The organism is Eisenbergiella tayi, from assembly GCF_001881565.1.
Lineage (GTDB): Bacteria > Bacillota > Clostridia > Lachnospirales > Lachnospiraceae > Eisenbergiella > Eisenbergiella tayi.
Genome location: NZ_MPDJ01000009.1, coordinates 146058 through 249520, shown reverse-complemented (window position 1 = coordinate 249520; position 103463 = coordinate 146058). Strand labels below are relative to the sequence as shown.

Annotated in this window: 73 protein-coding genes (1 of these 73 only partly in view); 62 read left to right on the top strand and 11 right to left on the bottom strand. The window is 48.4% G+C overall.

Annotated features, from left to right (window positions below; all coding sequences use genetic code 11):
• Window positions 1–431 precede the first annotated feature (431 nt).
• From BLA28_RS27070 to BLA28_RS27035, 8 genes are all read left to right on the top strand, one after another.
• Entirely contained in the window at window positions 432–1274 is an 843-nt protein-coding gene (locus tag BLA28_RS27070; protein ID WP_044969455.1) for a hypothetical protein, read from the top strand.
• Between the two features lie 84 nt (window positions 1275–1358).
• Window positions 1359–3038 (top strand): glycoside hydrolase family 2 protein, encoded by a 1680-nt coding sequence (locus tag BLA28_RS27065; protein WP_069157097.1) that lies wholly within the window; start codon window positions 1359–1361, stop codon window positions 3036–3038.
• Window positions 3039–3231: 193 nt separating this feature from the next.
• Window positions 3232–3903, top strand: a complete 672-nt coding sequence (locus BLA28_RS27060) for an aspartate/glutamate racemase family protein (RefSeq protein WP_069157098.1) — start codon at window positions 3232–3234, stop codon at window positions 3901–3903.
• 17 nt (window positions 3904–3920) lie between these two features.
• Window positions 3921–5960, top strand: a complete 2040-nt coding sequence (locus BLA28_RS27055; RefSeq protein WP_069157099.1) for a glycoside hydrolase family 127 protein — start codon at window positions 3921–3923, stop codon at window positions 5958–5960.
• Window positions 5961–6019: 59 nt separating this feature from the next.
• A complete protein-coding gene (locus BLA28_RS27050; RefSeq protein WP_069157100.1) occupies window positions 6020–7489 on the top strand; it encodes a four-carbon acid sugar kinase family protein in 1470 nt (489 codons plus the stop codon).
• Window positions 7490–7529: 40 nt separating this feature from the next.
• A complete protein-coding gene (locus tag BLA28_RS27045) occupies window positions 7530–8375 on the top strand; it encodes a BKACE family enzyme (protein WP_069157101.1) in 846 nt (281 codons plus the stop codon).
• Window positions 8376–8417: 42 nt separating this feature from the next.
• Entirely contained in the window at window positions 8418–9860 is a 1443-nt protein-coding gene (locus BLA28_RS27040; RefSeq protein WP_069157102.1) for a sialate O-acetylesterase, read from the top strand.
• The gene (locus BLA28_RS27035) at window positions 9857–11287 is read left to right on the top strand and encodes an alpha-L-fucosidase (RefSeq protein WP_069157103.1); all 1431 of its coding nucleotides are present in this window, start codon (window positions 9857–9859) and stop codon (window positions 11285–11287) included. Before BLA28_RS27040 ends, BLA28_RS27035 begins: the two co-directional genes overlap by 4 nt.
• 10 nt (window positions 11288–11297) lie before the next feature.
• Here the strand turns inward: BLA28_RS27035 and BLA28_RS27030 are convergent, their stop codons facing one another.
• Genes BLA28_RS27030 through BLA28_RS27020 form a run of 3 tightly spaced genes read right to left on the bottom strand, consistent with a single transcriptional unit; the run spans window position 11298 to window position 15662 of the window.
• Window positions 11298–12959, bottom strand: coding sequence for a type 2 periplasmic-binding domain-containing protein (locus tag BLA28_RS27030; RefSeq protein ID WP_069157104.1), 1662 nt, complete (start codon window positions 12957–12959; stop codon window positions 11298–11300).
• A 35-nt stretch (window positions 12960–12994) separates the two neighbouring features.
• On the bottom strand, window positions 12995–13801 hold the full coding sequence (locus BLA28_RS27025; protein WP_069157105.1) for a response regulator transcription factor: 807 nt from the start codon (window positions 13799–13801) through the stop codon (window positions 12995–12997).
• Entirely contained in the window at window positions 13779–15662 is a 1884-nt protein-coding gene (locus BLA28_RS27020; protein WP_169897311.1) for a sensor histidine kinase, read from the bottom strand. Before BLA28_RS27020 ends, BLA28_RS27025 begins: the two co-directional genes overlap by 23 nt.
• 243 nt (window positions 15663–15905) lie before the next feature.
• Between BLA28_RS27020 and BLA28_RS27015 the strand changes: the two genes are divergently transcribed.
• From BLA28_RS27015 to BLA28_RS27005, 3 genes are all read left to right on the top strand, one after another.
• Complete coding sequence (locus tag BLA28_RS27015; protein ID WP_050018762.1) at window positions 15906–16865, top strand: ABC transporter permease; 960 nt, start codon at window positions 15906–15908, stop codon at window positions 16863–16865.
• A gap of 13 nt (window positions 16866–16878) precedes the next feature.
• A complete protein-coding gene (locus BLA28_RS27010; protein WP_044969426.1) occupies window positions 16879–17793 on the top strand; it encodes a carbohydrate ABC transporter permease in 915 nt (304 codons plus the stop codon).
• Between the two features lie 80 nt (window positions 17794–17873).
• A complete protein-coding gene (locus BLA28_RS27005; protein ID WP_133305384.1) occupies window positions 17874–19667 on the top strand; it encodes a type 2 periplasmic-binding domain-containing protein in 1794 nt (597 codons plus the stop codon).
• Between the two features lie 148 nt (window positions 19668–19815).
• On the opposite strand, the gene BLA28_RS27000 is transcribed toward BLA28_RS27005, so the two are convergent.
• Both BLA28_RS27000 and BLA28_RS26995 read right to left on the bottom strand, forming a co-directional pair.
• Entirely contained in the window at window positions 19816–21561 is a 1746-nt protein-coding gene (locus tag BLA28_RS27000) for a sensor histidine kinase (protein WP_044969421.1), read from the bottom strand.
• A complete protein-coding gene (locus tag BLA28_RS26995; protein ID WP_069157107.1) occupies window positions 21558–22787 on the bottom strand; it encodes a response regulator transcription factor in 1230 nt (409 codons plus the stop codon). The genes BLA28_RS27000 and BLA28_RS26995 overlap by 4 nt, the downstream gene beginning before the upstream one ends.
• 241 nt (window positions 22788–23028) lie before the next feature.
• Between BLA28_RS26995 and BLA28_RS26990 the strand changes: the two genes are divergently transcribed.
• The 23 genes from BLA28_RS26990 (at window position 23029) to BLA28_RS26880 (ending at window position 62014) form a co-directional block, all read left to right on the top strand.
• Window positions 23029–24717, top strand: a complete 1689-nt coding sequence (locus tag BLA28_RS26990) for an extracellular solute-binding protein (RefSeq protein WP_069157108.1) — start codon at window positions 23029–23031, stop codon at window positions 24715–24717.
• 122 nt (window positions 24718–24839) lie between these two features.
• Entirely contained in the window at window positions 24840–25760 is a 921-nt protein-coding gene (locus BLA28_RS26985) for an ABC transporter permease (protein WP_044969415.1), read from the top strand.
• 11 nt (window positions 25761–25771) lie between these two features.
• Window positions 25772–26653 carry a carbohydrate ABC transporter permease gene (locus BLA28_RS26980; RefSeq protein ID WP_044969413.1) on the top strand — a complete coding sequence of 294 codons (882 nt, stop codon included), beginning with the start codon at window positions 25772–25774 and terminating at the stop codon, window positions 26651–26653.
• Between the two features lie 266 nt (window positions 26654–26919).
• On the top strand, window positions 26920–29547 hold the full coding sequence (locus BLA28_RS26975; protein WP_069157109.1) for a family 78 glycoside hydrolase catalytic domain: 2628 nt from the start codon (window positions 26920–26922) through the stop codon (window positions 29545–29547).
• Window positions 29548–29743: 196 nt separating this feature from the next.
• Entirely contained in the window at window positions 29744–33058 is a 3315-nt protein-coding gene (locus BLA28_RS26970; RefSeq protein WP_081365674.1) for a type 1 glutamine amidotransferase family protein, read from the top strand.
• Window positions 33045–35768, top strand: coding sequence for a glycoside hydrolase family 2 TIM barrel-domain containing protein (locus tag BLA28_RS26965; protein ID WP_069157110.1), 2724 nt, complete (start codon window positions 33045–33047; stop codon window positions 35766–35768). Before BLA28_RS26970 ends, BLA28_RS26965 begins: the two co-directional genes overlap by 14 nt.
• Complete coding sequence (locus BLA28_RS26960; protein ID WP_169897310.1) at window positions 35765–39343, top strand: glycoside hydrolase family 2 protein; 3579 nt, start codon at window positions 35765–35767, stop codon at window positions 39341–39343. The genes BLA28_RS26965 and BLA28_RS26960 overlap by 4 nt, the downstream gene beginning before the upstream one ends.
• Window positions 39336–40385 (top strand): glycoside hydrolase family protein, encoded by a 1050-nt coding sequence (locus BLA28_RS26955; protein WP_069157112.1) that lies wholly within the window; start codon window positions 39336–39338, stop codon window positions 40383–40385. The genes BLA28_RS26960 and BLA28_RS26955 overlap by 8 nt, the downstream gene beginning before the upstream one ends.
• Window positions 40386–40391: 6 nt before the next feature.
• The gene (locus BLA28_RS26950) at window positions 40392–43025 is read left to right on the top strand and encodes a glycosyl hydrolase (RefSeq protein WP_069157113.1); all 2634 of its coding nucleotides are present in this window, start codon (window positions 40392–40394) and stop codon (window positions 43023–43025) included.
• Between the two features lie 2 nt (window positions 43026–43027).
• A complete protein-coding gene (locus tag BLA28_RS26945; protein ID WP_069157114.1) occupies window positions 43028–45055 on the top strand; it encodes a beta-galactosidase in 2028 nt (675 codons plus the stop codon).
• Between the two features lie 15 nt (window positions 45056–45070).
• The gene (locus BLA28_RS26940; RefSeq protein ID WP_069157115.1) at window positions 45071–47116 is read left to right on the top strand and encodes a beta-galactosidase; all 2046 of its coding nucleotides are present in this window, start codon (window positions 45071–45073) and stop codon (window positions 47114–47116) included.
• Window positions 47117–47807: 691 nt separating this feature from the next.
• Window positions 47808–48830 carry a hypothetical protein gene (locus tag BLA28_RS26935; protein ID WP_069157116.1) on the top strand — a complete coding sequence of 341 codons (1023 nt, stop codon included), beginning with the start codon at window positions 47808–47810 and terminating at the stop codon, window positions 48828–48830.
• A gap of 117 nt (window positions 48831–48947) precedes the next feature.
• Window positions 48948–49190, top strand: coding sequence for a hypothetical protein (locus tag BLA28_RS26930; RefSeq protein ID WP_069157117.1), 243 nt, complete (start codon window positions 48948–48950; stop codon window positions 49188–49190).
• A 114-nt stretch (window positions 49191–49304) separates the two neighbouring features.
• Entirely contained in the window at window positions 49305–50780 is a 1476-nt protein-coding gene (locus BLA28_RS26925) for an alpha-L-fucosidase (RefSeq protein WP_278336231.1), read from the top strand.
• Between the two features lie 199 nt (window positions 50781–50979).
• Complete coding sequence (locus BLA28_RS26920; RefSeq protein ID WP_069157119.1) at window positions 50980–51804, top strand: response regulator transcription factor; 825 nt, start codon at window positions 50980–50982, stop codon at window positions 51802–51804.
• Window positions 51776–53596 (top strand): cache domain-containing sensor histidine kinase, encoded by a 1821-nt coding sequence (locus BLA28_RS26915; RefSeq protein WP_069157120.1) that lies wholly within the window; start codon window positions 51776–51778, stop codon window positions 53594–53596. Before BLA28_RS26920 ends, BLA28_RS26915 begins: the two co-directional genes overlap by 29 nt.
• 327 nt (window positions 53597–53923) lie before the next feature.
• Window positions 53924–54859: an ABC transporter permease gene (locus BLA28_RS26910; protein ID WP_069157121.1), complete on the top strand. Its 936-nt coding sequence runs from the start codon at window positions 53924–53926 to the stop codon at window positions 54857–54859.
• A 16-nt stretch (window positions 54860–54875) separates the two neighbouring features.
• Window positions 54876–55766, top strand: coding sequence for a carbohydrate ABC transporter permease (locus BLA28_RS26905; protein WP_009253382.1), 891 nt, complete (start codon window positions 54876–54878; stop codon window positions 55764–55766).
• A 37-nt stretch (window positions 55767–55803) separates the two neighbouring features.
• The gene (locus tag BLA28_RS26900; RefSeq protein WP_069157122.1) at window positions 55804–57396 is read left to right on the top strand and encodes an ABC transporter substrate-binding protein; all 1593 of its coding nucleotides are present in this window, start codon (window positions 55804–55806) and stop codon (window positions 57394–57396) included.
• Window positions 57397–57543: 147 nt separating this feature from the next.
• Window positions 57544–58929, top strand: a complete 1386-nt coding sequence (locus tag BLA28_RS26895; protein ID WP_081329964.1) for an apiosidase-like domain-containing protein — start codon at window positions 57544–57546, stop codon at window positions 58927–58929.
• 93 nt (window positions 58930–59022) lie between these two features.
• The gene (locus tag BLA28_RS26890; protein ID WP_009253379.1) at window positions 59023–59673 is read left to right on the top strand and encodes a response regulator transcription factor; all 651 of its coding nucleotides are present in this window, start codon (window positions 59023–59025) and stop codon (window positions 59671–59673) included.
• A 13-nt stretch (window positions 59674–59686) separates the two neighbouring features.
• Window positions 59687–61138, top strand: coding sequence for a sensor histidine kinase (locus BLA28_RS26885; RefSeq protein ID WP_069157123.1), 1452 nt, complete (start codon window positions 59687–59689; stop codon window positions 61136–61138).
• Between the two features lie 27 nt (window positions 61139–61165).
• Window positions 61166–62014 carry a hypothetical protein gene (locus tag BLA28_RS26880; RefSeq protein WP_069157124.1) on the top strand — a complete coding sequence of 283 codons (849 nt, stop codon included), beginning with the start codon at window positions 61166–61168 and terminating at the stop codon, window positions 62012–62014.
• Window positions 62015–62035: 21 nt separating this feature from the next.
• Here the strand turns inward: BLA28_RS26880 and BLA28_RS26875 are convergent, their stop codons facing one another.
• Window positions 62036–62854 carry a helix-turn-helix domain-containing protein gene (locus tag BLA28_RS26875; RefSeq protein WP_069157125.1) on the bottom strand — a complete coding sequence of 273 codons (819 nt, stop codon included), beginning with the start codon at window positions 62852–62854 and terminating at the stop codon, window positions 62036–62038.
• A gap of 114 nt (window positions 62855–62968) precedes the next feature.
• On the opposite strand from BLA28_RS26875, the gene BLA28_RS26870 reads away from it, so the two are divergent.
• Both BLA28_RS26870 and BLA28_RS26865 read left to right on the top strand, forming a co-directional pair.
• Window positions 62969–64027 (top strand): uroporphyrinogen decarboxylase family protein, encoded by a 1059-nt coding sequence (locus BLA28_RS26870; RefSeq protein ID WP_069157126.1) that lies wholly within the window; start codon window positions 62969–62971, stop codon window positions 64025–64027.
• A gap of 72 nt (window positions 64028–64099) precedes the next feature.
• Window positions 64100–65128 (top strand): uroporphyrinogen decarboxylase family protein, encoded by a 1029-nt coding sequence (locus BLA28_RS26865; protein ID WP_069157127.1) that lies wholly within the window; start codon window positions 64100–64102, stop codon window positions 65126–65128.
• A gap of 210 nt (window positions 65129–65338) precedes the next feature.
• Here the strand turns inward: BLA28_RS26865 and BLA28_RS26860 are convergent, their stop codons facing one another.
• Window positions 65339–67729: a glycoside hydrolase family 38 N-terminal domain-containing protein gene (locus BLA28_RS26860; RefSeq protein WP_069157128.1), complete on the bottom strand. Its 2391-nt coding sequence runs from the start codon at window positions 67727–67729 to the stop codon at window positions 65339–65341.
• A gap of 335 nt (window positions 67730–68064) precedes the next feature.
• Between BLA28_RS26860 and BLA28_RS26855 the strand changes: the two genes are divergently transcribed.
• From BLA28_RS26855 to BLA28_RS26840, 4 genes are all read left to right on the top strand, one after another.
• Window positions 68065–68772, top strand: a complete 708-nt coding sequence (locus BLA28_RS26855; protein WP_069157129.1) for an SDR family oxidoreductase — start codon at window positions 68065–68067, stop codon at window positions 68770–68772.
• A gap of 157 nt (window positions 68773–68929) precedes the next feature.
• On the top strand, window positions 68930–70288 hold the full coding sequence (locus BLA28_RS26850; protein ID WP_069157130.1) for a zinc ribbon domain-containing protein: 1359 nt from the start codon (window positions 68930–68932) through the stop codon (window positions 70286–70288).
• Between the two features lie 133 nt (window positions 70289–70421).
• On the top strand, window positions 70422–70793 hold the full coding sequence (locus tag BLA28_RS26845; RefSeq protein ID WP_044968388.1) for a BlaI/MecI/CopY family transcriptional regulator: 372 nt from the start codon (window positions 70422–70424) through the stop codon (window positions 70791–70793).
• 2 nt (window positions 70794–70795) lie between these two features.
• A complete protein-coding gene (locus tag BLA28_RS26840; RefSeq protein WP_069157131.1) occupies window positions 70796–72622 on the top strand; it encodes a M56 family metallopeptidase in 1827 nt (608 codons plus the stop codon).
• Window positions 72623–72681: 59 nt separating this feature from the next.
• Here the strand turns inward: BLA28_RS26840 and BLA28_RS26835 are convergent, their stop codons facing one another.
• Window positions 72682–73572, bottom strand: a complete 891-nt coding sequence (locus tag BLA28_RS26835) for an AraC family transcriptional regulator (protein WP_069157132.1) — start codon at window positions 73570–73572, stop codon at window positions 72682–72684.
• 204 nt (window positions 73573–73776) lie between these two features.
• Between BLA28_RS26835 and BLA28_RS26830 the strand changes: the two genes are divergently transcribed.
• The 12 genes from BLA28_RS26830 to BLA28_RS26765 all read left to right on the top strand — a co-directional run bounded on the left by BLA28_RS26830 (window position 73777) and on the right by BLA28_RS26765 (window position 89497).
• A complete protein-coding gene (locus tag BLA28_RS26830) occupies window positions 73777–75147 on the top strand; it encodes an MATE family efflux transporter (protein WP_069157133.1) in 1371 nt (456 codons plus the stop codon).
• Window positions 75148–75273: 126 nt separating this feature from the next.
• Window positions 75274–76149, top strand: a complete 876-nt coding sequence (locus tag BLA28_RS26825; protein WP_069157134.1) for an AraC family transcriptional regulator — start codon at window positions 75274–75276, stop codon at window positions 76147–76149.
• 393 nt (window positions 76150–76542) lie between these two features.
• On the top strand, window positions 76543–77721 hold the full coding sequence (locus BLA28_RS26815) for a glycoside hydrolase family 88 protein (protein ID WP_069157136.1): 1179 nt from the start codon (window positions 76543–76545) through the stop codon (window positions 77719–77721).
• A gap of 31 nt (window positions 77722–77752) precedes the next feature.
• Complete coding sequence (locus BLA28_RS26810) at window positions 77753–79774, top strand: heparinase II/III family protein (RefSeq protein WP_069157137.1); 2022 nt, start codon at window positions 77753–77755, stop codon at window positions 79772–79774.
• Window positions 79775–79997: 223 nt separating this feature from the next.
• Window positions 79998–82274, top strand: coding sequence for a helix-turn-helix domain-containing protein (locus BLA28_RS26800; protein ID WP_069157139.1), 2277 nt, complete (start codon window positions 79998–80000; stop codon window positions 82272–82274).
• A 228-nt stretch (window positions 82275–82502) separates the two neighbouring features.
• Entirely contained in the window at window positions 82503–84203 is a 1701-nt protein-coding gene (locus tag BLA28_RS26795) for a type 2 periplasmic-binding domain-containing protein (protein ID WP_044968412.1), read from the top strand.
• 85 nt (window positions 84204–84288) lie between these two features.
• Entirely contained in the window at window positions 84289–85209 is a 921-nt protein-coding gene (locus tag BLA28_RS26790) for an ABC transporter permease (RefSeq protein WP_009253357.1), read from the top strand.
• A gap of 13 nt (window positions 85210–85222) precedes the next feature.
• A complete protein-coding gene (locus BLA28_RS26785) occupies window positions 85223–86101 on the top strand; it encodes a carbohydrate ABC transporter permease (RefSeq protein ID WP_009253356.1) in 879 nt (292 codons plus the stop codon).
• 57 nt (window positions 86102–86158) lie between these two features.
• Window positions 86159–88078, top strand: coding sequence for a DUF5696 domain-containing protein (locus BLA28_RS26780; protein ID WP_069157140.1), 1920 nt, complete (start codon window positions 86159–86161; stop codon window positions 88076–88078).
• Between the two features lie 243 nt (window positions 88079–88321).
• Window positions 88322–88894, top strand: a complete 573-nt coding sequence (locus BLA28_RS26775; protein ID WP_069157141.1) for a DNA-3-methyladenine glycosylase I — start codon at window positions 88322–88324, stop codon at window positions 88892–88894.
• 143 nt (window positions 88895–89037) lie between these two features.
• On the top strand, window positions 89038–89295 hold the full coding sequence (locus tag BLA28_RS26770) for a hypothetical protein (RefSeq protein WP_009253353.1): 258 nt from the start codon (window positions 89038–89040) through the stop codon (window positions 89293–89295).
• A complete protein-coding gene (locus BLA28_RS26765; protein WP_069157381.1) occupies window positions 89288–89497 on the top strand; it encodes a DUF3791 domain-containing protein in 210 nt (69 codons plus the stop codon). The genes BLA28_RS26770 and BLA28_RS26765 overlap by 8 nt, the downstream gene beginning before the upstream one ends.
• A 312-nt stretch (window positions 89498–89809) precedes the next feature.
• Here BLA28_RS26765 and BLA28_RS26760 read toward each other — a convergent pair whose 3' ends face one another.
• Window positions 89810–90742 (bottom strand): helix-turn-helix transcriptional regulator, encoded by a 933-nt coding sequence (locus BLA28_RS26760; RefSeq protein ID WP_069157142.1) that lies wholly within the window; start codon window positions 90740–90742, stop codon window positions 89810–89812.
• A gap of 137 nt (window positions 90743–90879) precedes the next feature.
• Between BLA28_RS26760 and BLA28_RS26755 the strand changes: the two genes are divergently transcribed.
• Entirely contained in the window at window positions 90880–91518 is a 639-nt protein-coding gene (locus tag BLA28_RS26755) for a type 1 glutamine amidotransferase family protein (protein ID WP_069157143.1), read from the top strand.
• 80 nt (window positions 91519–91598) lie between these two features.
• Here BLA28_RS26755 and BLA28_RS26750 read toward each other — a convergent pair whose 3' ends face one another.
• Window positions 91599–93416, bottom strand: coding sequence for a helix-turn-helix domain-containing protein (locus BLA28_RS26750; protein WP_071699661.1), 1818 nt, complete (start codon window positions 93414–93416; stop codon window positions 91599–91601).
• Window positions 93417–93651: 235 nt separating this feature from the next.
• On the opposite strand from BLA28_RS26750, the gene BLA28_RS26745 reads away from it, so the two are divergent.
• The 9 genes from BLA28_RS26745 (at window position 93652) to BLA28_RS26700 (ending at window position 102982) form a co-directional block, all read left to right on the top strand.
• Window positions 93652–94131 carry a hypothetical protein gene (locus BLA28_RS26745; RefSeq protein ID WP_176726814.1) on the top strand — a complete coding sequence of 160 codons (480 nt, stop codon included), beginning with the start codon at window positions 93652–93654 and terminating at the stop codon, window positions 94129–94131.
• The gene (locus BLA28_RS26740) at window positions 94128–95006 is read left to right on the top strand and encodes a metallophosphoesterase family protein (RefSeq protein WP_171902300.1); all 879 of its coding nucleotides are present in this window, start codon (window positions 94128–94130) and stop codon (window positions 95004–95006) included. Before BLA28_RS26745 ends, BLA28_RS26740 begins: the two co-directional genes overlap by 4 nt.
• 5 nt (window positions 95007–95011) lie before the next feature.
• Window positions 95012–95833, top strand: a complete 822-nt coding sequence (locus BLA28_RS26735; RefSeq protein ID WP_242880592.1) for a GNAT family N-acetyltransferase — start codon at window positions 95012–95014, stop codon at window positions 95831–95833.
• The gene (locus BLA28_RS26725) at window positions 95833–96408 is read left to right on the top strand and encodes a nitroreductase family protein (RefSeq protein ID WP_069157146.1); all 576 of its coding nucleotides are present in this window, start codon (window positions 95833–95835) and stop codon (window positions 96406–96408) included. Before BLA28_RS26735 ends, BLA28_RS26725 begins: the two co-directional genes overlap by 1 nt.
• A gap of 266 nt (window positions 96409–96674) precedes the next feature.
• On the top strand, window positions 96675–97568 hold the full coding sequence (locus BLA28_RS26720) for a DUF1700 domain-containing protein (protein ID WP_069157147.1): 894 nt from the start codon (window positions 96675–96677) through the stop codon (window positions 97566–97568).
• Window positions 97569–97571: 3 nt separating this feature from the next.
• A complete protein-coding gene (locus BLA28_RS26715) occupies window positions 97572–98081 on the top strand; it encodes a hypothetical protein (RefSeq protein WP_050018968.1) in 510 nt (169 codons plus the stop codon).
• A gap of 56 nt (window positions 98082–98137) precedes the next feature.
• Window positions 98138–98992: an alpha/beta hydrolase gene (locus tag BLA28_RS26710; RefSeq protein ID WP_069157148.1), complete on the top strand. Its 855-nt coding sequence runs from the start codon at window positions 98138–98140 to the stop codon at window positions 98990–98992.
• Window positions 98993–99192: 200 nt separating this feature from the next.
• A complete protein-coding gene (locus tag BLA28_RS26705; RefSeq protein ID WP_069157149.1) occupies window positions 99193–102468 on the top strand; it encodes a 3'-5' exonuclease in 3276 nt (1091 codons plus the stop codon).
• Between the two features lie 88 nt (window positions 102469–102556).
• Entirely contained in the window at window positions 102557–102982 is a 426-nt protein-coding gene (locus BLA28_RS26700; protein WP_069153038.1) for a DUF3788 domain-containing protein, read from the top strand.
• A gap of 60 nt (window positions 102983–103042) precedes the next feature.
• Here BLA28_RS26700 and BLA28_RS26695 read toward each other — a convergent pair whose 3' ends face one another.
• A protein-coding gene (locus tag BLA28_RS26695) for a sensor histidine kinase (protein ID WP_069157150.1) crosses the window boundary here: on the bottom strand, window positions 103043–103463 show its 3' end. It continues 1376 nt past the right edge of the window; only the last 421 of its 1797 coding nucleotides appear in the window; the start codon falls outside the window, past its right edge — the gene reads right to left on this strand; its stop codon occupies window positions 103043–103045.

The following is a 103463-nucleotide window of genomic DNA, read 5'->3' as shown; positions in this document are numbered from 1 at the left end:
CCGGCACAGGCCGCCGAACTGCAAGGATTCCCGAAAGGGGCGTCATAATCTCGCCGGTCCTTAGGCTGCGTATTTTGCAGCCTTAGTACCGCTGCGTGATTATCCGAGCGAAAGCGTCCCCTGCAGGGAACCTTGCAGTTCGGCGGCCTGTGCCGGGGACAAGGGGCCGGAAGGGAGCCGGGAGGGCGAAACCGGGCAGCGCGGGAGGACACCGGGAACACGGACGGCGGCTCTCACTTTTTTTTCTTCTCCCCCACCCGAACCAAAGTTTGACATCTCTTACCATGAGTGCTATACTTAACACATCGGCAGTCTCTGGTGAACGGGTGCTGACCGTACAAAATTAAGAAGTCTAATGAAGGTCACTTTTTGATAAAAGTGGCCTTTTATTTTCCTTAACAGGAGAAGAAAGAGTAAGAGGATGTAACTGGATGGCATTGCAGAGAGTTTTGGTTGGCAGTCCGGTATGTGAAAGAGCCAGTGTACTGAGGGCGTTTCTGATTTCATTGAAAAGCCTGGAGCATGAAGGTTTCCTTATCGACTATATTTTTATTGATGACAATGACAGCGAGATTTCGGAAAAGCTCCTGAAGAATTTCAAGAGAGAAGGTTCTGAGGTTACTGTGCTGCCTGCGGTAAAGGGAAGCGCTGCGGAAGATACGGATGCCAGGAAAGAAGCGCGTCTTGTACGAGTGGCAGGATATCGGAACCGGATTATCCGGTATGCGATGCAGAAGGAATACGATGCGGTTTTTCTTGTGGATTCCGATCTGATTCTGCATCCCGCACTGGTGGAATATCTGCGTGCAACCCAGAAGGGCGTTATTTCAGAACTGTTCTGGTCGAAAAGCTGCGCCGGGCGCTCGTCCGGGCCGAATGCATGGCTTATGGAGGAGAGAGCGCCGAATTCAGACAAAAGGAATGCAGCTTTATATAAAAAAGAAGCGGATCGCAGAAAGAAGCAGTTTGCGGATCGGCTGAAGGTATCGGGCATTTATGAGGCCGGCGGATTGGGAAGCTGTACTTATATAGATAAAGAGGCCATGGATAAGGGAACCCGTTTTGTACCGGCAAGGAATCCTTCACAGAATACGGAAGAAATTTTTTTCTGTATCCAGTCGGGAACCATGGATATTCCCCTGTTTGTCGACACAGCGTATCCGGCCTACCATATTCATGGGGAGAAGGATCTGGAGGGAGCTTTGGATTATATCCGCTCCAGCAGAGGAAATACGCTGCGCTTTCCTATGGTGAAAAGAAGAAAGCAGGGCTGAACTGACGGAACCCGGACAGTTCCGGATTGCGGAAATCGAATGAGAAGGAAATAATCCCAATGGGAATAAAGGAGAGGAAAAAACATGATACGTACCTTTGAAACACACAAAATCAGAAAAACAGCGGAATTATCCTCTGCCTTATGGAATTTTCATACCATAGGCACGCAGGGGGAAGAAGCGGTTATTCAGGCGCCGGTTCCCGGCTGCTGGGAGAATTATCCGGATACGGTTTCCTACCGCGGACAGGCTTCCTATTCCAGGGAGTTTGAGGCGAAGGGGAATATCCGTCTGGAATTTAAGGGAGTGAGCCATACGGCATCAGTCCTGGTGGACGGAAAGCCTGTCGGTTCTCATTACAATGCATATACCCCTTTTGATGTGGTGCTGAAGGATATAAGGCCGGGCATCCATCAGCTGGAAGTGATTGCCGATAATTCCTTCGGTCCGGATTCCGCCCTTCATGTGCCCAATGATTATCAGTCCTATGGCGGGATTTCCCGGGGAGTGGTGCTGGAAGAGCTGGGAGAGGCGTATCTTTCATGGATTCATTTCACCCCTTTCCTGCGGAAAGACGGATGGTACGGCAAGGCGGAAATCCGTGTGAGGAATCTTTCTTCCGGCAGGCTTGACGGCTCTGTTGAAGTGGAAATCGGTAAAAATTCCTTTGCAGTCCTGCCGATAGTACTTGAGGGAGAAGAAGAAAAAAGCTTTTCCACGGAGGAACTGCCCTGTCCCTGGGCGGAATGCTGGTCGCCGGAGTCACCGGTGCTTTATCTGATAACGGCAGTATTAAGGACAGCGGACGGAGCAGCGGACGATATCATTGACAGAGTGGGTTTTCGGGAAATCAGGACGGAAGGGAAGGATATTCTTCTGAACGGCAGGAAGCTGCGGATAAAAGGCTTTTGCCGCCATGAGGATCATCCCCAATTCGGCTGTGCGCTTCCTTTTTCAGCCATGCAGCATGATCTGATGCTGATAAAGGATCTGGGAGCCAACTCCATTCGGACCGTGCATTATCCCAATGATGAGCTTTTTCTGGATCTCTGTGATGAACAGGGAATCCTGGTCTGGGAGGAAAACCATGCCAGGGGCCTGTCGGAAGAAAATATGCGCAATCCTCATTTTAAACAGCAGTGCGGGGATTGTATCAGGGAAATGATCACCGCGCACTATAACCATCCTTCTATTTATATCTGGGGGATTCTCAACGAGTGCGCCAGTGATACGGAATACGGCAGGGAGTGCTACAGTGAACAGTACGAACTGATTAAAAGCCTGGATCCTTACCGTCCCCGTTCCTCGGCCAGCTGCCGTTTCAAGACGGATATCTGCCTGGGATATCCGGAGGTGGTATCCTATAACATTTATCCCAAATGGTACCATGATGTACCTGTGGAGGATTATCTGGACGAACTTTATCAGTGGATACAGAACGAATCGGAAGGGACGGGAAAGCCTTTCCTGATAACGGAAATCGGCGCGGGAGCCATATACGGCTACCGTACCCCCGCTCATGTGAAATGGTCGGAGGAATACCAGGTACAGGCGCTCAAAGAACAGCTTCAGGCCGTTTTTTCCCGGGAAGGCTGCAGCGGTGTTTATATCTGGCAATTCTGTGATGTCCGCGTATGTGACAGCTGGTTCGGTTCGCGCCCCAGAACCATGAATAATAAGGGAATCGTGGATGAATACAGAAGGCCGAAGCTGGCTTATGAGGTGGTGAAGGACAGCTACCGGAGCCTGGGGAACTATTTTTAGGAGGTCCCGAATCTGTAAAATTTCCATAACAGTCTGAAGAATTTCATATATTTTTTAAGAATGATTGCTTCTATAATAGAACAAAGAAGCAGGCATTTTGAAACAGGCGGTGTCAGAAGGGCCAATTCTGACACCGCCTGTTTGCGATTGGAATAAAATGTGCGCCAAAGCGCACGGATAGGAGCAAAACAGTATGAAAGCAGCACTTGTGTATACCAGCACGACACCGGAACTGATTGAACTGGTGGAAAGAGAGGTAAGGAAAAATATCGGGGAGGAAGCGGAGCTGATCAGCCTGAGCAATCCGGGGATTCTGGCAGAGGTCAGGGAAGCGGGGTATGTGACACCTCGGGCAGCAGCGGAACTGATAAGCATGTATATGGATGCGGTGAAGCAGGGAGCGGACGCCATTCTGAATATCTGTTCTTCCGTAGGAGAAACAGCAGATTGTGTACAGACGGCGGCAGCCTACATAGGAGTGCCGGTGGTACGTATTGATGAGGAAATGTGCAGGGAGGCGGTGCGCAGAGGAAACAGGATAGCTGTCCTCGCAACCCTGCCGACCACATTGGAGCCGACTAAAAATACAGTTCTTCGTGTGGCAAGGGAAATGGGCAGGCATGTGGAACTGACCGACGGCCTGATTGACGGAGCCTTCGGACTGGATCAGGAGGAATTCCGCCGTCTGCTTCTTGCCAAAGCGGCCCGGGTGAAGGACGATGCGGATGTGATCCTCCTTGCCCAGGGCTCCATGGCTTATGTGGAGGAGGATATTTACCGGGAACTGGGAATAGTTACTCTGTCCAGCCCCAGGTTTGGAGCGGCAGAACTGAAAAAGGCGCTGCAAAGAAAAGGTCTGATGTAGGATTACAGGAGGAGAATATGCTGACAGATACCAGAAAATCACCGAATGCCGGATTACAGGGGCTTCCCTTTTCCGATGTGAAATGGACGGGAGGACTTTATAAGGAACGTTTTGATACCTGCACTGCGTCCATGGTGCCGCATCTGCAGAAAATGTTTGAAAGCAGGGATATCAGCCATGTGCTGGAAAACTTTAAAATTGCCGCAGGGGATGCGGACGGAGACTTTGACGGTACGGTTTTCGGAGACGGAGACTTTTATAAATGGATGGAGGCCGCAGTTTATACAGCCGTGCGATCGGATAACCGGGAACTCCTGGAGCGTCTGGAGGAATATGTGGCCCTGATCGGAAGGGCGCAGCAGCCGGACGGCTATATTTCAACCAAGCAAATTATAGGGGAACGGAATGGAAAAGCAGCCCGTCTGGGAGATATCAATGACTTCGAGGTTTATAATTTCGGGCATCTGTTCACTTCCGCCTGTCTGTATAAAAGGCTGACAGGGAAAGACAGCTTTCTTACCATCGCCCGAAAGGCGGCGGGCTATCTGAAAAATCTGTATGACCGGGCGGAGGAAAGCGGGGAGGTACAGACCGCAGTCTGCCCTTCTCATTATATGGGGCTGGCGGAGCTGTACCGTACCACAGGTGATCGGGATTATCTGGAGCTTCTGAAAAAGGCGGTCACTCTCAGGGATTCCGTAAAGGAGGGGCTGGATGACAATCAGGATCGGCTTCCTCTTAAGGAACACGATCGTATTATCGGTCATGCGGTACGGGCCAATTACCTTTATGCGGGTGTGGCGGATCTGTGCCTGGAAGAGGAGGAACCTGAGCTTGCGGAGGTACTTCATAAGGTCTGGAACAGCCTTGTGACACAAAAAATGTATATTACCGGAGGCTGCGGAGCGCTGTATAACGGTGCCTCCCCTTACGGCAATTTTTTTACCCACCAGCTCGTCCATCAGGCCTACGGCTATGAATATCAGCTTCCCAATGTGACCGCATATAACGAGACCTGTGCATCTGTCGGCGGCGTATACTGGGCATGGAGAATGTTCTGCCTGGAGAAAAGGGCGGAGTATGTGGATGTACTGGAACGCATGATACTGAATGTGAATCTGGCGGCGGTGAGCATGGACGGCAGACGGTTTTTCTATGAAAACATGCTGCGCAGGGCCAAAAAGCTTCCTTATGAGCTGATTTGGGGACAGGAACGGGCGGAATATATTCTGAGCTACTGCTGTCCTCCCAATCTGGCAAGGCTGATGGCCCAGATGAGCGAGTATGCCTATGCCGTGGATGAGGACGGAATTTATATGGTGCTCTACGGAGCCAGCCGGGCCAGGGTGGCGTTCCCGGGCAAGGATGGGGAAGAACAGGACTCCGGACTCATCCTGGTACAGGAAACCGGTTATCCCTATGACGGAAACATAAGGTTTACCTTTGAAGAAGAGGAAACGCAAGCCTTAAAATCCTGCGGCAGCTTTTCCCTGCATCTGCGGATCCCTTCCTGGGTCAGAAACGGAACTGTCCGGTGCCGGAACCGCAGGACAGGGGAGGACGAAGAAAGCTACAGCCTGAGCCGTAAGGACGGCGGCACATACATATGCCTGAAGATAGAGGCTCCAAAGAACCGGGAAATTCTGGTGGATTTTGCCATGGAGGCGAGGCTTACCTGTGCGCATCCGCTTGTGGAGGAGGATTCCGGCCAGGTGGCGGTGGAACGCGGCCCTCTGGTTTACTGCATCGAGGGAATGGACGCGGCGGCGGAGACACTGGATGATCTGATGATACCGTCCGATATCAGGCTGGAACCGGAAGACTTTGTGATAGAAGGCAGGACAGTCACCTCTCTGAAAGGAAGCTTTTTGCTGAGAAAAAGGGAGGACGGCTATGACCGGAATGCCCTTTATCAGGACTATGGGAACCGGGAATATGAAAAAATAACCGCACGCATGATCCCTTATTTTGCATGGGATAACCGCGGTATGGATGAGATGCGCGTCTGGCTTCCGATAATGGATGCAGGGGAAAGGCGGGCCGGCAGAGAGAACTGACAGGCAGCCGGTAAAAGGAAACAGAAAAAACCAAACAGCGGCGTAAATGAGGAGGAATTATGGAACAATACAGCAGGCTTCCCATATCTGTGCTGGAGTCACTGCAGGAGGCCGACGGAGAAGAGATACACCGCATATATCAGGAGGAATGGAAAGATTTCGGGCGTAAGGTCCTGGTGCTGGATGATGATCCCACCGGCATCCAGACGGTCCATGATGTGTCTGTTTATACGGACTGGTCGGAGCAAAGCCTGGAAGAAGGCATGCAGGAGGAAAACAGCCTGTTCTTTGTACTGACCAATTCCAGAAGCTTTTCAGCTTCCCAAACGGAGAAAGAACATAAAATACTTGCTGAAAGAGCGGTAAAGGCTGCAGCAGCCTGCGGGAAAAAGCTTCTGCTGGTTTCACGGGGGGATTCCACTCTGCGGGGACATTACCCTCTGGAGCTGGAGGCGCTGAGAGAGGCAGTGGAACAGCAGACGGGCCGGCCGGTACACGGGCAGATACTCTGTCCCTTTTTCAGGGAAGGCGGGCGTTATACCATTAACAGCGTCCATTACGTAAAGGAAGGGGATATGCTGGTACCGGCCGGGCAGACGGAATTCGCACGGGATAAGACCTTTGGTTATCATTCCTCCCATCTGGGAGAATACGTGGAGGAAAAGAGCGGCGGGCGTTACCGGAAGGAGGACAGTATCTACATCACTCTTTCCATGCTGCGGGCGCAGAAGCTGGAGGAAATCACGCAGCTTCTGCTGCAGGCGGAGAATTTCCGTCCCGTTCTGGTGGATGCGGCGGCACAAAGTGACGTGGAAACCTTTGCGATCTGTCTGCTGCGTGCGATAAAGGCGGGAAAAGAATTTTTGATCCGAAGTGCGGCCGCGCTTCCCAAGGTGCTCGGAAACATAAGCGACAGGCCGCTGTTAGACAGGCAGGAGCTGCTGGGTGCAGAAGCGGATGAGGCGGCAGGGGAAAATTACGGCGGAATCGTCCTCATTGGTTCTCATGTGAAAAAAACAACCCTGCAGCTGGAAGAATTGAAAAAGACCCGCGTCCCCGCAGAATTCCTGGAATTTAACGTGAACACCTGCTTCCGGAAGGGCGGGCTGGCGGAGGAAACCCGCAGGGTTATCAGGGAAGCGGAAGAGGCGATGAACCGGGGCAAAACGGCGGTGGTATATACCAGCCGCACACTGCTTGCCCCGGAAGGAATGAACGGAGAAGAAAAGCTGAAGCTTTCCGTGGAAATATCCGATGCGGTAACAGGTGTGATAGCGGGCCTGAACCGCAAACCGGCCTTTCTCATTGCCAAAGGGGGAATTACCTCCAGCGATGTGGGGACTAAGGCGCTTAAGGTCCGTAAGGCGCTGGCGGCAGGCCAGGTACAGCCCGGCATCCCGGTATGGAAAACCGGACCGGAAAGCCGGTTCCCCGGGCTTGCCTATATTATATTCCCGGGAAATGTGGGGGAAAGGGATACACTGAAGAAAATCGTGGAGCTGCTGGCTCCGGCATCCTTGGAGGAATAAAGCCCTGCACAGGATGCCCTTCAGACAGGAGGATGTAAGAATGAGAAAAGTAATTATTTCACTGGCCCCGGTGGAAGCCGGACTGCCGGTGGATAAAGAAGCCCTGGCAGAGGATGTGGTGCGAAGCGCGGCTGCCGGCGCGGCCATGTGCCATCTGCACTGCCGCCGGCCGGACGGCTCCCTGACACCGGATATTACGGAAATGGCGGATACCTTCGATCGCATTGCGGAACGGACGGATCTGATTATACAGGCGTCCACCGGCGGGATATCGGATATGGATATCCGCCGGCGCTGTTATCCGCTGGATTATTGGAGAGTGGAAAGCGCTTCTCTGAACGGAGGGACCACCAATCTGGGGGAAGCGGTTTATATCAATACCTTTGAGGACATCCGGTATTGTGCAAAAGCCGTATATGAGAGGGAGATCATTCCCGAAATAGAAGTATTTGATATCGGCATGATTTATAATATCCGCATGACACAGCAGGAGGTGCCGTACCGGAATCCTGTGCTTTATAACCTGGTATTCGGGCATAAGGGAGGTATGCAGCCCAACATGGAATGCCTCACAGCCTTCCGCGCCGCGGTTCCGGCGGACGCGCTGTGGGGAGTGACCCATTATGGGCGTGATAACTGGGAATTCCTCGCCGCGGCCATTGCCATGGGGGCGGCGGTGGTGCGGATTGGATTCGAAGACAGCCGTTACCTTGCACCGGGCCGGACAGCCTGCGCTAATTATGAGGAAGTGGAGAAGCTGGCGGCCCTGATCCGGGCCATGGATTTGGAAACCGCATCACCGGAAGAAGCCAGACGGATCATGAATATTCCTTCCGGGAAAAAGAAGCCGAATACTCCCCCGCAGGCAGCGGGACATCAAATTTGACATGCCGGGCAGATTGACCGGCAAAGAAATGAGGGCAGCCATATGCATGGAATCACATTGACATCCGGTCCGTCGGACTGGGAAATCATACAGCAGGAAAAGGGAAAGGCCACGGTGGAACTGGCAGGAACTTATAAGGTACACCCAGCGGCCATTGAAGTGGGCGTTGCCTCCGCCACGCCGGTAGTGCGCGTTATGCGGGAAGACGATAATACGACGGTGATTCCCTGGACACCGGCAGTACAGGTGACGCAGGGAGAGAACTTCACAGGCAGCTTTCAGACGGAGCTTGTCATTCCGGCCGGAGGGCTGTACCGGATTGAGACCAGCCTGGAGACTAGGAGCACGCTGCCGAACCTGACATGGCTGTACCGGGGGGACTGTGTCCTTCATGTGGGAGTGGGAAATCTGTTTCTGATAGCGGGACAGTCCAATTCCGCCGGATACGGGAAGGATTACTGTACGGATCCGCCCCATCTGTGCGTACATTTGTTCCGAAACCGGAATCAATGGGATCTGGCAAGCCATCCCATGAACGAAAGTACTGCAGCCGGATCTCTTCCCAACGAAGAAATGGGGATACCGGGAGTATCGCCTTATCTTTCTTTTGGCAAAAAATATTATGAACTGACGGGAATGCCTGTCGGCCTGATCCAGACGGCTCAGGGAGGTTCTTCTATAGAGCGCTGGAATCCGAAGGATGGGGATCTTTATGGAAATATGATGAATAAAATACGGGAAACAAAGGGGCGCTATGCGGGAGTCCTGTGGTATCAGGGCTGTGAGGATACCCGGCCGGAGCAGGCTGAGGCATATGGAGAGCATTTTCGGGAACTGGCGGAAGCCCTGCGCGCTGCCCTGGGTTATGAGATCCCCTTCTTCACTATGCAGCTGAACCGCTTCATTAACGGTCCGTTTGACGAAGCATGGGGAATGGTCAGAGAGGCCCAGAGGAGAGCGGCTCTGTCCATTCCGGCGGTTTCCGTGCTTCCCACCACCAATCTGAGCCAGTCGGACAGCGTACATAACAGCGCCCAGGCAAATGTGGCGTTAGGGATCCGGCTGGCGAGACAGTGTGCCTGCGTGCTTAACGGGGCGGAGGAATTCGAAGCGCCGGACTTTGGCGGGGCTGTGATAGCAGAGCAGGAAGAAAAAGAAAGGCTGGAGCTACAGGGAACATGGCTGCGCATTACCTTTGCCCATGTAAAGAACTGCTTTATGCTGTATTCGGCCAACGGCAGGGACAGCGGCTTCACCCTGGAGGACAGCGCCGGTCCTGTGGAAATAAAAAGCATCCGGGCAAACCGGGAGGACAAAAACCGGGTATACCTGGAGCTTGACAGAGAACCCGGGGAAACAGCTGTGCTGTCCTTCGCCTGGGAGGCGGATCCGGTAAAGCTTCCCATGGTGGATGAGGTGACATATATGCCGCCGCTGTCCTTTTACCGGATCAGTCTGGAACAGACAGGAGGAGAAAGAAGATGAAAGAGATAGATTGGAGCAGTGTGGCTAAAGAGGCTCCGAAGTGGTTCCGGGATGCAAAATTCGGGCTGTTTTTCCACTGGGGCCCCTACAGCGTTCCGGCCTGTATGAACGAGTGGTATTCCCGCAACATGTATGCCAAGGGCCTGGAACAGAACCTGTATCACGAAAAAACCTACGGCAGCCTGCATGATTTCGGCTATAAGGATTTTTATCCCATGATGAGAGGGGAAAAGTTCGATGCGGATGAGTGGGCAGAATTGGTTAAACGTTCAGGTGCCAGATATGCCGGGCCGGTTTCCGAGCATGCGGATAATTTTTCCATGTGGGACAGTAAGGTAAATCCGGTCAACAGTGTGAACTACGGCCCCGGAAGAGATGTGGTGGGAGAATGCACGGAGGCATTCCGCAAAAAGGGTATCCGTACCCTTGCCACGTTCCATCATCAGTGGCTTTGGGGATGGTTTATGTCCACGGACAACGAAGCGGACGTCTACCTGCCTGATAATGAGAAATATTACGGCCCTGCCCTGCCTCTGGAGACGAACCGCTACATGCCTTACCGCTATCCGGATAAAGACTTCTGCAGAATCTGGAAGGAAAAGGTATGTGAGGTCGTGGACAAATATGAACCGGATGTGGTGTATTTTGACAGCCGTACCTTTATTATCGGGGAAGAATACCGTTATGCGGCGGCGGACTATTATTATCATACCAAAGGGAAAACGGACGGGATCATCACCTATAAGCAGGAGGATTTCCCGGAAGGAATCGGCGTGTTTGATATTGAATGCGGCCGGTTCGAAGCGCCCAGGCCCTTTCCCTGGCAGTCGGATGACAGGCTGGAGGATAATGTTACCTGGTCAATGGTTCAGAATCCCAAATATAAATCCGCAGAGTGTATCATCCACCAGCTTTGTGATATCGTATCCAAAAACGGAAACCTGCTTCTGAATGTGGGTCCCTATGCGGACGGATCCTTTCACCCGGATGCGGTGAAGACGCTGGAGGAAATCGGGGACTGGCTGGCGCTGAACGGAGAGGCCATTTATGAAACAAGGCCGTATTTCATCGCGGCGGAAGGGCCTACGGTGGTGGAAGATGCCGATTATGATACACAAAGAATAGCGGAACAGCTGGATAAGGGGGCGGCGGCAGATGTACGCAGCAATGTCCTTACCGGCAGGGATTACCGCTTTACTACCCGCGGAGAAACCCTGTATGCCATTGCCATGGGCTGGCCGGAGGAGGGATGGTTCCGCATCTGCACCCTGAGGGAAAACGGGCCCTGCGCAAAGAAGGTGGGAAGGGTTACTCTCATAGGACAGAAGGAGCCGCTGACCTTTATCAGGGACGGAGAAGCTCTGCATGTCAAAGCTCCGGAACGGAAACCCTGTGACTATGCCTATGTGCTGAAAATAGAAGAATAAAAAGAAGGAACTACGGAAGGCGGGAGCTTGTATACTCCTGCCTTCCGTAGTTTTCGTTCTGCCTGTCGATATATTCTTCCAGTCCGAGGGATCGCATCTCTTCCAGATAATCCTCCCACATAGAAACGGCGTCACCGCTTCCGATGATGCAGTTTACAAAGGCATCAAAGGCCTGGGAGGTACTGAACTGCTTGGTGGATTCTTTTGGATAGATAAGAAAGGCATAGGGCCTTTCCAGCTGAGTAGTATTGTCCCGGTACCAGAGCGCCGATTTACGGGCCAGCCTTACGCAGGCGCCTCCGTACCGCAGTTCATTCATCCCGTTTTCTTCAAAATCCTCCCAGCCACCGCCCCAGGTGGCAATGCCGGAAAACAGGATATCGGAAGGGTATTTGCGGCTGAGAGTGGTGGTCAGGCTTTCGGAACCGGTGTCCAGCAGGCATTGATAGCCGTCTTCCGTGTTCCTGTAATCAACCCCTTCTATACCATAATGGCAGAATTCCTGTCCACGGGAGGAAAGGAGAAATTCGAACAAAGCCAGGATTCGTTCCAGCTTCCGGTCATCAGCTTTTGAGGAAATATAGGACTCAGACCAGAAAATACAGCTGGAATTGCTGTAACGGACACCGTCGGGAGCGGCAAAAACAGGGAGGACATCCACACATTCCTCGAAGGGCTTATCGTTCATGACGTCCCATTTGTCCTTCAATTCCATTAAGGAGGATGGAGAGGACTTATATTCCAGGGCGCCCAGCCTTCCGGAAGCAAAATTCTCCATAACTGTATTGGGAGCTTTGGAATAAAATTCAGGATCCAGCCCGCCGGTCTCATAGAGCCTGCGGTATGCGGCGACCACATCCTTGAAGCTTTCCGTTGCCCAGGAGGGGACAAAACGGCCGTCTTCTGCAATCCAGGAATAAACGTTGCATTCCGGGGAGATGCCCAGGATCACCCATTTGCCCAGAGCGGAAAGATTGTTTACATTGTAGCCGATGGTATCATCCAGGCCGTTTCCGTCCGGATCCTCATGGGCGAAGGCGGAACACATGGCGGCGAACTCCTCCAGATTTTCCGGATCCTTCAGGCCGAGGTTATCCATCCAGTCTCTGCGTACAAGCATGGCCGCGTCGGTAGCGCCCAGTATGGAATCCATGAAGGAGGCTCTGGGAATGGCATAATAGCGGCCGTCCATATACTGTGTATAGGAAACGGATTCCAGCAGCGAATGCAGCAGGGGAAAGGAGGAAAGATCTTCAGGCAGTGCCCGGATGGAACCTGTTTCTATCATATCGGCAAAGGTCGCGGAATCGTTATTGTCATTGGATGACAGTGTGATCGTGGCAAATACATCCGGAAGGCTGCCCGTGGCGCTGAGTATCTGGTAGCGCTCTTTATAGTTGGACCAGGTTACGGACACCGGATGAAGCGTGATATTGAATAATTCCTCTATATAACTTGTCATGCCGTCCGGCTGGGAGGCTTTTACCATTTCCTCGATATTCCAGTAGCCGACGCTGATATCCAGATGTTCCTCAAAGGAAAGGGACTGCAGGGATTCCGGAAGGACGGAACGGTCCGGCGCAGCAGTCTGCCCGTCGGCGGAACAGCCGGGAAGGATAAGGGTAAAACAGAGGATAAGGGGCAGCAGGGCGGACAAAATTTTTTTTCGCATGTGAGTTCTCCTTATATGGCCAGGCATGTACATTTTTATCTGGACGGAGGAAGCTCATCCTCTGTTTTTTCAATATCCTTACGATAAGCGGTCGGCGTCCGTCCGGTCACTTTTTTGAAGACCTTGGCAAAATAAAAGTAATCGCTGTAGCCAACCTGGGTGGCGATGAGAAAGACCGTCTGCTCCGTATGAGTGAGCAGCCAGGTGGCATGATCGATCCGGAGGCCGGTGAGGTAGCTGATAAAGGTGAATCCCATTTCCTGTTTGAATATCTGGCTTGCATAATTGGCATTGATGGAACAGTGCTCCGCCAGATCCTGTATGGAAATATCCTTCTGATAATGCTGCTCCGTATAATCGATCATCATCTGCACGGATTTATGGAAGGCGGTCAGGTGTCTGGGGACGAATACCTTTGTATGGTCCGGGGAAGAAGATGAATTTTCTCCTTCAGGCGTCTTTTCCTTCTGGTCTTCCAGAAGCTGGTATGCTTTCTGCATGGAATCAAGCAGCTCACTCCTGGAAAACGGCTTCAGGCAATAACCTATGGCATTATGGAACATGGCTTTCTGCGCATAGGCGAATTCTGCATGCCCGCTGATCATAATGAACAGGGTGCTCAGGTTTTCCGCGTGGGCGGCCTGCAGGATATCCAGCCCTCCCATGCCCGGCAGACGCACATCCACAAACGCCAGACAGGGCTCATGGGCACGGATGTACTCCAGCCCGGAAAGGCCGTCGTAAAATTCAGCCGTGATTTCAAAGTATTCCTGATCCCGTATGGTTGCTATCAGGCTTTTTACCACCCATTTTTCGTCATCAATCACAATTGCCTGGTACATGGTTTTCTCCTTTGCTGTTAGTATTCTGTGCGGCCCGGGCATTTGTATCTGACTTGAGCCGATAAGGAACACGAATCTGGATATTGGTGCCGACCCCTTCTTCGGAATCGATCAGAAGGGTATAGTCGGTGCCGTAATACAAGACCATCCGGCTGTTTACATTCAGAATGCCGATGCTTTCATGATTCTGGGAATCCAGATCCTCCAGATCAGCGGAGGCATCCCCGGTTTTGTTGTATACGGACCGGTGGATGGATTCCCGAAGCTCCGCCAGCTTGCTTTCCGGCATTCCCACACCGGTATCAAAGATCCATATGGCCAGATATCCGTGTTCGGGATTGCGGCCTGCCCCGATAAGAAGCTCGCCGGGCTCCAGGCTTTTTTCCAGGCCATGGACGATGGCATTTTCCACAAGGGGCTGTATGACCATTTTGGGAATGAGACAGTCGTGGGAATCCTCGGAAAATTCGTAACGTACGGTAAAACGATCCTCAAAACGTTCTTTCTGTATCATCAGATATGATCTGACGATACTCATTTCCTCTTCCAGAGTCACCATATCGCTTCCTTTAATACTGTAGCGGAAGATTCGGGACAGTGCGCCGGTAACGGAAATGATTTTATCGTCCATCCCCTCCGCTGCCAGGCCGCAGATCATGGTCAGTGTATTATAAAGAAAATGCGGATTGATCTGGCTGCGGAGAAAGGCAATCTCCGTTTTCCTGTTGTTGTTTTCCAACTCATACATCCGCGTATAAGTGTCGAATATCGTATGGTTCAGCTTTTCCGTCTCAATGAGCATGTCATTGAAGGCAGTGGAAATTTCACTGATTTCTTTGGAGCCGATCAGGCCCTGATGGATGACGGCCCCTTCTTTCATGGCCCGCCGGTCGCCGGAAGAAATGGTATTCATAAAATCCGTAAGCTGTTTCAGGGAGCGGATCAAAGGGCGGTAGAGCAGGAAAAGAAATAACAGGGCCAGAAAGGTTATCGCGCACATGACCAACAGCTGCCGTCCGGAAATCCGGGCAACCTGCCGGGTGATCTGGCTTTTATCGATAAGCACATACAGGGTATGCTCAATGCCCGGTATGGAATACCCCGTCACCGCGTAGGTGACAGGATTGTCGGAAGTTTCCTGAATCTGAAAAACATCACTGCGATCCTCTTCCCGGCACAGAGCGTCATACAGCTGCGGCTCTCCGTATATCAGCTGGCCGGAGGCGTCAGTGAAGAGAATCCTGGGGTCGTAATCATTTTCATCACTTTTCAGGCTGTTGCCAAGCAGGTTATTCACATCAATGGCCAGAAAGAGAATGCCAAGATAACGGCTTTCCCCGGTGCCGAGAGAGTAGATAGGCATGGCAAGGACGTGACAGAGTGTACGGTTGACCGTGGCGACGCCGGCTGAACGGTAAGGAAACCGGGAATCTGAAAGCGATCGGGAAAACTCTTCATAATTGGAAGCGGAGCCGCACAGGGAGGCAAAGGTGCTGTCCTGTCCGTAAACGGCAATGTCTATAATATAAGGATTCAAAAGGGCCGTATTGCTCAGCTGGTTTTCCAGCTGCCGGTAGTTTTCATAGGATTTTCCGCGGTTTTCACTCATCAGGTAATTCTGGACGACCTGACTGTAGGCAATGCTGTAACAGATGTTTTCGTAGCTTTCATAAGCTTCTCTTGTACTCTTTGCAAGCTGGGCGGAGTAGGATTCCAGGCTGTTATTCAGAAAGCTTGTCTGCAGCCGTGAATAACCGAACGTGCTGTATATGGTAATACATACCGTACACAGGGTGAAAAGGATCAATATGACCGTAAACTGTCTTGCCAGCGGCAGAAGCAGTGTTTTTCGCTTTTTCATAGGTGAATTCCTCCAAGTCCATTTTATAATAAATCCTCTGCCGGAGAATATGTAAAATTCTATGAAGAATATAAGAAATTTGCATAAATTGCCCCGGAGGCATAAAAAATGTGTGAAATATACATAAACCTTTTGTGTTTCCTCCATTCAAAACCATTTTTCCCAAAACTATAATTAATACATCGAAAACAGACAGAACAGGATTCCATTTCAGACAGAGAACATGGAAAAGGAGAAAAAGATATGGCAAAGAAGACAGGGGCCGCCGTCCAGGTGAATACTGCGGCAGGCGGCAGAAGCTTCTGGAAACAGCTGCGCAAGCAGAAAACCCTCGTGCTGATGGCGCTGCTTCCGGTGATTATGGTGATTATTTTCAAATACATACCCATGTACGGAATACTGATTGCGTTCAAAAATTACAAATCAGCCAAAGGGGTCTGGGGAAGTAAATGGCTGGATCCCCTTTTCAAGAATTTTATCACATTTTTCAAAAACGTAAACTGCTGGCAGATAATATGGAATACTTTCCGGGTGGGAGCGCTCACTCTGCTGTTCACTTTTCCCGCACCGATTATTTTTGCCGTCCTCCTGAATGAACTGAGAGGAAAAACCTATAAGAAAGTGGTTCAGACCGTTTCCTACATCCCCCATTTCATATCGGTGGTGGTTATCTGTTCCATGCTGAACGGGTTCGGTTCCACCTCGGGGCTGTTCAATGATATACGGGAGCTTCTGGGAATGGCAAGGGTGGATATGAACAACGGAAGCAAATATTTCCTGTTGATGTATGTGGGATCGGCCGTATGGCAGGGAATCGGATGGGGTTCCATCATGTATCTGTCCGCTTTATCCAATGTGGATACCTCTTTATATGATGTGGCGAATATAGACGGTGCCAACCGCTGGCAGAAAATAAAAAATATTATCTGGCCGACGATTATGCCCACCACAACGGTTCTGCTGATTATGAATGTGGGCAATGTACTGAACAGCGATTATACAAAGGTGCTGCTGATGCAGAATGATACAAACCGGAGTGAACTGGAGGTTATTGGAACCTTTGTATACCAGAAAGGTATTGTGGAAGGGAAATTTTCCTACTCCACGGCCGTAAACCTCTTTGTCTCCATCATCTGTTTTATCCTGGTATTCGGCGCCAATATGATAACCCGTAAAGTCAATCCGGAAAACAGTCTTTGGTAGGGAGGAGAGTGAGATGTCATTGAGAAAAACAAAGAAACAGGCGCAGCCTGAAAGCAAAATATATATCGGGAGCAAGGTTTTTGATGTGTTTCTGATTCTTTTCATGCTGATATTGTCCGTCATTTTCCTGTATCCCTTCCTGAATGTGGTGGCGACATCCCTTTCCAGCAACCGGATGATCACTACGGGACAGGTTACCTTTTTCCCGCGGGAGCTTATGGTGGACGGCTACAAAATGCTTTTTAAGGAGCAGAATATCCTGGGAGCCTACTGGAACACCATTGTGATAGCGGTGGGGACGATGGTCATCAGCCTTTCCCTCACATCCCTTATGGCGTATGTAATGATGGTGCCGGATTTTGTACTGCGCAAGCAGCTGTCCGTATTTTTGCTGATTACCATGTTTTTCAGCGGCGGCACGGTCCCTACCTACCTGCTGATACAGAATCTGGGCCTTTATAACAGCTGGTGGTCGCTGATCTTGCCCAACGCGGTGACGGCCTACAATGTTTTCGTATACCGCTCCTTTTATAAAGGGATTTCCCCGGAAATAAGGGAGGCTGCCAGAATAGACGGCGCAGGGGACTTGAAAATACTGACGAAGATATATGTACCCCTTTCCAAAGCCCTCTATGCCACCTTCGGCCTGTTCAGCGTGGTGGGTGTATGGAACAGTTATTACGAAGCACTGCTTTATATTAAGGATCCGGGTAAGCAGCCCATTCAGATGCTGCTCCGAAAGATTGTATTTACTTCCGGAACCGCCAATATGGCGGATTCCCAGCAGATGATCAGCAACGGCGCCATGAATCAGCTGAATGTACAGTATGCCTGTGTCATTGCGACAATAGGCCCGATTCTTCTGGTATACCCGTTTATACAGAAGTATTTTGCACAGGGTATGCAGGTCGGGGCTGTTAAGGGCTGAGCGCGTCAGGAAAAGACGGCGTATCACGCAGTCTTTATGAGAATATAAGCATGCCGTTTGCGGCAGAAATGGAGGAAAGAATGAAAAGAAAGAGTATTATGAAAGGAATGTCCTTAGGACTGGCGGCCATCATGACAGCAGGGCTTCTTGCCGGCTGCGGCAGCAAGGAAACATCCGGCGGACAGGATACGCCCGTACAGGAGGAACAGACGCAGGAGGAGCAGAGCCAGCCGGCATCCGGTACAGAGGCCGCTTCGGGGACGGACAAAAATGATCCGGCGGCCACAGCGGCAAGCAATGGGATTACCCTGCCGGAGCTTCCCGACGGAGTCCTGAAGCTGGAGGTGAGCATTGCCGATTACCAGCAGTCCTCCGAAGGCACCATGATCCAGGAGGAATGGCAGAAGAGAATGGAGGCTTATCTGGGATGCAAGCTGGATATTACCTGGACAAGGACCCCGGCTGTGGATTATGCGGACAATGAGCTGGTAGTCCTGCAGTCCGGACAGGTACAGGATGCGGCCAGCGTTACCAAGGGCGCAGCCGTCAATGAGTACGGAGAGGACGGCACACTGCTGAATCTGGCTGACTATATGGATTATATGAGATATTATCCGGACTATATGGCAGAGACCGCAGGCGGAGAAGACTATGCCAAAAATGAGGACGGTTCCATGTATTACTTCATGGACGGCTTCTACAATCCGGATGATATCCAGGGGGCGCAGTCCTTTACTGCATTTGCCTACCGTTTTGACCTTTTAAGGGATAACGGATGGGAGCCGCCCACAACTCTGGATGAGTTTACGCAGTTATGTGCCGATATGCAGGCGAAGATCGATGATGGATCCCTGGATCTGGATTATGTAATTATCAATAACACGAAGGACTATTCTTTGTACCGTGGTTTCGTGGGAATTTTCCATACATGGGACTGCCTGTATTATAATGGTGAGGAATGGGTTTTCGGGCCGCTGGAAGATAATTTCCGTGAAATGCTGAAATATCTCAACGGTTTATATGAAGCGGGCTATATTGATCCTGAATTCGCAACCGCAGACTTCAACCAGGGACAGACGAAGGCAACCACCAATGTGGGCGCTGTCTGCCCGACACTCTGGGCCGGTTCCGTTGCCAGCTGGAACAGTGCAAAGGTGGATGAAAATATGGAATGGGGACTCGCTTTCCTTCCGAAAAACGATACCTACGGAACACCCTGGAAATGGGGCTCCAGACAGCCTGCCAAATCCCTGAATGCCAATATGGGTATTTATATCAGCGCAGATACCGAATATCCGGAATATGTGGTGTCCATGATCGATTACCAGTATTCGGATCAGATGGTGGAACTGATGAACTGGGGAGTTGACGGGGTGACCTATACGACACAGGGAAATGATAAGGTTTATATCGATGAAATCTTAAATGATAAGACTCCGGCGACCAAATCTGCGGAATATGGCCTGATGGCATCCTCTGTCTGCAGAACCGGTATTCCTTTTAATCCTATTGATTTCAATGCCATGCTGGATCTGGCATCCCTGCCTGAACCCTGGTGGAGTGCAGACAAGGGCTATTATGAAGGAAAATATTGGGTGGAATCCAGTGTGAACGGCGGAGAAGATTCCGTTGCGCCTTATGACAGACCTCCTGTAGTATATCTTTCCGCAGAGGAACAGTCCTCCAAAGCCCAGCTGGGCTACAGCGGAACCTGTGAGACCAGAGTGAAAGAGCTGGCACTGCAGTTTATCACAGGGGAAAAAGATATTAATGACGATAGTGTATGGGAAAGCTATATTAAAGATGTGAAGAGCCAGACCGATGATGATTTCGACGGTATCCTGGAGATGCTGAACGAAAAAACTGTTAAATAAATAGGAAGCAGAGGCCGGCGGTTAACAGCTGCTTTCGGGGCCTTCGACAACAAAGAAAATCCCCGCAGGGTGACAGAGTATAAAACTCTTTGCACCCTGCGGGGATTTTTTTATTATACATAAGTTGGCAGGCAGAGAAAGGCATCCGTTATTTTGTGTCTGGGGGAATGGGTATCCTTATGATGACTTCCGTTCCGCAGCCTTCTTCACTGTTTATTAGGAGTCCCAGATTATTACCGTAGGACAGCTTCAGCCTTTCATTTACATTTTTTATTCCGATATGTGTTGTTTCACAGGAAAAAAGCCCCTGGATTTTATCAGTCGGGATGCCGCAGCCGTTATCACACACCCTGATACAGCAGAAATCTTTTTCGGAGGAAAGATCGATTGTAAGCCTTCTGGGCTGTCTGCGGCTGCTGCGCAGCCCGTGTTCAATGGCGTTCTCTACAATGGGCTGAAGTATCAGGCAGGGGATGGACAGCTCCAGGAATTCTTCCTCCAGATGATACTCTGCCAGGAAGGAATGGTTTGTAAGAATAAGCTGAATGGAAATGTAAGCCTTTATGTTTTCCAGTTCATTCCGTATGGTAGTGATATCCTGTCCGTTATTCAGGGAGGTCCGGTAAAAGAGAGTCAGGAGCTGTACGGTTTCACTGATTTCGGTCTGCTCAGCTATTATGGCCCGTGCGCTTATCAGGGAAAGCGTGTTGTAAAGAAAATGCGGGTTGATCTGGGCGCGCAGCGCATTCAGCTGATATTCCTTCGTCTTCAGCTTCTGTACATAAGCTTCATCAATGAGAGAACGTATTCTTTTCAGCATGGAATTAAAGGTATGAATCAGCTTTCCGATTTCGTCATTCCGGTTGGGGATAATCAGCAGTTCATGCTTTTCAATATCCTCCAATGATATTCTGCTTATCACCCCGGTCAGCTGCCGCAGGGGTGACAGGATGGAATTCACCGTAAAAAAGGTGAGGAGAAAAAGGATGGTGAAGCAGAGGGCAACCATAAAGAAAGCGGTAAAAATTGTCTGTTCTACTGTCCCTTTCACATTGCTGACAGGACTGTAATAATAAATATTCCAACCGGTGGATTCCACCGGCGCGGTGAGAAAAATATAGCGGCTGCCGTATTCTTTTACGGCGGCATCATAATCTTCCAGCAGTTTCTGCGCATTTACAGGCATGTCGCCGCCTGGAAAGGAATGGTACTGATAGATCAGGGAATTGTTTTTTCCGGCGATTATAAGAGCATAAGCATCCTGACTGATGGAATTGGTACAGGCAAAAAAATTGTTATAATCTGTTTCCAGGTACAGGTAATTATCAAAGGGATAAGAAGGTATTTTCGGAAGCATCCGTATAGAGGCAAGGCTGGGGTTTCCCTCAGTTCCTGTCACTATCCAGCTGGGAGTATGGATGTCCTTTATTTCAGGAAACCAGGCTTCTGTTTCCAGGACAGACAGATCATTTACCAGGTTTTTGTGAGGAACTATTCCGCAGGAAGAATAAAGCAGGATATCGGTTACCTCCGGGATCAGACATTTATAGATATACAGCTCCGGCTTTATGATATTACTGTATGCCGTATACATTTTAAAATAATCATTTCCGTAATCTACATTGATTGCGCTTATTATATCATCATTATTATAGATGACATTGGACAGATTAATGGTATCGTTAATCTGTGTTTCCAATTGTGAAATACTCTGATTAAGGGCGTTGCTGAGCATGGACTGCTCGTGGGCGAACAGCTGTTTTCCCAAGGCCGCCTTCAGGACGATAAAGACAAGGAAAAGTGCCGAAAGGGAGGCGATGATATAGATACAGATAAGTTTAGTCTTCAGCTTCATATCGCGTATATATCGGAAAAGCAAATCCAATGTTCTCATAATGATTTTCCTCCGGACGTATGATTATGCTTCTGCCGGTATTTTTCCGGACTGATTCCAAAATGCTCCGTAAAGGAACGGATAAAATAGGCACAGTTCTGATAACCGACGGAAGCGCTGATTGCTGTGATTTTCTGCTGGGTGGTTTCAAGCTGGCGGCAGGCCTGATTAAGCCGGAAGGTCTTTATGTAACGGTTCAGGTTCATGCCTGTTTCTTTCTTGAAGATACGGGACAGATAATCCGGATGAAGATAAGAGATCTCTGCAAGTGTTTCCAGGCTCAAATCCTCCTGATAGTGTGCTGAGATATATTCACACACAAACCGCACTTTTCCATTTGCAGATTCCAGGTTTTTTGTTTCCTGCCTGTTTGCGGAATTTTCTGGATTTATGGCAGACAAGGACTCTTTCATATTCTGTACCGTGCGGGACAGCAGTTCGGGCGCAGGCATGGATACGCAGACACCCCGGAACGGAAGATGATACATATTGATGAGGCGTTCCACAAAATCATCCGCTTTTCCCTGAAGATTGCTGCATTTTTCATCGTCTGTATCGAGGGAATCGACAGCGATCAGAAGATATTGAGAGTCTGCAGGGATACTGCGGGCAGGATAACGAAAAAACTGGCCTGCAAGCTGGGTGATTTCTGCTCTTAGGTTAAAAAGTAAGCTGAGACAGTCAGGATTCGCTGTCAGCAGAAGCAGATTTCCTTTTTCAGGCATAAGGCTTCGGATTTCTTTCGGCAGCAGTCCGTCTTTTCCGGCCCGCAGGGAACCGCGCAGCAGCTGTTGGGTAATTTGATCCCGGCTGTAGGCAAGCTGCAGTCTGTCCGCCTGTCTTTTTTGTTTTTCTTTTTCCAGATTAGCGGCAATTCTGAGAATAAGTTCCGTAAATTCCCGGGGCTGGATCGGTTTGAGAAGATATTCCTCTACCCCAAGAGAAATGGCTGTTTTCGCATAGGAGAAATCCTGGTATCCGCTGCTTATGATAATTTTCAGGCGGGGATTTACGGCAAGTGCTTTCTCCGCCAGAACCAATCCGTCCATAAATGGCATCCGTATATCTGTAATCAGAAGATCTACGGGTGTTTTTTGTATATAATTGAGCGCTTCCTCGCCATCTGAGGCAACAGCGGGGGTCAAAGGAAGATTATATTTTTTTATCAGATATAAAATAACATCGAGTTCCGCTGCGGAATCATCAGCGATTAGTGTGGGTATCATTATTTTCCTCCTGCTGTAAATTAAAAATATACCACAAATAAGTGTAGCATAAAAGAATCTAATACACAATTTAACACCTGTGCCTCCCTGAAATAAAGGGATATATATAAATTGCACAAGAAATCAAAGTGAATGTCGGATTTTTATTATATACGCACAAAAAGATAGTAAATATAATGGTTGTATAAATTAATGAGTGTACACAAGTTAATAAAAAACCAATAAAAGGAGTATAAAGGTTATGAGAAGAAAGATTTCAAAGGGATTATCCATCGTACTTGCGATGGCTGTTGCGGGTTCCCTTACGGCCTGTGCAGGCGCTGATAAGGACACAGCATCGTCTCCGGCGGAAACCCGGCAGACGGCGTCTGAAGATGCAGGAACAGAAGCGGCTGCCGCATCAGAAGCGGATCCTTACGGTCCTGTGGCGGAAGAAATCACGCTGCATGTGGGACGGAGTGAGGATACCGGGGCAACCTATCTGGATGGACAGGATTCCTCTAATAATTATCTTGTGAATTATATCAGCGAAAAGCTGGGTGTAAAATATGAATATGATTTTTCCGTTCCCAGTGATACCTATGAAACCAAAGTCAGTATGGCGATTACCTCCGGTGAATTTCCTGACATTATGGTCGTAAATGAATCGCAGCTGCGTCAGCTCGTTGCAGCAGGAGCCGTGGAAGATATGTCGGATGCTTATAATAAATATGCTTCCGATAATCTGAAGGCGGCCTATGACACTACAAAGGGAATCAGCTTTTCCAGTGCAACCTTTGATGGGAAATTGATGGGCATGCCCAGCATCAGCCCCGGTGCTGACGGAATACCGATGCTTTTCGTGCGCGGGGACTGGATGGAAGATCTGAATCTGGAAGCTCCCAAATCAGTGGAAGATATTGTCAATATTGTGGAGAAGTTCAAAGCGGAAAAAGGAACCACCAACGGCCTGGTTGTATCCTCAAAAATAGTGAACAGGGGCGGCAACAATACCTATGGTATAGATGCACTGTTTGCCCGCTATAATTCTTATCCGAAGCATTTTATTACGGATGCGGACGGCAATATTGTTTATGGCTCCAACACAGCCGAAACAAAAAATGCGCTGCAGGAAATCCGTAAGCTGGTGGAATCCGGTGTAATTGATACCTCCTTTGTAGTAAGGGACAGCAGTACCTGTGAAGAATTGATTACAAGCGGACAGGCCGGGATCTTCTTCGGTGCATGGTGGAATATGAGCTGGCCGCTGAACAACATGATTGCCGATGATCCTTCTGTATTCTGGAACTGCTATCTTGCACCTCTTGCCGATGACGGAAAATATAATACGGCCATGATTTCTCCTTCCGGAAGCTATCTGGTAGTGAAGGCCGGTTCTTCCGAAGCGGTTAAGGAAGCAGCGATCAAAACAATGAACTATCAGTTTGATATCGACCAGGATCAGGGTGTAAGCCTGAAAGCAGATCCTACCGATCCTTACAGCTGGACAACCATGCCTTTTTCCATTCTTCTTTCCAGATATGATGACAAGGAAGGCAAAGCCTTAGCGGCGCTGGCAGTAGTGAACGGAGAAAAAGAAGAATCCGATTTGGCAGGGGAAGCACTGCAGTGGTATGAGTCCTATCAGATGGCAACGGAAGATGTAAAAGCGGCAGAGGAAGCAAATAATCTGGCCGGATGGGCTTATGTCCGCAGCGCAGGCCTTCTGGGACAGGAAGCGGATAACATGAACCAGATCTTTGACGCATCTTATTCCCGGACCGAAACAATGGACAGTAAATGGGCGACTCTGGAGAAGTTGGAGGATGAGACCTTTTTAAAGATATTAAACGGGGAAGCGTCCATTGATGCCTTCGACGAATATGTAGAGCAATGGAATGCTCTGGGCGGCAGTGATATACTCGCGGAGCTGGAAGCCCTGAAACAGTAAAACAGCTGTAAGAGTATCTGATATAAGGGAGAATCCTTCGGGATTCCCCCTTCCTGCAGATACTTTAATTGCTGCATAAATGGAATCGCTCTGTGACAAACAGGACAGGAGTGTAGATTTTAATGATTAAAGTTAAAAAGAAAAGGAAAATAACCTTAAAAAATACATGGCCGATGCATCTGATGCTTCTTCCCGGAGTAATTGTGTTGTTTACCTATACAATACTGCCTTTTTTCGGTAATATCATGGCTTTTGAAAACTTTCAGCCGGTTCTCGGGTTTTTCAAATCCAAGTGGGTCGGTCTGGATAATTTTAAATATATGTTTATGCTTCCGGATACTTTTAAAATTTTCAGGAATACCCTCGTCATTGCCGTTGGAAAAATCATTTTCAATCTGGTAATGTCGGTTTTTTTTGCGGTGCTGCTGTATGAGATGGCGGGAAAAAGGTTTAAAAAGACGGTTCAGACCATCTGCTTTCTGCCGCATTTCCTCTCCTGGGTTATTCTCGCCATGATTTTCAGGGATATCCTCGATGGGAGCGGGATCATCAATATGGCGCTGATGAAGCTGGGAATCATTGATGAAGCAATTGTATTCCTGGGAAGCAACAAGCTGTTCCAGGGAATTATCATCGGAACAGATGTGTGGAAGGAATTCGGTTACGGTGCGATTATTTTTATCGCGGCGCTGGCGGGAATCAATCAGGAACTGTATGAGGCGGCTTCCATTGACGGAGCCAGCCGTCTGCAGAAAATATGGAATATCACGCTGCCGGGCATTAAGGTAACCGTAGTCCTTGTCGCAACTCTTAACATAGCTAATGTGCTGAATGCGGGCTTTGACCAGATTTATAACCTGTATTCTCCTATTGTATACGATACAGGGGACATCATAGATACCTATGTTTACCGTATGAGCTTTGAAAGCGCGCAGTACTCACTGGCAACGGCAATCGGGCTTATGAAATCAGTAGTCAGTTTTCTTCTGATTGTAACATCGAACTTTCTGGCGCGCAAATTTGCGAATTATCGTATTTTTTAGGAGGATAGGGTATGCTGAGATATAAAACACTGGAAAACAGAATATTTGATTTTGTAGTGACCCTTCTTCTCGTTATCCTCGGGCTGCTGTGTTTCCTGCCGCTGCTCCATGTGCTGGCGCTGTCCTTCAGCAGCAAAAATGCGGCTGTAGCCGGAAGGGTGGGTTTCTGGCCCGTGGAATTCACACTGGCATCCTATGAGTATCTGCTGAAGGATTCCAGATTTTTTCAGGCTTTTTTAGTTTCTGTACAAAGGGTTATTTTAGGAGGCGGACTGAATCTTATCTGTACCGTTCTCATGGCTTATCCTTTGTCTCTGGAGAAGGATGAATTCCCTTCCAGAGACCGCTATATGTGGTTCACTATTTTCTGCATGCTTTTTGGCGCGAGTCTGGTGCCATGGTATTTTGTGATTAAGGCCACCGGGCTGCTGAACAGCATCTGGGCGCTGGTTATTCCTTCGGCTGTGCCGGTATATAATGTAATTCTTCTGATGAACTTTTTCAGAAACCAGCCGAAGGCCATAAAGGAATCCGCAAAAATCGACGGGATTAATCAGATACAGATGATGTCCTTAATCTGTGTCCCGTTAGCCAAGCCTGCCATCGCAACAGTTACGCTTTTCAGTATCGTAGGGCACTGGAATAACTTTTTCGACGGCATGCTGCTTATCAATACGCCTTCCAGAGTGCCGCTGCAGACATACATACAGTCACTTGTAATAAACATGTCCGATACCTCCAAGCTGTCGACAGAACAGCTCATTAACATGATGTCGCAGAGAACCTTTAATTCAGCTAAAATAGTGATAGCAACGGTTCCGATATTAATTATTTATCCGTTTATGCAGAAATATTTTGTGACGGGGATTACGCTGGGATCGGTAAAGGAATAAGATTATCTGAAAACAAATGAAAGAACCTTCGGAACCAATCAGAGAATTGGCTGCCGGAGGTTTTCTTTTTTTGTTTTCTTGTCCCCGGATATGTGAAATGTACATAATGCATATGTGTTTTTTCCATTCAAAAGGAAAATGCATATCTTTATAATTGCTGGTAGAGGGGAAGACAGGAAGAGTACAGATAAAAAGTGAGGGCCGCCTGAGACAGCGGATTCTTTTTTATCTGCACCCGGACAAGAATGAAAAGAAGGAAAAAGAGTATGAAAATCGTTGATTTGAAGACAGATAACCGAAAGGATAATAATAATGTGGGACGCGCCATTCCGGTGTTTGGCTGGCGTGCGGAAGGGACGGAAAGAAATATCCGTCAGAAAAGCTACCGGCTTCAGGTATGGAAAACGGAAAGTCCTGAGGAAATTTTGACAGAACCGTTTCCGGTCTGGGACAGCGGCACGGTTTGTTCGTCTTCCATGGCCAATATCCCCTATGAAGGAAAAACACTGGATTCCGGCAGCCGTTATAGGTGGCGGGTGGAATGCACTCTGGATTATGAGGATGGAGAAAAAAATGCCTCTGAAGAAGCCTGGTTTGAAACCGGATTGTTTTCCATGGATGACTGGAAAGGCTGCTTTATCGGAGAAACAGAGGATCATGTCTACCATCTGTACCGGAAGGCTTTTACATGTGAAAGAAAGGTAAAAAAGGCCAGACTGTATGTCTGCGGGCTGGGGCATTTTGAATGCTGGCTTAATGGGAAACGGGTATCCGATCACGTCCTGGAACCGGGATGGGCTGATTACGACAAAACCTGTTTTTATACCGCGTATGATGTCAAGGGACAGTTGGAGAACGGAAAGAATGCCCTTCTGGTAAAACTGGGGGATGGGATGTTTAACGTGCCCGGAGGCCGGTATGTGTATTTCCCAAGAACCTACGGGAAATGCAAGCTGCTGCTTCAGCTGGAGCTTCTTTTTGAGGACGGGACGACAGAACGAGTGGTAACTGATTCTTCCTGGAAAATGACGCCGAGCCCCATCCGTTTCTGCTGTATCTATGGAGGGGAAGATTATGACGGCAGGCTGTGGAAGGAGGAATATCTCTCCGGAGACTTCGAAGAGGATGACCGCTGGGAGCCTGTGGTATGTGTGGATCCCCCGAAGGGGAAACTGACGGCCATGCCGACGGAACCGCTGAAGGTGAAAAAGACCTATTTCCCGATCCGTGTGGAACAGATCGTACCAGGAGTATGGCTCTATGATCTGGGAACCAATTTTTCCGGCTGGGCCAGGATACATATTCACACAGACGGAAACCGTGCCGGAGCGGAGATTGTCCTGAAACCGGGAGAAATCCTGGATGAAACCGGCAGAGTGAGCCAGAAAGTGACAGGGGAGAGCTATGCCTGGACGTATATTCTGAACGGGGAGAAGGAGCAGGAATTTGCCCCGGACTTTACCTATACCGGCTTCCGGTATGTGGAAATGACCGGGGCCCTGCCGGAAGGACAGCATAATCCGAAAGGGACGGAAGGCACAAAGACAGAAGATACGGATCTGCCTGTAATAACGGGCCTGACAGGAGAGTTTATCTATCCTGATGCGGAACAGGCGGGTGATTTCCAGTGCTCCAATGAGCTGTTCAATGACATTCACCAGATCGTAAGACAGGCCATCCTAAGCAATACAAAAAGCTATTTCACCGACTGTCCTCACAGGGAAAAGCTGGGCTGGCTGGAACAGACCCATTTGATAGGCCCTTCCATCATGTATAATCTGGATGTCCATAATCTCTATGACAAAGTGGAAGGGGATATGGCGGATACCCAATGGGAAAACGGTCTGGTGCCGGATATCTGTCCGGAATATGTGACCGGCTTCGGCAAATGGCACCAGGGCTTTGTGGATTCGCCGGAATGGGGAAGCGCCTGTATCCTGAACCCCTGGTATGTATACAAAAGATATGGCGACAGCGCCCTTTTGGGCCGCTATTACGGAAATATGAAACGGTATCTGGATTATCTGGGAAGCAGGACGCATCACGAAGTGCTTCACCACGGTCTGGGAGACTGGCTGGATATCGGGCCGTGTACGCCTCATTCCCAGAACACGCCGGTACCCATAGTCGCCACCTGTATTTATTATTACGATCTGAAGGTAATGAAGGAAACAGCGGAACTGCTTGGGAAAAAAGAAGATGCTGCGGAATACGAAGCGCGTATGGAGCGGGTATTCCGGGAATATAACCTGCAGTTTCTGGATGATCAGACGGGAAGATACGGAAACGGAAGCCAGACCGCCCAGGCCATGAGTCTGGTGGCGGGCCTTGTACCCGGGGAAATGGAAAAGAAAGCGGTACAGCAGTTAAAAGAAGACATTATCAAAAGAAATTATGCCATTACCGCAGGTGATATCGGCCATCCTTTCCTGATTGCAGCATTGATGAAATATGGATTGGGAGAGCTGCTCAATGAAATGACTCATATTACGGAAACTCCCGGATACGGATATCAGGTGGTGAACGGAGCCACAACCCTGACGGAGGAATGGGACGGACCGGAACCCGGGCATCCTCATGGTTCCCAGAATCATCTCATGCTGGGGAGCATTGAGGAATGGTTTTATGGCGGATTGGGCGGCATTGATATCATACGGCAGGATTTGCCCTTCGGGGAAGTCCGCATCGCGCCGCAGGCCGTAAAGGGGATAGACTGGGTAAAGGCATGGGTCATGCATCCTTATGGCCCGATTTTTGTGGAATGGGTAAAAGAAGACGGAGCGGTAACGGTAAATGTGGAAATCCCTCCGAATGTAACCGCACGGCTGGAAGGGCCGGAGGGCTGCATCAAAGTGGCAGGAAGCGGACGGCACCAATATTGTTTTGCCGTATAAAAAAGGGGCAGGGGACAGGAATACGAAAGTCTGTTCCCTGCACGCGGGAATGAAACCTCCGGTGTTCAGAAATTCTTATCGTATCGGAAGATTTTACGATTTCCCATGTCCTGTTGTTTTACTAAACTGAAAGTATGACACAGGCGGCAATTCAAATAAATAAAGAGGGTGCGAGCCAACAGACAGGGAGGAATTTATGCTGTATACAAAAAATTCGGAACCACAGCTGAGCATGGAATTATTCAGGAATCCTACAAGTGAATACCGGGGAACCCCCTTCTGGTCCTGGAACTGTAAGGTTACCAGGGAACTGATCCGCAGCCAGATGGAAGTCTTTCAAAAGATGGGCTTCGGGGGAGCCCATCTGCATCCCCGGACGGGCCTGGATACGGAATATCTGGGAGAGGAATTCATGGAGCTTATTTCCTATGCGGACGAACAGGCCAAAGAAAGAGGGATGCTCTGCTGGCTTTATGATGAGGACCGTTATCCGTCCGGGGCTGCGGGGGGAATGGTGACGGAAAACTGGAATTACCGGGCCAGGCATCTGCTGCTCACCAGGGAGAAAAAGACAGGTATGTGCGGCAGCAGGGAGGAATTCCTGAAAGCGGCGGCCCGGGGGGAAAAGCCTGCGGGTTATTATCTGACCGCTTACCGGATACAGACGGAGAACGGTTTCCTTAAGTCTTATCGGCAAATAGAAGGTTCCCTGCCGGAATATGACAGCAGGGAAGAAGAATACAGGGAAGGAAAGCTGTGGCTTGCCTATGTGGAACTGATGCAGGAAAGCCCCTGGTACAATGACCAGACCTATGTGGATGTGATGAACAGGGAAGCCGTGCTGCGGTTTCTGGAAATCACCCATGAACGTTATTATGAAGTGCTGGGAGAGGAATTCGGCAGATCCATCCCTGCCATTTTTACGGACGAACCCCAGATTAAGGGAAGTATGGTACTACCGGATGGGGAAAGCGAGTATGATGTAACCCTTTCCTTTACGGATGATCTGCCGGCTACCTATGAAAAGGCCTATGGGGTAAACCTTCTGGGGGTGCTGCCGGAGCTTTTGTGGGAGCTTCCGGACGGGAAGGCCTCCCTCCATCGTTATCAGTATCATGACCATCTGGCGGAGCGCTTCGTATCCGCCTATTCCGATACGATTGCCGCCTGGTGTGAAGCCCATCATATCGCTATGACAGGGCATTACATGTCGGAACCCACTTTGTATTCCCAGACACTGCGCCTGGGTGAGGCCATGCGCTGTTACAGGAACCAGCAGCTTCCGGGAGTGGATATCCTCTGCGGAGATCCGGAGTATTCCACCATCAAGCAGGCGGTCAGCGTGGCACGCCAGAACGGAAGAGAAGGGGTGCTCAGTGAGCTTTATGGAGTGACCCACTGGGATTTCGACTTTAAAGGGCATAAGCTGCAGGGCGACTGGCAGGCAGCTCTGGGCGTTACCATCCGCTGTCCCCATCTGGCCTTTATGTCCATGGAAGGGGAGGCCAAGCGGGATTGGCCGGCCTCTATCAGTTATCAGTCTCCCTGGTGGGAGAAATACGCCTGCATAGAAAATTATTTTGCCAGGGTGAATACGGCTCTTACCCGCGGCTGCGCAAGAGTCAGTACAGCGGTGGTGCATCCCATTGAATCCTATTGGATAAGCTATGGCCCTGCGGCGCAGACGAAAGAACTGCGGGATCAGATGGATGATAATTTCCGGGATTTGATCCAATGGCTGCTGTTCGGACTGGTGGATTTTGACTTTATATCGGAATCTCTGCTGCCCGGTCAATGCCCGGACAGAACAAAAGAATACCCCAATGGGACGGGTGTGATCAGGGAAACACCGGACGGCGCAGCTCTTGCGGTGGGAAATATGTCCTACCATACGGTACTGGTGCCGGATCTGCGCACGATCCGTTCCACCACGCTCAGCCGGCTGGAAGCATTGGCCGATGCCGGAGGAAATGTAATTTTTCTGGGAGAAGCGCCTGCCCTGGTGGATGGAATTCGGGATGACAGGGCAAGACGGCTGGCCGGCCGGGTAAAACGGATTCCGTTTCAGAGGCATGCGCTCCTTCAGGAACTGGAAGAAGAAAGGGATGTGGATATCCGCAGGGAAACAGGAGAGCGGAGTGATCATCTTTTTTACCAGCTTCGTCAGGACGGAAACGGGAAATGGCTGTTTGTCTGCCATGTAAACCGTAAACGCAATAACGTGAGCCAGCCGGAGAGGCTGTCGGTCCGGATCCGGGGAGCGTATCAGGTAACGGTATACGATGCGCTGTCCGGAAACTGTACGGCGGCAGAAAGCGTAAAGAAGGACGGCTGGACCTGCCTTACGGTAGATTTATATGCAGAGGACAGCTTTTTATGGAGGCTGGATGAACAAAATGCACAGCAGGCGGCAGATGAGGAAGCCCAAATACCGGGAGTATCCGGGAAGTCGGAAAAAACGATAATACCGGAAGCTGCACGGCCGCTGCGGGAAGGCATGCCTGCCGCCGTTTACGGACTTGTGGCAGGACCTTCCGGAAGCACCGGAAAAAAGGGAACAATGGTACATTGGATTGCAGAACCTGATGGCTTTACCATGGCGGAACCCAATGTACTGCTGCTGGACCGGGCACAGTGGAAGCTGAACGGCGGGGAGTGGCAGGCGGAGGAAGATATCCTTCGCATCGACAATCACATCCGGGCCCTTTTAGGGTATCCCCGCAGGCAGGATGCCTTTATCCAGCCATGGAGAGTGCGGGAAGCGCCGGAAAAGGATGTGGTGACACTGCGTTTAAAGATGGAATCCCGAGTGGAAACCGGAAGCTTAATGCTGGCATTGGAAAGACCGGAAAAAATCGGAATCTGTTGGAACGGCATTCCCTGTCCGATACCAAAACGGGAGGAAACAGGCTGGTTTACGGATTCTTTTATACGGACGGTGCCTGTTCCCGGACTTAAGAAGGGTGAGAATGAACTGCTTCTGGAAGTCCCCTTCGGACAAAAGACCAATCTGGAGAATCTGTTCCTCCTGGGAGAGTTCGGAGTCTGTGTACTGGGGACAAAAAGCCTGGTGACCGCAGCGCCCACAGAGCTTGCTTTCGGGGATATCACCCGGCAGGGACTGCCTTTTTATGGCGGCAGCATAACCTATTCCATGCATTTTGAAATGGATCGGGAAAAGGATATCCTGGTGAAGGTCCCTCATTTTACGGCGCCGGTGCTGGAGGTATGGATTGACGGGAAAAGCGCAGGACTGATAGCCTTTGCCCCTCATACCCTGTCTTTGGGCCGAGTGGCGGCAGGGAGGCATTCTCTGGAAATCTGTGCTTATGGAAACCGTTTTAATTCTTTCGGTACCCTGCACAACTGCAATGAGGAATTCAAATGGTACGGGCCGGATTCCTACCGGACTGTCGGGGACGAGTGGAGTGAGGCCTGGTGTCTGAGGCCCTTCGGCATTTTGTCCGGAGTGGAAATTTGGGAAGGAGACAGGGAGCATGGAGATAAATAAAAACCTTCTTTGGCTGGAAACCGGAGAAAAGGGAGAAGATGGAATGGCGCTGACAGTCCGCTTCACAGGCCGAATCGGAGAGTCTGCCGGGATGGGGCTGCTGCTCACAGGGCCGGACGGATACCGGCAGGAACAAAAGCTGTTTCTTACAGAAGAAAAAGAAGCTGTTTTTTTCTGCCCGGGGGTAAACCTGTGGGATCCGGAGCATCCCTTTCTCTATCACGCTGCGGTGACGCTGGAGTGCGGAGAGAAGATCCTTGCCGTAAGAGAAGAAAACATAGGATTCCGGACACTGGAAAAAGCGGGAAAGGAGCTTCTCTGGAACCATACGCCCCTGAAGCTCAGAGGGATATGCTACAGGGAACGTAAGGAAGACCGGGAAGGAACCAAGAAGGATTTGGAGCTGTTTGCCGCAGCCCATATCAATTTCCTGCGCAGCATTTATGGCCCTTTTTCCGGCTATCTGCTGCAGCTTTGTGATGAAATGGGTTTTCTGGCAGAGGATACGGCTCCTTTTTATGAGGTGGGACAGGAAAAGCCGGCTCTGCAGGATCTTCCTCATTGCCGGGAAGAGTTTCTCAAGCCTGTGAAAAGGTTGCTGGAGGATGGCTGCCATGTGAGTGTCCTCATCTGGTCGCTGGGGCATGACTGCGCCTGGGGAGCGAATTTCCGGGCGGCGGCAGAATGGATCCGCATGCAGGATCCGCTGCGTCCTCTCACTTTTCATCTTCCCATGTCCATCCCGGAGGAGGAAGAACAGATGGATATCTGGCCGGTGCATTATATTGACTGGCGGCAGCCCTTTGATGTGTGCTTTGACCAGATGGTGATTTTCCATACGCCGGGGGCAGAAAATGAAATTGGCTACATGACCGCACAGGCGGATTATGAAGTGCCGGTACTGCATGAGGTCTGGTCCCCTGTTGCCTGCCATAACAGGGATGAGATCCTCCATGATCCGGCCGTCAGGCGGTTCTGGGGAGAAAGCATAAGCCGTTTTTGGGAAAAAGCTTACAGGACGTCCGGATGTCTCGGCGGCGCGGTGCTGGCGGGAACGGATGAGGACGGCAGCTTTGAAGGCATGGGAAAATATGAGTGGGGAATTCTGGATCGGGAACATAAACCAAAACCGGAATATCGGGAACTCCGGAAAGCATATGCGCCGGCGGCCGTTTTGTATTCCCGGCTTGAAGGGGAGGAACTGACGCTGGAGGTGGAGAACCGTTTCCTTTTTACGGATTTATCTGTCTGCCGCCTGTTTGTGAATAACAGGGAAGTCAGAGACATGCTGGTACAGGGAAAAAACGGCTCCGAAAGAAGAACCGACGGCCTCACAGGGGAACCGGGAAGCAGACAGAAAGTAACAGTCCGTCTGCCTGGGGCCGGTAAACAGACGGCAGCCGGGGAGCGCATGGAAATCCGGTTTGAAAGCAGGGACAATGGCCGGTGTTACGGGGAATATTCCCTGATACGCAGGGGCGAAAGAAAAGCAGAGGAAGGCTCCGGCCCGGAGAACAAAGGAAAATCGGAAGCTTTTTCGATCAGGCAGCAGGAAGAGGATACGCTGCTTATTGGCAACCATATATTTGCATTCCTCTTTTCCCGCAAAGACTGCCTGCTCCGGGAGGCTTCCATAAAAGGCAGGCGTGTCCTTGCAGGCGGCCCCATGCTGAATTGTACCGGATTTTTGCCGGGAGACTGGAAAGGAAAAACGATCGATGCGAAGCAGGACGGGGAAAAGGTGCTGGTGACGATAACCGGCAGCTATGAGGGAACGATAGATGTCCGTTTTCTTCTGACACTGTCTCCGGACGGAACCATTGATACCTCTTACGAGGTGCTGCGTCTTTACCGGCATATGCCCCATAAAGTCAAGGCACAGATCGGGATTTCTCCGGGAGGCCTGTTGGAAAAAGGGGGCTCCTGGCTGCTGGCGGAAGGGCTGGAAACTTTCTGCTGCACCGATGCGGAGGGCGCCAAAGAGAGGATGTCTCTGGCGGCAGATGCTCCATGGCAGTCATGGCACCATATTTGTGAAGCTGTAATTACCGATCAGAAAGGGTTTGGTGTTGCGGTATATTCTGACGGATCCGACAGCGTCAGGCTGCAGAAGGATCCCATGCTCAGTCCCGAAGCCGTGGTGAACGACAGGGATGGGCGTATGCATTTTACGGGAGACTGGCACCGGATGGAGGATGCCTGCGGCAATTACAGGGGAACGGAAACCCTGAGCAGAAAAAAAGGAGACTGCATGCATCTTTCCTTTATGGGGACGGGAATCCGTTTATACGGCCCGCTGGATATCAATTATGGAATGTGCCGGATCTGCCTGGACGGACAGGAGGCGGAAATTGCCGGCCAGTACCCGGATAAGGTGGATTTCCCGGGCATGAGCAGAGGCTATGAAAAAAGGTATGGCGTGCTTTTGTTTGAAGCTCACGGACTTCCGGAAGGGGAGCACAGCCTTACGGTAACAGTTCTTGGAGAGGCGCAGGAAGGCGCCCAGAATACCTATACATCCATTGACTATGCGGTGGTGGAAGGCATCAGATATCCGGAAGGGATCCGGCTGCATGTGAATCAGGATTATAATTATCCCCGTCTTGTCCGGGGCTGTTATATGCGGCCTGCGGCGGAACTGGTGCCGGGAAGGAAAGAGACCTTCCGGATAAGGCTCCTTTCCGGAGGGGAAAAGGGGGAATGGAAATGAACGCCGAACAGATAAAGGACAGAACGATAAAAACGGAGAGTAACCGGGAGGAACCGGTGATTCCCCGCCTGGCGCCGGAACCCGTGTGGTGTGAAGGAATAGAGAAGCCGGTGATCTGCCTGGACGGTGAATGGGAAGTGAAGGACTATCAGGACGGAAGTATCCGTTCCGTTCCCGTGCCTTTCGATATGGCGGTTCTTAGAAAAAGCGGTTTTTCCAGGCATTATGAATACCGGAAGGAAATAGAGCTTCCCCCGATGCCCCGGGGCAGCCGGATTGTTCTGAAATTCGAGGGAGTGAATGGTTTTGCGGACCTCTATGTGGATGATGTATATATAGCCTCCCATCAGAATGGTTTCCTCACATGGAATGCGGAAATTACGGAACAGGCGGCCGGAAAGGAAAAGGCGGAGCTGAGGCTGATAATGGACGAGGAATCGGATCAGGTCAGCGCATACAGCCATGGAGGAATCCTGCGCAGCGTATGGATGTACATCCTTCCGGAAGCCTATGTGAATGCGGCTTATCTCACACCGCTGTTTGATGAGGATATGGAAACCTGCACTCTTCGGGTGGATTTGGATATCAGCGGAAAAGAAGAGGTACAAAGCCCGGAAATAATAACGGAAATGAAAAGCGCGGAAAGCCTGTATAAAATAAAGCTTCTGCTGAAAAGCCCGGATGGCTATGAAGCCGTTTCACGGACGGAATCTTTCCGGGCCCGCGGGGACGGATATGACACGATAAATCTGGACATACCGGAACCGCAGCTGTGGGACGCGGAGCATCCCCGTATGTATACTCTGGAAATGACCCTTTTGGAAGAGGGCAGAGAGATAGAATGTATCAGACGGAAAACCGGTCTCAGGAAGCTTACCCAAAAAGGAAACCGACTTTTTGTAAATCACAGGGAAGTGAAACTAAGAGGGGCCTGCCGCCATGAGATCTCGCCCAGGGCAGGAAGAGCGCTCACCAGAGAACTGATCGAACAGGATGTGGCTCTGTTTAAGGAAGCCAATTGTAATTATATCCGCACCTCCCATTACCCGCCCAGTGAGTATTTCCTGGAGCTGTGCGATGAAAACGGGATCTATGTGGAGGATGAGCTGGCCCTGGCCTTTATTGCGAGAACCTTGCCTTATACACAGCGGGATCCGGAACAGACAGGACGGTATCTGAGCCACTTTACGGAAGTGCTTGCCAGGGATTATAACCATCCCAGTGTGATCATCTGGTCTCTTTGCAACGAATCCTTCGGCGGTTCCAATTTTGATCTGCTGAACCGTTATGTGCACAGGAAGGATCCCACCCGGCTGACAAAGTTCAGCTATCCCATGACGATCCGGGAAGAACATGAGATGCCGGATATCTGGAGCATCCATTATTCCGAGTATGATACGGATCTGGCGAAAAAAAGAGATAACGTGAGTGTGGGGCATGCCCCGGGCAGGGATCTGCCTGTCCTTCATGATGAATACGCCCATGTTCCCTGCTATAACAGAGAAGAACTCAGAAGAGATCCTTTTGTACGGAGCTTCTGGGGCGAAGGGCTGCGTCTGTTCTGGGATAACATCTGGAATACGGAAGGGGCTTTGGGAGGCGCCATCTGGGCCGGAATTGATGAAACGGATATTTATGACGGCGGAAATACCCAGCTGGAATGGGGAATTATCGATGTGTGGAGGCGGAAAAAGCCTGAATTTTTCATGACCCGCAAAGCGTATTCTCCTGTTAAAATTCTTCATTGTGTAAGAAATACCAGAGAAAACAGGTTTGTCCTGGTAGTGGAGAACCGTTTCTGCCATACCAATCTATCCTCGGTGCGGCTGGAATGGAAATGCGGGGATTGCCGGGGCGGCTGTTTCCTTCCTCCCGCAGGCCCCGCAAAAGCGGTGAAGGCGGTTATCTGCCCGGATAACGGACGGCTGGCAGAGGATGAACCGATCTGGATGGCTTTTCTGGATGCGGACGGCATACAGGTGGACGAAAGGATGCTTCCGGCAGAACGGCAGGAAGGGCTTCTTCCGGATTCGGCAGAAGAACAGGAAGAGCTTTTTTCGGAACCGGCAGCGGATCGTACAAACAGAGTGAATACCGGCATAGAAATCCAATGCCGGGAGCAGGAAACCATTTTGAAGGGAAAAGGATTTACCATGGCCTTTCGTAACGACACCGGACTTCTTGCAGGACTGTGGGCGGATACGGAAAAGGAAGGAAAAAAACGTCTTCTTACAGGAGGCCCGATTCTGAACGCGCCCTATCTGAAGCTGGGGGAATGGTATCTGCTTTCCCGTTCCGTGGAGGAAACACCGGAGGGAGCCGTTATCCTCCTTCACGGAGGCTATCGGGAAACCCTGGAAATGACCTGGCGTATAGAGGTCAGACCGGACGGCAGCTTTATCACGTCTTATACCCTCCTGCAGTTATTTAAGAAGCTGCCCAAACAGCTGAAACTGAGGGTAGGTGTGGACTGCGGCGGGCTGGACGAACTGGGAATCGCCTACCTGGCGGATCCGTCCATGGATACCCTGTCCTGGAGGACGAGTCCCGGGGTACGGCAGGATGATGATTATGCGTGGTATCCGGAGGAACATATTTCCAGACACACGGGAACGGCCCATCGGTTTTCAAAAGGATCGGTGTGGGGGATAAAGCCTGACATTCCCTGGAGCCAGGATATGAAAAACGATATTCTCAACGGTTTCTATGATGTAGAATATAAAGGTACCAATGATTTCAGGAGTACCAAGGTAAATGTGGCGGAGGCCTGGCTGTACGGCAGCGGGGACAGTGCGGCGATCGGCGTGGTGAGTGAGGAAACGCAGAGCGGCTGCAGAACCGGTGAAAGCAGAGGAATTACGGGCTGCGTCAGGAACAGGAAAAACGGAAACGGCAGCATCCATATCCGTCTGGAACCATTGGATCCCCCGGAATGGATCATCACGAATCGGGATGAGCGGATCCGTTATACAGGCACATGGTATCCGGCGGAGGATAAAAAAGAGAGCTATAACGGCACGGAAATGTGGAGCAGGGAAAAAGGAGCGGCGGCGGAGTGCACCTTTACGGGAACCGGTATCGTCTGGTACGGCCCGCAGGATACCACTTATGGAATGGCTGATGTTTATATTGACGGAAAGAGGATTGCACATAAATGCAGCCAGCGTGCGGGAGGCGTGGACTTTTCCTGTTCTTGTGCGGGCTATGATAAAAAGTACCATATTCCGATTTTTTCCATAACGGACCTGCCGGATCAGGAGCATACCATCCGAATCGAGGTATGCGGTGAGAAAGCGGAGGATGCATCGGACTGTTATATTGTCCTGGATTACCTGCGTGTTCTCACCGGCGAACGGACCGAACCGGTGAAATTCATGATAAACCAGGCATTTTCCTTCCCTCACCTGTCCTGGGGGAATTACCGGAAACCGCCGATTCTGCCGGAAGCAGGAACCGGGGGAACGGTGAGGATGAAAATCGTGGATCGGAAAGGGAATTCCGTGGAGGAAGCCGTAGATCGTGTAATAAAAAAGGGAGAGCTTTTCCCGGACTTTAAGGAGAAAATAAATGATTGAGTTAACGGATGAGAGAATACGGAAATATCTGACACTCTTCCGCTGCCCCCGGCCGGTGCTGCATGGCTCAGGGGAGGACGGGGCATTTGACCAAATGGCGGTGGATATTCCCTTTGTGTTCATGCATAATGGCCTGTTTCACATGCTTTATACGGGCTTTGACGGAAAAGGATACCAGTCCGCGCTGGCGGTGAGCCGGGATCTGCTTCACTGGACCCATAAAGGCGTGATCCTGAAACGGCATATGGACAGCGGCCGATGGGATCGTATCGGCGGCGCCGCCACATGGATGATTAAGGAAAGTGACAGTCTGTGGGGCGTTCCCCGCCTGAGAAAGGTGGACGGCAGGTACTGGCTGGTGTACCATTCCTACCCCGGCACCGGATATGAAAGCGGCCCGGCAGAAATCGGGCTGGCCTGGTGTGAGGATGAGGAACTGCTGGACTGGCATTTTCCCGAAAAACCGGTTTTCTCCTGGAAGGACGGGGAAGAGTGGGAAGCCGGGGGGCTTTATAAGGCCTGCATCATAGAAAATCAGGGAACCTGGCATATGTTTTATAATGCAAAAGATAAGGAAGAACGGTGGACGGAGCAGACAGGGATGGCCTTTTCCGAGGATTTGGTTCACTGGACCCGCTGCACAGACAATCCGGTACTGCGTGTGGACAGGACGGCCTGGGATGAAAGGTTTGTATCCGATCCCTGTATTGTAAAGGACGGCAGCCTTTGGATAAATTACTATTTTGGCTATGGGAAGATATATGAGGACGGCCATACCCATGCACAGGAAGGGCTGGCTCTTTCAACGGATCTGATCCGCTGGGAAAAGGTGAGAGAGCCCATATTGCCCTATGGCGCACCCGGCAGCATCGACAGCGGCCATGCCCATAAGGCTTCGGTGGTGTATTATGAGGGCGTTCTGTATCATTTTTATTGTGCCACACGTCCCTGGACGGAAGGCGATCCCACGCAGGCTTACGGCGAATACCGCACCATCTGCGTGGCTGCGAGCGAACCGGTCTGGGAGAAAAAGGAGGGATGACAGCATATGGAACGATTGGATGCATTGCTGCGGGGAGAAGCCCCCAGCCATATACTCCCTTTTCTCTGGATGAAGGGAGAGGATAACGAAACCATCCGGGAGGAGCTTGTAAAAATCGAAGAATGCGGCATCCGGGAAATCTGTCTGGAATCCCGTCCCCATCCGGATTTCTGCGGCCCGGGATGGTGGGAGAACCTGGATTTCATCCTTCCGGAAGCCAGAAAAAGAGGAATGCGGGTCTGGATCCTGGATGATGATAAATTCCCTACAGGCCATGCCAACGGAGGATTTATCAGGAACCCAGAGAAGAAAAAGGTATATCTGGCGGAACGCCATATGGATATCTGCGGTCCCTGCCGCAGCGGAGCGGTGCTGGTGGAAAACTTTCTGCAGCCTGACGGGAAACTGCTGGGAATACTGGCAGTCCCGAAGCCGGACGGGCAGACACTCGCCGTCAGCGGGGATGGAATCATGGATCTGACGGACCGGTATGAGAACGGTTTTGTCTATTTCGATCTGCCTCCGGGACCGTACCGCCTGTTTGTCCTTTATACCACGCAGACGGGAGGCGGCAGAGAGGATTATATGAATCTGCTGGATTCCGATTCGGTCAGAGTCCTGATTGACGAGGTCCATGAAAAGCATTATGCCCGGTACCCGGAATATTTCGGAAATACCATAGCCGGTTTCTTCTCTGACGAACCGGAGCTGGGAAATGTGAACGGCTATCCCTTCGATAATACGATGGGGCAGAAGGACAGAAAGCTTCCCTGGAGCGGACAGCTGGAAGCGGCTCTGCGGGAAAAATGGGGCGATGATTTCCTGGCTGACCTGCCGGCTTTATGGTATGAATCGGGAGAAAAGACGCCCGGAATACGGGTTACCTATATGGATGAGATGACCGGACTGGTGAGAACCTGCTTTTCCGGACAGCTGGGAAGCTGGTGTGAAGCGCACGGCGTGGAATATATCGGCCATATCATCGAGGATGATAATGCCCACACCCGGATGGCCTGCAGCATCGGCCATTATTTCCGGGAAATGGAAGGACAGCATATGGCGGGCATCGATGTGGTGCATCACCAGATTGTTCCCGGATTTACCGAACCGGTGCATCAATGGATTGCCGGAGATCGGGACGGCGAATTTTTCCATTTCGGACTGGCAAAGCTGGGAAGCTCCGCAGCCCATATCCAGGCGAATAAAAAAGGCAGGGCGCTTTGTGAGATTTTCGGGAACTATGGCTGGGCGGAAGGGAATTCCCTGATGAAATGGCTGACAAACCACATGCTGGTGAGAGGAATCAATACCTTTACGCCTCATGCCTTTTCCATGCAGGAGAACGACAGGGACTGCCCTCCCCATTTTTACGCCAGGGGAAGAAATCCCGGATTCGCCTGTTTTGCTGCGCTTATGAAATATATGAACCGGAGCGCCCATCTGTTAAGCGAAGGCATCCATATGGCGGACGCCGCCATCCTTTACCATGCGGAGTCGGAATGGAGCGCGGGGAACGCCATGTTTTTCCACAAACCGGGGCGGATGCTGATGGAGCGGCAGCTGGATTATGATGTGGTGCCTGCAGATATGCTGCGGGAAAATACGGCATCCATAGAGGAGGGACAGCTGGTACTGGGAAAAGAGAAGTATCCCTGCCTGATCCTTCCCTTTTCCCGATACCTGGATGGAGAAACCGCCCGTTTTCTGGTATCCGCTGCCCGGAAAGGGCTGAAGGTGTTTGTCATAGACGCCCTGCCGGAAGCGGACACTCTAGGCAGGCCGCTTCCCCCGGGCTGGGATCAGAGTGCGCAGACAGTCAGCCTTTCGGAAATCGGGGAAGCCGTGGAAAAATGGGAAGAAAAGCTGGGAAACAGGGAGCTTACGGTAAAAGACGGAGAACGGACACTGCGCAGCTTCCTTCTGCGCAGGCCTGACGGCCTGACAGCCATGTATTTTAATGAAAGTGTTTCCAGGCCTGTGAAAGCCCGTGTCAGCATACGGGATAAGGCTTATGGCAGTGTGACGGTGTATGACCCCTGGAGAAACAGGGCGGAAAGCTATTATCTCAAAGGGCAGGAATTCCCGCTGTCCCTGGATCCGGGAGAAGCCGTTTTCGTGGTGCTGGATAAGAATATACAATCAACACAGCCCTTCCCTGTATGCACAGGAACACAGCCTTTGTGTGTGGACTGGAAGCTTTCCAGGGCGCAGTGGCCGGAAACGGATTTTACCGGGGAACGATTGCTGCGGGCAGGAGAAGAACTTCCTAATCTTAACGGGCCGGGCTATTGGCCATCCTTTACCGGTGTATACCGGTATGAGTGCCTGTTCCAGGGGGAAAAAGAAGACAGAAAGTGCTATAAGCTTCTTATCCCGGAAGCGTCAGACTGTGTCAGGGTAAAGCTTAATGATACGGATTTGGGCCTCCTTGCCGGGTTCCCCGCCCGGGCGGATATAACCGCAGCTCTGAAGGACGGAGAGAACCGGCTGGAGCTGCAGGTATTTACCACACTGGTATGGAGCCGGAAAGACGGCGCCTCCACCCATCTGCAGATCCCTGCCACCGGCATCACGGAAATTCCCGTGGTGGAGTGCTATGAAACAGGACAGGAAGCAGACAAAGAAGAGAGGAATAAATAAAGATGAAAAAAGCGGATCGAATCTATTACGGCGGAGATTATAATCCCGACCAATGGGATGACAGGACAATCGAAGAGGATATGCGGCTTTTTAAAAAGGCGGGCATAAACCTGCTGACCCTTCCTGTTTTTTCATGGGCGAAGCTGGAACCGGACGAAGGAGTATATGATTTTGAATGGCTGGATCGCATCATCGATAAAATCTGGGAGGCAGGCATTCACGTATGCCTGGCGACTCCTACCACAGCCCAGCCGGCATGGCTGTCAACCAGATATCCGGAGGTGCTGCCTGTGGACATCGCAGGCAGGAAACGCACCCACGGCATGAGAGTGTTTTTCTGCGTCAACAGCCTGAAATACCGGGAGCGGGCCGCGGCGATTGCGGATGAAATGGCAAAGCGCTATGCTCACCATCCGGCCCTGGCGATGTGGCATGTATCCAATGAATACGGGACCTACTGCTATTGCCCCACATGCCAGGCCAAATTCCGGGTATGGCTGCGAAGACGCTATGGCACGGTGGAGGAATTGAATAAAAGATGGCATACCACCTTCTGGGGAAGAATTCTCACCAGCTTTGAAGAAGTGACCCCGCCCACGGAGCTGAACGACGACTACCGCTTCAATCCGGCCATCCAGCTGGACTACATGCGTTTTGTCACCGACTCCACAGCGGAATGCTTCCGGAACGAATATGAAGTGCTCAAACGGTACAATCCGGAAATCCCCATCCAGACCAATATGTCCGGCTACATAAAGAAGCTGGATCAGTTTACCATGACAAAGGATCTGGATATAGTCGGCTGGGATAACTATCCCTGGCCGGATGATCCGCCGTATTTTGTGGCGATGAAGCATGACATCATGAGAGGCCTGAAAGGCGGCCGTTCCTTTGTTCTCACGGAACAGTCACCTAACCAGCAGAACTGGCAGCCTTACAACCTGCTCAAACGACCCGGCGAGGTGCGCAGGCTTTCTTACCAGGCCATGGCTCACGGCGCGGACACCTGCCTGTTTTTCCAGATGAGACAGTCCATTGCGGGACAGGAAAAATTCCACGGAGCCATTATCAGCCATTCCGGCAGAGAAGACACCAGGGTATTCCGGGAATGCTCCCTGCTGGGAAAAGAACTGCAGTCCATAGGAGACACCTTCCTCGAAGGACGCACCCCCGCCAGAGCAGGCCTCTTGTTTGACTGGAATAATTGGTGGGCCCTCGAACTGGCAAGCGGTCCCAGTAAGGACATGGACTATTTAAAGACGGTTTCCCTGTATTATGAAACCCTCTACCGGCAGAACATACCTGTGGATATCCTTCCCTACGGCGCGGACCTGTCCTCCTATGATCTCATATTGGCCCCCATGCTTTACATGGAAAAAGAAAACGTTGCGGAACGCCTCCAGGAATTTGTAAAAAAAGGCGGCACCCTGATCACGACAGTGATGTCCGGCCTGGCGGATGATAACGACCGCTGTGTATTCGGAGCCTATCCCGGAAAATTAAAGGAAATGCTCGGCATCTGGGTGGAAGAAACCGATGCCCTGCGCCCCTATGAAAAGAACCGGATGCGCTTAACCGATAACCTCCAGCTGTCCGAAAATGAATATGACTGCGGCTTCCTGTGCGACATCATACATCCCGAGGGCGGCGCTGAGATTCTCGCGTCCTATAAGGATGACTTTTATGCGGACACTCCCTGCGTCACCAGAAACTTTTTCGGAAAAGGCCGCGCCTATTATATCGGTACCCAGCCCGAACAGCGGTTCCTGGAGGAACTGGTCAGCCATATCTGCAACGAATGCGGCCTTCAGCCCTTATACCCCTCATCCGAAGGTGTGGAGCTGTGCCTGCGCGTATCCGATAAGGCAAAGACAATCTTTGCCATAAACCATAATAAAACAGAAGCCTGGGTTGATTTCGGCCCCCAAAAGCTGACCGGCCTTACCGACAAAAAGCCGCTTACGGGCCGCATCATCATAGCCCCCGGCGACGTGCTGACGGCTAAGATCGAAACAGAAAACAACGCATAAAGAAAGGCAGAACATATGGAAAAAACAATTCTTTTCCCCAAGGCCGGAGGATTTATCCACGGAGGAGACTACAACCCGGAACAATGGCTGGATCGGCCGGACATTCTGAAGGAAGACATAAGAATGATGAAAAAAGCCGGTATTAACTGCGCTACCCTGGGCGTCTTCTCCTGGTCCTTCTACGAACCGAAAGAGGGAGAATACCACTTCGACTGGCTGCAGCATATCATGGATGACCTGTACGAGAACGGAATCTACACCATTCTCGCCACCCCATCCGGAGCCCGCCCCGCCTGGCTTGACGCCGCATATCCCGAGGTCATGCGGGTGAACCGCCAGGGCGTGCGCAACCACCACGGCCTAAGGCACAACCACTGCATGAGCTCACCGGCCTTCCGCCGCAAAACAGCGGAAATTGACCGCAGACTCGCAGAACGCTTTGGATCCCATCCCGGCCTCCTTTTATACCACATATCCAACGAACTCGGCGGAGAATGCTACTGCCCCCTGTGCGTACAGAGATTCCGTCAATACCTGGACGACACCTTTGACCACGATATTGAAAAACTGAACCACGCCTGGTGGACTGCCTTCTGGAGCCACCGCTACGACAGCTTTGACCAGATAGAACCTCCCTTTGCGGACGGAGAGGGCAGCATCATGGGCCTGAACCTGGAATGGAAACGTTTCACCACCTGGAACATGACCGATTTCCTGAAGTCAGAAATCCGCGTACTGAAGGAAATTACCCCCGACATCCCCGTAACCACCAACTTCATGACACTATATAACGGCCTTGATTACCGCAAAATGGCAAAAGAACTGGATATCATCTCCTGGGACAGCTACCCTAAATTCCACAACGACGAAGAAACCCTGTTTGACACCATGGCAGACAACGCCTTCCACCATACAATCATGCGCTCCATGAAAAAAGATAAACCCTTCATGCTGATGGAAAGCGCCCCCGGCCTGGTGAACTGGCATCCCTGCAACAAAGTCAAACGCCCCGGAATCCACAAACTGGCCTGCCTGCAGGCCGCAGCCTGCGGCTCCGACACCGTCCAATACTTCCAATGGCGCAAAGGCCGCGGCTCCTTTGAACAATACCACGGAGCGGTGGTGGACCACCTCGGTACGGACGACACCCGCATATTCCGTGAGACCGCCCAGGTCGGAGAACTCCTGAAAAAAATAGCCCCTGCAGCAGGCACCCGCGTAAAAGCCAGGACAGCCCTACTCTTTGACTGGGACAACCGCTGGGCCATCCAGGATGCAAAAGCCCTGAGCCAGCAAACCAAAGCCTATGAAGAAACCTGCATGGCAATCTGGAAAGAATTCCTGAAGCTGGGAGTGGAAATGGACATCCTCCCCTCCGATGCCGACTTTACCGACTACGATCTCCTCATTGCCCCCATGCTCTACCTCCTGCAGCCCCAAACCGCTTCCTGCCTCAAAGCCTTTGTACAACGAGGCGGCCAGCTTGTCGCCACATACTTCACCGGCTACGTGGACAAAGACCAACTCTGCTACCTGGGAGGCTTCCCCGGAGACGGCCTTTCCGACCTCTTCGGAATTATCAGCGAAGAAATAGACACCCTATACCCCTCTGACAGCAACAAAATCCGCTTCACCCCGGAGTACGCCTCCATGGAATGGCAGGTAAAAGATTACGCCGAAATCCTCCGCGTCCGCGATGCCGAAATCCTCGCCGCCTATACCTCCGACTTCTACCAGGGAACCCCCGCCGTAACCCGCAAACAATACGGAAAAGGCAAAGCCTACTACATAGCCGCCAGAACCGCCCCCGTCCAAATGCGCCCCCTCTTCACCCAAATGCTCACCGACGCAGGAATCACCCTCAAAAACCTCCCCGAGGGCGTAGAATACCACACAAGAACCGGCGAAGAAGGAAACTACTCCTTTTACCTGAACTACGCCCCCACCCCCGCTCAAATAGAAAACATATACGGCACAGACCTCCTCACAGACACCCCCCTAAACGGCTCCCTCACACTGCAAGCCCACGCAGCAGCCGTAATCCGCCTCCCCCAACAATAAACCAATCCCAAATCCGCCCCCTTCAAGTTATCTTTATATTCAAAATAAGGAACCCGTCCCCCATTCTCCCTCCCTGCCGGGTTCCTTTTCCCCTTCCCTATTTTTCATACAGCCAACTACGTATAGACAAATACATCCATCACCGGGGGCCTCCCTCCGCGCTTTTCCTTCCTCTGCGGGCGGCTGTGGGTGTGTTTTCGGAGCCATGGGAAAAAATGGTGATGTTTCTTAATGCTCCGTTCTGCCGGGAGGCTGCCGCCCTTAGCGGCTTGTCTGACGAGCCCGACTGCTTAAAGCCCTTCGCTAAAAACTTCTGGCGAGGAGTTTTGCCGCGTTGGCAGCCTCCCGACAGAACGGAACATTTAGAAACACCCCATTTTTGAGGCTGGCTCCGAAAACACACCCACAGCCGCCCCACAGAGGAAGGAAAAGACGCGGAGGGAGGCCCCCGGTGATGGATGTATTTGTCGTTTTTTCCACAACCCCTTGCACAATCCCGAAAAATATGATATACCAATTTTACATCTTTTTATGTAACATTCCCGTTACATTCTATGATTCAGGCCAGTTCGGCCGAAAATCCATTCAATGAAATTCAAAGTATTGCTTTTCGGAGGCTGTTTATATATAATGGTCTGTATAAAGTACATATCCTTTGAATTTCCCGATAAATTCAAAGGAGGTACATGCTATGCCGCAGGAAAAGGATTCTGCATTCAGACGTTTTCTGGAGAATCCGGATTGTTTTTGTGACCTGTTTAACGGAGCTCTGTTTCAGGGAGAACAGGTCCTGGAACCTTATATGCTGGAACCTGCAGCGGAAGAAAACCGGCTTCAGGTTCCGGACAGGCAAGGAAAGAAACGGACGATTAGAAGATACCGGGATGCGGTCAGAAAAGCATCCGGGCAGCTGCAGTATGCTGTTTACGGTGTGGAAGGGCAGGCGAAGAGCCATTACGCCATGCCTGTAAGAGAGATGCTCTACGATGCCATGAACTATGCAGAGCAGGTAAAACAACTGGAAATAAAGCACAGGGAACAGAAGGATTTGAAAGACAGCGCGCAGTTTCTGTCCGGAATACTTCCGGATGACAGTCTTGCCCCGGTGCTGTCCCTATGTGTTTATTATGGACTGGAACAATGGGAAGGACCGCAGGAACTCTGGGATATGCTTGCCATTCCGGATGAATTCAGGGCTATGCGGCCTTTTCTGGCAAATTATAAAATAAACCTGATACAGGCATCCGAGATGGACCCTCAAAATTTCAGGACAGACTGGCGCTTGATTTTTTCCCTGCTTTCATTGGCGGGAGACGGAGAGGGAATGAAGCGTTATATAGAAGAGCACAAAGAGGAATGCAGCCAGGTGGCAGAAGAAACCTTTGATTTCCTTTGTGAGATTTTAAAGGTCGGAAAATGGTGGCGCCGGAAACAGAAGACGAAGGAAGGAGTAGTGGATATGTGTCTTGCATTTGAACAGATTGAAAAAATGGCGGAGGAACGCGGCAGGGTAATCGGAGAAAAGCAGGGAGAGGTCCGAGGCGAAAGAATAGGGGAAAAGAGAGGGGAAAGGAGAGGAATGGTAAAAGGTGAAAATCAATTCGCAGCCTTAACCGAAAAATTGCTGACATCTTCCCGGACAGAGGATTTATTGAAGGCGACAAAAGACAGAGAATACAGGAAAAAGCTCTACAAAGAATATGGTCTATTGTGATGCTACTTTTTACGTAAGATGATAGGAAGCCTGCTGTGAAAACTATTAGTGTGCAAAACAGCAGCAAAAAAGAATGATTGTCTTTGGAAATATAAAACAAAGGGGGAAAGATCTGATATGTGTCTTGCATTTGAACAGATTGAAAAAATGGCGGAAGAACGCGGCAGGGTAATCGGAGAAAAACAGGGAGAACTCCGAGGCGAGAGAAGAGGAGAAAAAAGAGGAAAGATAAGAGGAGAAAATCAATTCGCTGCATTAACCGAAAAACTGCTGACCTCTTCCCGGACAGAGGATTTATTGAGAGCGACAAAAGACAGGGAATACAGGAAAAAGCTCTACAAAGAATACGGCCTGTTGTAAAATTCTTATTCCTTACCCCGTATTTTCTATGAAATTTTCCTGCCATAGATATCAGTCAGTTTACTATATTGCTATGCATTAGTAATATAATCCGATTTCATTTCTCCCCGGCGATTGCTACAATTTCCTTATAACAACAATCAGGAGGCAATCGCTATGAGCAAAGTAGACTGGAATTCCGTAAAAAAAGAAGTGCCGGAATGGTTCAGGGATGCTAAATTCGGCCTGTTTTTTCATTGGGGCCCCTATAGTGTACCGGCTTATCAGGATGAATGGTATTCACGGCGTATGTATGAAAAGGGAAATCCCTGTTACAGACACCATGAGGAAACATTCGGAAGCGTGCACGATTTCGGCTATAAGGATTTTTATCCCATGATGAAGGGGGAGAAATTTGATCCCGGAGAATGGGCGGCACTTGCCGTAAGAAGCGGCGCAAAATATGCGGGGCCTGTTTCAGAGCACGCGGATAATTTCTCTATGTGGGACAGCCGGGTGAATCCGGTAAACAGTGTGAATTTCGGCCCCGGAAGGGATGTATTGGGAGAATGCTTTGAGGCCTTCCGTAAAGAAGGCCTGCGCACATTGGCTACCTTCCACCATCAGTGGCTGTGGGGCTGGTTTATGTCCTCGGATGTGGAAGCGGATGTGTATCTGCCGGGCAATGAGAAATATTACGGGCCGATTGTGCCGCTGGAAGCGAATCGGGCCAATCCGCACTGCGGTCCGGACAGGAAATTCTGCGAAAACTGGAAGGAAAAGGTGTATGAGGTCATTGATAAGTATGATCCGGATGTGGTTTATTTTGACAGCCGTGCAGTCATAATTGATGAAGATATCCGTTTCTCCATACCGGATTATTTCTATAATACCAAGGGGAAAAAAGATGGGGTTATCACCTATAAAAGGGAGGATTACCCGGAAGGAACAGGGGTGTTCGATATTGAATGCGGAAGATTTACCGAGCCCCAGCCCTTCCCCTGGCAGGTGGATGATCGTCTGGAGGATCATCCCACGACATGGAGTATGGTGGAGAACCCCAAATACCGTTCCTCGGGACGTATCATCCGTCAGCTGTGCGATATCGTATCCAAAAACGGAAATCTGCTGCTGAATGTGGGACCCTATGCGGACGGCTCTTTCCACCCGGATGCGGTAAGGATACTTAATGAAGTAGGAGAATGGCTGGCGCTTAACGGGGAGGCAATTTATGGAACCACTCCTTTTACCATCGCGGCAGAAGGCCGGACTGCGGCCGGCGAAGGGAATTATGACGCAGGGAAGCTGGGACAGCAGGTGGATCTGGGAAGGGCAATTGACAGAAGCGGTTCGGATCCGTCGGAGGGAGAATTCCGTTTCACTGTGAAAAATGACGCGCTGTATGTGATTGCCATGGGCTGGCCGGAAGACGGAACGTTCCATATCCGTGCACTGGGAAATAGCGGTGTTTACGAAAGGCCTGTGGAAGCAGTAACCATGCCGGGCTGTCCCGGCAGCTTAGCCTTTACAAGAGATGCGGAAGGCCTGCACGTAACAGCGCCTGACAGGAGACCTTGCAAATCGGCATATGTCCTTAAAATTAACGGATAGTGGGACGTATAAATCTCTTATGTCCGGAAAAACCTTCTTTTAAGCATATTTTTCTGCCATCTTAATAAATTACCACAGCATATGAAGAAAATGCTATACTTATCAAAAAGGCTATTTGTTAAGATGTATATAGGAAAAAGAATTTTCACCAAAGAATTGTGCAATTGGTGGAGCGAATAATGCACGGGGAGGTTTTTTTGTGAAGGTATTAATAGTAGATGACGAGGAACTGACAAGAGAAGGGATCCGTATGAGTATCCCGTGGGAAAATCTGGGGATTACCGAAGTTTATATGGCTGAGGATGGAGAGGAGGGGCTGAAAAAGGCTCTGGAGCTTTTGCCGGATATCATTCTTGCGGATGTACGGATGCCCAGAATGGATGGAATCACCATGGCGTTTGAAATCAGGAAGTCCTGGAAGCAGTGCCGTTTTATTTTTGTAAGCGGATATTGTGATAAGGAGTACCTGAAATCCGCCATCCAATTAGCTGCGGTAAATTATATCGAAAAGCCGGTGGAGCCTTCGGAAATTGTGGACGCACTGAAGAAATCCATCCTGCAGCTTGAGGAAGAGAAAAGAAGGCTGGCAATAGAGGAAGAATACCGGACACACTTCAAAGGAGTGCTGGAGGAAATCCCCGAAGAGGATCTGGTGCCGGTATCCTGGCAGTCCTCCATGCACATGGCGGACAAGATCGAGCATTATATCCAGGAAAACTTTGCCGATATCAATCTCTCCCTCACCCAGCTGGCGGACGCGTTTGAACTGACAAAGCAGTATATGTGCTGGCTTTTTAAGAAAGAGAAGAATGAGACGATCAACCAGTGTATTATTAGGACCAGGCTGAAATGGGCCAAGGAATACATGCGCCGCAATCCCTTTGTGAAAATCAAAAATGTAGCCGCCAAAGCCGGATTTGCCGACAGCAGCTATTTTATAAAAATATATAAAAAGTATGAACAGGTGACGCCTGCCGATTATCTGAGGGAGTGCAATGAAAACAGACCTGAAGCAAAAATTTAAAAATCTCAGCCTGAAGAAAAAGCTGCTGCTGTTTTATAGCGTGCTGTTCCTTCTGCCCCTTTTGCTGATCAGTATTATTATTTATACGGAGGTTTCCCAAAGTATGCTGGAGAAGATCCAGTTCTCCGCCACGCAAGGGTATGAGCAGTCAAAATCCTATCTGGAATATAAGATCCTGGAGCTGATACAGAGAACCGATGTAGTTGTCACCAACAGCAGCCTGAAGGAAAAAATCAGGGAAGAAAAGGCATCTCTGCCGGATTCCCATGAACAGCTTGTCCGGAAGGAATTCATACGCGGCTACCTGCAAAGCGTAGAAAGCAGTACACAAAGTATAAGGATCCGGCTTTTTATTACGGACAGGTATGGGCTGATGATGGACGGGGAGCATATCCTGCCGTTATCGTCGGCGGATAATGCCCTGTGGTATCAGAAAAAAGGAACACAGAAGGTTTATTTTGCACCGGGTATTTATCTTGAGGAAGGGCATCAGGAGGGATATGTTGCCCTTGTGAGGGATATTCCGGAGGAGGATAATTACCGCAGGAGAAATTCCGTTTTACGGATGGACATCGGGATTGAGGAGCTTGTGGAGATCCTTAAGAATGCCACACCTACGGAAAATGCGGCTACCTATCTGGTAAACAGGGAGAATATTATCATTGCGGTTTCCGACAGCTCCACGCTGGAGGCATTGGGACTGTCCGGAGAATTGCCGGAGGAATTCCGGTATTCCAGGTATGCGGCGGAAAGCGAACTGGAGGAAACAAAGCTGGATCAGCGGGTGATATACTGTATGCGCAATAAAATACGCAATACAGACTGGGAAATGATAACCGTCATCCCCAAAACGGATATGATAAAAGGAATCGCAAGGCTGCAGTATATGGTGGCGGGGCTGATGCTCCTGTTCGGCCTGCTTACTATTGCAGGAGGTACCTTTATTATCTCCTGGATCGTCCGCCGTATATCCAGACTCAATGACAGCTTTAATCAGGTGAAAGCCGGGGATACCAAGGTTTATCTGCCCAATGATACCAGGGATGAAATAGGGGTGTTATATGATAACTATAACGATATGATGGCGCATACCAACCAGCTTTTGGATGAAAAATACCGTATGGGCATTCATCTGAAAAGTGCGGAGCTGAAGGCGCTTCAGTCCCAGATCAATCCTCATTTCCTCTATAATACGCTGGAAATGGTGAATTGGCTGGCTTTTGGAGGACGTATGGAGGATATCCATACGGCGGTGATTTCCCTTTCCAAGTATTACAGGCTGATTCTGAATAAAGGCCAGGATACCCTGACTCTTTCCGAGGAGCTGCAGCATGTGGGATATTATATTAAAATACAGGATATCCGTTTTCCGGGAAAGCTCACCTTTGTGGAAGAGGTGGACAGGGAGCTGCTTCCCAGTATCGTACCCAAAATCATTCTGCAGCCGCTGGTGGAAAATGCGATTCAGCATGGAATCTGGGAGAAGCCGGAAAAAAGGGGAACCATACGGATATGGGGCTATGAAGAGAGCGGAATAGCCTGTATCAAAGTGATCGATGACGGAATCGGAATGGATGCCAATACCCTGTCCCATGTGATGGACGGGAAAATCGCCAGCTCCGGCAGCAGCTACGGTGTAAAAAATGTCCATGCAAGGCTGCAGCTGATGTTCGGGGAAGCCTATGGACTTTCCTATGAGAGCCGGGAAGGTGAAGGAACCTGTGTGACGGTCCGTTTTCCCAAAACGGATAAATCCGGGCGGCCGGGAACGGCAGCGCAACGGGAAGAATAAGAAAAAGGCAGACTAAAATGTCCTTCTGCCGGTATTGCAGACTTTGCTGAGGAATGGGAATACTCCATTTCCCGGCAAGGGAATAATACCGGGGAAGGGCATTTTTTATGGAAAAGTATACCCTTTTATAATGGGATGTTATCTTCAAAATGCCTCCTCCCTTTGAAACAGTGTGTCAAAGTGCTTAAAAATATACGACACCTTCATATTTTCCTGTTTGATATGAATACATTCGGATATGCTTTCCGTAAAGCGGTTGCTACAATAAATATATGAAGAAGATACCGGTATTCAAAAAAGACAAAGTATCCAAAGAGGAGGAATGAAGTGAAAGCGAAAACAGATAAAAAGCAGGGATTTTTACAAAAGCTTGTCCGATATAAAACACTGCTTCTTATGTTGCTTCCCTCCGCAGCCCTTGTGCTTATTTTTTCCTATCTGCCCATTGGGGGACTGGTTATGGCATTTAAGCGGTTTAATTATGCGGATGGGATATTTGGAAGCCCATGGGTAGGCCTTGATAATTTCCGGTTCTTTTTTGAATCCGGAAAGGCTTTGCTGGTAACAAGAAATACGGCCCTATACAATCTTGCATTTATACTGATTAATACGGTGCTGGAAATTGCCTTTGCCGTTATTCTCAGTGAAATGGCGGGAAAATGGATGAAAAAGCTGACACAGTCCATCATTTTTCTTCCGTACTTTATTTCCTGGGTAATCGTCGGTTCCATCGCGTACAGCCTGCTTTCCTATGAAACAGGTACTCTGAACGGCGTACTGAAATCTATGGGAATCAATCCGGTGAATTTTTACGGAGAATCCGGCTGGTGGCCTCTGATTATCGTGGCCTTCTCCGCCTGGAAGGGCGTGGGCTACGGCGTAGTGGTATATCTGGCGGCCATACTGGGTGTGGATGCCTCCCAGCATGAGGCGGCGGCCATTGACGGGGCCAATATTTTTCAGAGAATCCGGTACATAACCATTCCCAGTATCACCCCTACGGTTATCACCCTGACGCTGCTGGCGCTGGGAAAGATTTTCCGGGGAAACCTGGATTTGTTCTATCAGCTGGTAGGGCAGAACGGAGCTCTTTTTGATAAAACGGATGTTATAGATACTTATGTATTCCGTATGACCATAGCGGCGACGGATGTGGGACAGACCGTGGCGATAGGTTTTTACCAGTCAGTCCTGTGCTTTATCACCATATTGATAGCTAATTGGGTGGTAAAGAAAAAAGATGAAAATTATTCGCTGTTCTGAGAAAGGTGGAAAAACGATGCGCAAAAAAATAATTTCCAGAGATGTACTGGTATTTAAGGCAGTGGGTTATCCCCTCATTTTCCTTTTTGCCGCGGTCTGCCTGATTCCCTTTCTGATTGTCATAGGTTCTTCCTTCACTGCGGAGAGCTATATCATACGGAACGGATACAGTATTCTTCCCAAAGAATGGTCCATAGAAAGCTATGCAACTATTTTCCGAAGTCCTATGGCGATTATCCGGGCATACGGAGTGACCATTTTTGTGACCACAGCGGGTACTGTGCTCAGCGTGTTCCTGAATACTATGGCAGGATATGTGCTGCAGAGAAAGGATTTCGAATGGAGAAACAAGCTGTCCTTCTTTTACTTTTTTACGACTCTGTTCAGCGGCGGCCTCATGCCCTGGTACATCATGTGCGTAAAATACCTTCACCTGAAGGACAGCATCTGGGCCATGATACTGCCGGGAATTGTTTCTGTATGGAATATTCTTCTGGTTAAGGGCTTTATGGCGGGAATCCCCTTTGAAATGACAGAGTCCGCTAAAATTGACGGCGCCGGTGACTTTTCGATTTTCCTAAGGCTCATCTGGCCGCTGTCCAAGCCGGTTATAGCCACTATCGGGCTGTTTACTGCGCTGACCTACTGGAATGACTGGTACAATTCCATGCTGTTTATCAATAATGACCATCTTTACAGCCTGCAATACCAGCTTTATAAGCTTCTCAACGATGCCAGGGTGCTGCGGCAGCTGGCGTCCGAGGCAGGTATTGTGGTGGATACGGTACCCATTGAATCCATGAAAATGGCCTTGACCGTAGTGGTAACAGGACCTATTGTCCTGCTGTATCCCTTCGTACAAAGGTATTTCATTAAGGGTTTGACGCTGGGGGCTGTTAAGGGCTGACAAAATAGTTTATGATTAAAATGGGAGGAAGTAAAGAATGAAAAACGTAAAAAAACTGACGGCGCTGCTTCTCGCCGGAATTATGTCCGTATCCATGCTGGCCGGCTGCGGCGGGGAGAAGGAGAAAACCCAGGCCGGAAGCATTGCGGCAGGAACAGAAGGGGCTGCGTCTGCGGAAGCGGGGCTCACCTATAATGGTCAGGATGTTTCCGAGCCGGTGGAGCTGGTTATGTACTATATCGGTGATAAAACAGAAGATGAGGATTTGGTCCTTGCTGAAATCAATAAAATACTGAAAGAAAAAATCAACGCTACCCTGGTGCTGAAGAACATGTCTTTCAGCGATTATTCCACAAAGTATGCGCTGACCATTGCTGGAGGAGAGAATTTTGATCTGATTTATACCTCCACCTGGGCCTATTACCAGTCGGAAGCCAATAAAGGGGCCTTTGCGGAAGTGACGGAACAGGTGCTGAATGATTATATGCCTCTGCATAAGGAGAACCAGGCGGAAGCCTCTTGGGGGCAGGCGAAGATTGGAGGAAAGGTTTATTTTGTCCCTTGCAACATGGCCAATGTTAGCGCCAATGCGATTCTGATACGCGGTGATTTACGGGAAAAATACGGTCTGGACAGACTGGAGACAGAAGAGGATCTGGAAGAATATTATACGGCGGTGTCAAATGACCCGGATTCTCAGGTTACTTATGCCTATGATGCTTCACAGAACAATGATACTTCCAAGGCAATCCTGCTTCAGGCCCAAAATGATTGGGGAAGGATGGAAGGCGCCCTGGTCAATTATGTGTCCTATCAATATACCGATGATTTTTCGGCGGATGATTTATTCTGGATGTACGGGACAGAGGAGTATCTGGAATATGCGAAGCTCATGAAGAAATGGGCGGACAGCGGTTTCTGGTCAAAGAGCGCCATTGCCAATTCCACAGATGTTAAGGAGGCCTTCCTGAATGGAACGAGTGCTTCCTATACACAGAACCTTGGCTCTGTAGGCGCAGTTGCCTCAGAAATTGAGGAGAGCCATCCGGAATGGAAACCGGAAGTATATGACCTGTTCCCCGATGCCCACCGTTTTTATGCTGCATATACCGGAGACGGTGTGGCTGTGCTTGCCAATTCCCAGAATCAGGCGCGTGCTTTCATGGCGCTGGATCTCATGAAATTTGATCCGGATTTATATTATCTCATCCGTCATGGGATTAAAGGTGTCCACTATGATGTAACGGATGACGGAATGTGGAAGCCCGGCCCGGATATGAGCAAAAACAACTATGGAAACGGATTTTCCTGGGGCTTTAAGAATTCCATGTACGATATGACGAGAGAAGGTACCTTTAAGGACCAGTACGAAATAGGTGAAGTATGGAAGGCGAAAGCGATTGAAGGCCCTACTACCGCATTCTCTTTTGATGACAGCAACGTAAAAAATGAGCTTGCCAATCTTCAGAGTGTTTACACCCAATATGCACCGCTGCTGGATCTCGGATTAGTGGATGATGTGGAAAAGACGCTGGCTGATTTCAACAAGCAGGCCGAAGCTGCCGGACTCCAGAAAATCCTGGATGAAGCGAAAGCGCAGGTTGCCGCTTTTCTTGAAAACAGCAAATAATCAGCAAGGATTATAAGGATGCACACAAATGCGGGATCGTATTTGTGTGCATTTCCTTTTATAATCGGAATCAACAGTCAAAAAGCCTTTTGACATAAGCAGCTTCTGCATGGATAATAGAGGAAAACAGGACAGGAGAGAAAAAAGATGAAGCTCGAAACAAATGACGTTTCCCATTTGGAATGGATGTCCGAGGAAGCGGACAAGGAAAATAAATATGAAAAGCCGTGGGAAAACGGCAGCCTGCGAGTGACAAAAAACGGCCGTTATTTCTGCTGCGGAGATACTCCTTTTTTCTGGATGGGGGATACTGCATGGCTTTTATTCCACCAGCTTACTTCCCGGGAGGCTTATTGCTATCTGCGAGGCCGCAAAGAGCTGGGCTATAATGTGATTCTGGCGGACTTCCTACATACTCCGGAACAGGTAAACCTGGCGGGGGAAAGAGCTTTGGAGGAAGGGGATTTCTCACGGATAAAGAAAGACGGCGGCTTCTGGAAACACGTGGATCAGGTGATAAAGATGGCTGAGGAGCTGGGGCTTTATATGGGGCTGCTTCCTGTATGGGGCAGCAGTATTGTGGCCGGCGGGAGCCTGAATGACGGAAATCTGGACGGCTATCTGGATTTTATCCTGGATCGTTATCATGACGCGCCCAACCTGATCTGGATCGTGGGCGGAGATGTGAGAGGGGATGTGAACCCCGGACTTTTCTGCCGGATGGGAAGGCGGATGAAGGAAGATCGGCCCGATCGCCTGGTGGGCTACCATCCTTTTGGAAGAACCAGCTCTTCCCTGTGGTTCCATGAGGAGGACTGGCTGGATTTCAATCTTTTTCAGTCCGGTCACCGCAGATATGACCAGACGGAGCTTGGCGCGTGGGATGATAACAGCGAAAAGGAAGGCTGTTTCGGAGAGGACTGCTGGAGGTATGTGAAAAGGGATTATGAAAAACTGCCTGTGAAACCTGTCCTGGATGGGGAGCCCTCATATGAATGGGTGGTTCAGGGGCTTCATGACCTTACCCAGCCTTACTGGAAGGCAGCGGATGTGCGCCGGTATGCTTACTGGGATGTGTTCGCGGGAGCCGCGGGGCATACCTACGGACATAATTCCATCATGCAGTTTTACCGGGATCTGTCGCAGAAAGGCGCATTCGGCGCCAAATATCTGTGGTCGGATGCCATTCACCATCCGGGCGGAGCCCAGATGATCCATCTGAAGAGACTGATGGAGTCGGTGGATTATGGAAACGGAAGGCCCGCTCAGGAATTGCTTCTCATGGAAGAGGGATTGAAATATGATTATGTGAGTGTATTTGCAGGAGAGAACTTCCTTTTTGCCTATACCTGTACAGGGAGAGTCATCCGCCTGTCCTTAACGAACTTTAAAGGAAAAATAAAGAGCGCCTATTGGATGGATCCTGTGACCGGAATGCAGACTTTTATCTGCGAAGTGACCGGAAAGGAAGAAGCAGTATTCCTGCCTCCCGAACGGGAGGACGGAAGTGACAGTGTATTGGTGATCCGATAGGAAGCTGTCATATCTTTTTCAGCCGGTTCTATGATACAATCAGGATACAATTCCGCCGTATAATGAACTACAAATTTTCAAAGGAGAATCCTGATGAAGCTGTTAATCGTGGAAGATGAAGAATACATTGCAGATTTTATGATGATAGGCCTTGAAAAGGCCGGCTATGAATGTGAAATTGCATATGACGGGAAGGCAGCGGCTGACGTGCTGGAAGAGAAAAGATACGATTTAATCCTGCTGGATATCATGCTTCCTGAAGTGAACGGTTTTGAACTGATGGAGTATATCAGGGAATACCATACTCCTGTCATTTTTATCACCGCCCGTTCCCGTCTGGAGGATAAGGTAAAGGGGCTCGGCCTGGGCGCAGATGATTATATCACCAAGCCTTTTGCACTGGCCGAACTGATTGCGAGAGTGGAATGTGTGCTGAGACGCTATCACAAGGGACAGGAGAAGCTTTTGTTTCGGGATCTGGAAATCGATGCGGTATCCCGGGTGGTCAGAAGAAATGGTGAAAACATAGAGCTTACCATGAAGGAGCTGGATCTTCTTCTCTTATTCCTGCGTAACCGCAATATTACCCTCTTTCGGGACAGAATCTATGAAGAGGTATGGGAAGGGGAATATGACGGGGAGAGCCGTACGGTGGATCTGCATGTGCAGCGGCTCAAAAAGAAACTCGGCCTTCATACATCCATCATTTCCGTCAGAAAAATAGGTTATCGGCTGGAGGATTGAAGGAGGCAGATAAATGAGATTATCACAAAAAATCGGTATCAGTTCGCTGCTGTTTTTCCTGCTTGTCTATTTGACAGCCGGTATCGGTATTATAGAAAATAACAAAAAGACTGCAATGAACAGGATACTGCAGTTATCGGCAGACGAGCAGAACAGCATTTCTTCCGGGATAATAAAATATGTTCTGGTGAACCGTGCAAAAAACAATACGGGGATGAATATTGATGATTCCGTTTACATTACGGAATACCTGGACAGCCGGATCAATTCCTGGGGGATTTATCTTATTCTTTTAAAAGGGGAAGAGGTCCTTTACAACAATCTTTCCTTTGAACTGTCGGATATAGGCAGTATTGACTATGCCGGTAAGGCAACCTGGAGAGTACAGGAAATTGAGGACCAGCCATATCTGGTGATATTGAGCCGCATCCCCTTATCCGACGAGAATTTATGGAACATTTACGTGAGGAATATCAGCGATATATATGCTGACCGAAAGGGTCAGTACACCCTTTTTATCCAGCTGGGCCTTGTTGTTACCGTAATACTGTCGGTTGGGCTTATTTTTATCACCGGGCATCTGACACGATCACTGCGTCTGCTTACAGAAGCAGTTCAAAAGGCGGGCAAGGGCAACTATAAGGAGCGGATCCATATCAAAGCAAAGGATGAAACGCGGACTCTGGCGGACAGTTATAACGAAATGGCTCAGGCCATTGAAGAGACCATACAGAAGCTGGAGGACAAAACAAAAGAGCAGCAGAGATTTATCGATAATTTCACACATGAACTGCGGACGCCTCTGACCGCCATTGTCGGTTATGCGGATTTGCTGCGTTCCACTTCCTGTGATGAGGATATGTATCAGAGGCTTGGGGAGCGTATATTTAAAGAAGGGAACCGGATTGAAAAGCTTTCCCGTTCCATGATGGATCTGATTTTTTTGGAACGGCATTCCTTTGAACTGGTTCCATGCAGAATCGGATTCCTCCTTCAGGAAGCCGCCGAAAGCTTTGAACCGGCCGCAGCAGGGGCCGGGCTGCGGCTTTGCTGTATTCCGCCTGATTCCTCAGTAATGATATCCGGGGATCGGCAGCTATTGCTGAATCTTATCGGCAACCTGCTGGATAATGCAAAGAAAGCGTCCGATGAGGGAAAAACCATCTGGCTGAGGGGCCGCAGGGAAAAGGATCAGGTTATTGTTGAAGTGGAGGATCAGGGAAATGGCATCCCGGCAAAGGATCGGGATCGGATATTTGAAAGCTTTTATATGGCAGATAAGGTACGGAACAATAAAAATACGGGCATCGGGCTGGGCCTTGCTATCTGCGCTGATATTGCCGCCATCCATAATGCCCGTATCAAGCTGGACAGCGAAGAAGGAAAAGGAACTCTGGTACAAATTATTTTTCCGGGATACAAACAGGATACAAAACAGCTTTATGATGATAACTGTATTCAATAATTCATTATCGTCAGGAGGATAATACAAATGAAAAACAACATGTTATGTAAGACCTTATTGCTGGCAGGACTGACAGCGGCTATGCTGACCGGCTGCGGAAAATCAGGGATACCGGCGGAAACGGAAGTCCCTGCGGCCGCACGGGAGCAGGAGCTTTCCGAGGCAAAACAGGATATCATCGAAGTTGTGCAGGCCGATACGGGGACGGAAACTGCTGCGGCAAAAACCAGTGCCGTCGGCGGTGCAGAAGCGAAAAGTGAAAGCAGCTCGGGAATGACAATGATGGGCGGAAATGATATGGACGACCCGGTTCTGATCGAACAGTCCGCTGAAGCGCTGAAAAAGTATCTGGGTGTTTCTGTCGATACATCCCAATACGAAATCAGCGTCACCTTCTTTGAGGCTGTGGATGAGGAAGATGAAGCCAGCTATTTTGTATTCTTTGAGGCGCCGGCAAACAGGCCGCTGCTTCTTCCGGAGGAAAATATCGGGCCGGACGGTTTCCCGCTGCCGGAAATTTACAGACAATTAACACCCGAGTACAGCATATCCTTCTCGGAAAGCAAGGAAATTACATCCCTGCAGTCGATGTATAATCAGACTGACAGAACGGCTCCGATAAGCATGGAAGAGGTGAAGTCCCTTGCAAAGGATTTTGTGCTTTCCCATAAAATGACTGCGGACGGGAAGCTGAACATCATGGGCTCCGGCTATGGTTCCAACATTGCCATGGTCCTGTACGAAAATGGAAAAGACGGGGTGGTTCAGGTTCAGGTCAATCCGCTTTCCGGGAAAATAGAAGGCTTTTCCTATATGACGAAGAGCCGTGCACAGCTTTTGATGAATCCGGTAGAAGAAGGATTTGGCATAGGCTGACAAACGGTACGGGAACAGCTGTTATTCCTGCCCGGTCCTGCGCTGCCGGTATTCCCTCGGGGAAACCTGCTCAAACTTCCGGAAAAAACGGGACAGATAATAAGCGTCACAGAAATCCAGCTCCTCTGCAATACTGCAGAGGGGCTGTTTTGTGGTAAGCAGCCGTTTTTTGACTTCCTGGAGAAGAAGCTGTTCCATGTAATCCTTCAGCCCTATCCCCGTATCCTGGCGGAAACTGCGGGAAAGGATATGCCGGGGGATTCCCAGCGCCTGGGATATTTGGGAAACACGAAGCCCGGCGTTTAAGTGGGCGGTGATGTAAGCAAGGGTTTCGTGCTGCTTATAAAAACCGGCATAATTAATCCCATACTCTTTTTCTTTGACCGCCTGCTCCAGAAATCCTGAAATAATGTCCAGGAATATGGATTTCAGCCGCAGAAGGGAAGAAAGGGAGCCGTTCTGAGCGAGGGAGATCAGGCTGTCCGGACAACCGTCAGGACAGGGGGCGTCCAGATAATCCCGGAGCCCGTTAAAAAGATCCACACCAGGAAGAAGCTCCAGTTCAAAATGAATATAAAATTTTTCTATCTGAGAGGTGCAGACATAATTATACCGGGAACCTGCGGGGATCAGATACATTCTTCCCGGCAGCAGCGGGCAGCGGTGTCCGTCCCGTTCTATATAGGCGTTTCCGCTCCGGATAAAATACAGCCGGCTGAAGGAGGATACCACATCATTGAACATCCAGCTTTTATCCCCATGAAATACTCCGTTTTCAATAATGCGGAGCTCAAGCCGGTTCAGATCGGTGTTAAGCAGTGTAAAGGATTGATTGCTCATTCTAAAAGTCCATCTTTCTGTTCTATAAAACAATGTACATTTCCATAACAGATATTATAATGGATAACAGGAAAAATAGCCAGAGGGATGAAATGGCCCGGGGAGGTAAAAACTATGTCGTTTAAAGACGGAATGGCAGCTATATGCCTGGAAATGCCGGATAAGGTGCCAAGGACGGAATATTCCGCAGATTTTCACTGGGAACTGGTAAGCAAAGTGACCGGTATTGAGGTGGATTCCAAAAGTCCATCTGAAATCCAAAATCGTGCCGCTTCTGCATTCCGCAGGGAATGGGATTACGGGTTTGTATGGAATACCCTTATAGGAGCCGACGCGCTGGATTCATGCAGAACGCGCATGGGGCACGCGGAATATGCGGCGGGCGGAACGGATTACAGCACCCGTGTGGAATGCCCCTTCGAGGATCCGGAGGAAGCATTTGACTTTTCACCGGAGGAGGTATACGGCCTTCCGGATGAAAGGAAGCTTACCGCCCAATTTAATGAAGATTACCGAAGGAAGACGGAGGCGACGCCGGATGCAGTGAATACAACGGGAGTATACATCACCATGATTTCCGGCCTTCTGGAAATTTTCGGCTGGGATATTCTTCTTATGGCTATGGGGATTGATGCGAAAGCCTTCGGGGAGACTGCCAACCGGTATGGAAGGTGGATACAGCATTATTTTAATGCCCTCGCCCGGTGTGATGCGCCGGTAGTGAAGGTACATGATGATATCACCTGGACATCAGGTGCTTTTGCCCGGCCTGACTGGTATCGGGAGTTCATTTTTCCCAATTACAAACGGCTGTTTGCACCCCTTCGGGAAGCGGGAAAGAAAATTATTTTTACCTCCGATGGTAATTATACGGAATTTATCGATGATATCGCCGGCTGCGGAGTGAGCGGGTTTGTTATGGAGCCTTCCACGGATATGAAGTATGTGGCTGAAAAATATGGGAAAACCCATTCCTTTATCGGAAATGCGGACACCAGGATTCTGCTGAGCGGAAGCAGGGAGGAAATTTACAGCGAAGTGAAACGCTGTATGGATATCGGAAAAGCCTGCCCCGGTTTTATCATGGCAGTGGGAAACCATATCCCGCCCAATACGCCGGTTGAAAACTGTCTGTATTATAATGAAGTCTTTGAGAAGCTCAGGCGGCGTTAAATTTTCCCGAGGAGGGGACGGGAACCACCGCAATGTTTAAGCAGCATATAGGAAAGAAGAGGATGACAGAATATGAATAGTTTGGAACGTTTTTATGCAACGGCGGAAAGAAGGCCGGTGGACAGGCCGGCGGCATGGCTTGGGATGCCGGATCCTCAGGCTCTGCCCGGATTATTTTCCTATTATGGAGTAAAGGATATCCATGAACTGAAAATGGCGGTAGGGGATGATTTTTATGCTGTGGAGGTGCCGTATGAATCGGAAACGGCCCATGCCATTTATGCCGCGTTTGACTGGTATAAAAACGGGGAAGTGGATGCCATGAACCGGACTCTGACGGCACCGGGATGTTTTCATGATGCGGAGGATATGGAAGATTTGGTGTTTGACTGGCCGGATCCGGCGGCTTATATTGATGCCGCAGAATGCAGGAGAAGAGTGGAAATGGCGCCGGAAGGCAAAACGGTGCTGGGGATTCTCTGGTCTGCCCATTTTCAGGATACCTGCGCGGCCTTTGGAATGGAGACGGCACTGATGAATATGATAGCGGCGCCGGAGCTGTATGAAGCGGTAAATGAAAAAGTACTGGAATTTTATCTGAAAGCCAACCGGATCTTTTATGAAGCGACTAAGGGAAAGCTTCATGCGGTTTTGATAGGGAATGACATGGGGAGTCAGCGGGGACTGATGATATCTCCGGAGCTGGTACGCCGGTTTGTCATCCCCGGCTGCAGGCGTCTTACAGAGCAGGCGCACAGTTATGGACTCAAGGTGATTTATCATTCCTGCGGTGCCATTTCGGATATCATTCCGGATTTAATAGATGCGGGAGTGGACATCATTCATCCCATCCAGGCGCTGGCTGCGGGAATGGAGCCGGAAGGGTTGAAGGAAAAATTCGGAGACAGGGTTTCTTTCTGCGGAGGTGTGGATACTCAGGAGCTGTTGGTACACGGTACGCCGGAGGATGTGAGGAAGAAGGTGGAAGAACTGAAAAGGCTGTTCCCCACAGGTTTGATTCTTTCCCCGAGCCATGAGGCGATTCTACCGGATGTACCGCCGGAAAATATCGGGGCGCTGTTCGATGCGGTCCGCCGTTAAGAAAAGCAGGAAAAATATAAAGAAAAAGCCAGGCCGTCTTTTTCCCCGGCAGAATACGGGGAAAGAGACGGCCTTTATTGGCTTTACAGCGCCGGCACATACTTCCCTTACATAGATCAGAGCAGTTCCTTATCCGAATACCGTTCCGCTATGGAAAGATTCGGTTTTTTATAGTTCTCCATTTATATTTTCCTTCCTATATATAATGTATCAGGCAGTGATAAAGACGGCAGGCCCCAAATCATTATCGGATAGCCGGTCCAGATCCTCATGTAGGCCGGTATTTTCCCGAAGCTCCAATGCATAGCTGAACTCACCGAAGCCGGACAGATCCATTTTAAAATTGGTTTCCCAGGTGTTATTCATGATCCAGCTGTAAACCGGCCGTTTATTGTTTATTTCCCGGTTGTCGCACAGGACGATGGGATGATGTTCCATAGGCCCCATATAAAGAAGGGGCGTGTCAAGAGTATTAATAAGCACGCTTTCTCCGTCCGTGCGGTAGAGAAGGCCTTCATCGGCGATATAATACTCCATATTGCTGCCGGGCAGCTGATCCACGCCGGGTCGCATGGGGACGCCTCCGTTTTTGATATATAGTTCCGCTTCCGGCAGATGAAGGGAGAGCGGAAGATATACGCTTTCTATTGCCTCGCTTAAGGTTTTGGCAATGCGGAGGGTAAACTCTATTTTCGGAAGATGCCGGTACATCTTAAGGATGACACTGCTGTGCGCCGTCCCTTCCAGCTGAAAGTCCAGTTCCACCCTCGTAAAAACCGGACCGTGATCCAGTATCCGGATGTCCTGCAGGGTTCCCTGGAAGCAGCGGGCATGCAGGCCGCGTATATTTCTTCCCAAAAGACGGCGTTCTTCATACACGTCCCTTCGGATTTCCGTACGTTCGTAAAGCGGGGTAAAAAACGCTTCCGTTCCGTTTTTCAGCAGCTGCCTTCCGCTTTTTTTGTGGAGGAAGGAGGTGATTCCTTCTCCGATACGGTAGCCTATGAAGAACCATTCGTTTTCCAGACAGTAAGGAAGGCGGCAGGTTTCTTTGTCATATTCGCTGACGATGTCACGGACACGCTCCGCACCCACATAGGCTGTGCGGGTATAGAGCTTCCCGGAAGGGGCAGGCTGTTCTTCGTAGGAAAACAGCTTTTCTTCAAGAGGTTCAAATTCCGATAGAAAGCTCACCAGGACGCCCCGGGGATGGGCGGAAAGCTGTACGGGAAGCTCTTCGCCGGTTTTCAGATCCCTGACACTGACTCCGGACAGGCTGATGGTTTCCACATAGAATTCCACGGGATAGATTCTTTTTTCATGGCTTACGGAAACGGCTTTTACCGTACCGCTCATATTGTAATAACACAGGATATCACCCAACAGATGACACTGCTGGTTTTTCCGCATGGCGCCGGCCTCGTGGGCTTTGGAGGCATAGCTTGTTTTGCGGATATCCAGATTGGTTACCATGGTATCATAGGGATTGGTAACCGTAGCGGAGTGTCCCCAGGTGTGTTCCGCATAGAGGAGGGCATTATCCCGCGCGGTTTCCATCAGTTCCGCGTTATGCACACCGGTTTTTTCTTCCAGCCGATCACACAGATGGGAAAGGCGCAGTGCCTCTTTATAATGCTTTACCGCATAAGGCGTAGATCCCACACCGTTTCCCCACCAGTCATTGAGCGCGCCGCGGTATACAGGCGCATCTGACGTTTTGTCACGTATCAGGTCATAAAGCTCCTGAAGAGTGACCATCTGCAGTGTCACTTCTTCTGCGTAACGGCTGTTGAATTCATTGACGGCCGCCAGGATGGCCGGATTGACCGGCGCGTTATCGGAGAAAACGCCGGAGACGCTGGTTATGTAAAAGTCATAGGGATATCCGCTGTTTTCATATTCTTCCATGCTTTCCTGAAGATTTCTGTGCAGTGTCTCCATAGGGGTACCGGGGCCTTCTTTCCCGAAATAATTTTCGGTTATAAAGTTCACATTTTTGGAAAAAACAATCCCCAGCGCATTTCCCAGATTATAGTGTTCACCGTTCCAGACGAGCAGCCTGCGTCCGCAGCCGTCTTCCCAGAAATAGGCATTCTGGTTCTGATAAAGAGGATACATTCCGTGGTGGGTATGGATATTGGTGTATAAAAATTCAATGCCGTTATTCAGAAGAACATCCCGCGCGCCCAGGGAAATCCCGTTTATATCTGCAGTCATAGCCGTCTTTACGAAAATCCCCTCCCGCATGAAAATATCCCGCATTTCAGAAGTTTTTTCTTCCAGCATGCCGCAGTCCACAAGATCGTTAAAGTTAAGGTAGTTAGCGGAAATTCCTATATTTCCCTTTTTTACAAAATGAATAAAGTCCTGTCGCTCTTCTTCGGATGCCGTTTTCAGAAACCGTTCCACACAGTAGTAGGTTTCACAGTTCCACCGGAGCTCTTTTTCCGGCAGGTTCGCTTCATATCCTCTTTTAAGAAGAGTTATAACCTTTTTGATATTGTGGATCTGGTTGTAAATAACCTGTTCCTGCAGATCGGTATAGCCGATATCTGTGTGGGAATGGTGGATAATATACACTTTTTTTATTTGCTTTCCCATAAGCATCCTCCGTGATGAATGAAGTTTTAAGACAGAACAGGCGGCTTTCCGCTGCTGCCTGCCCCGGTTTTCCGGTAAGCAAACAATAACATATCCGGATGGAAACGGATATCCCATATATCTTAGTTTTATTCCTAAAAATGTAGCAAGTTTGCTCCCGGTAAAACAGGTGACAGCAGCGCCGGCAGGATGTATAATAAATTACGTCGGTAATTGATTCAGGAGACATGATATTCGGTGTATAAATGAATTTCCTGTGGTTTTACTGATATAGGAAACGACAAAGGTTCAGACAGCATGTAAAGTATGGGAAAAGAAAGGAAAAGGGAGAACGTATGAACAAACGGGTTTTAATTTCAGGGGCTTCAAGGGGACTGGGGCTTTGCTTTGCAAAAAAATATCTGGAGGACGGCTGTATGGTTTTTGCCGGCGCAAGGAACGAAGGGGCGGCGGGACTGAAAGAACTGAAGGAGAAATATGGTGATTTGCTGGTGCCCCTTCAGCTGGACGTGGCCGATACCAAATCGGTAGAGAGCGCTGCCGAAGCGGCTTCTGTATATACGGATCATCTGGATGTTATCATTAATAATGCGGGAATCCATTCAGAGACCTCTTTTCTTGAGCTGGAGGATGCCGACCTGGATGACTGCCTTCCGGTATATGATGTAAATGCGGTGGGGCCCGTCCGTGTGGTGAAGGCTTTTCTGCCTCTGCTCAAAAAGGGAGAGTCCGGCCTGGTGGTCAATATCTCATCGGAGAGCGGAAGTATCGGCACCGCGGAAAGAATAAAGGAATTTGATTATTGCATGTCCAAGGCGGCTTTGAATATGGGGACCAAGCTTCTTCATAACTATCTGAAGGATATGAATATAAACGTTATCGCCGTTCATCCCGGTTGGATGCGTACGGATATGGGCGGACAGAATGCAACACAGGATCCTTTTGAAACGGCGGGCCGTCTGACAGAACTGTTTGAAGAGGTGAGGGAAGGCCGTAATAAGGCTGTTTTCATGGATAATACGGGGGCGGAATATCCCTGGTAAGCTATAGGCGGTGAAATGTCTGTATAATAATAGGATCCCCGGTCGGGCAGAGGAGGGAACATTTACTTCTGCAGGGCCGGGGATTTTCATTTTTTTGGTGGATTATACTCTAAACTAATAGTATAATATCAGTATTATAACTATTGGAGGTATTAAGATGGCGCTTATTACTTGCCCGGAATGCGGTAAAAAAAATGTTTCTGATACAGCGGAAGCTTGTCCGAAATGTGGGTATGGAATAAAAAAACATTTTGAAGAAATAAATGCAGAAGATATTGATAACAAGGAAAGTCAGATAGTTCAGGAAATAAGCAGTGAAGAAAACAATAGCAGTTCTGAAAACAGCGGAGGTTCCGCACACAAAAGTTTATTAATGACTGGAATTATCATACTGTCCATTTTGCTTATTGTTATTATTAAAATGATAAGTGATAACTTTGTTCAGAAAGAATATGTTCTTCATGCACTGCGAAGCTCCGCACATGTTGTGCAAGAGAATGACAATAGTTTTAATATGATCGATATTTTTAGAGAGTTAAGTTATTTAAAGGGAAAAGAGCTGCTTTCTGATAAACAATATGATAAGGCGATTTTGTTATTTACATATCTTGGTATTTATGAGGACTCTAATAATTTATTAACAGAATGTAATTATCAGTATGCAAATTCTTGTTTCTCAGATGGAAAATATACAGAGGCAAAAGAAATTTATACAATGCTTGACGATTATGAAGAAAGTCATAATAAAGTATTGGAATGTGCCTATTATATAGCGAAAGGATTATATGAAAAAGAAGATTATTATTCGGTTGCTGAAATATTCTATGAATATGGAGAAGACTTATTAACATTACATGAAGCAGTTAGCCTAAAGGATACTATTTGCAGTGAAAAATCAGAGTGGTTTGTTAATAAGGCTGAAGAAGAATACAATTCCGGCAATTTTGATAAAGCGGATGTTTATTTTGAATTCATTGGTTTCCCGAATCTTGCCAACAGGGTTGCTGCAATATATGAATATAATTCATTTATGCGCAGTATTCAGGGAGACTTTTACTTAGAGGACGGTAAGCCTGTCTCAATCGAAGGTTTTATTTACCATGGAGAGGCTAAAAAATATGAAATTACCCCCATTGAAAGGATAACGGATAATGGAGACAGATCAATAGTTGGCATGCTGGATGGTGATAAAGATTATTTTATTAAATATGTCACAGATGATGAGCTTTGGTGGATAAGAAACAGTATATATGATAGCTGGCGGATACTGAGAACTGAAGAGGCTTTAAAAGATTACAATGAATATATCAGTGAAAGAGAAGAGCAGAAAAAAGCTGATGTTAAGGCAGAGCCATCAATTGGAATGACAGCCGATGAAGTCAGAAATTCATCCTGGGGTGAACCGAAAAAAATCAATAAAACTACCTATGAATGGGGAACATCCGAACAATGGGTTTACTCTCTCGACAGATACGTTTATTTGGAAAACGGCAGGGTAACAGCGATACAAGAATAGACAGGCTGAATTTACGGGAACTGCATCACACGATGCAGTTCCTTTTTATACTGTGCATAGTATTGACAATAGTATAACACTTTGTTATTCTGAATGTAGACCAACAAAGTGTTATACAATGGAGGCGGCAATCGTGGATCAGCAAATATCGGATGCGGAATTAGATATTATGAAAATCATATGGGCGAATGAGGGGCCTGCTTTGTTTGCCCATATCATGGATTCTTTGGCTGCAAAAGGTAAGACGTGGCAGAAAAATACGGTAATTATGCTCCTGTCCAGGCTCAAGGATAAGGGGTATTTAAAGGCTAAGAAAACCGGACGCAGAAACGAATACATTCCCCTTGTATCGGAAACAGAATACCAAACGTTCCAGACAAAAAAATTGCTTGATAAGGTTTATGAGGGTAATGTAAAAGGCCTTGTCTCGAATCTGATTCAGAGCGATCTGTTAACAGGTGAGGAATACAGAGAATTGAAAAAGCTGTTAGATGGAGGGCGATGAAAATGAATGATATTTTTAAAGTTTTCATATCTATGTCCCTCTCCGGATCACTATTGATCCTGGCGCTGCTAGTACTCAGGCATTTTCTGAAAAACAGAATAAGCAGACAATGGCAATATTATATTTGGCTGATAGTTATTGCACGGCTGCTGCTGCCTTTTGCACCGGACACAAACCTGCTGGGAAGTATTTTTCAGACTGCCGGTCAGGCGATCGCTCAGACGAATCCTGTACAGCTGCCCCAGCAGGAGCAGGACGGCCTGCCGGATAATAAAAATGCACTTCCTTCCAATATGGATCAGGAAGAATTAAAACTGTCTGAGCAGTTTGCAGGCAATGGACCGATACAGGAACTCATTGCTTTACTGGTAAATAATATCTGGCTGGTATGGCTGATGACTGCTCTTATTCTGCTGATACGGAAGATAACTGTTTATCAGAGTTTTGTCCGTTTTATTAAGGCCGGGCAAAGTAATATTTCTGATATTGAACTTTTGGATAAGCTGTCAATCCTTGCGGAACAGTCAAAAGTTAAGATGCCGGTTGGGCTTTGTATCAATCCTCTTATTTCGTCACCGATGTTAATCGGTTTCATCCATCCGTGTATCGTACTGCCGGATGCTGATATTTCAGACACGGATTTTCAGTACACGGTACAGCATGAAATGATACATTACCGCCGGAAGGATATGTTTTATAAATGGCTGGTTCAGGCAGTGGTTTGTCTGCATTGGTTTAATCCGCTTGTTTATCTTATGAGCCGGGAAATTGACAAGGCGTGTGAATTCTCCTGTGATGAAGCGCTTATAGCCGGTTTGGATTCCTGCGGCGCTCAGGCTTATGGAAAGACTCTGCTGGATGCCATGGCTAAATCAGGTCATTATAAGGAATCTCCTGCATCAGTCACACTGAGTAAAAACAAAGAATTGTTAAAGGAAAGGTTAAATGCAATTATGAATTTTAAAAAGAAATCAAAAGCAATTGTTGGTATTACAATCATATTGACCATTTTCTTTTCTGCCGGTGCGATCACAGCAGGGGCTTATTCCCTGCCAAAAGAAGCAGATGAAAAAGATTATTCCTCACGTCAGGAGAGCCTTATCGACAGTTTTGCGCCATTCCGTTCATATGGACTGCTCTATAATGCGGAACTTGACAGAGTTTTCTTTAACGGGCAAGAAGTAAAAGCCTTTGTAGATTTAAGGGAACCGATACCCGGGGGAGGTTACTCTTTTAACCTGGGATATATAGAAAGTGATTCCGACAGTACTTTGTATTTAATGACGGTTCAAAATACACAGGGCAAGGTAATCGGCATTCAAAAAATGCCGGATGAAATAAAAGAAGAGCTATATGGCGCATACAGCGAAAGCTTGCCCAAAGAGTTGTATGCTTCTGATTTTGAAGATGAAGCGGACAGCCGGTCCGGATCGGAATGGAAAAATGAGTATGTGAGCGGTATCATGTATAGGACCTTTGATGCTACGACACATTTAACTGCCGAGAATATTACAGCAAGTGATAAATTTGACAGGAAGGATATTCCTCAGGAGATTTTGGACTGGATTTCAACATGCAAGGGCTCCGATACCGTGAACGTAAAGAGGGCTGTCATGGATGGAAAAATAGATGCATGGGTTTATTATGACAGTGATATACGGCTGGCATGGAACATGGATACGGAAGGTACAACAATAAAACTCACGCTGACCGACAATGTGCCTGAAGCAATGGAAGGCGGGACTGTCATCCATTATCAGGCACCGACGGAATACCGGGATTTGGAAGTATTTTATAATAGGGAAAAGCTGATAACCACGGTTCAATAAGCAGACAGTGGCATTAAAATAAAATAGACTCTGATTCTGCATAAGCGAAGAAGCCCATTTCACAAGTTATTATGCCGGTATTCCCTGGGAGTACATTTGAAATGCCGGATAAATTGCTGGGAAAAATAGCTCAGATGGTTAAAACCGCAGTCAACGGCAATCTGTGTAATTGATTTATCCGTGTTTCTCAGAAGATAAGCGCTCACCTCCAGGCGGTAGGTATTCATAAAATCAACGGGAGACTGCTGGAGGTACCGCCTGAATATCCGGCAGCATTTGCTGCGGCATACACCCACGGAAGCTGCGATGTCATCAAGTGTTATTTTTTCGGAAAAATGCTGGTGAATGTAAGATACCATATCTTTCTGAAGCCGGATATCCGAAGCTTTGGTATCTTCCGTTTCCGGCTGGCCTTTTTCAGAAAGAGAGAACACATTCCGCCACAGCAGATTCAGCAGTCCGACAATTTCCAAATCATAACCGGCTTCCCCGCCCTTTTTCCTTTCACTGATTTGATCCAGATATTTCAGAATCAGGGAAGATTCCCTGCGGGAAGCATCCAGATACAGATATTCCAATTGTCGGTTATCCAGCACAGGCTGTACATATTTTCGGTACAGGGTTTTGTTTGCGGACAGAAGAGAGGGATGGAAAAGAATACAGATAAAGGTGCAGTCATGCTGACAGACGGAATATCCGTAATGCAGCTGCCTGGTATTTACCATAATCCCGTCGTTTTCCTTCAGAAGCACATTGTGTCCGTTAACATAGTAATTCATTTCCCCTTTCAGAATACGTATGAACTCCATATCCTCATGCCAGTGACACAAAGCCTTTTTCCCCGGATAAAAAGATAACTCCCCGATTCGGACGTAAAGGGGAATGCCCATCTCATCATAATGGACTATTTCTGAAGTATCCTGCATAATATCCACATTGATTATTTTCATAATATCACCGTATATGGTTTAACCATAAATCCTGCCAAAATAAAAAAATACGATTGTTATAATATATGTCTATTATAATGATAGTATTGTGTGAAATCAAATACTATACTATAAAAAGAAATTTGAATTCTCAGCAGCATTACAGTTACCTTGTGCCGTCCGCTATGGGATAAGATAACTGTAATATTATGTAAGGGAGAGTATATGAAAAAAGAGAATAAGGTGTTTTATAAGAAACTGCTTTTCCTTGTAGTGCCCATAGCGCTGCAGAATCTGATGTCCGCCATGGTGAGCGCATCGGATGCAATCATGCTGAGTCTACTTGATCAGGATTCCCTGTCAGCAGTTTCCCTGGCTGCTCAGGTTCAATTCGTCCTGAGCCTTTTCTGGGCGGCGCTTACGATCGGGGCTATGATATTGGCGGCACAGTATTGGGGAAAGAAGGATATCCAGGCAGTAGAATGGATACTGGCGATTGTACTGAAGTTTTCTGTTCTGGTTTCCTTTGTATTTTTTGCAGGAGCAATTGCTTTCCCTCGAATGCTGATGCGCATTTTTACGAATGATGACACGCTGATTACACTGGGGGCTGTTTATCTCAGGATAGTAAGCTGGTCTTATCTGTTTGCCGGTGTCTCGCAGATCTATCTGTGTATTATGAAAAACAGCGGCAGGACGGGAAGAAGTACTGTTTTCGGTTCCGTATCCATGGGGATGAATATTTTACTGAATGCGATCTTTATTTTCGGGCTTCTCGGCGTTCCGAAGATGGGTATCAGGGGGGCTGCTGTTGCCACGGTTCTGGCAAGAGGAATAGAGCTGATTCTTGTCCTTGCCGAATGTGCAAGGAAAGATGTGGTCCGTATACGCCTGAAATATCTGAGAAGCTCCAATCCCGTGTTATTAAAGGACTTCTGGCATTACACTTCTCCGGTGCTCGCCAACGAGCTGGTATGGGGCTGTGGGTTTACCATGTTTTCCGTGATTATGGGGCACTTGGGAAGCGATGCGGTGGCGGCCAATTCCATTGCCAATATCGTAAAAAACCTGATTGCCTGTCTGAGCCTGGGAATTGGATCCGGCAGCGGAATTATTGTGGGAAATGAACTGGGGACGGGTGCGCTGGAGAGGGCAAAAGAATATGGAGGGAGATTATGCAGGCTGGCGCTGCTTGCAGGGGCGGCCTCGGGCCTGCTGCTGCTTTTATGCAGTCCGCTCATTCTGGCAGTCTCCGGAAACCTGAGCCGGCAGGCGGGAGGATATCTTCAGGGAATGCTTATTATGTGTTCCTATTATATGATAGGAAAATCCATCAACTCCACTGTAATAGCAGGAATTTTCTGCGCAGGAGGGGATACAAAATTTGGCTTGCTGTGCGATTTGATAACGATGTGGGTAATCATTGTTCCGGTGGGCATCATAGCGGCATTTGTGCTGAAACTGCCGGTGTTGGCGGTATACTTTCTGCTCAACCTGGATGAATTTGTAAAGCTGCCCGCCGTTTACTGCCACTACAGGAAATATAAGTGGGCCAGGAATTTGACTCGTGATATGTCCCGGAGTGACCAGGGGTGAGAACAGTGTTGCCGGCGGAGGAAGCCGGGCTTCGATAAGAAAAGGGAATCTGACTTTATTTTGCATTTACGGCAAGGCTCTTCCCGGCTGTTTATGGTACACTCATTTGTGAAAGGAGGAGTACGTATGGAATGGCTTACCAACATGAACCGTGCAATTGATTATATAGAAAAGAATCTCTGCGGCAAAATCGATTATGAAAAGACTGCCAGGGAGGCCTGCTGTTCGGTGTATCATTTCCAGAGGATGTTCACCTTCATGACCAATATAACGCTGTCGGAATATGTGAGACGCAGGAAAATGACGCTGGCGGCTTTCGATCTCCAGACAAGCAATATTAAGATCCTGGATCTGGCGCTGAACTATGGCTATGAATCCCCGGAAGCTTTTACCAGAGCTTTTCAGAGTGTGCACGGCATGCCGCCCACCGCGGCGCGCAAGGTGGGAGCGGATATTAAAGCATTTCCCCGTATATCCTTTCAATTAACCGTGAAAGGGGCAAGTGAAATGAAGTATAAGATAGTAGAAAAAAAGGCGTTCCAGGTGTATGGGATTGAGGAAATCTTTGAAACCAGAGACGGAGAACATCTGAAGGACATTCCGGATTTCTGGACGGAAAAGCTGAAAAACGGAGAATATGAAAAACTGTTGAAATCAGCCGGTTTTCCCAGCACTGTGAATGCCGTATGCGGGTATCGTGACTGTGAAGGAACCTGTTTCCCTTACATGCTGTGTGTTTTAAAAACGCCTTTGTCCGATACAAAAGGGTATACGGTAGTGGATGTACCCGAAGCCACATGGGCGGTGTTTGTAAATGAACCCCATAATATGGAAGACACGCCAAAAGCTGTGCAGGAACTGAATGCCCGGGTATATACGGACTGGCTCCCCACAGCCAATTATGACCTGATAGACGGGTATGACTTCGAGATGTATTATAGTATTGATGGAAGATGCTATGAGGAAGTCTGGTGCAGAGTGACACCTAAAAAAGAAAAGTAAGACAAAGAAATACAGGCCTTCTGCAGGAAATGGCAGACAGGCCTGTTTTCGGATCTCAGGCTTATTCCTGTGTATCCCACCGCCATACAGTCCGGCAGCCTGAAATATTCGCGGCATACCCAGCTGCCTCCGCCCATTTCTTTATGATACAGCAGTTCTTTCAAATATGCAGTATACAAATTCGTGAAAAAGACGACAAATCTGCTATTCGCCTGTAAAACGCATATTCTCTGATACCGCTGTCATGGAAAACAGAACGAAAATCGAAATAATGCTAATGCTATCTGCTGTTTTGTCGATATATTTTCCTTTTTCTATTTACTATAATAAAAATGCAGATTTTCTCTACGGCTTTCCGCAGGGACAGATACGTAAAAAAAGGAGGAAAGGAAAATGCAGACAAAAGAAGAATTGCTGCAGCATAAGGAAATTGACGGAGAAATGCTGAAAGCGGCTTATGATAAGGCTGCTGAACTGATTACGATCGCTACAGATGAATTTACGGAAAAGTTTCCGTCATCCGCCAGCATTCATAATTTTTACCGGCCGGGAAGAAATTTTGAGTGGACGCCGGGCTTCTGGACGGGGGAAGTATGGCTGGCCTATGAAAAGACGGGTGATGAGGCGCTTAAGCAGACAGCGGAAATTGAAGTAAAGGATTTTTTCAGAAGGATTAAGAAAAGAGAGGGAGTGAACCATCATGATATGGGCTTTTTATACTGTCCTTCCTGTGTCGCGGCCTATAAGCTCACCGGAAGCGAGACAGGAAAAGAGGCAGCTATCATGGCGGCTGATAACCTGATGGCAAGATTCCAGGAAAAAGGCCAGTTCTTTCAGGCGTGGGGAAGATTGGGGAATAAAAATAACTACAGGCTGATCATCGATTGTCTTCTGAATATGCCGCTGCTGTTCTGGGCCGGTGAATTGACCGGGGATAAGGAGTATGAAAAGAAAGCGGAGGCACACATTAAGACCTCCATGAAAAATATCATCAGGGACGATAACTCTACTTATCATACTTTTTTCTTTGATGTGAAGACAGGAGTGCCGGAGAAAGGGGTTACCCATCAGGGAAACCGTGACGGTTCCGCCTGGGCAAGAGGACAGGCATGGGGCATTTATGGATCCGCATTTGCCTACAAATTCCTGCGGGAAGAAGAATATGCCGATATTTTCTGTAAGGTGACGGATTATTTTCTGAAGCATCTGCCCAAGGATATGATTCCCTACTGGGATTTTGATTTCAGTGACGGCAGTGCGGAACCGCGGGATTCCTCAGCGGCGGCAATCGCGGCCTGCGGCATGCTGGAAATGAGCAAATACCTGCCGGAGGAGAAAGCGGCATATTATACGGGAATGGCAAAAAGGCTGCTGCACGCTCTGGTGACAGAATGTGCGGTTACGGATCCTGCACAGTCCAACGGACAGCTCCTGCATGGAACCTACGCGAGAAGCACTCCATATAATACCTGTTTTAACATTGGGGTGGATGAGTGCGTGCTTTGGGGGGATTATTTTTACATGGAGGCGCTGACAAGGCTCTCCCGTGACTGGGATCCCTACTGGTATTGATGGAAGCATCGGAAAATAGGAGGAGTGGAAAATGAGAATGGAACAATATTTTGACAGGCCGGACAGCTGCTATTTTGTGCCGGATCCGGAGTGGGCCGCATCTTACAGCAGGGGAAACTGGGAAAAAGAGGTTAAGCATATTCTGCGTATTGCGGATGAGGTATGTGAAAACACCTTTCTGTTTGATCTGGACTGGGATATGGAAAGAACCTGTGAACCCGTGACCTTCCGGGAGGATGTGGACTGGTGCTGTATACCGGATGAGGATCCGGAATTTGTCTGGCAGTTTAACCGCCACCGGTTTTTTATCTGTCTGGGACAGGCCTGGCAGCTTACCGGAGATGAAAAATATGTGAGAAATTTTCTCCGGCTGATTCATGACTGGATGGATCGGATTCCCATGGAAGGAATCATGCAGATGGGGCCCTGGCGGATGCTGGAAACGGGACTGAGAGGGGAGACCTGGACAAAAGCGATCCGTTATTTCAGGAACAGCAGCCTGCTGACAGAAGAATTTATTGATAAGTTTGCGGGTTATCTGCGCCTTCATGCCAAAAGACTGGAAGAAAAGGGCGGTGACGAAAGACTGCAGAGCAACTGGTGCATTCTGGAAAACAGCGGGCTTTTTGAAATAGCCATGGCACTTCCTCAGGATGAGGATACAAGGCGCTGGGCCTCACTTGCGCTGAGACGTATCAGGGATTCGGTATGGGTACAGGTTTATGAGGACGGCAGTCAGTGGGAACAGTCTCCCATGTATCATAATGAGGTATTTCATTGCCTGTGCTGTGTGGTTTATCTGGCCAGGGCAAATGGGATAAGGTTGGATCCCGGGCTGGAGGAGACGGTGCACCGTATGGCGCTGGCAGATGTGATTTGGAGAAAACCGGATGGCTGCCAGTTTATACAGGGAGATTCCGATGAGGTGGATCTGCGGGACAAGATAACCATGGGAGCCTGGCTGTTCCGGGATCCGGTCCTGAAATATGCAGGCTTTGACCGGATGGATTTTGAGGGAGCCTGGGATTTCGGCAGGAAGGCCAGTCAGGAATACCGTTCCCTTCCGGCGGAAAAGCCCGGATTTACATCGGCATGCCTGAAGGACAGCGGGAATTATTATCTGCGGGAAAGCTGGGAAGAGAATGCAAACCTGCTTCATTTCACCTGCGGAGCCATGAGTACGGGGCATTGCCATGGGGATAAGCTTCATGTGGATCTGGTCCTGAACGGGGAGGACGTCCTGGTGGACGGCGGGCGTTCCACCTATAAGGATATTCTTCTCCGCTTTGAACTGAAGGGCAATATGGGACATAATACGACTATCGTGGATAAAAAACCGTTCACGACCTTTACGGATTCCTGGGATACAAGAAAGCTGTCGCTCCCTGTGAACAGAAGCTTCCATACGGGAAAAAAAGCAGAGTTTGTACAGGGCGGGCATCTGGGCTATATCTCGGAGGGGATTTTTGTGAACCGCCGCATCATCTGGATTAAACCGGATATCTACCTGATAAATGATCAGTTTTATGCTACGGGGGAGCATGAATACCGGCAGTATTTTCATTTTGCACCGGAGGGCTGTGTTTCAGAGGAGAATGGCCTTCTGACCTTCCGGGGAAAAAAGAACGCCGCATTCTTCCAATTCCTGACAGAAGGAGTTTCTCTTGAGGAATACAGCGGAATAATCTCACGGCATTATAACCAATGTGAAGAAAATGTCTGTGTCAGGGCGTCCCTGAAAAAAGAAGGATTTGCAAGCATGATTACTGTCATCAATGGCGGAGATTCACTGGCAGAAGCCGTACAGGCCGAGCTTCTGGACACCTGGAGCCATACACGGTTTATAAACTTAAATGAAACGGAGGTGCAGGCGGTAAAGATTACGGCGGGCAGAAGGCGCTATGTGGTAATTCTTTGCCATAATGAGTTATTCCACAGTTCGGATGCGGTTATTGCAGGAGATTGTTTTGGGGTAGGAAATGTCTGTGTTTTTGATGTGTCAGATGTCAAAGAAGGCGAAAGATGCTATGGAGGGGAAGTACTGCACGTCTGAAAAAACTAAGAAAAGGAAAAAGAGGTCTATAGAGGCCTCTTTTTCGAAGGAAATATGTTTTAGAAAAATGGGATTTATTGTAAAATTTTCGGCTATTTTCGAAAATTTTACTTTTTTTGACAATATTTTTATGATAAAATCAATTATAATGGAAAAATATAATGGAAAGTATCGAAAAACAGGACAAATGGGAAGCTGAAGGGCATGGAAGGAAGACGACAGAATGAGAAAGAACGGCAAGGCTTACCGAAAGCTTTATCTATCTTATGTATGTATTTTTTATATTCCCATTATAATGGGTGTCCTGTTCTATTCCTACGCCTACAGGGATGCGAAAAAGCATGCGGATATCTCTAACGAGAGTCTCATCCGGACGGTTAAAAATACCTGTGACAGAGAACTGGAATATTATGAAAATGAACTGATCCAGCTGGCGCTTGATGAAAATATCCAGCGGCTGTCAGCAGTGTGCGGAAATTTCGGGGCGGAAAATTCGTATCAGCTTTATCAGCTTCAGAATGAGCTTTCCGATCTTTCGCTGTCCATGAACAAAAACGGGAATTTTTCCAGGGATATCATGGTTTATTTTGAAAACAGCGATAAGGTGGTTTCATCCCACGGCAATATGGATTTTAACATGTACTGTGAGCTGTATTGTTTTGGTGAGGATAATGCTTCGGAAGAAATGCTGAAGACATATTTATCGGAATATCATTTTCGTGATTTTATAATGATGGATACCAAATGGACAAAGGGAAGACCGACTCTCCTTCTTACAATGACTAATCTGAAGGGGGAGCTGGGGGAATCCTCTGCCATGATTGGACTGTGGCTGGATCCCGCTGTTTTCAGCAATCTTATTGAAATGGATTCCTGGGAACAGGGGCTGGATTGGGTCATCGTCGACAGGGAAGGCCGGATTATAAACTGTCCGGAAAAATACGCCGGCCTTGAAATAAATTATGATGTATTGGGGCAGGACGAAGAGCAGAAAACAGTCTGGAACAAGGAAGAATATATTATGCGGACCGTGCTGTCGACTGTCTTTGACTGGAAATATGTACTCCTGATGCCGGAGAGGATGTTGAGTAAATCAGCCGGCAGGATGAGAAATATTTTTCTGGCCGGTATTTTTGCCTGCCTTCTGCTCGGTTTTTTTGCCGCCTCCCGGATGATGAAGATTAATTATAAGCCTCTGAAGGCGCTGCTGGATGTATTCAGGAAAGAGGAAGAAGCCCCTGATGTGGATAATGAATACCTTTATTTGAAGGAAAAGACGGTTTCCCTTCTGGAGGAGCGTTCTGATTTCGAGCAGGTAGCGAGCAGAAGCCGGGAGATTGTGAAGCATTATTATTTCGCAGATTTAATGCTGAATACCTATGCGGAGGGCAGCAAGTCACCGGATCGTGAAATTATCTGCCGGGATTTCCTGGAGGGAAAGAACCTGGTTCTTCTTTTTATGGTAAGGGAAGCCGAAAAGCAGGAAGACGACCTGGAGGAATTCATACAGAAAAAAAGCATGCGCCGGTTTATCATCGATAATGTATTAGGGGAGAGCCTTTCCGAGGAATTTCGTCTGGAAAAAGTGGAACTGGGTGACATGGTGGCCGTGGCCATGAATATCAGGGATAAAACCATGGCTTATGAAAGACGTATTGCGGATATTGTATATTCGATGCAGAATTTTATATATGAAAACTATAATTTCCATGTCGTTGCGCTGGCCGGAGAAGCGCACAAAGGACTGGAAGGGATTCATAAATCCTATATGGAAGCAAAAGAGGCGGAAGAATTTGTGGCGGCGCTGGATCCTGATTTTATCAGCTACAGGGAAGTCCATGACCGGGCCCATAAAAAATACGCTTATTCCGCCGAGCAGGAAGAACGGATTATTGCGGCCGTAAAAAATCATAACAGCCAGCTGGCCATATCGTATATTAATAAAATCCTGGATGTTAACTTCCTGGAAATCAAGGCTTCGCCGGAAATGCTTAAGCGTCTTTTATATGTTATGATGGGAACCGTAATTAAAGCCGCCCAGGTGGTGGGAGAAACCTCCGATGATCTGGGAATGAATGATATTTCCATGAAGCTGTCCCTTGAGAGCATTAAGGAAAAATTCGCCGCATCTGTAGAAAACCTGTGCCGCATATCCGAAATGCAAAGCCTGGAATGCGGGCAGAATCAGCAGCTGTGCCAGAAAATCAGAGAATATATCCAGGCTAATTTCAATAATCCCGATCTGAATATATCCCAGACCGGCCTGCATTTTCATATGACCCCGGCGTATCTTTCTTCCATTTATAAAAAGGGCACAGGTGAAAGCTTATTAAAATTCATCAACCAGACGCGCATCGATGAAGCGGAAAGGCTTTTGTCGGAAGGAGTCAGTGTTGTGGAGGCGGCGGAACGGGCCGGGTTCCGTGACAGCTCTACTTTTATCCGTATTTTTAAAAAATATACGGGCGTTACCCCCGGCCAACTGAAAAACGGCAGATAATATTCTTGAAATTGCAGATATACTTTAAAAATCATCATAAAAGATTGATAAAATCATTAGATTTTGTCAATCTTTTTTGTGTTTTATCTATATAAAATGCACAATGGTAAATATAAAATATGGGTGAAAGGCATGCAGAGTGAATAAGTGTAAACAGCATGTGTTTCTGCAATATACCGCAATGGATCATTGCAAAAATTATCATTTCCACTATAAGGAGGAAGCTTTATGAGAAGAAATCTGAAAAAACCGGTGGCATTATTGACGGCGGCGCTGACAGCCGCATCCCTGCTGGCCGGCTGCGGCGGCTCTTCAGAAGAGGGCGCCGGTGCAGATGCGGGCACACAGGTGAACGAGACGGATACCGCCGGCGCGGCGGCAGAGACACCGGCGGACAGCGCGGAAACTGTTGAGACGGCAGGGGCAGAGGCCGGTACTTATCCTCTGGCAGAGGGAGGGACCCTTACTTATTGGCTGCAGCTGAATCCCAATGTGTCCGCAAATTTTACGAATTTAGGCGATACGGAGCTGGGAAAAGCATGGCAGGAACAGACCGGAGTGACGATACAGTTCCAGCACCCGGCGGCAGGCCAGGAAAAGGAGCAGTTTAATCTGATAGTTGCGGACGGCAGCCTTCCTGATATCATGGAGTGGCAGTGGGTAAAGAATTATCCCGGCGGACCGGAGAAAGCGATCAAGGACGGGGTTATCATTCCTCTGAATGACATTTTTAAAGAGTACTGCCCCAATATCACAAAGTACCTGGCTGAAAATCCTGATATTGACAAAATGATCAAAACGGATGACGGCAACTATTTCGCCTTCCCGTTTATCCGCGGCGAGGACAAGCTATGTTATACTGTGGGCGGCTTTGTCCGTCAGGACTGGCTGGAAGAGCTGGGTATGGAGGTCCCCGCAACCGTAGATGAATGGCATGATGTACTGACCGCCTTTAAAGAAGAAAAAGGTGCGGAGGCTCCTCTCTGCTTTGACTGGACCAATTTCAAGGACTCCAATCCCATTGCGTTTGCATTTAAAGTAGGCACGGCAAACGGAACCCAGTTTATTCTGGATGATCAGGGAAAGGTTGCCTTCGCTCCGGCACAGGAAGGCTATAAGGATTATCTGATGACATTGAACCAGTGGTACAATGAAGGGCTGCTCGACAGAGACATCGCAACCCTGAACGGAGACCAGGTAACAGCCAAAATGACGAGCGGCAAAGCCGGCGCATCGGTAGGATGGGCAGCCAGCCGTATGCAGCTGTTTATGACAAGCGCACAGCAGAGTGATCCCGGCTACGAGCTTGTTGCGACCCCTACGCCGACAACGGAAAAGGGTGCGGTACCCGAGTATGGTTATGTGGAAAACCAGTTCCCTGATGTTTCCGCGGCTATAACCACCAGCTGTAAGAATGTGGAGCTGGCGGCAAAATTTTTGGACTATGGATATTCGGAAGCGGGACATAACATGTTTAATTTCGGTATCGAAGGTGTTTCTTATGAAATGAAGAACGGCAAGGCAGAATACAGCGATATCGTCATCAATAATCCGGATGGATGGCCGCTTGCACAGTCTCTGGCAAAATATATCCGTGCCAACTATAACGGGCCTTTTGTACAGGATTTGAATTACCTGGAACAGTACCTTCAGCTTCCTGCCGTAAAAGAATGTCCCAGTGTGTGGGCCGTTCCGGATGCCAGAAAGCATACGGTTCCCAACATAACTCCTACGCAGGAGGAATCGAAAGAGCTGGCTACCATAACGAATGAACTGGGTACCTATGTCTCAGAAATGTCACTGAAATTTATTTTTGGTACAGAAAGCTTCGATAACTGGGATAAGTATATCGAAACGTTACAGGGCATGAAGCTGGACAGGGCGCTCGAAATAGAAAATGCGGCTTTGGAACGCTATAACGCAAGATAATACCGGGGGGATCGGATAGTTTATGGCCGGGGGCGGTTGCGCAAACAGCCCCCGGCCGTTTATAAATCAGGGAAAGGACAGAAAAATGAATGGGAATTCGTTGGGTTACAGGATAAAAAAGGACTTTCGGCGGAACTGGTCGTTATATCTGTTGGTTTTGCCTGTCATTATTTTCTATGCAATATTTATGTACAAGCCCATGTATGGTGCCATCATTGCATTCAAGGATTATACACCGGCAAAGGGTGTTTTCGGAAGCGAATGGGTGGGCTTTGAGAACTTTAACAGATTCTTCGGCAGCCCGTATTTTGGAAGACTTCTGAGAAATACACTGCTGCTGAGCATTTACAGCATTATATTCGGTTTCCCTGCGCCTATTATTCTGGCTCTTCTGCTGAATGAGGTAAAGGGAAGGAAATTTAAAAAGATTTCACAGACAATTACATACCTTCCTCATTTTATATCGCTGGTAGTCGCCTGCGGTATGATAAAGGACTTCTGTCTGACAACAGGCCTTTTCAATGATATTATCGTCCTGTTTGGAGGAACGAGAGTCCCTCTGCTGCAGGATCCGGCTTATTTCCGGACCATATATACCGTGTCCAGCATATGGCAGGAGGTGGGATGGGGCTCCATTATCTATCTGTCCGCACTGTCCGGTGTGGACAGCCAGCTGTATGAAGCGGCTTCCATAGACGGAGCGGGAAAATGGAAACAGCTGCTGCATGTGACACTGCCCGGAATCGCACCAACTATCATTATTATGCTGATTCTGAGAATGGGTTCTCTTATGAGCATGGGATATGAAAAGACGATACTGCTCTATAATCCATCCACCTATGAAACCGCAGACATCATTTCTTCTTATGTGTACAGAGCAGGCCTGATCGAACAGGATTGGAGCTATTCCACGGCAATCGGTCTGTTTAACTCTGTAATCAACTGTATTCTGCTGTTTATTACCAATCAGATTTCCAAAAAAACAACAGAGAGCAGCCTGTGGTAGGGGAGGAGAAAAAATGAAAGTTAGAATGTCTTATGGAGAGAAAATATTTCAGGTTGTAAACTATATCATACTGTCATTTATTGTGTTGGTATGCCTCTACCCTATGTGGCATGTGGCCATGGCCTCCTTCAGCGACAGCAACCAGCTGATGGCTCAGTCGGGATTCCTGCTGAAACCGCTTGGCTTTAACCTGCAGGCCTATGTTAAAGTATTTCAGAATCCGATGATACTCAAGGGCTATGCGAATACGTTGTTTATACTTGTGGTTGGTGTTATACTGGATTTGATTATGACAGCTCTTGCTGCTTATTTCTTTTCCAGAAAAGATGTGATGTTTAAAAAACCACTGATGCTGTTAATCCTGTTTACCATGTTTTTTTCAGGCGGTATGATACCCTTTTATCTGACCTTGAAGGATCTGCATATGATTAACAGCAGATGGGGATTGATCATTCCCTTTATGATCAGCACCTATAATATGATCATTCTCAGGACTTCCTTCGAATCCATTCCGGACAGTCTGACGGAGGCGGCCAAAATTGACGGAGCGGGTCATATGACCATCCTCTTCCGCATTATTCTGCCGCTGTCCAAGGCGATTATGGCGGTAATGATTCTTTATTACGGCGTATCCATATGGAACGGATGGTTCTGGGCCTCTACTATTTTAAGGGACAGGGAACTGTACCCGCTGCAGGTGATACTGCGGGAAATACTGATATCCAATGATATACAGGCGATGAACGGAGGCGCGGGCGGAGACGCGGAGGCAATTGCCCAAAGTATTAAATATGCAACAATCATGGTTGCAACCGTGCCGATTCTTTTTGTTTATCCGTTCCTGCAGAAATATTTTACCAAAGGCGTTATGATCGGCGCGGTGAAAGAATAAGTGAACAGGAAAACTTTTTTACATAAATAAATTACATGAACAGGAGGATTACACAAGATGAAAGCAGAAGCATCCGGGATTATACTGCATCTTAATGAAGAAACGCTGCACCTGGATATCAAAGCCGGCGCAGCGGACTGGAAATGGGCGGACGGCTTTTGCCCTGCGGTTATCACAGAAAAGGAAACAATTCCCTTTTCACGCTGGCAGGAGATCGGGCATGAAAAGTTTGTATCGGGGGTGGGGAAAGGAATCCGTTCCTCCTATCGGATGCTGGATGGAGAGGAAGAATCCTATTCTTTTGAAACATCTGTCTGGGTGGAGGAGATGGAAGAGGACTGGTGCGCCGGTTCGGGAAAGGGCGGAAAGCTGTATGGGAGAGTCCATTTTGAATGGATTCCCATCTGTGAAGAAGGGCTCGATGTAAAAGAAGTCAGATGGCCGGGCTGTATGGAATTTGAGGAACCGTCTCCGCAGTGGCAGACCCTTGTAAATGAGGGGCAGGGGCTGCTGATTCCCAATAACTGGAAAATACAGGCCGGCGCGCCTGCCTTTAACGGAAGGTTTCTCACAGCCGGCAGCTACATGCCCTGGTATGGACAGATCAAAAATGGAGCCGGATACATAGCGATAGCGTCCACACCCTGGAATGGGGGAGTCTGGCTGGAACATCCTGCGGGCGGTCCCTATACCCATATCGGCACCTGGTGGGAGCCGAGCCTTGGAAAGATGGATTACAGACGCTGTATGGAGTATGTGTTTGCCGACAATTGCGACTATAATGAGCTCTGCAAGATTTATCGGAACTATGTAAAGGACAAAGGGCTTTTTGTTACGCTTGCGGAAAAAATGATCAGGGTTCCTGCCATAAAGAAGCTTGTAGGCTGCAGCATTATGCACTGCGGTATCAAAACAAATGTGAATCCGGAATCGGATTTCTATGATAAAACCGATCCCGAAAAAAACAATCATGTCACATCCTTTACCGTCCGGGAGATGCAGATGGGTAACCTGAGAAAAATGGGGGTAAAGAAGCTCTTTTTACATCTTGATGGCTGGGCGGATCCGGGTTATGATAATAAGCACCCGGATTACAGGAACGCCTGTAAGGAAGCCGGAGGCTGGGAAGGAATGAAGGATCTGGTGAATACCGTTCACCGCTGCGGCTTTTTATTTGGAATTCATGACCAGTACAGGGATTACTATCTGGATGCGGATACCTTTGATGAGGAATATGCGGTAAGGCTTACGGACGGCACGATACCGAAACATAAAAGGTGGGCGGGAGGCCCCCAGACCTATCTGTGCGGAACCCAGGCGCCCTATTATGTCAAGCGGAATTTCCAGGACCTCTTCCGCCATGGCATTAAGCTGGACGGTGCCTATCTGGATGTATTCACCTGCAATGAGGGGGATGAGTGTGATAATCCGAGACACCGGATGACAAGACGGGAATGCTATGAATACAGAAAGCAGTGCTTTGACTGGCTGCTGGCCAGAGGAATCATGACCAGTTCGGAGGAGGTTTCCGACTGGAGCATGCAGAGCCTGATTTTCTGCCATTATGCGCCTTATTCGTTTATGCTGAAAAGTCCCGGAACGTCCAGGGAAGGAATCCCGGTTCCCCTGTTTAATCTGGTCTATCACGACTGCGTGCTGGAACCGTGGATGATGGATAAGACAGAGGGTATGGAGGATTTTATGGGATATGCGCTTCTCAACGCGGGTATGCCCTATCTGCTTCGGGACGGAGCCTATGAAAATATGGACGGTTCCTTCACCGACAGCTCAGGAATGTGGATTGAGGAAATGATATCCCGCTGTAAGGTCGTGCAGGAGCTCCATGAAAAGGTCGCCTTCTGTGAGATGATGAGGCACGAACTGCTGGATGAGGACGGGATGAAACAACGGACAGTATTCTCAGACGGGACCTGTGTGACAGTGGATTTGGGAACCGGGGAGTATGAGATTAAGTGATATAGAGATTCGGGAATTCGCTGAATGGAAAACAGCCGTGGACTTTGGGGGGAGCGACGCTCCCTTCCGGATGCAGGCTGTTTTTCTTTTATCAGGTTTCAGAGGGAAGATTTAAGCCGTAATAGACAAGACTGACGTATATAGCTTATAATAAAAACACAAAAGGAAAGTATCGTTTCACAGAGTGAAGAGTAACAATTTATTGGGATACAGAAAATAAACCAGACGGAAAGGAAATATCTTATGTGTGAGAAAAAAAGGTGCTCTTGGGCGGGGGATATCCCCATATACATCGATTATCATGACAATGAATGGGGACGTCCTGTTCATGATGACAACAAACTGTTTGAAATGCTGATATTAGAAGGAATGCAGGCCGGGCTTAACTGGATCACCGTACTCAAAAAAAGAGAGGCGTTCCGGGAAGCTTTTGATGGATTTGCTCCGGACAAGGTGGCCCTTTATGGTGAGAAAAAAATACAGGGGCTGCTGGCAAATGAGGGTATCATCAGAAACCGTCTCAAAGTGAATGCCGCTGTTACAAATGCTAGGGCATTTTTGGAAGTACAGGAAAAATACGGAAGCTTTGATAAATTTATATGGTCATATGTGGATTATACTCCGGTTAAGAATCATTGGGAGAAGATGGAGGAGATACCGGCCACAACTCCGATATCGGATCAAATCAGCAAGGATTTGAAAAAGATGGGATTTAAGTTTGTCGGCTCAACAATTATTTATGCATTCATGCAGGCTACGGGCATGGTGAATGATCATGTGACAGATTGCTTTGTTTATCAGGAGGAGATAGAGTAGGCTTGTAAGTATATTCCTGTGCGTTTATAATATAATAGAACAACAGCAAAATCTAGAGAATGTTCCGTTACTGATTCGTTCAGCACACTCAATTTTAACTTGGAAGGGTCTTTCAGTATTAAGATATTTGGAGGTAAAACTGTATGAATAAAAGGACAGAACCATCAATTCTCCAAAATTACGATTCTGAAATTGCTTCTTTAATATCCAGGAATCGTGGAATTTCTGAAATAGAAGCACTCAGGCTTTTTTTGAATTCAAAAACGCATGCAATGTTAGCAAATGATGATATGAAATTGTGGCATTTTAGTCCATTAGCAGTTTTTGATATGTGGGAAGCAGAAGAAGCAACCGGAGACCCAAGAAATTCTTTGTATATAAGGGGTGATGAAGTTGAGTAAGGAATTTAAATTTTTTACATTTCTTCTTGAGAGTTACGCAAAATATAAAGGGGTAACTGCCGCTGAGGTACTGAAAATATTAGATGAAAAGAATTTAACTGATTTTGTTTATAATATGTACGAAATATATCATATTGAGGCTATTGAGAATGCGTATATGGATATTGATAGTTTAATAAAGACAGGAAGAACAGCATGGTAATTTTGGATTTATAGTAGTTCTTGGAAATTATCAATTTCCATCCTTTTCTTAAATCTTCAGCCTTTCCATGGGTCTGCAAAGATAATCCGAGTAAGTCCTGAAGTCACTGCTCTTTTCCTCTTCTTCCATTACAGAAAGCAGCCGAAGTGCCCGGCTTTTTCCGGGATCGCTTTCCCGGAATTTACAGGCCTTCCGGCATATTTCATCTACATTTTGCCGCATTTCCTTCAGGTTGAAATCAAAGAGTTCATCAATGGTGATATTGAAATAACCTGCCAGAATGGGAACCAGAGTGATATCAGGGAGGCAGTTCTACTTTTCATATAAAGCAGCTATATCATGTATTCTGCGCAGCATTTCTGTACGGATATGTTCCGGCTCCAGACATTCACATTTATCCCCGAAACTGAAAAGAATATTGTAGTAGTAGTCATTCTCTATGAAAGGAAAACTGACAATATAATGCTCATCGCCGTCCGGTGAAAAGTTTTCATAAGTACAGAAATCAAGTGCTCTTTCCATGACAGATTTATGAATGCGGACTTTTATTTTCGTCTGCATGGCTGCTGCGATATCGGTAAAATCCAGCTGCGGTTTTGGGTATTCCCGCGGCGTAAAGGTTTCGTCCTGAATCTGCAGGTTTGATATGCGGGATATCCGGAATAAGCGGAAATCATTTCGTTTATGGCAGTATCCCAGCCAATACCAGTGGCTGCTTTTCAGTACAAGCTGATACGGCTCGGCTGTCCGTGTGGTTTTCTTCCCGTATCGATCGGCATATTCAAATGAAAGCAGCCTGCTTTCCTGAAGAGCCGTCTTGATGATTTCCAAATACGGATGTGTGTTACTGTTGCCCATCCATGGATCCAAATCTATATAAACTTGATTTGCCCTGAATTCAATGTCCTTCGCTTTGTCGGCAGGGATAAAACTTTTGACCTTCGCAAGGGCGTGTACCAGTTCATCACCTCGTATCATGTTGGAAAGACTGGAAAGCCCCATCAAAAGAGCGGAAAGGTCGTCAGTCGAAAAAACCTTTCTGTCGATCTTATATTTCTCCATAATTTCAAAGCCGCCGCCCACTCCCGATGTCGAACGGACAGGAATACCTGCCATGTTAATGGCGTCTATGTCACGGTAGATTGTGCGGGGGGAAACTTCGAACATATCCGCCAGATCCTGTGCGCCTATACGCTTTTTATCAAGGAGTATCATAATAATGCTGACAAGCCTGTCTACTTTCATCTGCCGGGTGCCTTTCCTGATTTTTTAATTCATTATAGATTGTTGCCATACAGGTGTCAACAATTGCAGGATATAATAAAAAAGCAAACAAAGCAATCTGCCTTGCAGAAAATAACATTACAAAAATGGAGGATATTATGTTTACAATGTATGTTTATGTTCTTGACACGTTAGCTGACTGGGAGCCGGGGTATGTTATTTCAGAGCTGAATTCCGGCCGTTTTTTCAAAAAGGACGGGCAGCGGGTATCGGTTAAAACAGTCAGTTGCTCTAAAGATCCAATCACTACAATGGGCGGGATGACAATAGTGCCCAATTGCCTGGTTGATGAAATGGTAGTGAACGAAACAAGCATATTGCTGCTGCCGGGTGCAGATACATGGAACGACCCGAAGCATGGCGCTGTCATCGAGAAAGCAGGCGAATTTCTTTCTTCAGGGGCTTTAGTATGTGCAATATGCGGCGCTACCGCCGCGCTTGCCAATATCGGGCTGTTGGATAATCGCCCGCATACCAGTAATGGACCGGGATTTCTTGAAATGGTTTCTCCCGGTTATAAGGGGCAAAGCTTTTATACAGACAAGCCGTCTGTAGCGGATAATAATCTTATTACGGCCGGCAGTACCGGTGCTTTGCTGTGGGCGAAACAAATTATTGAGCATTTGGATGTTTTCCGGTCAGATACACTGGATGCCTGGTATAAATATTTTAGTACAGGCGATCCGAACGCTTTCTTTGCCCTGATGCAGACCTTGCCGTCGGGCAATGAAAACTGAGCTGTGATCAGCTTTTGATGCTGCCTATAATCGCCTGTACCGGCTTGGATATAATGTCGGTACAGGCATAAACCAGATGATTAGCCCTCTGCCGGCAATTGAAGCCCCGCATTCAGTGTATCCGCAATGCTGCAGTTTTCCTGTTCTAACATAAGAATTTCTTTCAGCAGCTGTATTTGTTCTTTCCGCAGTGCAGCTGTAGACACACCATTTGCCCGGCACTGGTTATAGAATATTTCTTTCCCTGACATAAGTGTTACTTTTTCCCGAAAAGAGGTGAGGGATTCATAAATACTTCCATAGTTATCCGCAAGCTTTTGAAGCTGTGCATGGAAGGCCTCCGGCAGCAGGTGGAGATTCCTGCGTATATAGCCGGAAGCACACCGTCGGGCATCAATCAAATTTACAAGCATGCAGTCATTGACACAAAGGCGGCGTTCGGCATTTTCTTCGTCCGCGGTACAGTCGAACAGAGAATCCTCTGACAGACTGTCTATCCAGGCTTCATAAGCCTGCTTCCCCTGATAATAGCTGCCCCGGCTTTCTGCCCGGAAGGAGTCCGCTAATATCAGAAGAGAGGCTTTAAAATTCTCAGCAGGAGAACGTTTTTCAACCGAAGGCCCAAAATGTATTATCAGAAAAGGCCAAAAATCGTTAACGAGATAACCGCCCCTGTCATCAAAGGTGATTTGGCGATCCTCACAGTCCTTTTTCTCCCATTGGTCATAGATTTCCTGATCAAAGTAAGTACGGCACAATAAAAAACGGCCATTGTCCAGATATCCCGTTATCACATCCCATTCCGGGGCTACGCGCAAATTAATGGCAAGAACCGGTTTGCCGTTACGAATATCTTCCATGATCGCCAGCCGTTCTTCTTTCCTTTGTTCTTTATCAAGACGATCGGCCCAAATGGGAGTATAGCCAAGGGCACGGTAGAGCGGTTCGGCATAATCATAAGCCACAAGTGCATCCGTACAGCTGAAATCCCAAATATCTGTAAAACATATCCGATAACAGGCTCCGCTCAGGCCCATAAGCTGCTGATAAGTACAGGGCTCACCCATATAAGTAAGCGCTGCATAAAGGGCACCGGCCCAGGTACAATCCATCCCCATCCCCCAGGCGAGAGGCATAATATCAGGCAGGATACATTTTGACGTGTCTTTCAGCCGAAGGAAAGTACGTCCGTGGTCATACTGCAGACTGCTGTTTTCCGCACAGCTGATGGCATGGATACCATTGCCGCTGAGATATACAAGGAGCAGATATTCTGTATCATCACTGGATGTACTGCTGGGAAAGGTTTCATGGTTTACAGGAATTTCCTCCCAATCGAAATATTCATAATGCCTGATTTTGGTCATAGCAGATGAATATTCCTTTTCATTTCCATAATAAGCTCCGATAATATGCAGTTTTTCATGGAAATTCTTCTCAAAGTTTTCTCCCTTCCGGCTGGCAGCAATATGCAGAGTTTCGTTTTGCAGGGCATAGGTAAAAAAGATACCGTCAGGTGTCTGATATTTTACTGTCAGGAGCTTTAAGCGGCTGCTTTCAATTTGCTCCCCAATAAAAGGGGAACAAATCGTAATACTTAACTCATTGCCGCGAACAAATGAATCGATGAATCCTGTGACAGGAATATGTGTGCAGCCATCTGTGTAAACCGCTTCCAGGATAAAAAGTTCACGCGGCATCAGAAGGCTGTCGATACTGCAGCCCAGCGTATTTGCCAGTGCCGGCAAAAGAGAAGTCTCCGGCAGGCATTTCCCGTTTTCCCATTTGGATATGGCCTGGGGACTGACATCAAGAAGCGCCGCAAGCTTTTCTCCTGTGAGTCCCTTTTCTTTACGAAGAAGGGCTATTTTTCCCCCTGTTTTTTCTGTATCAATCATAATAATACCTCCATGAAAAGTATCGGCGCCGTAAATATATTGTATAAGAAGAACTCCATGATTACCATACCTTTTGCCTTAAGATACAGCAGCAAATTATCAACTTCAGGTTTAATGGGGAAAGAAAAGGAAATCTGTCCCTTTCCCGTATATTTGTGATATAGTATAAGAGTAACTAAAAAACCTGGCAGATAATTGCAGTCATAAATGTGTCTGCGGCACAGGAGAAAATAACATGTTGGGTCATTTCGGTTTTTCATATGTGGGTATACTGTATCTGCTGATGCTGTTCCTTCCGAATATCATCTGGATAAAAAATAAGCCGGAAGGATATAGCTCCGAAGGGGAAAATCGTATTCTGGGAATGTTTGAAAATACCGGGCAGGTGCTGGCAGTATGTGCTGCGGTCATTTTTTCTGATTTTAACATCAGGCCGGAATTCCCCTGGATATTGTGGCTGATTATATCTTTTGTCTTTATGATCATGTATGAACTGTACTGGGTAAGATATTTCAGAAGCCCCAAAACACTGAGTGATTTTTACAGCAGTTTTGCGGGCATCCCGGTAGCCGGGGCCGTTCTGCCTGTAATCGCGTTTTTTCTCCTGGGAATTTATGGTAAAAATATATGGATGCTTCTTGCCGCCGTCATTCTCGGTATCGGCCATATAGGAATTCATTTGGAGCATCGGAAAGGTATTGGTACAAAAAGATGAATTTACAGACGGAAAAAAGGCTGGATATCGCAGTCCTGTCGGATATACACGGCAATTATGTGGCGCTGGAGAGTTGCCTGGCCCATGCGGTATCACAGAATATAAAAACCTTTCTTTTCTTAGGGGATTATGTGAGTGAGCTGGCATATCCGGAACGGACGATGAAATTACTGTATGAGATGGACAGAACCTGTTCCTGCCGGTTTATCAGAGGAAATAAGGAAGAATACTGGTTTCAGTACCGTGCCGGAGGTGAGCAGGGCTGGGAGGACGGTTCCTCCACCAGCGGCGCCATGTTATATACATACCGTTCTCTGACACCGGAGGACATGGATTTTTTTGAAAAAATGCCCATTTCACAGAAAATACAGTCGGAAGGCTTTACAGCCTTTACCGCATGTCATGGTTCCCCTTTTAAGGTAAATGAAAAAATGCTTCCGGAGGATGAAAATACAAGGCAGATCATGGAGCGTACGGGAACCCCGCTTATACTGTTCGGCCATACCCATGTCCAGAGAAAAATAGAATACCAGGGCAGGACCGCCCTGAATCCCGGTTCTGTGGGAATCCCCCTGTACAGCAGCGGAATGTCCCAGTATATGATTCTGCATGGTGAAAACGGCTGCTGGAGGGAAGAATTTATCAGCCTGCCTTACGATACGGACAGAGTAATCCGGGAAATGCACGAGGCCGATATGTATAGGCATGCCCCCTATTGGAGCAGGATAACGGAGAAAATCCTGCAGGAGGGAAGGGTCTCCCATGGAACTGTCCTGGGACGGGTCATGGAATTGTGCAGAGAGGAAACCGGAAGCTGTAACTGGCCTGATATCCCGGAAAAGTATTGGGAACAGGCGATAGGAGAATTATTGTGAAAACAATGGAAAACAGGGCTGTGAGAATTGTAAGACTGACAGGAGAAGACAGGGAAAAGCTTTTAGAATGTGCAAAGCTTCTGTTTGTATGTTTTGAGCATGCCTGGAATACTATGGAAGAGGCGGAAGAAGATATGCTTCGTATCCTGGAGGCGGGACCGGTGCTGGCGGCTGTGGAAGAAGAAATGGTGGTTGGTTTTATAGGAACGAGGGCAACCTATGAACCATACGGTTGGGAACTTCACCCTCTGGCAGTGGAAGAGCGGTCAAGGAAGAAGGGAATCGGCAGCCTGCTGATAAAGGAAATAGAAAAAGAGGCGGTGAACCGGGGCGCCATAGTCATGTATCTGGGAACGGATGATGAAGACGGAGCAACAAGCCTTTCCGAAGGAGATCTTTTTATAGATACCTTTCAGAAAATAAAAAATATTAAAAATAAGAAGAATCATCCATATGAATTTTACGAAAAGAACGGCTATCAGATTGTAGGAGTCCTTCCGGATGTGAACGGTTACGGCAGGCCGGATATTTATATGGCGAAAAGGTTATGTGAAAAAGGAGGAAAGAGTATGAATGATGTTAAGGCAGTAAAGGTTTTTACGGCACAGGATAATCTTCAGGCGGAAATGGTGCTGGACACACTGAAGCAGAATCAGATTCCTGCTTATAAAAAAGATGTGGATGAAAGCGGCTTTATGAATATTTATGCTGGTAATTCCATGTGCGGAGAAGAGATTTATGTAGCGCAGAAGGATGAAGAAAAGACGATGGAGATTCTGCGGGAAATGGGATTGGAACCGGAAAAAGCCCCGGGGGAGGAAGAATAATGGAACTCATGGAATTACTCACAGGCAGGCGTACCTACAGAAGGTATCTGCAGAAGGAAATAGAGCCGTGTATTATAGATGAAATCCTCCATGCTGCAAGACTGGCGTCCAGTGCCGCCAATAAGCAGCCCTTGAGCTATGTGGTAATCCGGAATGCCCAAAAGGTGGAGGAAGTATTCCGCTGTACCAAATGGGCAGGATATCTGCCGCCGGAAGACGGACAGCCGAAAGAGGATGAAAAACCGGTGCTTTTTATCGCTGTGATTGAAAACACAGATATGAATCCAAACTGCGACACGGACGCGGGACTTGCCATAGGAAACATGACTCTGGCGGCCTGGAACAGAGGTGTGGGCAGCTGTATTATTGGCGCATGTGACAAAACAAAGCTTTCAGAAATGTTTGGGCTGACGAAGGAGCAGAAGCTTCATACGGTAGTTGCTTTTGGTTATCCGTCTCATAAAAGCAGTATTTCGGATGCGGAAAATCCGGATGAAATAAAATATTTCCTGGATGAAAACCGGGATTACGTGGTACCAAAGAGGAAGACTGAGGATGTGGTGACTTATTTATAATATTGATTTGCGGCTGAAGGCCATGGCTTGAAAAATGGCTGATACTGCAGATAATGCGGATGGAGCGCGGTATTTTACCGCGCTTTATTTCATGTAAGGATAGTTCTGCGGATAGGAATTCAGGGCTGAAAACACAGAATTAAGAAAAGTTTAAGTGTTTTACTTTTTATAGTACTTGACATTGCATAGTAGTATGCATAATATAGTAATTAAAGGAGAGCATTCCAAGAAATCGGTACATATTTTAGGGAGCGGAAGGGTGAAAGATGAATAAGGATGAATTTTTAAATGAATTGAAGTCATATCTTTCTATTCTGGAGGACGAAGAGCAGGCGGATATTCTGGAGGAGTATACCCAGCATATCGACATGAAGATCAGCACGGGGCTCAGTGAAGCGGAGGCGATCCGGGATTTTGGCAATGTGTCGGAGCTGGCGGCCCAGATCCTGGAAGCATATCATGTAAAACCGGGTTACAGGGAAGTGCTGCCGGACAGGACAGGCTGCGGCGCGGTGGCGGTAAAGCCGGAGAAGGCATCCGTCATAGATGGTATAGCCGATTATATGGACTCGATAGCCGGAAGTATTGCGGAAACTTTTGCTGAGACAGGCAGAGAACTGAAAAGAATCTGGGGTGAGATCCGCTGGGGAGAACTCCGGAAAAACGGAACAGAAGTATTGGAGACGGTCTGGGAGGTTTTAGGTGTCCCTTTCCGTTGGCTGGACCGTCTTTTTACGGGGAAAAAGAAGGAAATAGATGCGGAGGAAGCCCTGGCTGAGCCGGAAATCATACAGTCCGGGAAAGAAAGGGCAGATCAAAATATGTTCAGAGATCTGTGCCGTTCCATGGGGAACGGTATAGCGGGGATATTCACAGGAATATGGCGTTTATTCCTGTGGTGTGTAAAATGGTGCTGGAACGGAATTATGATTGCGGCAGCTTTATTCGGAGGGATCTGCTGCATGCTTTTGCTGTTCCTCCTGGCGATGATGTTTGTATGGCTGCTGCAGGGATATCCTTTGGCAGGAGCCGCCATTGCCTGTTTCGGCGGCGTACTTTGTGCGGGATCCTTCACGGTTTTATGTACCACCTTCATGGTGCGCAGACGGACAAACACAGAAAGCCGCCGGATAGTAAAAGAAAGAATACAGGGGAGGTAAGAAATGTATAAGACGCGTATCATTTTATTAATAATTATAGGTGCCGGCATATTGTTTGCCGGAGCGGGAGCAGGGATGGCCTTCCATGAATTTGCATCCTTTACCTATGCAGGTGAGAAGGAAGCGGGCCCCATGGATCGAAAGACGGTGGATATGGATTTCGGCTTCCGTGCGACGGAGGAAGCTCCTCTTAACGTGGAACGCACTTACGGTCACTTTACCAATGACAATGACATTGTGGAAAGTGAAGAAGTACCGGAGAACACAGTACGGTTTCGGGTAACCTACAATGCGGAAGCGGTAGAACCATTTGTGGACGAATATGAATCCGGACAATCGGTCAGGCTTAGCTGGTTTTATATAGCAGATGATTTCAGAAATTTCATGGAATGCAAGAATATATTTCTGGAAGGGATCAGAAAAAGAGAGTTTATATCTTTTCACACCACAGGCATTGAAGAACTGGAAATAATGGTAAATCCCGCCTCAAAATCTCTGATTCACATTGACTGACAGAGACAGCCTGTCATATAATTTTTACAGGTTTGGATAAAGGAGAGGAATGTGAGATGGAGAAAGAAGAACTGCTGGAACTCATAAAGGGTATGCGGGAGGATGATAGGAAAAGGCTCGCGGATTCCAGTATTCCTGCGGCAGGAGAAGAAAGGTTTGTGCCTGTAAAAAATGGCAGGGCCCGTATTCTTTATTATCCCGCCGAAGCGGGAACGCCGGTTTTTATCAATGTACACGGCGGAGGTTTTGTGGCAGGGGTTCCGGAAGGAGACGATCTGTTCTGTAAAAGGGTAAATGAACAGCTGAAAATCCATGTGATGAATGTGGAATACAGGCTGGCTCCGGAAGTCATGTTTCCCGGGGATAAGGAAGATGTGTACGATGTGGTTTCCTATCTGTGCGGCCACCCGGATGAATATCCTGTGGATGTAAACAGGATGATTATCGGCGGACACAGCGCGGGTGCGAATATTTCCACGGCGGTCTGCCTTATGGCGAAGGAAACAGGCGATTTCCGTTTCCTGGCCCAGATACTGGATTACCCTCCTCTGGATCTTTTTACTCCGGCAGAGCAGAAGTTTTATACGGAGGGAGCCATTCCCCCTCAGATAGCGGAAGTTTTTAATGCCTGCTACAGAAAAGAAGAGGATGCCAAAAATATCCTGTGTTCCCCTTATTGGGCAAAGCCAGAGGAACTGAAAGGGCTTCCTGATGCACTGGTAATAACTTGTGAGCTTGATTCCCTTCGTGATGAGGCCGAGGAATATGCTAAAAAGCTGATGCAGGCAGGAGTAGAGGTAACCGGAAAGAGATTCTGCGGAGCGGCCCATGGCTTTACCATGGCAGAGGACGAGGCGGGAATTGCAGGACAGCAGTATATGATAGACTACATAAAAAGAAAACTTAATTGACAGTACAGGAACGAGAGAACAGGATAAAAAAAGACAAAAAAAGGGATGTCATTTCCATCGAAAAGACATCCTTTATTTTTATCCATACTTCATTATATATTTTAGCACACCATAAAAATAAAGTCTAGTATTATTTTCAATATTGAGTAAAATGTTCTATAGGAAGTGGAACTGAGAACAGCGCACGAAAGGAGCAGAACATGAAGCCGGAAGAAAATAATACGGTCCCGAAGGCCTTCCAGCAGGAGGAAGAGGCATATCTTGCAAAGACCCTGGCGGTGGTTCGGGATAATGTAAAGAATTACGGCAGCGAAGTGGCCAGGATGCAGGCAGACATTGATGAAATGCTGGAGCATTACCATGACAACGATGTGGAAGTTCTAACGATTCTGAACAATACGGTCACCATGCACGAACATATGAAGCGGGCGCTGGTACGAAATGAAAAAGCCCTGAAAAAGCCCTATTTCGGCAGAATAGTGTTTCAGGATCTGGCGCTTAATAAGCAGGAATCCCTTTATATTGGAAAGGGAGGAATTTCCAGTGATACCACACACTGGATGGTGGTGGACTGGAGGGCACCGGTTGCAAACGCTTATTATGAAAACGGCCTGGGAAAATGCACGTATCCCGCGCCGGGCGGAAACTTAAGAAAAATAGACCTGAGGATGAAACGCACCTATGAAATTGAGGACGGCAGACTGCTGGATTATTATGATTCCGAGGTGGTTACCAATGATGACCTTCTTACCAAATATCTGGCGAAAAACAAACAGGCCGTACTGGGCGAAATAATTGCCACTATCCAGAAGGAACAGAATGATATTATCCGTAAATCCCCATATCATAACATGATTGTCCAGGGAGTTGCGGGATCCGGGAAGACTACCGTAGCCATGCACCGTATTTCCTATATCCTTTATAATTATCAGGAGCGTTTTAAGCCGGATGATTTTTATATTGTGGGAAGCAACCGGATTCTCTTAAATTACATTACGGGAGTCCTGCCGGATCTGGATGTATACGGTGTCAGGCAGATGACCATGGAACAGCTGTTCGTAAGGCTTCTGTATGAGGATTGGGATGATAAAAAGTATCAGATACGGGCAACGGACAGAGTGGGAAAGAAGGGAAGCATCCGGGGAACCTACGGGTGGTTTAAGGAATTGGAAGCATTCTGCAGCAAACTGGAATGGAATATCATTCCCAGAGAATCCATTTATCTAAATCCCCGTCAGTTTGTGGAAGGCCTGCGGGACGGAAAATCAGGAGTGTATGATGAAACAGACGGAAAACCGGCAAGGCCGGGAGAACTTGTGGAACTCATGTCCAGGGATGCCGCGGAACGGTATATCCGGCAGAACCCTTCCGTATCTGTCCAGAGTAAAATTGATATGCTTAATGAAAGACTGTTCATTAAGGTAAAGGACGAGTTCCTGGGAAAAGGCGTGAAATATACGGAGGCGGAAAGGAAAGCGATACTAAAGGCCTACCGGGGAAGGTACGGAGGAAAGGTATGGAAACGCTCCATATTTGAGCTGTATCGTGAATTCCTCACCCTCCAGCAGCAGAAAGGCTGTGAGGTGGATATTCCGGAAACAGAATTCGATGTGTACGATTTGGCTGCTCTTGCTTATATTTACAAGAGGATCAAAGAAACGGAGGTGATCAGTGAAGCACACCATATAGTAATTGATGAGGCTCAGGATTTTGGAATGATGGCCTATTCCGTGCTGAAATTCTGCATCCGGGAGTGCACCTATACGATAATGGGAGACGTTTCCCAGAATATCCATTTCGGATACGGACTGAATGACTGGGAGGAACTGAAAGGCCTGCTCCTTTCCGGAGAAAGAGACAGCTTTGGCATTCTGAAAAAAAGCTACCGTAATACGGTGGAAATATCCGATTTTGCCACAAATATCCTGCATCATGGACAGTTTTCCAGCTACCCCGTGGAGCCGATTATTCGCCACGGGAAGAAAGTGCAGGTACAGCAGGCCGCAGGTCATGAGGAACTGATCCGGGAGGCCGCGGCAGTGTGCAGAAGCTGGCAGGAAAATGGTTATGATACCATTGCCGTGGTATGCAGAGACAGAGAGAATGCGGCAAAGACAGCCGTGGAAATGGGAAAATATATTACCGTCCAGGAAAGTGATTTGGAGAAGGCTGTTTTTGACAAAGGAATTATGGTGCTCCCCGTGGAATATACAAAAGGCCTGGAATTCGACACCGTACTTATCCTGGATCCCACGAGAGAGGAATATCCGGTGGAGGACGGACATGCCAAGCTGCTGTATGTGGCGGCTACCCGTGCCCTTCACGAGCTGCATGTCCTGCATACCGGAAACCTCACAGGGCTGATTGCCGATCCCCTGTCGAAAAGGCTGCCTTTGGATAACTCCGGCAGCCGGAACCCCAGGAACCGGAATCCGGAAAATGGCGCCGGTACGAAAAAGAGGATTTCCATAGTATGCAATCCCTCAGCAGGGAAAGAACCGGATTCAAGTCTTTCAGCGGCACCGCCGGTTTCAAGGTCCGCGGCAAAAAAGCCTGCGGCTGTCCTTCCTGGCCGCCAGACAACCGCATTTTCCATAGGAAAAAGTTCCTCCGGGGTGTCAGGAATCGGAAAACCGGCCATAATTCCTGCTTCTGCGAAAAAAGATTCGCTTACGTGGGACAGCAGGGAGGCGGCAGGGATCCGTACCAGTCATAAAAAGCCTGCCGATACGGGAAAGGGAAATGCAGGGCCTGTATTCGGAGATATGCCGGGTACGGAAAAGCTTCGCCCGGCAGGTCACGGCAAAATTGATCTGGCTGTGAGGTGGGTCACAAAGAAGGCGGACGGTCTTTATATCCAGAGCAGGTATGGCATACTCCGGCTGAGCCCGGTGGGAAGCTCCATCATCCGTGTAACGTTTGTCAAAGGGCAGCAGATTCAGGAAGGCTCCAACAGACTTATTACAGTGGACAGAACGGAAAAGGCCTGGATGTACAAAGAGGTGGGAAACGGGGTGGAACTCACCACGGATGAACTCTGCCTGCGGGTGGATAAAGCAACCGGATCCATCCGGTATATGACACGTGACAAAAAACTGCTTCTTTCCGAACGCAGTAAGGAAAGCCGTCAGATAGAAACAGGCGCCGGCCCCGCTGACCGAACATGGCTGTATCTGGACTGGCCGAAGGAGGAAATGGTCTACGGAATGGGCTCCGGTGAAAACAGCGGCCTGAAGCTGCGCGGCTGTGCAAGATATGTATCCCACTGCGGTACCGGAGAACTGCCCCTTCTTCTTTCCGATAAGGGCTATGGCCTTCTGCTGGCCACGGAAAATCCCGCATTCTCCTGTGATATACCGGTCTATGGAACCTATCTCTATACGGAAAAAGAAACACAGATGGATTATTATTTCATCGGCGGGAAAAAACCGGTCACGATTCTGAATGCCTATGCCTACCTGTGCGGCAAGCTTTAATATCATCAGAAAATAGAAAAATATGACATACAGTTGTCCACATATCTTTGCTATACTGGAGGGGACTACAGAGAAAAGAGGTACAGACATGAATTGGAATGAAACCTTTGGCCCCTCCTGTCAGCCGGACAGTGAGGCCATCAGCAGCTATATTAACTGTCCATACTGGAATGATTTGCTCAGTTATCTGGAAGAAACTTATGGTGCGGCCAGCAGAACGGAATACAGCCGCTGTTCCGGCAAACCCGGATGGAACGTAAAATACAGGAAAGGCAGCCGGGGAATCTGCACACTCTATCCGGATAAGGGCTTTTTTACCTGCCTTGTTTCCATAGGAAGCAAAGCGGCGGATAAGGCAGAGCTTATACTTACGGCTTGCACCCCTTATGTGAGGAAGCTGTATGCAGAGGCACCGCCTTATAATGGAAGCAGATGGCTGATGATTGAAGTGACTGACAGCAGCATTCTTCAGGATGTGAAGTCACTTATTGATGTGCGGATAAACACAAAATGAAATAAGAAGTGAACCGGAAGGCGGAAAATGACAATGCATTTTCTGCCTTCCTTTTTTGGGTTATTTTTTCTCTGACGTAGTTCCCTCCAGATAGGAGGAAAGGTCATTCAGAGCTTTATGTTCCAGAATGACAGTAGTGCCCGCCCGGGAGGCGGATTCAAGCCGGAGAGAGCACTGGCTGCCGAATATCAGTCTGAGCCGCTGGGCTATGTTAAGGATACCGATGCTTCCCGGCGTATCACTGCACAGACTTTCTATGGAGGTATTCAGACGGTCAAGCTGTGCAGGGGGGATTCCGCATCCATTATCGGAAATTTCATAAACCACGGAATCATTACGAAGATAGCAGCGGAAAACAATAAGCCATTCCTCCGTTTTTCCCTTCAGTCCGTGGATGATACTGTTTTCAATGAAGGGCTGCAGGATCAGTTTTACAGTTTCGAAGGAGGTGCACTCATCTGAGATATCCGATATAATACGC

Coding starts and splice junctions, on each gene's coding strand:
- BLA28_RS26705 (WP_069157149.1), top strand. CDS start 99,193: ATGAAGCCGGAAGAAAATAATACGGTCCCGAAGGCCTTCCAGCAGGAG.
- BLA28_RS26940 (WP_069157115.1), top strand. CDS start 45,071: ATGGAAAAAACAATTCTTTTCCCCAAGGCCGGAGGATTTATCCACGGA.
- BLA28_RS27060 (WP_069157098.1), top strand. CDS start 3,232: ATGAAAGCAGCACTTGTGTATACCAGCACGACACCGGAACTGATTGAA.
- BLA28_RS26710 (WP_069157148.1), top strand. CDS start 98,138: ATGGAGAAAGAAGAACTGCTGGAACTCATAAAGGGTATGCGGGAGGAT.
- BLA28_RS27025 (WP_069157105.1), bottom strand. CDS start 13,801: ATGTACCAGGCAATTGTGATTGATGACGAAAAATGGGTGGTAAAAAGC.
- BLA28_RS26795 (WP_044968412.1), top strand. CDS start 82,503: ATGAGAAGAAATCTGAAAAAACCGGTGGCATTATTGACGGCGGCGCTG.
- BLA28_RS26965 (WP_069157110.1), top strand. CDS start 33,045: ATGGAGATAAATAAAAACCTTCTTTGGCTGGAAACCGGAGAAAAGGGA.
- BLA28_RS27045 (WP_069157101.1), top strand. CDS start 7,530: ATGAGAAAAGTAATTATTTCACTGGCCCCGGTGGAAGCCGGACTGCCG.
- BLA28_RS26935 (WP_069157116.1), top strand. CDS start 47,808: ATGCCGCAGGAAAAGGATTCTGCATTCAGACGTTTTCTGGAGAATCCG.
- BLA28_RS27065 (WP_069157097.1), top strand. CDS start 1,359: ATGATACGTACCTTTGAAACACACAAAATCAGAAAAACAGCGGAATTA.
- BLA28_RS27015 (WP_050018762.1), top strand. CDS start 15,906: ATGGCAAAGAAGACAGGGGCCGCCGTCCAGGTGAATACTGCGGCAGGC.
- BLA28_RS26975 (WP_069157109.1), top strand. CDS start 26,920: ATGAAAATCGTTGATTTGAAGACAGATAACCGAAAGGATAATAATAAT.
- BLA28_RS26720 (WP_069157147.1), top strand. CDS start 96,675: ATGAATAAGGATGAATTTTTAAATGAATTGAAGTCATATCTTTCTATT.
- BLA28_RS27070 (WP_044969455.1), top strand. CDS start 432: ATGGCATTGCAGAGAGTTTTGGTTGGCAGTCCGGTATGTGAAAGAGCC.
- BLA28_RS26760 (WP_069157142.1), bottom strand. CDS start 90,742: ATGAAAGTAGACAGGCTTGTCAGCATTATTATGATACTCCTTGATAAA.
- BLA28_RS26885 (WP_069157123.1), top strand. CDS start 59,687: ATGAGATTATCACAAAAAATCGGTATCAGTTCGCTGCTGTTTTTCCTG.
- BLA28_RS27000 (WP_044969421.1), bottom strand. CDS start 21,561: ATGAGAACATTGGATTTGCTTTTCCGATATATACGCGATATGAAGCTG.
- BLA28_RS26735 (WP_242880592.1), top strand. CDS start 95,012: ATGGAAAACAGGGCTGTGAGAATTGTAAGACTGACAGGAGAAGACAGG.
- BLA28_RS26750 (WP_071699661.1), bottom strand. CDS start 93,416: ATGATTGATACAGAAAAAACAGGGGGAAAAATAGCCCTTCTTCGTAAA.
- BLA28_RS27010 (WP_044969426.1), top strand. CDS start 16,879: ATGTCATTGAGAAAAACAAAGAAACAGGCGCAGCCTGAAAGCAAAATA.
- BLA28_RS27035 (WP_069157103.1), top strand. CDS start 9,857: ATGAAAGAGATAGATTGGAGCAGTGTGGCTAAAGAGGCTCCGAAGTGG.
- BLA28_RS26900 (WP_069157122.1), top strand. CDS start 55,804: ATGAAAAACGTAAAAAAACTGACGGCGCTGCTTCTCGCCGGAATTATG.
- BLA28_RS26740 (WP_171902300.1), top strand. CDS start 94,128: ATGAATTTACAGACGGAAAAAAGGCTGGATATCGCAGTCCTGTCGGAT.
- BLA28_RS26865 (WP_069157127.1), top strand. CDS start 64,100: ATGAATAGTTTGGAACGTTTTTATGCAACGGCGGAAAGAAGGCCGGTG.
- BLA28_RS26810 (WP_069157137.1), top strand. CDS start 77,753: ATGAGAATGGAACAATATTTTGACAGGCCGGACAGCTGCTATTTTGTG.
- BLA28_RS26905 (WP_009253382.1), top strand. CDS start 54,876: ATGCGCAAAAAAATAATTTCCAGAGATGTACTGGTATTTAAGGCAGTG.
- BLA28_RS26870 (WP_069157126.1), top strand. CDS start 62,969: ATGTCGTTTAAAGACGGAATGGCAGCTATATGCCTGGAAATGCCGGAT.
- BLA28_RS26855 (WP_069157129.1), top strand. CDS start 68,065: ATGAACAAACGGGTTTTAATTTCAGGGGCTTCAAGGGGACTGGGGCTT.
- BLA28_RS26915 (WP_069157120.1), top strand. CDS start 51,776: ATGAAAACAGACCTGAAGCAAAAATTTAAAAATCTCAGCCTGAAGAAA.
- BLA28_RS26980 (WP_044969413.1), top strand. CDS start 25,772: ATGCTGAGATATAAAACACTGGAAAACAGAATATTTGATTTTGTAGTG.
- BLA28_RS26785 (WP_009253356.1), top strand. CDS start 85,223: ATGAAAGTTAGAATGTCTTATGGAGAGAAAATATTTCAGGTTGTAAAC.
- BLA28_RS26800 (WP_069157139.1), top strand. CDS start 79,998: ATGAGAAAGAACGGCAAGGCTTACCGAAAGCTTTATCTATCTTATGTA.
- BLA28_RS26990 (WP_069157108.1), top strand. CDS start 23,029: ATGAGAAGAAAGATTTCAAAGGGATTATCCATCGTACTTGCGATGGCT.
- BLA28_RS26755 (WP_069157143.1), top strand. CDS start 90,880: ATGTTTACAATGTATGTTTATGTTCTTGACACGTTAGCTGACTGGGAG.
- BLA28_RS26970 (WP_081365674.1), top strand. CDS start 29,744: ATGCTGTATACAAAAAATTCGGAACCACAGCTGAGCATGGAATTATTC.
- BLA28_RS26830 (WP_069157133.1), top strand. CDS start 73,777: ATGAAAAAAGAGAATAAGGTGTTTTATAAGAAACTGCTTTTCCTTGTA.
- BLA28_RS26985 (WP_044969415.1), top strand. CDS start 24,840: ATGATTAAAGTTAAAAAGAAAAGGAAAATAACCTTAAAAAATACATGG.
- BLA28_RS27030 (WP_069157104.1), bottom strand. CDS start 12,959: ATGCGAAAAAAAATTTTGTCCGCCCTGCTGCCCCTTATCCTCTGTTTT.
- BLA28_RS26895 (WP_081329964.1), top strand. CDS start 57,544: ATGAAGCTCGAAACAAATGACGTTTCCCATTTGGAATGGATGTCCGAG.
- BLA28_RS27020 (WP_169897311.1), bottom strand. CDS start 15,662: ATGAAAAAGCGAAAAACACTGCTTCTGCCGCTGGCAAGACAGTTTACG.
- BLA28_RS26930 (WP_069157117.1), top strand. CDS start 48,948: ATGTGTCTTGCATTTGAACAGATTGAAAAAATGGCGGAAGAACGCGGC.
- BLA28_RS27055 (WP_069157099.1), top strand. CDS start 3,921: ATGCTGACAGATACCAGAAAATCACCGAATGCCGGATTACAGGGGCTT.
- BLA28_RS26725 (WP_069157146.1), top strand. CDS start 95,833: ATGGAACTCATGGAATTACTCACAGGCAGGCGTACCTACAGAAGGTAT.
- BLA28_RS26780 (WP_069157140.1), top strand. CDS start 86,159: ATGAAAGCAGAAGCATCCGGGATTATACTGCATCTTAATGAAGAAACG.
- BLA28_RS26955 (WP_069157112.1), top strand. CDS start 39,336: ATGATTGAGTTAACGGATGAGAGAATACGGAAATATCTGACACTCTTC.
- BLA28_RS26995 (WP_069157107.1), bottom strand. CDS start 22,787: ATGATACCCACACTAATCGCTGATGATTCCGCAGCGGAACTCGATGTT.
- BLA28_RS26745 (WP_176726814.1), top strand. CDS start 93,652: ATGTTGGGTCATTTCGGTTTTTCATATGTGGGTATACTGTATCTGCTG.
- BLA28_RS26880 (WP_069157124.1), top strand. CDS start 61,166: ATGAAAAACAACATGTTATGTAAGACCTTATTGCTGGCAGGACTGACA.
- BLA28_RS26700 (WP_069153038.1), top strand. CDS start 102,557: ATGAATTGGAATGAAACCTTTGGCCCCTCCTGTCAGCCGGACAGTGAG.
- BLA28_RS26770 (WP_009253353.1), top strand. CDS start 89,038: ATGAATAAAAGGACAGAACCATCAATTCTCCAAAATTACGATTCTGAA.
- BLA28_RS26960 (WP_169897310.1), top strand. CDS start 35,765: ATGAACGCCGAACAGATAAAGGACAGAACGATAAAAACGGAGAGTAAC.
- BLA28_RS26890 (WP_009253379.1), top strand. CDS start 59,023: ATGAAGCTGTTAATCGTGGAAGATGAAGAATACATTGCAGATTTTATG.
- BLA28_RS26945 (WP_069157114.1), top strand. CDS start 43,028: ATGAAAAAAGCGGATCGAATCTATTACGGCGGAGATTATAATCCCGAC.
- BLA28_RS27040 (WP_069157102.1), top strand. CDS start 8,418: ATGCATGGAATCACATTGACATCCGGTCCGTCGGACTGGGAAATCATA.
- BLA28_RS26875 (WP_069157125.1), bottom strand. CDS start 62,854: ATGAGCAATCAATCCTTTACACTGCTTAACACCGATCTGAACCGGCTT.
- BLA28_RS27050 (WP_069157100.1), top strand. CDS start 6,020: ATGGAACAATACAGCAGGCTTCCCATATCTGTGCTGGAGTCACTGCAG.
- BLA28_RS26825 (WP_069157134.1), top strand. CDS start 75,274: ATGGAATGGCTTACCAACATGAACCGTGCAATTGATTATATAGAAAAG.
- BLA28_RS26790 (WP_009253357.1), top strand. CDS start 84,289: ATGAATGGGAATTCGTTGGGTTACAGGATAAAAAAGGACTTTCGGCGG.
- BLA28_RS26815 (WP_069157136.1), top strand. CDS start 76,543: ATGCAGACAAAAGAAGAATTGCTGCAGCATAAGGAAATTGACGGAGAA.
- BLA28_RS26775 (WP_069157141.1), top strand. CDS start 88,322: ATGTGTGAGAAAAAAAGGTGCTCTTGGGCGGGGGATATCCCCATATAC.
- BLA28_RS26840 (WP_069157131.1), top strand. CDS start 70,796: ATGAATGATATTTTTAAAGTTTTCATATCTATGTCCCTCTCCGGATCA.
- BLA28_RS26715 (WP_050018968.1), top strand. CDS start 97,572: ATGTATAAGACGCGTATCATTTTATTAATAATTATAGGTGCCGGCATA.
- BLA28_RS26835 (WP_069157132.1), bottom strand. CDS start 73,572: ATGAAAATAATCAATGTGGATATTATGCAGGATACTTCAGAAATAGTC.
- BLA28_RS26860 (WP_069157128.1), bottom strand. CDS start 67,729: ATGGGAAAGCAAATAAAAAAAGTGTATATTATCCACCATTCCCACACA.
- BLA28_RS26950 (WP_069157113.1), top strand. CDS start 40,392: ATGGAACGATTGGATGCATTGCTGCGGGGAGAAGCCCCCAGCCATATA.
- BLA28_RS27005 (WP_133305384.1), top strand. CDS start 17,874: ATGAAAAGAAAGAGTATTATGAAAGGAATGTCCTTAGGACTGGCGGCC.
- BLA28_RS26850 (WP_069157130.1), top strand. CDS start 68,930: ATGGCGCTTATTACTTGCCCGGAATGCGGTAAAAAAAATGTTTCTGAT.